Raw genomic sequence first — 111973 nt, forward strand, 5'->3', positions numbered from 1 at the left:
CAGCAAGGCCATGCCTGCCATCAGCGTACGGCGATCGATATGCTCCACTCTCGATTCTCCCTTGGAGCCCTTGCGCGATCCCGGCGCGAGCGCCAGGAACACGCCATGGGGCGTTCGGTCCATTCCTGCGATCGGCCCGGCCGGATCGCCACCGCCAATCGGTGAACGTCCGTGGCGCTCGGTGAACGCGTTCCCGCAGCGCTGCGCGCGCCGCTCCTGCTGCTCGTCGGGTTGATCGCGCTCGCGATCGCGGCCTGGCCCCGGCACGTGCCGGCATCGCGGCCGGCGGCGGCGCCATGGTGGATCTGCCCCTCGAATGCGGCTTGCGGCTGGGGCGATCCGACGGGTTCGCCGCTCGCCGCGCCGGTGACGGTGATGCGACGGGTGGTGCGGATCGCGGATCCGCGGCGCGCGGCGGCGCTGGCCGTCGAGGTGACCGCGATGGCCAGCGCGGAGGTGCGGTGGAACGGCGCGGTGATCGGCGCCAACGGCCGGGTCGGGCCGGATCGCGCCCGCGAGGTGCCCGGCCGGTTCACCGCGAGCTTTCCGGTGCCCTGGGAGCGGCTGCGCGCGGGCGACAATCTGGTCGAGGTGCGGCTCTCCGCGCATCATCGCTGGGTGCCGGTCGGCCGGCCGGTGCACCGGCTCGCGATCGGCCCGCCCCAGGAGCCGCTGCGCGGCGTGCTGCGCACCTATCTGCCGACGCTGATCGCGCTCGGGCTGCTGGTCGCGGTCCTGGCGCTCCATCTGCTCGCGCGGACCGGCCGCACGGCCGCGCTGCTGGCCGGGGTCGTGCTGGTCCAAGCCGTGGCCGAGGCATCGAAGCTGATGCTGACCTATGCCTATCCCTGGCAGGTAACCCGGCTCTTCGTGGTCGCGCTGCTCGCGGGGATCGCTGCGCTGCTGCTGGCATGGATGGCGGGTGCGCTGGTGGAGCGGCGGCGGACGCGGATGGCGCTGCTGGGGATCACGGCGCTGGCGGTGGCGGCGGCGTGGTTGCCGCCGGCCTGGGACGCGAAGGCGCTATGGGCGCTGCGGGCCGGCGCGGGCGCCGCGCTGGTGGCGGCGGCCTGGGGGCAAGGGCGGATGCGCCTGGCGCTGGGCGGCTATGGCATGGCGCTGCTCTGGGCGTCGCTGGTGCCGGGGTTCCTCGATTCGGGCTATTATCTGCTGACCGCCGCCTTCCTCGCCGTCACCGCTTTCCCGAGGCGGGCGGCTGCGGCCGAGGCGCCGCCGCCACCCGCGCCCGCGCATGTGACGCTGCCGCACGGCACCGCGCAGCATCGTATCGCGAGCGGTGACCTGCTCCATGCCCAGGCCGAGGACGATTATTGCCGGGTCCACCTCGCCGACGGGCGCAGCCTGCTGGTCACTGTCAATCTCGGCGCGCTCGTGCGGATGGCGGCGCCGCACCTGATCCGGGTGCACCGCAGCCACGCCGTCAACGGCGCCAGGGTCGCGGTGCTGCACCGGGGTGGTCCGATCGAGCTGGTCGACGGAACCTCGATCCCGGTTGGCCGCACCTATCGCGCGGCGCTGGCGGCCTGGCGCGATCAGTAGATCGCCGGCGGGTCGCTGGCCGGGAAGGTTCCCTTCAGCGCTTCGTCCAGCTCGCGGTCGCGCCGTCGTGCCTGCGCGTCGATGGGCAGCCGGCCGGCCAGCCACAGGGCGAGGTTGCGCGCGTAGTTGCGGACCGAGGCCCGTGCCTCGGGCGAAGCGGCGAGGCCGTGGCCAGGCGCTTCGGATACGAAGCTGGGGCAGCCGCTGGCGGGGTCCCAGTTATAGTCGGCGAAATGGTGGAAGGTCGATTCCGCCCAGGCCGGGCCGCCCTGCTCCGAAGGCTCGAAGGCGATGGCGATGTTGAATCCGCGCCCGCTCGCCTTGCTGGTGCCCATCGCCACCACCCGCGCCGAGGGATCGTCCGCCGGCGCTCCCACCGCGCCCTCGTGCGGATGGGCGGGAAGGAAGCGAATGAGCCCGCCCGGCGCATCCGCGTCGCGCAGCACCGGATGGACGTCGCCCAGGATCGCGATCTCCTGGAAATCGCCGTTCGCGCCCGAATGGTAATTGGGCCAGCGGATGTCGCCGGTCTCGCGATCATCGTCGACCCGGCGGTCTTCCGCGGGATCGGGATTGTGGCTGTGGAAGAAATGCGCCGCGCCCACGCCGCTCAGCGAGCAGACCGAGCAGCCCAGGTCCATGTGATCGCGCGTCACCAGCAGCCCGCCCCCGCTCCGGCGGAAGCGGCCGATCGCCGCGCAATCCTCGGCGGCCAGCCCGTCGCCGGTATCGACCGCGAACAGCCAGAGCGCCGCATAGTCGGAGCGATCGAGCGTGGAGAGCACCGGATCGGGCGCGCCCGGGGCGGAGCGGTCGCGCGCGGTCACTTCGAAGACGGGAGCGCCATCTTCGCCGGTCAGCCCGGCCAGGTGATCGCGCAGCATCGAGAAGCGCGCGATGTTCCAATCGTCGGCGATCGGAGGAATGGTGGTCTGGAGCAGGATCTTGATCGGCGCGGACATGCTGCACTCCCGAACTGCGCCTTTCCGATATCACGGCGCCTCAGGCAGCTCCAACGCTCCGAAAGGGTTATTTGACGCGCATCGGCAGGCCGGCGACGACAAGCATCACTTCGTCGGCGACCGCCGCGACCGCCTGGTTGATCCGCCCCGCCGCATCGCGGAAGCGCCGCGCCAGCGCATTGTCGGGCACGATGCCGAGGCCGGTTTCGTTGGCAACGAGGATCAGCCGGCCGTCGAAGCGCGCGATCGCCGCGCAGAGCCCGTCGGTCGCCTGCTCCATGTCGGCATCGGCGAGCAGCAGGTTGCTGGCCCATAGGGTGAGGCAATCGACCAGCGCCACGGCCCCGGTGCCGCTCGCGGCATCGAGCGCCGCGGCAAGATCGCGCGGTGCGTCCACCGTCTCCCAGCGCGCGTCGCGATCGGCGCGGTGCCGGGCGATGCGCTCCGCCATTTCCGCGTCCCAGGCCTCGGCGGTGGCGATGAAGAGGTGGCGGCCGGGCAGCGCCTCGGCGCGTTGCTGGGCATAGCGGCTCTTGCCCGAGCGGGCGCCGCCGAGGACGAACAACCTGGTCATGGAGTGCCCCGGGCGAGCCTCAGCAATCCGTCGATATCGACATGGCGCTCGAGCGCGGCGGCGATCTCGTCGAGCGCGGCATCGACGTCCGCCACGTAATCGCGCCCCGATCCGGCCACGCCGATCCGGGCGAGCAGCGCGCTGCGTGCCGCGGGCGCGGCGAGCAGGCCGTGGAGATAGCTGCCCATCACCCGGCCGTCGCGGCTGATCGCGCCTTCAGGGCCGATCCCGTCGAGCAGCGCGAAGGGGCGCGCCATGTCCAGGCCGGTCGTCTCGCCCATGTGCATCTCATAGCCATGGACCGGCGCGCCGAGCGCGATGCCCGCCACCTGGCGCAGTACCTTCGCAGGAGCAAGGCTGGTTGCGACGTCGAGCAGGCCGAGCCCCTCGACTTGCCCCGCCGGCCCCTCGATCCCCAGCGGATCGGCGACGCTGCGCCCGAGCATCTGATAGCCGCCGCACAGCCCGAGCACGGCACCGCCGCGCCGGTGATGCGCGCGGATGTCGATGTCCCAGCCCTGGGCGCGCAGAAAGGCGAGATCGGCGATCGTCGCCTTGGAGCCCGGCAGCACGATCAGCGCGGCATCGCCCGGGATCGGCGTGCCGGGGGGCACCATCGCCAGCTCTACGCCCGGCTCGAGCTTCAGGGGATCGAGATCGTCGAAATTGGCGATGCGCGGCAGGATCGGGCAGGCGACCAGCCGGCGGCCCTCGCCACGCGGGGCGGCGCGATCGAGCACCACCGCGTCCTCGCTCGGCAGGCGGACGGTGGCGGGCAGCCAGGGCACCACCCCAAAGCCGGGCCAGCCGGACCGCGCTTCGATCGCGCGATAGCCATCCTCGAACAGCGCCGGATCGCCGCGGAACTTGTTGATCAGGAAGCCGCGGATCATCGCGGCGTCCTCTGGATCGATCACCGCGCGGGTGCCGACGATCGCGGCGATCACGCCGCCCCGGTCGATATCGCCGACCAGCACCACGGGGACCCCGGCGGCGCGGGCGAAGCCCATGTTCGCGATGTCGCCGGCGCGCAGGTTGATCTCGGCCGGCGATCCGGCGCCCTCGACCACCACCAAGTCGCACTCCGCGCGGAGCCGGTGGTAGCTCGCCAGCACCTCGGCGATCAGGCTGCCGCGCGCCTCGCGGAAATTGCCCGAACCGAGCGTGCCGCGCACCCGGCCCTGCACGATCAGCTGGGAGGTGCGATCGGCCTGGGGCTTGAGCAGCACCGGGTTCATGTCGCTGTGCGGCGCCGTCCGGCAGGCGATCGCCTGCAACGCCTGGGCGCGGCCGATCTCGCCGCCGTCCGCCGTCACCGCGGCGTTGTTCGACATGTTCTGGGGCTTGAACGGGCGCACCGCGAGCCCGCGATTGGCGAAGGCGCGGCAGAGCCCGGCGACCAGCACCGACTTGCCGACGTCCGAGCCGGTGCCCTGCAGCATCAGCGCGCCCATGCCAGGCCTCCCGCGACGAGCCAGAGCAGCAGGCAGGCCCGCGCATAGACGCGCAGTGCGCGGCGGATGTCCTCGCCGTCCGCGTCGCTGTTGCCGTCGCCGATCCAGGGCTTGTCGTGCATCACCCCGTCATAGGCGATCGGGCCGGCAAGGCGCAGCCCCAGCGCGCCGGCCATCGCCGCCTCGGGCCAGCCGGCATTTGGGGAGGCATGGTTGCCGGCGTCGCGCCACAATATCCGCCAGCCGCCAGGGCCGGCGAGGCAGAGCAGCAGGCCGGAAAGCCGGGCGGGAACCAGGTTGGCCAGGTCGTCGGTGCGCGCCGCCGCCCAGCCGAACGCCCGCCAGCGTGCCTCGCGATGGCCGATCATCGAGTCCGCGGTGTTGATCGCCTTATAGGCCCACACCCCGGGCAGGCCGAGCAGGAGCAGCCAGAAGGCGGGCGCGACCACGCCGTCGCAGAAGCTTTCGGCCAGGCTCTCGATCGCGGCGCGCGATACGCCGGCCTCGTCGAGCATCGCGGTGTCGCGGCCGACGATCCTGCTCACGGCTTCGCGCGCCGCGGGCAGCTCGCCCTGGGCCAGTGCCTGGGCGACGGGGCGGACATGGTCGAACAGGCTGCGCTGGGCGAGCGCCGGCCACGCGAGCGCTGCAACGGCGAGCCAGCCCCAGGGGCCGAGATGCGCGAGCAGCTGGCGCTGGACGATCCAGCCCGCGCCACCGGCAAGCGTGACGAGCAGTGCCAGGGTGAGAAGGCCCAGCATGCGCCGGGTGCCGAAGCTGCGCTCGGGCCGGTTCCACCGCGCTTCGCACCGGGCGATGATCCGCGCGAACAGGCCGACGGGATGGCCGATCCGGCGATAGAGCGCATCCGGCCAGCCGAGAGCGGCGTCGAGCACCAGCGCGGCGAGCGCGATCGGCTCAGCCATCGGCCAGCGCCGCCGCGAGCCGGGCGAGGCCGGCCTCGCCGGGCGGCAGGCCGATGCGCAGCCAGCGCGGGCGATCGGCGAAAGGGCGAGTGAGGATCGCGCGGCGTGCCAGCTGCGCGAACAGGGCCATGCCGTCCGTCACTTCGATCAGGCGGAAGAGCGGGCAGGCGCCGGCCGAGGAGTGGCCTGCTTCGCGCAGCACCGCGTCGAGCGCAGCGGCCCGGGCGGGGAGCTGCACGCGCATCGCCTCGATCCAGCCACGGTCGCGATAGGCGGCCGTGCCGATGGCGATCGCGGCGGCGGAGACCGGCCAGGCGCCGAGCGCGGCGCGGATCGCGTCGAGCAGCGGCGCGGGCCCGAGCACGAAGCCCAGCCGCACGCCGGCCAGGCCGAAGAACTTGCCGAAGGAACGAAAGATCACCAGCCGGCACGCATCGCCGATCCGGCCGGCCAGGCTTGGCGCCGGATCGACATCGGCAAAGGCCTCGTCCAGCAGCAGCCATGCGCCGCCGGCGCGCCGGTCGAGCAGTTCCTCCAGGCGCGCTGGGGGCAGGACGCGCCCGTCGGGATTGTTGGGATTGGCGAGGATCAGCGTGCCGTCATGCGCGCCGTCGAGATCGGTCGGCGCGGCGTTCGCGATCATCTCGCCATGGGTGCGATAGCCGGGGGCGGCGAACTGCGCCGCGCCGCCGAGCAGGCCGCCGATCAGCCGCAGCCCGATCTCGGTGCCCGGCACGGCGCAGACATGGCGCGGATCGATGCCGAAATACGCGGCGGCCGCAGTTTCGAGCTCGGCGAGTTCGTGGCGCTCGGGCAGGCGCCGCCAGTCGATCGCGAGGGCGTCGGCGCCGGGCCAGGGCTGGGGATTGATGCCGGTCGACAGGTCGAGCCAGTCGTCTCCGCCGAAATGCCGCCGCGCGGCTTCGATCCCGCCGCCATGCCAGGTCCAGCTGCTCATGCGAGCCGGACCAGGAGCAGCGCCGCGAGCAGCAGCCCGGTCTCGGTCCCTTCGATCCCGCCGCCATGGCCGTCGCCCGAGATGCCGCCGAGCTTGCGCCACAGCCAGGCGGCCCAGCCGAACAGCAGCAGCGGCGTGGCGAGCAGGCTGGGCGAGAACCAGGCGGCGGCGAGCAGCGCCAGCGTCCAGATCGCCAGGTCGAGCGGGCGCACCGCATCGCGGAACCGCGCGGCGAGGCCGGCATGGAGGTCGGGCAGCCAGTGCGTCCAGAAGAGCGGGCCGATGCGCGCGGCGAAGGGGATCAGGGCGATGGCGGCATAGGCGTTGGCGGCGACCAGCGCGTGCAGCAGCAGCAGCTTGGCGAGCAGCTGCAGCCCGATCGCCACTGCGCCGAAGCTGCCGATATGCGGATCGGCGAGCACCGCGAGGATGCGCTCGCGATCCTTGTGCGCGGCCCCGCAGGCATCGGCGACATCGCCCAGCCCGTCGAGATGCAGCGCGCCGGTGACCGCTACCCAGAGCACCAGCCCGGCGAGCGCCGCCGTCCAGGGATCGATCTCCGCCCCGGCCCGGCATCCGGCCGCGACGATCGCGCCCAGGATCAGCCCCACTGCCGGAAACCAGCGGATCGCGGCGGCGAACTCCGCGCCACTCACCGTGATTCGCGGCGTCGGCAGCCGCGTCAGGAACTGGATCGCGACGATCAGCCCCTTCATGGATAGATCCCGACGATCTGGGCGCTCGGCCGCGCGCCCGGCCAAACCCGCAGCGAGACGAGCACGCCATAGGGCAGGTCGAACGCCCAGAGCCGGGCCTGCTCGAAGCCGCACAGCACATGCAGCGCGGCTCGGATCGCGCCGCCATGAGTGACGACCAGGGTGGGCGCCGGGGCCAGCGCATCGATCGCCGCGGCGATGCGGGCGACCAGCGCCGACCAGCGCTCGCCGTCCGGCGGCGGATTGGCGTCCGGGTCCGCCCAGAAGCGGGCGAGCGCGTCGGGATCGATCTGGTCGGGCGCCAGCCCGTCCCATGCGCCGAAATCCAGCTCGCGCCAGCGCGGGTCGACGATCGGCGTCCCGATCGCCTCGGCGGCCGCGCGGGCGCGGTGCAGGTCCGAAGTCACGATATGCACGGCGCCCAGGTCCGCCGCCTGCGCCGCGCATGCCGCGATGCCGGCGGCCGTCGGCGCGCAATCGGTGTGCCCCATCAGCCGCCCGGGCAGGACGGGCGCGCCGTGGCGCAGCAGATGGAGCGCGAAGCCGGTCACAGCGATCCGGATATCCGGGCCTCGGCGAAGGTCGCCATCTGGTCGTGCGCGGCCAGCGCGGCGCGGATGACGCTTACCGCCACCGCCGCGCCGCTGCCTTCGCCCAGCCGCATGCCGAGCGCCAGCAGCGGCTCCAGCCCGAGCCGGGCGAGCAGGCGGGCATGGCCGGGCTCGGCCGAGACATGGCCGGCGATGCAGTGCGCGACGATCGCCGGGTTGTCGGCGGCGAGCGGGGCGATCGCCGCGCTGCCGATGAACCCGTCGAGCACCACCGGAATGCCCAGCTGGCGCGCGCGCAGCACGGCTCCGGCGATCGCGACGATCTCGCGTCCCCCGACCCGGCGCAGCGTCTCGAACGCATCGGCGGGCGCATCGGCATGGCAGGCGCGGGCGCGCTCGACCACTGCGGCCTTGCGCGCGATCCCTTCCGCATCCACGCCGGTGCCCGGGCCGATCCAGTCCGCCGCCGTGCCGCCGAAGCTGCGCAGGCAGAGCGCGGCGGCGGCGGTCGAGTTGCCGATGCCCATCTCGCCGATGGTGAGCAGGTCGAGATCCCCGGTCACTGCCGCGGCGCCGGCAGCGAGCGCGGCGAGGCATTCGGCCTCGGTCATCGCGGGGGCGGTGGTGAAGTCGGCGGTGGGCCTGTCGAGATCGAGCGCGGTCACGTGCAGCTCCAGCCCGGCCGCGCCCGACAGCGCGTTGATCGCCGCGCCGCCGGCCTCGAAATTGGCGACCATCTGTGCCGTCACGCTTGCCGGGAAGGCGCTGACGCCGTGGACGGTCACGCCGTGATTGCCGGCGAAGATCGCGGCGCGGGCGCGCGCGATCCTGGGCCTTGCGGTGCCCTGCCACCCGGCGAGGAAGATCGCGATGTCCTCAAGCCGGCCGAGCGAGCCGGCCGGCTTGGTCAGCTCGGCCTGGCGGGCGCGGGCGGCGGCGATGGCGCCCTGGTCGGGGCCGCGGAGACCGGCGAGCGCGGCACGGAAATCGGCAGGCGAGGCAAAGGTCATTCGGCGACGAATCCAGCGGGTGGGGTGCGGGTGATGAAATGGCCCTTAATACCCTCGGGCCAGGCGGAGTAGGGCACGCGGCCATGCTCGCTCGCCGCATGGTGCACGGCATAGTCGAGAATGGCGCGCGCGCTCTCCTCGTCCGGCGTGAACCGGCCGAGGACATAGCCGACCTTGCCCGGCGCGCGCAGATGCACGGTGCAGAAATCGGTGCAGGCAAACAGGCAGGGCATTTCCTGCACGGCGACGCCGGCATAGCGCGGGTCGCTCGCCTGCACCGCCTGCAGGGCGGCGACCAGCCGGGCGCCGCCGCGCACGCCATCGCCATCCTCGCGCGTATCCGCGGAATGGCGACAGGTGTTGCAGGCGACGACCGCCGGGCCGTCCGCGACGCGCTTCAGCATCAGGCGGCGGCGCGCTGCTGGCGCGGCGCGGGCATGCCGAGCGCGCGCAGCAGGCGGTAGAAGGCGTAGAGCCCGATCAGGATCGCGCCGTTGCGCAGGAACTGGTCGAGCGAATAGCCCGGATGGAGCGTGATCGCCACGCCGCCCAGCACCGCCGCCCAGCACAGGGTCACCAGCTTGCCCGCCACGAACGCAGCGACATAGGCGATGGCGAGCCGGGCCGGGATCGATTCCGCCCGCAGCCGGGCGAGCGCCGCATAGGCGCCGATCGCCGATCCCGCCGCCGCGGTGCCGAGCCCCAGGCCCCAGAGCAGCGTCTTCGGGTCGTGCGGATAGTGGAGGAACAGGAAGCCCACCGCCTGGTTGGCGCCCCAGGCGGCGAGCGCCAGCGCGATCCCGTCGCGCCGGCGCAGGTGCACCGCCGCCAGCGCGGCGAGCGCCGCGACCGGGGCCGTGCAGGCAAGGGCGAAGCTCGTTGCCATGCTCGCGAGCGTGAGGAGCATGATCCAGAGCGTGGAAGCGCGTGCCTGCGTCATAGTGCCTTCTCCCATCAGAAGCGCCCGCGAATGCCGGCATAGATGCTGCGGCCCAGCGTGCCGTAGCGATAGGCAGTCATGTAGGTCTCGTCGAACAGGTTCTCGGCGCGGGCGAACACGCTGAGATTGTCGCCGGCCTTCAGCTCGGCGCGCAGGTCGACCAGGGTATAGCCGTCGAGCCGGGTGGTGTTGGCCGCATTGTCGAAGCTGTGCCCCGACCAGCGCACCGCGGCACCGGTGGTGAGACCGAAGGGGAAGGCGTAGCTGATCGAGCCGTTGGCGCTGTTCTGCGGGCGGCGCGGCAGCCATTTGCCGAAATTCGCGGTGCCCGGCGAGCGGTCCTCGGCGACGATCCAGCTGTAATTGCCGTCGAGCGTGAAGCTGCCCAGGCGGAGCGCGCCCGCAGCCTCGATACCGTGCGCCTGCGCGCGCGCGACGTTCGAATAATAGCCCGAACGGCGGGTGGTGGTGCCCGGCACGAAGCAGAGCGGCACGGTCGAGGTGGGAGTGCAGCCGTTGAAGAGGATCTGGCTGGTGGTGATGCGCTCGAACCAGGTCGCGCCGAAAGTCAGCTTGCGGCCGAACAGCTGCTGCTCGACGCCGGCTTCCCAGCCATTGGCCCGCTCGGGATCGAGCGCGGTGTTCCCATATTCGCTGAACTGCTGGTAGAGCGTCGGAGCCTTGAAGCCCTCGCCATAGCTGGCGCGCAGGATCGTGCCGGTCGACAGGCGCCACACGCCGCCCGCCGCGAACAGGGTCTGGCCGCCGAAGCGGTTGTGATCGTCATAGCGGATGCCGCCGTTGAGCGTGAGGCCGTCGATCGGCTCGACGCTCAGCTGGGCATAGGCGCTGGTGATCTCGGCATTGCCGCGCGCGAATGCCGGGAGCGGCGTGGCGAGTGCGGCCGCGGGCGAGCGGCTGCGGAACTTCGAATTCTCGTTCTCCAGCCCGAACACCGCCGAGATGCGCTTGGTGAAGGCGAAGCTGCCCTGATATTCCAGCCGCTGGTTGCGGCCGTTGGATTCGAAGCTGAGCGGGCGGGCGCGGGTGGGGCCATAGCTGTCGCGATCGGTGTCGGTATAGGCATAGGCGAAGCGGTTGCGCAGCCGCCCGTCCAGCAGGTCGAGATTCACGCCCGCATAGCCGACGAACTCCTCGTTCAGCGAATAGTCGCTGCTGTCGCCGGTGGTCGCGTCGATCTCGGTATGGCCCCGCGAATAATAGCCGCGCACCTCGACGCTGAGGTTGCTCGCCAGCGCGAGCTCGGCGCGGCCGGTGGCGCTGCGATTGGTGTAGCCGTCGGTCTCCTTGCCGCCGAACGCCGGCGCGATCGCGGAGATGCCGGCAGTGGTGAAGCTCTGGCCGCCAAGGCGCCAGCGCAAGGGGCCGGTGCGGCCGCCGATCGCGGCGCGGGCGCTTACCGTCTCGCGCGAGCCGGCCTCGATGTCGAAGCTGCCTTCCAGCGCCTTCTCCGGCGCGGCGGTGACGATGTTGACCACGCCGCCGATCGCCTGGCTGCCCCACAGGATCGACTGGGGCCCGCGCAGCACCTCGATGCGCGCCGCGTCGCCGACCAGCAGATTGGCGAAATTATAGCCGCCGCCGGTGGCCGCGGGATCGTTGAGCTTCACTCCGTCGATCACCACCACGGTCTGGTCGGCTTCGGCGCCGCGGATGCGCAGCGACGTGGAGGTGCCATAGCCGCCGTTGCGCGAGACGCTGATGCCGGGCGTGCGCAGCAACAGCTCGGTCGCGCCGATATCCTGGCTGCGGTCGATCGCCGCCTTGTCGAGCACGGTGATCGAAGCGGGGACCTGATCGATGTTCACCGGCGCGCGCGTGGCGGTGACGGTGATCTGGTCGCTGTCCTCGGCCACTGCCGCGTCGGGCGCGGGCGCCTGCTGGGCGAAGGCCGCGGGCGCGGCGGCCAGGGCGAGGAGCGAGGCGGAGAAACGGAGAACGGACTTCATTGCGTGCAACCCATAACGACGCCGCACGCGCACAGGGCCGATGCCGATGCCCTGTGGGGCGAGCGACATCGGCCGCGCACGCACGCGGCCAAGCCTGTCGTCGCTCGGGTTCACCCCCGTCCGCCCGGCACACCCTGTCCGCACGAAAGACGACCGCGACGGGCAGGTCTCCTGGCTCGCGGGTCGTTGCCGGTCCGGCCGCCTTCTCGGGTGCAACACCCAATGGCATCAGGCCGATGGCTCGCCGCTTACAGTTGCAGGGGCAGCCGGGATTGTCCCGTTCCCTTTTCATCCCCGTCTCCGGGGAACCTGTCGCGGCGCTGCCCTTAGGCGGCCTTCATCCAGACGACAAGCGCGAAGCGCGCCTTGTCCGCGGGGAGCGTGCGATGCGGGGTGAAGCGATCGAGGAACAGCACGGTGCCGGCCGGGCATTCCGGCTGGAGGCGCGGCATGCCGGCGATCGCTTCCTCGGTGATCCTGAGGCCGCCATCGGTCTCGCTGGCCAGCGGCGCCGGCTGGCGGCCGGGGATGATCTCCAGCCCGCCATTGCCGGGGCCGGTATCGCACAGCGGGATCCAGGCCGTGGTCCAGACCTGGCCGCAGGACGTGCCGTCGTCGCGGGCGACATCGCTGTGCCAGGCGTGGCGATGCTCGGGAAAGCTGGCGATGCTGGCGCGGACGCGGACGACCTTGCCGGCCAGGGCGCGCTCGCCGATCCGCTCGGCTTCGGCATGCAGGCGCGGATCGTTGGCGATCGCCTGGAGCCGGGGCCCGCGATGCGCGTCGGTGCAGATCGCGACGCGCAGCAGGTTCGCCTGGCTGCGGTCGTGCGCATAGATCCGGTCGAGCCGCTGCGTGAGCGGGGCATCGGGGCAGCTCTTGTCGAAGGGCAGGTACATGGCGCGCGAGAGCCGGTCGATATGCTCGGCGATGTCGGCCTGGGCGGCCTCCACCAGGGCGCGATCGAACAGCGGCAGCGCGACATGGCCCTGCGCGCGGTAGAAGGCGGTGTCGCTCACCGGCTGCGGCCCAGCGTAGTGATCGTCGGCCAGTCGCCGCCCAGCTCGACGCGCGCATCGATGCCATAGACGGCCTTGAGATTGGCCGGAGTGAGCACCTCGGCGGGGGCGCCGTCGGCGACCACGGCGCCCCGGTCGATCAGCACCAGCCGGTCGCAATAGCGCGCGGCCATGGTGAGGTCGTGCAGCACCGCGATCACCAGGCCGCCGGCGCGGGCCTCGGCATGGAGCAGCGCCATCACGTCGATCTGGTGGCCGGGGTCGAGGCTGGCGAGCGGCTCGTCGGCGATCAGCGCGGGAGCCTCCACCGCCAGCGCGCGGGCGAGCAGGACGCGGGCGCGCTCGCCGCCGGACAGTTCGGTGGCGACGCGGTCGCGCAGGACCGCGACATCGGCGCGCGCCATCGCCCGTTCGATCGCGGCGGTATCGGCTGCGCCGATCTGCGACATCGGGGCGAGATGCGGCAGCCGGCCCAGCTCGACCAGCCGCTCCACGGTGAGCGGCCAGTGCAGCGTCTGGCCCTGGGGCAAATAGGCGACGCGCCGGGCGAGCGCGGCGCGCGGCATCGTCGCCACCTCCGCGCCGTCGACCAGGATGCGGCCCGTATGCGGCACCAGCGCCAGCATCGCGCGGGCGAGCGTCGACTTGCCCGCACCGTTCGGACCGACGATGCCGGTCAGCGTTCCGGGCGCGAATCGGGTGCTGGCATTTTGCACCACGATACGTTTCCCGAGCGCGACGGCGACATTCTCGAGGCTTATGCTCACCATAGCCGGCGCTCCCGCATCAGGTGGATCAGGAAGACCGGCACGCCGAGAAAGGCCGTGACGACGCCGAGCTTCAGTTCGTTCCGCGTGTCGATCAGCCGCACCGCGAGATCGGCCAAGGTCAGCAGCGCCGCGCCGCCGATCGCCGAGGGGATCAGGATCGCCGAGGGGCTGCGATCGGTGAGCGGACGGATCAGGTGCGGCACGATCAGGCCGACAAAGCCGATCGCGCCCGACACGGCCACCGCGCCGCCCACGCCGATCGCGGTGCCGAGCAGCAGCCGGATGCGGGTGCGCCGCAAATCGACGCCGAGCGCCTGCGCGCCGTCCTCGCCCAGGGTCAGCGCATCGAGCGAGCGCCCGTCCCACAGCAGCAGCGCCGCGCCGATCGCGATGCAGGGATAGGCGATCCAGACATGCGCGAAGGAGCGGTTCTCCAGGCTGCCGAGCAGCCAGGTCATGATCTCCATCGCCGCGAAGGGATTGGGCGAGAGGTTGAGCGCGAGGCTGACTCCGGCCGTGGCCAAAGTGGCGATCGCGATGCCGGCAAGGATCAGGGTGAGCGGACTCTCCGAGCGCCCGGCCAGCGCCGACAGGCCGGCCAGCGAGAGCAGGGCGCCCAGCACCGCCAGCGCCGGCAGCACCACCGGATGCAGCTCGGCCAGCCCGAAATAGAGCGCGGCGACCGCGCCGAGCGACGCGGCATTGGAAGTGCCCAGCACCGATGGCTCGGCGAGCGGGTTGCGCAGATAGCCCTGCAGCGCGGCACCGGCCAGGCCGAGCATCGCGCCCACGCCCAGGCCCAGCAGCATGCGCGGCAGGCGCAGCTCGAGCAGGATGGTGGTGGCGATCCGGTCGCCATGGCCGGCAAAGGCGGCGAACATCCGGGCGAGCGACAGATGGACCGGCCCGAACAGGAGCGATCCGATCGCGGCGGCCAGCGTCAGGGCCAGCAGCCCGGCGATCAACAAGGGGCGGGAGAGTGTCATCGGGCTCGGGTCCGATCCTGAAAACGGGCCAGCTGCCGCGCCATTCCCCGCGCGGCATCGACATAGGCGGGGCTGCCGCAGACCGTCCAGGCCTGAGGGATGCTGATCCGGGGGATGCCCGCCAGCGCCGGGTGGTGGAGCATCTCGGTGCCCTGGTCGGCGACCTTGTCGGTCGCGCTCTCGACGATCAGGTAATCGGGCCGGGCCGCCACCATCTCCTCGATGCTCAGCTGCGAGAGCGGCGGCTTGCCGAGCTTCGCGGCCAGGTTCACCAGCCCCATGCGCCGCATCAGATCGTCGATCAGCGTGCCGGTGCCGGTCATGAAGCCGCGGCGCTGGTAATAGGCCGCGACCCTGCCGCCGCCCGGCCGGCCGATCCCGGCGAGCTGCGCCGCCATGCGCGCGACCAGCGCCTCGCCGCGCTCGGGATGGCCGACCGCCATCGCGGTCTGGCGGATCGAGGCGTAGATCTCGTCGACCGTGTTGGCGGTTTCGAGATCGAGCAGATTGTATTGATGCCCCTTCAGCGCGCGCATCGGCGCGCTGCGGCTGGCGGGCATGCCGATGATCAGGTCGGGATCGATCGCGAGGATCTGCTCGGCCGAATTCTTCAGCACCGGCAGCCCGCGCGCCTTCGCCGCCTCGCCCGACATCTCGGCATCGGTGGCGTTGCGAGTGACCCCCGCGATCTGGCCGCGATCGGCGAGCGCCAGAACGAGCTGGTCGGCGCACAGGTTGATCGAGACGATCCGCTTCGGCTTGCCCGCGGGCGGGGCCGATGCCGGGGCGCCGGCCCATAGCGCCGCGCCGCCCAGGGCGAGCAGCGGCAGGGCCAGGAGCTTGGCCGATGCCATCAGAACTCGATCCCCGCCTGCGCCTTGACGTTCTGCTCGCGGAAGGGGTGCTTCACCTGGGCCATCTCGGTGACGAGGTCGGCGGCGTCGATCAGCGCCTGGGGCGCGTTGCGGCCGGTGACGATCACGTGCTTCATCGCCGGCTTGGCGGCCAGCGCCGCGAGCACTTCGTCGGTCGGCAGATAGTCGTAGCGCAGCACGATGTTGAGCTCGTCGGCGATCACCATCGCATAGTCCGGATCGGCGATCATCCGCTTCACTTCTTCCCAGGCTTCGCGCGCGACGGCGATGTCGCGCGCGCGGTCCTGCGTGTCCCAGGTGAAGCCCTCGCCCATCGGCTTGAACTCGATCAGCTCGGGGAAGCGGTCGAACACCGCCTTCTCGCCGGTGGCCATCGCGCCCTTCACGAACTGGACCATGCCCACCTTCATGCCGTGCCCGATCGCGCGCACCGCCATGCCGAGCGCGGCGGAGGTCTTGCCCTTGCCCGGCCCGGTATGGACGATGACCAGGCCCTTCTCCACCGTCTTGGTGGCGATCTTCTTGGCCTGGGCGGCCTGGACCTTCTTCATCTTCGCATTGTGTTCTTCGTCGGTACGCTGCTTCACGGCCGCTTCCCCCTTGCGTTTCAGAAGGCGACCCGCACGCCGCCATAGGCGGCCGCGCCCGGCGTCGCGAAGCTGAACACTTCCTCATATTTCACGTCGAACAGGTTCTCGACGCGCCCGAACACCGAGAAGCGGTCGCTCAGCCGGTACTGGGCATTGAGGTTCACCAGCGTGAACGGCTTGAGCGAGACGCGCACCGGCACATAGCTGGGATCGATATAGGCCAGGTCGTCCATGCGGCCGTTGTAGCGCACCGTCAGCGTGGTCGAGAAACGCTCGTCCCTGCTGAACAGCGTGGCATTGACGCTGGCCATGTCGCCGGGGCGGCGAACCTCGGTGACGCCGGCCTCGGTCGCCTTCAGATGGGTATAGGCCGCGTCGATGCGGAGCTGGCGGATCGGGCGCAGGCTGGCGGTCACCTCGACGCCGTGCTGCTTGGAATCGGTGGTGCGATTGCCGGGCGTCGCGGTGTAGCTCGGCGCCGGATAGGTGATGTAGATCTCGTCGTTCAGCCTGGAATCGAAATAGGTCGCGCCGATCGTCGCCTTGCCGTCCCAGAAGCTCTGCTCGATGCCCGCTTCCCAGCCCTTGGACTTTTCGGGCCTGAGGTTCGGATTGCCGATATAGGTGCCGCTGGAGAAGCCGAAGAGCTCGTAATAGCCGGGGTTCTTCACGCCGGTGCCATAGGCGGCATGGACGCGCGTGTCGGTGGGCAGGCGATAGCCGGCCTGGACGCGCCAGGTGGTCGCGTTCGCGAAGCGGTTGTTGTCGTCGTGCCGCACCGAGGCGCCGCCGGTGAAAGCGCCCGCGGTCAGCTCATATTGGCCGACCAGGCCGAGATTGTCGGTGCTGCGCCGGCCGCGGAACGCGTCGAAGGGCGAGCCTGTCGACGGGGTCGTGTTGCGGAACTGCTCGCGTTCCCAGTCGAGCGCGGCGGTCAGGCGGTGGGTGATCGCATCGGTGCCGAAGCGGAAGCTCGAGACGAACGATCCCTTGTAGCGCTGGCCCTTGTCGCCATAATCGACTCCGCCCGGCCTGTAGCCGGTGCGGGTGGTGTCGGCGAACTGGCCCGAAAGCGTGTTGGTCCAGCGGCCGTCGAGCGCGGTCAGCTCGGCGCTGAGCAGGCCGTAGAACGCTTCGTTGGTGAAGCGCACGCCGGGGCTGTCGACCGTGTAGCCGAAGCGCGGGCTGGCGGGATTGCTCTCGCTGTTGTTGGTCTCCGCATCGGTATTGCTGTAGCGCAGCACGCCGGTGACCTTCAGGTTCGCCACGGGCGTCCAGCCCAGCTTGGCGCTGGCGCCGACGCTGTCCGAGCCGATGTCGCGCGTGCCGCCCCGCGCCGTCGGATAGCCCCTGGTGCGATACCAGCTGCCCGAGACCGCATAGTCCAGCGTGCCCGAGGCGCCGGCCGCGCGCGCCGCGCCGCTGAAGGTGCCGAACGAGCCGCCCTCGGCGCGGGCGCTGTATCCCGGCGCCTCGCGGCCCGAGAGCGTGATATAGTTGACCACGCCGCCGATCGCGTCCGATCCGTAGAGCGACGATTGCTGGCCGCGCAGCACTTCGATCCGGGCGGCCGGATCGGCGATCAGCGTGCCGAGATCATATTCGCCATAATAGGGGTCTGCCGCCTCGATCCCGTCGATCAGGACGAGGACGTGATTGGCCTCGCTGCCGCGGATGCGCAGCTGGGTCTGGCCGCCGATCGCGCCGATGCGGCTGACCGCGACGCCGGGCACGTCCCGCAGCACGTCGGAGACGATGCGCGTCTGGCGCTGGTCGAGCGCTTCCGCGTCGATCACCGTGGCCGAGGCGGGCAGGTTCCTGAGCTCGACGCCCTCGCCCGAGCGCGAGGCGGTGACGATGATCGCGTCCTGCGGGTCGGCCGCCTGGTCGGTGTTCTGCGCATGCGCCGGCATGGCGGCGGCGATCGCGATCAGCGAGACGAAACTGGTCTTCAACATGGGTAATCCCCCCTGCGCCCGTGCAACGAGGGCGGGGCCTGCCGCGAACGGCCGATGCGGGCGACGGGCGGGCACTTGCCCGTCGCACGGCACCGAAGCGGCCCCGGCCGCTTGGTCGTCGCTCAGACGGAGAGATACCGTGCCTTGGCCATCCCCTGGACCAGGGCAAGAGCGACCGTTGCGCCGGCAGGTCTCCTGGCTCGCGGGTCAGGGCGCGATGCACGGCCTTCCCGGATCGGTGATCCAGTGGCCGCCCCCTCGGATCGGGGGGCAAGTGCATCGCGCTCGCCGCTTACAGTTGCAGGGACAGCCGCGGAATTGGACGGAAGACCCGTCCGCACCGCATTCCCGTTTAAGCCCCTTTCGGGGCACCGGCGCGATCATGTCGTGGAGGGCGGAGCCGCCCCACGGCGCGGCGCATAGGGCAAATGGCCGGCCGCGCCAAGATCGGTCGCGCGGCTTGGCCGGCCGTGCCGATGATCTGCCCGCTGCCGCCGATCAGGCGCCGCACGGCTTCCGCCGGGATCTCGCTGCTTCCCGCGCTGTCGAGATGGCGGGCCCCCCGGCGCAAGGCCGGGGTGACGAAGCAGGAATATGAGTCCCCAATCCAGGGGCACGCCCCAATCAGCAAACCTCGTCTCAACCAGCAAACCCCGTCATCCCGGCCTTGAGCCGGGATCCCGCTTCTTCCTGTGCTGGCGAGATAGCGGGACCCCGGCTCAAGGCCGGGGTGACGAAGGAAGAATATAAGTCCTCAACCTAGGCCGGTCCCGCGCCCCGGATTCTTATCGTCGCGCGCAATCCCGGCCCTGCATCCCCGAGCTCGAGCTCGCCCTGATGCAGGCGGGCGATCGCCTGGACGAGCGGCAGGCCAAGCCCGTGGCGCGTGGAATTCCGCCTCGCCCCCAGGCGCCCGAAACGGCGCAGCGCCAGCGGAAAATCGGCCTCGGGAATGCCCCGGCCATCGTCGCTTACCGACAGCGACACCCGATCCGCGCGCCGCGCGACCGCGAGAGTCACCGTCGTGCCCGGTCCGTTGTGGTTGACGGCATTCTCGATCAGGTTGATCATCGCCTGCGAGAGAAGCTCCAGGTCTCCCTCGACGAGAATCCCCGGCTCGATATCCGACAGCAGCTGACAGCCCTTGTCTTCCGCCACCGCGGAATAGCTTTCGACGACCATCGCGGACTGTTCGCTGAGGTCGAAAGTCCTGAAATACCGGCGCACCGTGCCGGATTCGACTTCCGAGATCCGCAGCAGCGCCGAGAACAGCGACAGGATGCGTTCGCTGTCCTCGATCGCGGCGTCGACGGTTTCCAGCCCCGGCGTGCCCTCCGGTATCTCCTCGAGCGCCCGTTCCAGCCGGTTCTGCAGATGCGTGATCGGAGTGCGGAGCTCATGCGCGACGTCGCTCGAGACCTGGCGGAGGTTGCCGATCAATGCCTCGATACGGCCGAACATCGAGTTGAACGTATCGGCCAGCCGATCGAATTCGTCGCCATATCCGCTGGGCGTGATGCGGGAATGGAGATGGCCGGCGATGATCGCAACCGCCGTCTGGTTCATCCGATCGAGCCGGCGGCGGATCGCCCGCTCGAACAGCAGGCCGCACCCGATCGCCAGGGCGATCAGCACCAGCGACGCCAGCGCGAAGAGGAGGATCGTCGTGCGCAGCAACGCGGTCGCGGGCGCCGTGTCCGCGGCAACCGTCAGGCGCAGCCCGTCGCCCAGATGGGCAGTGAGCGCGCGGACGGGAATTCCGGCGCCGGCATCGTCGTGAAACACGGTATCCTGCCAGCCGGGGGCAAGCAGGGGATAGCGGCGTTCGCCCGACAGGCGACGGCCTTCGGCGTTCACCAGGACATAGTCGAAGCCGCCGCCGCGCTCGTCGATCTTGTCGAGCGCCTCGAGCAGGGCCGGGTTGCCGCCCTGTCTCAGAAGATGGCGCAGGCTGCCCATTTCGGCCTCGATCCGCGCATCGATCTGGCCCCGGATCGCGTCATGCCCGACGACATAGGCGATGCCCCCCAGCAGCGCCGCGGACACGATCAGCCCGACGACGAAGAGCAGCGTGATCAGCCGGGTTCCGCGCACGCGCCTAGCAATCATCCCGCAGCCTGTAGCCGACGCGGCGCGCCGTCTGGATCGCGTCCGTCGCGAAGCCGGTGTTGAGCTTCTGGCGCAGCCGGCTCATATGGGTTTCGACGATGTTGGTGTCCGGATGGAAATGGAAATTCCATACATTCTCCAGCATCATCGCCTTGGAGACATATCTCCCTTCATGCAGGACGAGCTGCTCCAGCAGCTCGAATTCGCGCGGCTGCAGCAGGATCCGCTGGCCGGCGCGCCACGCTTCGCGGCGCCGGCGGTTGATCGTGATCGATGCATGTTCATAGACGTCCTGAAACGCGCCCTTCGACCGGCGGAACAGCGCATCGATGCGGGCCAGCAGCTCCGCCTGCGCGAACGGCTTCACCAGATAGTCGTCCGCGCCATGCCGGAGCCCTTCCACCCGATCCTCGATGGAGCCGAGCGCCGTCAGCATCAGCACCGGATTGGTGAAGCCCGATTTCCGCAAGCCGTCGACAATGAACACCCCGTCGCCATCGGGCAGGACGCGATCGACGATCAGCAGGTCGAAATGCCCGTTCTTGGCCTCCACCAGCCCGGCCTGCCCCTCCGGCACATGGCGCACCTCGTGCCCGGCACCGGACAGGCAGGCGCCGATATAGTCCGCGATGGCGATATCGTCTTCGATCAGAAGCAAGCGCATCCATCGGCTCTGCCGCCACAACATTACAGTTTTCGGACGGCCTTTCGCCCGGCCGGTCCCGCGCGGCGCCCATCGGCCACGAAGATAAAATTGCCCCAAGGTTGGATGCCCGGCGCGCTATTGTAACCGGTCCGTCACACGCCATTCCTAGCCGCCGGCCCGATAACGGCGGTCCGCTCCCCGTTATTCCGTTCACCAGAATTTCGGGGGTCATCATGAACGCCATTCGTCGTCGCCGCAGTTCCTTCGCGCTCGCCGCATCCGCCATGACGATCGCTTGTGCCGGCATCGTCCCGTCCGCGCTGGCCCAGGATGCCGCGGCACCCGGCCGGGCGCAGGCGAATGCGGGCATCCTGTCCGGTCGCGTGCATGACGAGAACGGCTCGCCCCTGCCGGGCGCGCGTGTCGTGGTGCCGGAACTGGGCAGCGAAACCACCACCGATCTCCAGGGCGAGTTCGTGATGCCGGTGCCGGCGCAGGGCGAGGTGACGGTTCGTGTCGAGTATCTCGGCCGTCCGAACGCGAGCACTTCGGTGGCCCTGGCGGATCGCCGCACGATCGTCGACATCACCGTGCCCCGCGACGCTGCCAGCGATATCGTCGTGACGGGCGCCTCGATCGTCGACAACACCGCGCGGGCGCTCAACCAGCAGCGACAGGCCGACAATACCGTCAGCATCGTCTCGGCCGACGCCATCGGCCGCTTCCCCGATCCGAACATCGCGGAGGCGCTGCAGCGCGTTTCCGGCATCGGCATCGAGCGCGATCAGGGCGAGGGCCGCTACATCAACATCCGCGGCGCGCCGATGGAGTTCAGCACCGTTGCCGTCGATGGCGCGACGGTTGCCGCGGCCAGCCCGACGACCCGGGCGATCGACCTCGACACCATCCCTTCCGATATCGTCGCGAACCTCGAGGTGACCAAGAGCCTGCTGCCCAGCCAGGATGCCGACGCGATCGCGGGCTCGGTGAACATTTCCACCCGCTCGGCCTTTGACAGCAAGGGCTTCCGCCTCAGCGCGTCGGCCGGCGCCAGCTACAATGACTATGGCGGCACGAGCGACAGGCGCGCCTCGCTTTCGGTGAGCAACCGCTTCGGCGCCGACCGACAGTTCGGCGTCCTTCTCGCGGGCAGCTATTCCAAGACGGATCGCCAGCTCGACAATGTCGAGAATGGCTGGGCGGTCAACGCGGCGGGACAGGTCCGCCTCGTCGAAACCCTGTTCAAGGACTATGACACGAAGCGCGAGCGCCTTTCGCTCAACGGCGCGCTCGAATGGCGCCCTTCGCCGGGCAACCGGCTCTATGCCCGCGGCTCCTTCTCCCAGTTCACCGACGATGAATATCGCAACCGCCTGAGCATCCTGTGGAGCGAAGGCACGATGGCCGCGGGATCCACGGATACCCGCGCCACCTTCTCCAACACGCGCATCGAGAAGCAGATCCGCCACCGCGTTCAGCGCAACCAGATCTACACGGGCACGGTGGGCGGCGAGAATCTGATCGGCCGCGGCCGGATCGAATATTCCGCGACCTATTCGGAATCGAAGCAGACCTATCCGCGTCGCGACGAGCTGCTGTTCCGTTCGTCGCTGCGCCCGACGCTCAGCTATGATTTCGCCAATCCGGACAATCCCAGCTATTCGCTGTTCACGACGAACGAGCATCTCCAGTCCGATCGCTACGCGTTCCGCGAGAACGCCTATCGCTCGAACAACACGCTCAACAAGGAATGGGGCTTCTCGACCAAGGTCGAGCTGCCGGTCGATCTTGGCGGCCAGCAGGTGCTGTTCAGCTTCGGCGGCCGCTATCGCGACCGCGACGTCGTTTCGGATGAGGAGCGCTTCCGCGACCGGCGCGCGTCCGCCGCTCCGAGCGGCTCGCTGACGAGCTTCCTGAACGACGAGCGCTCGGCGAACTTCAACTATGATCTCGGCTACAAGATCGATCCGGGCAAGGCGGACGCCTATTTCGACGCGACCAAGGGTTCGTCGGAACGCCGCATCCCGCAATCGATCACGGCCGATTATCGCGCGAGCGAGAAGATCCTCGGCATGTTCGGCATGGCCAAGGCGGAATTCGGCCACACCACGGTGATCGCCGGCGTCCGCTACGAAAGGACCGACTTCCAGGGCTCCGCTCCCACGGTCGCGCTCAACGGAACGGTCGGCAAGGCGAATGTCGATACGGACTATGGCAAATGGTTCCCGAACCTGACGGTGCGGCAGGCGTTCACGCCGGAGCTGATCGGCCGCTTCGCGCTCAGCCGCGGGATCAACCGGCCGAACTTCGTCGACCTGGTGCCGCGTCAGCTCGACGAGACCGACAGCAGCATGACGCGCATCACGGAGGGCAATCCCAATCTGCGGCCGACGCTTTCCAACAATGTGGATGCGGGTCTGGAATATTATATCCGGCCGGTCGGCCTGATCTCGGTCAACGCCTTCTACAAGGACCTGACGGACTATCGCTACACGCTGAGCCGCACCGCCGGCAACATCATCTATGTGCGTCCGGAAAACGCGCCCGACGGGCATCTGGTCGGGATCGAGGTGAACTGGCAGCAGCAATTCACCTTCCTGCCCGGCCTGCTCAGCGGCTTCGGCGTGTTCGCCAACTACACCTGGACGGACGCGGAGATCAGGCTGTCCCAGACGTTTGCCGGCCGCCGGGTGATGCCGTTGCCGGGCCAGTCCAAGTCGAGCTGGAACGCCGCGCTGTTCTACGAGAAGGGGCCGTTCAACGCGCGCCTCTCCTATACCAAGCGCAGCGACTATCTGAACGCGGTGGACGCCAACGACCCGCGGCTCGACCTTTATTGGGAAGGGCGCGGCCAACTCGATGCGACGGCCAGCTATCAGGTCGTGAAGCAGGCCACCGTGTTCGTGGAAGCCAAGAACCTGACCAATTCGCCGGGCGTGCGCTATTATGGCGTGCGTGAGCGCGTCTATGAATATGAGAAGTTCGGCTATTCGATCTTCGGCGGCGTCCGCATCAAGCTCTAGGCGCGTCGTTTCCGGGCTCGGCAGGATCGAGCCCGGAATTGCCTGCGGCCGCCCGCCGCCATTCAGATGCAAGAAAGTATGCCATGCGCGTTCCGAGTGCCTCGCTCGTCCTCTCCGTCCTGCTGCTCGCGGCCGCACCAACGCCCGAGGCGCGCGCGCAGGCCGCGCTTCCCCGGTCCGCCGGCACGCCCTATGCCGCGCGCAACCTGCCCGATCGCATCGTCCTGACGCCGGGGGCGGATCCCACGCAGGAGATGGCCGTCACCTTCCGCACCGATCTCGCCCAGCGCACCAGCGAGGCGGAGATCGCCGTCTCGGTCGACGGCCCGACGCTGTCCGAGCGCGCCGTCAAGGTGATCGGTGCCGCGGCGCCGCGCGAGCAGGGGAGCGCCAACGGCCCGGCCCTGTACCATCAGGTTCGATTTGCGGGGCTCAGGCCGGACACCGTCTATGCCTATCGCCTGAAGGGCAGCGCGGGCTGGAGCGAATGGCTGCAGTTCCGCACTGCCGCCGCCGAGGCGAAGCCCTTCCGTTTCCTCTATCTCGGCGATATCCAGAACGGCATCCTCACTTATGCGAGCCGTGTGATCCGGCAGGCATTCCATGCCAATGGCGGCATCGCGCTTGTCCTGCACGCCGGCGATCTCGCGGCGCAACGCGACGATCTCGACCATGACGACGAATGGGGCGAATGGAACCAGGCGGCGGGATATAATTATGCGATCGTCCCGCAGGTTCCGGCGACCGGCAACCACGAATATGTCGATATCCGGCTGCCGAACGGCACGGAGAGCCGGACGCTCGGACCCTATTGGCCGCTGCAGTTCGCGCTGCCGGCGAACGGCGCGGAATCGGCGAAGGCGACCACCTATCATGTCGATTACCAGGGGGTCCGCTTCATCGTGCTCGACGGCACGTCCGCGATGGACCTCGGCACCATGGACGCCCAGACGCGCTGGCTCGACGCGACGCTCGCCGCGAGCAAGGCGAAATGGAATGTGGTCCTGTTCCACCAGCCCGTCTTCACCTGTGCCCGTCCGAACGACATCGCGGAGATCAAGGCGGCGTGGAAACCTGTGTTCGACCAGCGCAAGGTGGATCTCGTGCTCCAGGGGCATGACCATTGCTACAGCCGCCTGACTTCGGAGGCGGGGCGCGAAGCATCGGCATCGGCGCGCGGGAAGGGCGCGATCCAGGGGCCGGTCTATCTGGTTTCGGTGACGGGCGCGAAGATGTACGCGCTGAACGACCGCGCCGGTACCCAGCCCGACAAGGTCGCGGAGGCGACGGAACTCTATCAGATCGTCGATGTTGCCGGCGATCGCCTCCAGTTCCGGACCTATACGGCATCCGGGAAACTCTATGACGGGTTCGTGCTGGCGCGCGGGGCGGACGGCCGCAATCGCCTGATCGAATTGAAGGAGCCGATGATCGCGGTTCGGACCTGCACCGGCGCGACCGGCCCCGATGGGGGAGCCTGTGTCGCCCGGGGGAAGTAGCGGGAGCGGCTGGGGCGGTGCGTGGCCACGGCCCTGGCCGGCGCTTCGGGGCTTCGGCAATCAAGCGATCAGCTAGGACGGACGACGGGGCCAGTGGCCGGGACCGCGGCGCGCCGGGCGCGGCGTCGTTCCTGATGGCTCGGGGAAACTGCCCGAAAGACCCCGCGCTTCGCAAGGGCGCCGGCCGGGAAGCCGCCAGGCGGGATGGTGGTGGGTCCGCCGGGATTCGAACCCGGGACCTCTCGATTAAAAGTCGCTTGCTCTACCGACTGAGCTACGGACCCACACCAGCGTCGCCCCTAGGCGGCCCGGCCGGGCGGGTCAACGCCGGGCTTCGATCCGCGTCACCTGGACATGCGCGACCTGCCAGCGGCCGTTCGTCCTGCGGAACGTGTCCGCGAAGCGGAAATGGCTGGAGAAGCGCCGCCCGCCCGAGACGCCGCCGAGCACCGTCTCCGCATTGGCCACGCCCGCATCGGGCCCGAGCGACAGGATCACCCGATCGGTCAGCACCAGCGGATCATAGCGGTCGCCCGGCGTCATCCAGCCGTCGATGAACGCCTGCTTGCCCTGCCGCCTTCCCGAGCCGTCGATATAGACCAGGTCGTCCGCGATCATCGCCTCCATTGCGGCGCGGTCCTGGCGCAGCTGCGCCCGGTCGAACGCATCGGCAAAGGCGACCAGGCCGGGATCGGGATCGGCCAGTGCGAGCAATGCCCAGATCATCATTTCCTCCGCAATCGCGCCGCCAGCTGGCGCACGCTAAGCCCGGTCACCGGATCGCGCCAGCCCGCCGCGACCCGCGCGAGCGGCGCGAGCACGAATGCGCGGTCGCGGAACAGGCGGTGCGGCACGACGAGCGCCGGCTCGCCCCAGCTGCCGCCCGACCACAGCACGATGTCGAGATCGATCACCCGCGCGCCCCAGGTCCGTCCGCGCCGCCGGCCGAAATCGCGCTCGATCGCCTTCAGCCGCCGGAGCAGGGCGGGGGGCGCCTCGTCGGTCTCGATCAGCGCGACGGCATTGGCGAAGCGGCGTTTCGAGGGGCCGAGCGGCGGGGTGTGGAGGATCGGGGAGGTGGCGGTGACGCCACCCAGCGCCGCGATCGCCGCCGCGACTTCGCGTGCCGGGCTGCCATGGCGGCCCCACCGGTTGGATCCGATCGCGATGGCATAGCTTGTCCTCGCCATGCCGGGCGGCCTATCGCGCGGAAATGCTCCAGCCAAGCCGCGATTGCCCGCTCTGCCCGCGCCTCGTCACGCTGCGCGAACAATTGCGCGGCGAACATCCCGACTGGTGGAACGCGCCCGTGCCGGCGCTGGGCGATCCCGATGCGCCGATCGCGATCGTCGGCCTCGCGCCCGGCAAGCATGGCGCCAACCGCACCGGCCGCGCCTTCACCGGCGATGCCTCGGGCGAACTGCTGTTCGCGACGCTCGAGAAGTTCGGCCTGGCCGAGAAGGGGGAGCCCAGGGGCGTGGTGATCCTCAACGCAGTGCGCTGCCTGCCGCCGGGGAACAAGCCCGAGCCTGCCGAGATCCATGCCTGCCGGCCGTTCCTGGCGGCGGAGCTCCGGGCGCCGGTGGTGCTCGCGCTCGGGCAGGTCGCGCACCAGTCTGCGGTCAAGGCGATGGGCGGCAAGCTGCCCAAGGTGCGTTTCGCGCACGGCGCCGAGCATCGCCTGCATCGCGGCCAGTGGCTGGTCGATAGCTATCACTGCTCGCGCTACAACCAGAATACCGGCCGGCTCACGCCCGCGATGCTCGAGGCGGTGGTGGCGCGGGCCGTGGCGCTGGCGCGGCCCGGGGGATTTTGACGATGATGAAGACGATCGGCCTGCTCGGGGGCATGAGCTGGGAGAGCTCGGCCCAATATTATGCGCTGCTCAATCGCGAGGCGCGCGCGCGGCTGGGGCATCCGCATTCCGCGCGCAGCGTGATGCTGTCGGTCGATTTCGGGGAGATCGAGCGGCTCCAGCATGCCGGTGCCTGGGATGCGCTGGCCGAGCGGCTGGCAGGGGAAGCCCGGGCGATCGAGGCGGCGGGCGCCGATTGCCTGGTGCTGTGCACCAACACCATGCATCTGGTGGCGGACCGGATCGCGGCGGCGATCGGCATTCCGATGCTCCACATCGCCGATCCCACCGGCGCGGCGATCCGCGCTGCGGGGATCACGCGCATCGGCCTGCTCGGCACCGCCTTCACCATGGAGCAGCCCTTCTATCGCGAGCGGCTGGAACAGCGCTTCGGGCTGGAGGTGCTGCTGCCCGGGGCGGAGGCGCGCGCCGCGGTGCACCGGATCATCTATGAGGAGCTGGTCGGCGGCGTGATCCGCGAGGAATCGCGCGCACGCTATCGCACCGTGATCGCCGAGCTGGCGGCGGCCGGGGCGCAAGGCGTGATCCTCGGCTGCACCGAGATCGGGCTGCTCGTCGGCGACGCGGACAGCGAAGTGCCGCTGTTCGACACGACGCGGCTGCACGCGCTCGCCGCGCTGGAATTCGCGCTGGGCTAGGGCGAATCGACATTCAGGCCAAGGGCGTGGCTTGGCGGGCCAGAACATTTCGAGCCAACCTCCTGCGTCCCCCTGAACTTGTTTCAGGGTCCAACGTGCCACCGGCGATATCGCTGGTGGAGAATTGGATGCTGAAACAAGTTCAGCATGACGGAGGGGAGAGGGCTGAATGCCGATCCCGACCAGGCCGAGATCCGGCGACCAACACGGCCCGTCCGGGCCACGCGCCGCCGTCCGGGCTCAGATGTCCTGCGTCAGCCGCCCGTAGAGGTCCGGCCGGCGATCGCGGAAGAAGCCGAAGGCGGCGCGGTGGCGCCTGGCCAGCGCCAGGTCGAGCGTCGCGGTGATCACGCCTTCCTCCTCGCGGTCCAGCTCGGCCAGGATGTCGCCGCGCTCATTGGTGATGAAGCTGGTGCCGTAGAAAGTCTGACCGTGCTCGGTGCCGACGCGGTTGGCGGCGACCACGGGAACGACGTTCGACACCGCATGCCCCACCATCGCCCGGCGCCACAGCCGTGCGGTATCGAGGCTCTCGTCATGCGGCTCGCTGCCGATCGCGGTGGGATAGAAGAGGATGTCCGCGCCCATCAGCATCATCGCGCGGGCGGTTTCCGGATACCATTGGTCCCAGCACACGCCCACGCCGAATATGGCCTTGTCCGGGCCGTTCCACACCTTGAACCCGGTGTTGCCGGGGCGGAAATAGAATTTCTCCTCATAGCCGGGGCCGTCCGGAATGTGGCTCTTGCGATAGACGCCGGCGATCCGGCCGTCCGGGCCGATCATCGCGAGGCTGTTGTAATGGTGCGGCCCGTCCGCCTCGAAGAAGCTGGTCGGGATGTGGATCCGCAGCTCGGCTGCCAGCGCCTGCATCGCCAGCACCGCCTTGTGCTCGGCGGTCGGCTTGGCATTGGCGAACAGGCCCTCGTCCTCGATCCGGCAGAAATACTCGCCCTCGAACAGTTCGGGGGGCAGCACCACCTGCGCGCCCCGTGCGGCCGCCTCGCGCACATGGGCGGAGACCTTCGCGATGTTCGCGTCGATGTCGTTGGAGAAGGCGAGCTGCAGGGCGGCGACGGTGATCTCGGTCATGGCGCGCCATTTAATGTGGTCGCCGGGGATTGGCCACCCGGTCCGTTCCATGGTTCCAGCCGACGTCCCCACCTTCGCGGGGATGACGAAAAGGGGATGGATCGGTTAAGCACCTCGCGATGCTGTCCCGCCCCCTGCTCGCCGCGCTGGTCGCCGGCTTCCTCTCCGCCACTGGATTCGCCCCGCTCGACTGGTGGCCGGTCATGCTGGCCTGCCTCGCGGTGCTGCTGCACCTGACCTGGCACGCGCCGAGCGCCAGGGCGGCGCTGCTGCGCGGTTGGGTGTTCGGCGTCGGCCATTTCACCCTGGGCAACAACTGGATCCAGCACGCCTTCGATTTCCAGGACAAGATGCCGCCGGTGCTCGGCTATTTCGCCGTGCTGCTGCTGGCGCTCTATCTTGCGGTCTATCCGGCGGTGGCGATGGGCCTGGCCTGGCGCTTCGCCCGCATCGTGAAGGCACGCTGGAACGAGCCGGACCTTGCCTTCGTCCTGGCCGCCGCCTCGGCCTGGATCGTCACCGAATATCTGCGCGGCACGCTGTTCACCGGCTATCCGTGGAACCCGATGGCGGCGATCTGGGTGACGACGCCGATCGCGCAGCTCGCCGCCTTCACCGGCACCTATGCGCTGTCGGGCATCACCCTGATCGCCGCGGGCGCGCTCTATCTCGCCACCCAGCACCAGTATCGCGTGCCGCTGGCCACCGTCGCGCTGCTGCTCGTCGCCGGGTTCGCGCTCCATCCCGGCCGCCCCGCCGAGGACCCGGCGCGCCCGCATGTTCGCGTCGTCCAGCCCAATATCGGCCAGGAGGGCGTCGACCGGCCGGACTATGCCCCCCGCGTCCTCGCCAAGCTGGCCGAATGGAGCGGCCAGCCCGGCAGCGTGCCGCGGCTGGTCGTGTGGCCCGAGGGCATGGTCAACTATTATGTCGAGGACGGCTATCCGCCGCGCTTCTACCAGCAGGGCGATCCGCGCTGGGTGCGCGGGCGGATCGGCGGGCTGCTCGGCCCGCGGGACCGCGCGATGGTGGGGGGCAATGCGCTCTTCTTCGACGGGGACCGGCTGACCGGCGCGGGCAATTCGGTGTGGACGGTGGATCCCGCCGGCATGCTGGGCGGGCGCTACGACAAGGCGCACCTGGTTCCCTATGGCGAATATCTGCCGATGCGCACGCTGCTCGCGCCGCTCGGCCTCGCCCGGCTGGTGATGGGCGAGATCGACTTCATCCCGGGGCCCGGTCCGCGCACGCTCGCCGTCGACGGCTTCGGCCGGGCCGGCGTCGCGGTCTGCTACGAGATCATCTTCTCCGGCCAGATCATCGACCAGCGCAATCGCCCCGACTTCCTGTTCAACCCGTCGAACGACGCCTGGTTCGGCAGCTGGGGCCCGGTGCAGCATCTCGCCCAGGCGCGGCTGCGGGCGATCGAGGAGGGGCTGCCGATCCTGCGCGCCACGCCGACCGGCGTTTCCGCGGTGATCGATGCCCATGGCCGCCTGCTCGGCACGGTAGCCGCGGGGCAGGAAGGCGCGGTGGAAGTGCCGCTCCCCGCGCCCCTGCCGCCTACGCTCTTCGCGCGGCTCGGCAATTGGCTGGCGCTGCTCGCCGCGCTGGCCCTGATGGTGTTCGCGATTGCGTTTCGGCGCTTCGCCCGCTAGGGGCGTGATATAAGGAAAGCTTTATATGGGCATGGCAACGGCCCGGCTTTCCTCCCCACAAGAGGAATTTCCATGCGTTCCAACTATCTCTTCACGTCCGAATCGGTTTCCGAAGGCCATCCCGACAAGGTCGCGGACCAGATTTCCGACGCCATCGTCGATCTGTTCCTGTCGAAGGACCCCGAAGCCCGCATCGCCTGCGAGACGCTGACCACCACCCAGCTGGTCGTCCTTGCCGGCGAGATCCGCGGCAAGGGCATCATGGACACCGAGGGCAACTGGGCCCCGGGCGTGCAGGAAGAGGTCGAGCAGACCGTCCGCGATACCGTGAAGCGCATCGGCTATGCGCAGGAGGGCTTCCACTGGGAGACGCTCCGCTTCGAGAACAACCTGCACCCGCAATCGGCGCACATCGCGCAGGGCGTGGACGCCTCGGGCAACAAGGACGAGGGCGCCGGCGACCAGGGCATCATGTTCGGCTTCGCCTGCGACGAGACGCCGGACCTGATGCCGGCGACGCTCGACTACAGCCACAAGATCCTCGAGCGCATGGCCGCCGATCGCCATTCGGGCGCGGCGCCGTTCCTCGAGCCGGACGCCAAGAGCCAGGTCACGCTGCGCTTCGAGAACGGCAAGCCGGTCGCGGCGACCGCGATCGTCGTCTCGACCCAGCATGGCAAGGGCTATGATGAGGGCGACAAGGAAGCCGAGCTCAAGGCCTATGTGAAGAAGGTCGTCGCCGACCTGCTCCCGGCCGAGCTGCTCTCGGGCGAGACCGAATATCACATCAACCCGACCGGCTCGTTCGAGATCGGTGGCCCGGACGGCGATGCCGGCCTCACCGGCCGCAAGATCATCGTCGACACCTATGGCGGTGCTTCGCCGCACGGCGGCGGCGCCTTTTCGGGCAAGGACCCGACCAAGGTCGATCGCTCGGCAGCCTATATCACGCGCTACCTCGCGAAGAACATCGTCGCCGCCGGCCTCGCCAAGCGCGTGACGATCCAGCTGGCCTATGCGATCGGCGTGTCCAAGCCGCTGTCGCTCTATGTCGACACGCACGGCACCGGCACGGTCTCGGACGACAGGATCGAGGCGGCGATCGCGGGCATCGAGAAGCTGGGCGGCCTCACGCCGCGCGGCATCCGCACCCATCTGCAGCTCAACAAGCCGATCTACAGCAAGACCGCGGCCTATGGCCATTTCGGCCGCAAGCCCGAGGGCGATTTCTTCCCCTGGGAGAAGACCGACCTGGTCGAGGATCTGAAGGCCGCGCTCGCCGCCTGATCCTCCCCCCGCTTCGGCCCGCCGAAACCGACAGCCCCGCGCCGCATCGCCGGCGCGGGGCTTTTCGTTGGGCCGCTTCGTTCCGTATTTTCCCGGGCCATCCTATAAAGCACTGAGCAACCGTAATTCTTCATCAGGAAGGAATGGAAAGGAGCGAGTCGGTGGAGTCGGAGAATTCGATGATGGTTCCGGAAGGCGGAGCGCCCAGTGGCGCCGGCACCGGGCTCGCGATCGCCTTCCAGCCCATCGCCGAGATCGCTGGCGGGCGCATCCACGCCTATGAGGCCCAGGCGCTGCGCGACGGCCTGCCCGCCGCCGGGGATTTCGACCAGCTCTCGGCCGAGCAGCGCCGCGACGTCGATCGCCGCTGCGCGGTCGCGGCGGTGCGCTGGGCCGCGACCGCGGGCTTCGCCAGCTCGGGCGGGCGGCTCGCCATTCCGCTGAGCGCGCCGGCGATCGGCGACCCGGCGGAGCATATCCAGCCGGCGCTGCTCACCGCGCGCCAATATGGCATCGTCGCGGAGCGGCTGGTGTTCACGCTCCATCATTATCAGGCGATCACCAGCTCCGAGCTCGCCGACATCATGCACGTCTTCAACAAGCTGGGCCCGGTCGTCGCCTTTCACGGTGTCGGCCCCAATGAATCGGGGCTCGCCTATTGCGGCAAGTTCGCGCCCCATGCGGTGACGATCGAGCCCGAGCTGGTCAGCACCATCGCCTCCAGCTGGTCGCGCCGTATCGCCATCGAGGACCTTGTCCGCCGTATGCAGAGCCTGGGCCTGCGCATCGTCGCGGCGGGCGTGGACAGCGAGCCGGTCTATGAGCGGATCCGCAGCTTCGGCGTGCCGCTGGTCCAGGGCGCCCATGTCGGCGCGCCGGCGACGGGCAGCCTGCCGCAACCGGCGCTGCGCAACGCCGCCTGATTCGCGCATTTCGCGCGCGATCCAGCACCGGTGACGAGAGAAACAACCGTTTTGGTGGTAAATTGCGCCCAAGTCGTTGCGATAGCGACTCTCATGCATCGGCGCGACTCGCGGATTCGCGTGGGGCAAGCAAAATCCGCCGCGTTCCGTCCATGGTAGAATCCCCATGGGGAAAATCCCCCTTCGGCGACGCACGGAATGGAGTGAACGGCGTTAACCATTTTTAACGAAGGGCAGAAAGGAAGCATCATGCAAACCGAACCTGCTCCAGCCGCTCCTCAGTCCGGTCTCGCCATTGCCTTCCAGCCGATGATCGCCGCCGCCTCGGGCCAGCCCTTCGCCTGGGCCGCGATCGTCACCGTCCATGGTTGCGACTTTGCCCAGGCCGCCGCGGCGCTCGTCCCTGCCGCACGGCTGCGGCTCGAAATGGCGCGGATCGGTGCCGCGATCGCCGGTGCGGCCGATGCCGGGCTGCTCGACGGCGAGGCGCTGCTCGCGGTTCCCGTCGGCGCCGCCGATGGTGCGCCGGACGCGCTGCTCGCCCATCTCTTCCGCGCCGCGATCGAGCATCGCGTGCCGCTGGATCGCATCGTCGTCGAGATCGATGCCGATGAGCGCGGCGAGCTGGCCCGCGTCGCGGCGCTGGCCCAGGCCTGCGTCGATCGCGGCATCGCCATCGCGTTCGACAGTTTCGCGGTCGGCCCGCTCGCCGTCCGCCTGCTCGGCCGCTTCACGCCGCGCTTCGTCAAGCTCGATGCCGGCCTGGTCCGCACCATCGCCGACAGCAGCTCGCGCCGGGTGATCGTCGAGGGCGTGGTGCGGCTCGCGCGCAACATGGACGTCATCCTGATCGCCAACGGCGTCGCGCGGCGCGAGGATCTGGCCCTGCTGTGCACCATGGGCATCCGCCACATGCAGGGCGACTGGATCGCGCCGGCACGCAGCCGCCCGCTGCCGCGTGCGCACATCGCCCGCCGCGAGCCGCGCGCGATAGTGCCTCAGCATCGCCGCCTCGCCGCGCACCAGCGCATCGCCGTGCTGCGCCCGGCGGTGCCGGCTGCGTTCGCCCAGGCGCTCTAACGCTTGTCCTCCGCGTCCGGGACGCTAACAGGCGGCCCGTGTCCGATCCCGTTTCCATCCGCCGTCTCTATGGCCGCCGCCAGGGCCACAAGCTCCGCCAGGGCCAGTCCGCCCTTGTCGAGGAGTTGCTCCCACAGGTGAGCCTGCCTGAATCGGGCCCGCTCGATTCGGCCATCCTCTTCGGCGACGACCGTCCGCTCGAGTTCGAGATCGGCTTCGGCGCGGGCGAGCATCTCGCCGGCCAGGCCGCGATGCGTCCCGATCACGGCTTTATCGGCTGCGAGCCTTTCCTCAACGGCGTGGTCGGGGCGCTCGGCCATATCCGCGACGGCGATCTGGGGAATGTCCGCCTGCACATGGGCGACGCGCTCGAAGTGCTCGAGCGGCTGCCCGACGCCAGCCTCGACCGGCTCTACCTGCTGCATCCCGATCCCTGGCCCAAGGCGCGCCACGCCAAGCGCCGGATGATGAACCATGGCCCGCTCGACATCATCGCGGCGAAGCTCAAGCCCGGCTGCGAGTTCCGCCTGGGCACCGACGATCCCACCTATTGCCGCTGGTCGATGATGATCATGGACCAGCGCCGCGACTTCGCCTGGCAGGCGAAGACCGCGCAGGATTTCCTAACCCGCCCGGCGGACTGGCCCGAGACGCGCTACGAGCGCAAGGCGCGGCGCCAGGGCCATGAGGTCTGGTACTTCCGCTATATTCGCCGATAAGCTGCGCGCTGCCGCATGGTGCGGCCCCGGCCCCTCTGCTATCCGCGCGGCTCCGGATCGGGAGGAGGGGAATGATGGACCGCAGGACCTTGCTGGCCGCCGCGGCCGCGATGCCCGTCGTTCCGGCCCTTGCGGCGGATGACGCGCGCTGGGCCGGCATCGCCGCGCAGTATGACGTCACGCGCAAGGTGGTGCAGCTCGAGCACGGCAACTGGGGAATGATGGCGCGGCCGGTGCTTGCCGCCTATCGCGCCCATGTCGATCGCGTGAACCGCGATACCAGCTTCTATGCCCGGCGCGAGATGCCCGGCGAGATCGAGGCGATCCGCGCCCGGGTGGCCGGCGTCATGGGCGTGGGAACCGCGGAGCTTGCCTTCACCCGCAACGCCACCGAAGCGATGCGCGCGCTGATCCTGGGCTATAATCGCCTGCGCCCGGGCGACGCGGTGCTCCATGCCGATCTCGACTATGACGCGATGCAGGCCTGTATGGAGAGCCTGAAGGGCCGGCGCGGCGCGGAGGTGCTCAAGATCGCCCTGCCGCTGCCCGCCACGCGCCAGGCGGTGCTCGATGCCTATGCAAGGGCCTTTGCCGCGCACCCCAATCTCCGCATGGTGCTGCTCACCCATGTCAGCCACCGCACCGGGCTGGTGCTGCCGGTCGCCGAGATCGCGGCGATGGCCCGGCTCCGCGGCATCGACGCGATCGTCGATGCGGCGCACGGCGTCGGCCAGATCGACTATAGGCTGCCCGAGCTCGCGGCCGATTTCATCGGCATCAACCTGCACAAATGGATCGGCGCGCCGCTCGGCGTCGGCGCGATCGTGATCCGGGGCGGCCGGCTGGCGGACATCGATGTCGACCCCGCCGAAGCCGGCGCCAATCCGGCGGACATCCGGTCCCGCGTCCATACCGGCACGCTGGACTATGCGGCGCAGCTCGCGGTGCCTGCCGCGCTCGACTTCCATGACGGCATCGGCGCCGCCGCCAAGCAGGCCCGGCTCCGGGCGCTGCGCGATCGCTGGGTCCGCCCCGCACGCGAACTGGCGAATGTGGAGGTGCTCACGCCCGACGATCCCGGCAGCTATGGCGCGATCACCGCGTTCCGGCTCAAGGGGCAGACGTCGCACGAAGCCAATGTCGCGCTGGCCAGGCGTCTGCTCGACGCGCACGGCATCTTCGCCGTGCATCGCGACGGCCTGGCGAGCGGAAGCTGCGTGCGAGTGACGCCGGCGCTGGCGACGACCATGGAAGAGGTGGATCGGTTCGTGGAAGCGCTGCGGAAGGTGGCGGGCTAGCCCCAATCCTTTCGCCGGGGTGACGGCTGTTACGCCGCCTCCAGCATCGCCCGGTCGCGGATGGTGATGCCGCGCGCGCCCATCAGGTTGATCGCGCCTTCGGCCTTGAGCCTGCTCAGCTGGCGGCTCACCGTCTCGATCGTCAGCCCCAGCACCTCCGCCATCTCGCCGCGGGTGAGGGGCAGGTCGAAGGTCTCCGGCCCGGAGGCAGTGGCGCGGCAGCCCTGCGCGCGGTCGGCCAGGTCGAGCAGGAAGCCGGCCAGCTTCTCGCGCGCGGAGAGCCGGGCGAGGGTGAGCATCCGCCCCCGCGCCTCGTCGAGCGCCGCCAGCGTGCGCTGGAGCAGCAGCCGCTCCATGCGAACATGGTCTTCGAGCACGCGCTCGAACGGCTTGCGGGGGAAGACGCAGAGCTCGACGTCGCCGAGCGCGGTGACGGTGAAGTCGGCCAGCGCGGTCCAGGGGCGGCCGACGAAATCGGCCGGATAGAGCAGCCCCACCACCTGCTCGCGGCCATCGGGCGTGACGGCGCTCAGCTTGAGCACGCCCGAGAGGAGATTGGCGCAGACCAGGCTTTCCTCGCCGGCCCAGACCAGAGTCTGCCCGCGCGTGAGCCGGCGGCGCTGGCCGATCGTGTTGAGCGCGCCGAGCTCGGCATCGTCGAGGCTGGCGCAGAGCGCCCGGTCGCGCACCGCGCAGTCGGAGCAGATATGGGCGGCAATCATGCGCCGCATATCGGGGCCGGTTTGACGAAGGTCAAAGCGACGGATTGTCCCAGGGGGCAGGCGGGCGGCGCCTTACCTCACGAACCGGGAAGCGCCCCATGTATCTCTGTCTGGTTGCCGGTGCCTTTGCCTTCTTCATCGCCGCGGTCGCCTTCCTCAGCATCGAGGACGCGGTTCGCTTCCGCGGGCGCTGAGCCGCTCTCGGCGCGGCCGGTGCGCTTCCAGGCGCCGCGCAGCAGCTTGCCCGCCAGCGCGTCGAGCCCCGGCCGCACGAACAGCCAGTCGCGGATCGCCGGGCCCTTCGCGGCGCCGATCACCTGCTTGTAGCCGCTGTCGCCGGCGCCCCAGTCGACGGCGGCGATGCCGTCCTCGATCGCGCGGACGAGATTGCGATAATAGAGCAGCTTGCCGGGCGAATGCTTGGCGAAGCGCGGATCATAGCTGTTCGCGATCGCATATTTGAGCGGGCCGGCATTGAGATCGAACGAGAAGGCGGCGGGGGCGCCGTCGACGCGGAGCAGCGCCGTCCACATCATCCGGGCGATCACGGGATCCTCGGCGGCGGCGCGCCAGAAGCCGCCATGGCCGCGCGCGGTGAACTTGGCGTCGGAGCCGTCGGTCCGCGCCGCGATCCAGCTCTTCTCCTCGATGTCGGCAAGCGCCGCGAACGCCGCGTCGTTCCAGCCGCCGCCGTGGACGAAGCTCCAGTCGAGCGCGCCATGGCTGCCCAGATGCTTCTCGTGGAAGCGGTTCTTCTTGAGCGTCGAGTTGCGCGGCCAGGTGCCTTCGGCGCGCTCGGCGGCGATGTCGAGCAGGAAGCTGTCCGCCACGAACCGGTCGAGCACCGCCCAGCCCCGGTTGCGGGCCGCCTCCTTCAGCAGCTCCAGCCCGGGATCGCCGTCATAGACCGGGCCGACGCGCAGGGCGCGCGCCGCGCGGGCGAGCCGGGGCAGCAGCGCCTCGATCGCCTCGACCCCGGCATCCTCGCGGACGGGGAAGGTGCGGAAGGGCCAGTAGCAGCCGGGAATCGCGGCCAGCTTCGCCCAGGCCGGGCCGGTCGAGACGATCGGCAGCGCGGCCACCGGCTCGCCCTCGCGCGCCACGGTGAGCGTGCGGGCCTGGCCGCCATAGGTGCGGAGCGCGGCGGCGAACCAGCCATAGCGCAGGAACCGGTGCGACGGGCGGGCGCCCGCCGCCACGGCATCGATCGCGCCGGCCAGCCCGTCGACGCAATCGACGGTGAGCGCCGGCGGCAGGCGCGTGAATTCCTCGAGCAGCATCGGCTTCGACATGGCCATGCTTCTAGCCCGGCACCCGTTACCAAGCCGTGATGACGCGGGCGGTCACGCTCCGCGGGCCCAGGCGCGGGCAGCGTCGAGCTCCTCGGGGGTGAAGATCTTCTGCTCGCCCGGCGCCATCCATCCGGTGGCGCGGCTGGCGGCGACGATCCAGCCGATATCGGTCACCACCGCGACGCGGCCGATCTTGGTGAGGTGCCCCACGCCCCAGCTGATGTCCTTCCACCATGCCGCCAGCTCCATGCCGGCGAAGCTGCGGATCACCGCGACCGCCGACAGCTTGCCGTGGCGGGCGATCACCGCCTCCATTTCGCCGGCGGCGGCGTCATATTCGGCGCGGGTGACTTCGCCGTCGACGGTGAACTCGATCACCCCGGCTTCCATGTCGGTTTCGAACTGCATCATGGGCTTCACTCCGTTCGGTTCCCCGGTCATAACGCATGACGCATGGAAGGCCCCTATCTCTCCACGGTTTCTGAAACGATTCAGGCGGCGATCGCGCCGGTGTTCCTCCTGGCGGGCATCGGGGCGTTCCTGAACGTGATGGTCGGCCGGCTCGCGCGCATCGTCGATCGCGCGCGCAACATCGAGCAGCTCCACCCGCGCTCCACCGGGCCCGAGCATGATCGCCATGTGTGGGAGCTGCGCATCATCGATCGCCGCATCTCGGTGATCAACAACGCAATCTTCCTGTGCACGGCCAGCGCCCTCGCCATCTGCTTCGTCGTCGCAATGATGTTCGTCGCGCGGCTCAGCAACCTGCATGTCGGCATCTGGGTGGCGAGCGCATTCATCGTCTCGATGCTGCTGCTGATGGCCGGCCTGATCTATTTCCTGTTCGAGGTGCGCATGTCGCTCGAGGCGATCCATGTGCGCGAGGAGCTGCTCGAGCTGGACGGCAAGAAGAAATAGCCCAGATCCTCCCCCAGCTTGCCGGGCGAGGGGGACCGCGACGCGTAGCGTCGGGGTGGAGGGGTGCGCCGGCCCCTCCACCATCGCTGTGCGACGGTCCCCCTCCCCGAGACAAGCTCGGGGAGGATTGATCAGGGCTGCCGCGGCCCCAGGTCCGCGGGGATCGTCGGCAGATATTGCGGCACCACCCGGGCGTGCGTCGCCTGCTCATAGGCATAGCCGGCCTTGAGCAGCAGCCCGTCGGCATAGGCGGTGCCGATGAAGGAGAGGCCGGCCGGCAGCCCGTTCACCAGGCCCATCGGCACGGTGAGGTGCGGATAGCCGGAGACCGCCGGCAGCTCGCTCGCCGAGGGCCCCTGGAACTGGTCGCCATGGGCGGGATCGCTCAGCCAGGGCGTGCCATAGGTCGGCGTGACCAGGATCTGCGCGTCCGCAGCCTTGAGCATCGCGTCGATCCCCTCGGGCCCGGCCATGCGCGCCGATTTCTCGCGCGCCGCCAGATATTCGGGATCGTCCAGGCCCTTGGACTTGTCGGCCTTGATGAAGGTCTCCTGGCCGAAGAACGGCATCTCGGCGTCCTTGTGCGCCTCGTTGAAGGCGATCAGGTCGGCGAGCGTCTTCGGGCCCACGCTGGCCGGAGTGGTGGCGAGATAGGCGGCCATGTCGGCCTTGAGCTCGGTGTGGAGGACCAGCCCCTCGGCGTCGCCCAGGCCCTTCAGCTCGGGCATCTTCACTTCGACCAGCACCGCGCCGGCCGCGCCGAGCTCGGCGAGCGCCTTGTCGAAGCGGGCGGCGAGGTCGGCCGCCATCTCGGGCTTCCAATAGCCGATCCGCATGCCCTTGAGCGCATCCGGGCTCAACCCGGCGGCATAGTCCTTGCGGTGCCTGTCCGCGTCCTTGGTCGCCGGGTCGGCGGCATCGCTGCCCACCATCGCGCCGAACAGGATCGCCGCGTCCTTCACCGAGCGCGCCATCGGCCCCGGCGTATCCTGGCTGTGGCTGATCGGCACCACGCCGGTGCGGCTGATCAGCCCCAGCGTCGGCTTGAGGCCGACCAGCCCGTTCATCGCCGCCGGGCACACCACCGAGCCGTCGGTCTCGGTGCCCACCGCCACCGCCGCCAGGCTCGCCGCGATCGCCGCGCCTGATCCGCTCGACGAGCCGCAGGCGGAGCGATCAAGGGCATAGGGGTTCTTCACCAGCCCGCCCATCGCGCTCCAGCCGCTCATCGAGTTGTTCGAGCGGATGTTCGCCCATTCGGAGAGGTTGGTCTTGCCGAGGACGATCGCGCCCTGCGCCCGCAGCCGCGCGACCAGCGGCGCATCCCGCCCGGTATCGTTGTTGGCCAGCGCCAGGCTGCCCGCGGTGGTGGGCATGTTCTGCGTCTCGATATTGTCCTTGATCAGCACCGGGATGCCGTCGAGCGGGCCGAGCGGCTTGCCCGTCTTGCGCCGGTCGTCGCTGTCGCGGGCGTCGGCGCGCAGGTCCTTGGCCGGCGCGACGGCGATCACCGAGCGCAGCGTCGGCCCGGCGCGGTCGAGCTTCCCGATCCGCGCGACATAGGCGTCGACGATGTAGCTGCTGGTCATGCTTCCGTCGGCAAGCGCCGCGCGCAGCGCGTCGATCGACTGTTCCTCGACGGTGGGCAGCGGGCGCGGCGCTTCCTGGACCACGATGTCGGACGGGGCGGGAGCCGGCGCCGTGCCGGCCGGCGCCTCCTGCGCCCAGGCGGGCATCGTCCAGGCCAGAGCCACCGCCAGCGCCGTCATTCCCGTCCGCATATGCCGTCCCCGAATCTCGTTGCGGGGCCAGCCTAGCCTGACGCCCCATCATCGTCATCCCCGCCTGCGCGGGGATGACGGCTAAGGCGGGAAGGGCGGACAAGGTGAGGAAGGCGGGCAAGGAAGCTCAGTCCCCAACCGCCACGCTCGCCTCCACCGACATGCCCGGCCGCAGCCGCGCGGCCGCCGGCTGGTCCGGGTCGATCCTGATCCGCACCGCGATCCGCTGGGGGATCTTCACGAAATTGCCCGTCGCATTGTCGCTGCGGATCACCGCGAACTCCGATCCCGCCGCCGGCGCCAGCTGCTCGACCGTGCCGGTCAGCTTCGCGCCGCCCAGCGCGTCGACCCGGAAGCTCGCCTTGGCGCCCGGGCGGATCTTCGCCGTCTGCGCCTCCTTGAAATTGGCGGTGACCCACAAGGTCTGCGGCACCAGCGCCATCAGCTGGGTGCCGGCCGTGACATATTGGCCGCGCCGCCCGCCGATCTCGCCCAATTGCCCGGCCACCGGCGCATGGATCACCGTGTTGGCGAGGTCGATCTCGGCGAGGTGGAGCGCCGCCCTGGCCGCATCCACCGCGGCGACCAGCCCGCCCTTGTTCACCGTCACGCTGCGGATGTCCTCGCTCGCCACCGTCCGCGCCGCCTGGGCCTGCGCCACCGCCGACTGGGCGGTGCGCAGCGCGGCGAGCGCCGCATCGCGGTCCCGCCGGGTGATGAAGCCCTGCCTGGCCAGCGCGTCGATCCGGTTGAAATCGGCCTGCGCCTTGGCGAGCTGCGCCTGGGCGGAGGCGACCGCCGCCTGTTGCGAGCCATAGGCCGCGGTCTTGGACGCCGCCTGTTGCGGGTTGTTGGCGAGCGCGGCTTCGGCGCTGGCGACGTTCGCCTTCGCCTGGTCGACGCGCTGGCGATAGATGCGATCGTCGATCGTCGCGAGCACGTCGCCCGCCCGCACGCGCGCGAAATCCTGGACCGGCACGTCGGTGAGATAGCCGCTCACCTGTGGGCTGATGATCGTCACCTGCCCGCGCACATAGGCATTCTCGGTCGACTGGACATTGCCGGCAAAGGGCCAGACCTGCCACGCCATCAGCACCGCGACGACGCCGGCCAGCACCAGCAGCGCCGCGACCAGGATGGCGGTCCAGGACAGGCGGGGCGGGATCCACCGGCGCGCGGCGACCTCGGGCGTGGGCGGCGGATCCGCACCCTCGCTCGGCGCGGGCGCGGGGGCCGGCGGGGGCACCGGCCTCGCGTCCGCTTCGATCGCCGGGGTGGTCGGCTCAGCCATTCTTCGCTCCTGCTTGTTGCTCGGCGGCGGCGCGCGCCAGGTTCTCGCGCCGGATCCGCATGATGGGGATGAAGACCCACAAGATCGTCCCCGCCGCGATCGCCGCGATCAGCAGGAAAGTGTCGTTATAGGCCAGGATGTTCGCCTCGCGCGTCACGGTCTGCGAGAGGATCGCCGCGCCCTCGGCCTGGCGCAGGCCGGGGTCGATCAGCACCCGGCCATAGGCGCCGGCATTCTGCTGGAGCCGCTGCGCCACCAGCGGATCGCCGCTCGCCAGCTGGGCGACGATGGCGTTGCTGTGCGCCCGCTCGCGGATCACCTGGAAGGTGCCGAGCATCGCCGATCCGAACAGGCCGCCCAGATTCTGGGTGATGCCGAACAGCGCCGAGAAGCTGACGAAATGGGTCGGCCCCTCGCGCAGCGCGCGGGTCAGCCCGATCAGCATCGCCGGCCCGATGAACAGGGCACTGGCAAAGCCCAGCAGCGCCTGGCTGAAATACATGTCGTGCGGGCGGATCAGGTTGGTCGAATCCGAATCGAGCCAGGCGCCCAGGCCGATCAGCGCCAGCGCGATCAGGATCGGCTTGCCGAGGAACAGGGGATCGAGCGTGAGCGCGCCGACCACCACCCCGGCCAGCGTCGCGAGCAGCACCACCAGATAGAGCATCCGCATCTGGTCGTTGCCCATGCCCAGCACGGTGAGCAGCCCCGACGCGCCGATCGTCTGCTCCGAAAGCACCACGCGCACCAGGATCGAGACCAGGGCGAAGCGCACGATGTCGCGGCTCGCCAGCCAGCGCGTGTTGAGCAGCGGGCGCGCGCGGTGATGCTCGATCAGCCAGGCGATCGGCAGCAGCACGATCGCCCCGATCAGCGCCGGTGCGATCCACGGCGCCTCGAACCACCACAGCGCCCGGCCCATGCCCAGCACCGCGCAGAGCAGCGCCATGCCGCCGGCGAAGATCGGGAAAGTGAGGAAGTCGAGCGGCTCGAACACCTTCATCCGCTCGACCGGGGGCAGCACGAGCAGCCGCACCGCCGCCAGGCAGAACAGGGCCAGGCCCAGCTCGAACAGATACATGGTCTGCCAGCGATCGGGCTCGAAGGCTTCGCTGGGGAAGAGCCGGGCGAGGGGGACGGCGATCTGCGGCAGGCTGATCGCGATCACGATGCCCTTCAGCCGGTGCTCGGGCGTCCAGGCCTGGACCATGTAGAGCAGCCCCACCGTGCTGCACGCCGCCGCCGCGATCCCGCTCAGCGCGCGCACCGCCACCGCCGTCGCGAAGCTGTGCGCGATCAGGTGCCCGGCGGTGGTCAGGGCGAAGGCGCCGAGGAAGATCTGGGTGAACAGCCGGATGCCGAATTGCTGGCGGAACTTGATCAGCACCATGTTCGCGCAGACGTTCGTCATCACATAGACGGTCGGCAGCCACTGGATCTCGGCGGAGTAGAGTCCCAGCGATCCCTGCAGGGTCGTCAGGTTCGCGGTGACGATCGCATTGCCCAGCGACCCTGAAAGGATCACCAGCACCGCCACCGACATATAGGCCGCGCGCCGCAGCGGCGGGTGCCAGGGGGTGGGCGGCGAGCCGGGGATGGGCGAGCGCTCGTGCGGGGCCGGCTGCCATGCCGGCTGCTCCCCCGTCGCTGCCCCGTTCGTTGCCATCCCGACATAATCCCGCGCGCGGCGGAACGATCCGCCAAAGGACTGCCTCTAGACCCGGGCAAGTCTGATTGAATATCGCGCAATCGGCAACGCTCGGTTGCGTGGACTGCAATCGCTCCCTGGGGTGAGGGCCGGGGAGCGCTGAATCCCGAGCTGCCATCCGTGATCCGGCGAAAGGTGGATGCGTTCCTGTAGCGATCGCCATCATCTGCGGTGCGTTCGAGCGGGCAACCACAAGCCCTTGTGGTCCCCCGGATTCCTCCACGCGAAAAAAATTAACGTTCCGCGTTCGTTCCCTTGCCTTTCGGAAACCCTAGGAAAGTCCGCGCGTCGCGGCATTGCAGCAGATATGCAGGTGCCACGAACCGAGTCATTTTAGCGACGAAACGTTGTGGAAATTAACCATTTCGGGTCTTGTGCCCGGACTCGGTTTGGCACAATCTGTTGTGGTTGCACTGAGGGGCAAGCTCAAGCACTGGTGGACTCACCGCCGCATACCCATATGCGGAACGGGTCGATTCGTGCCTGGGACGAAGTGCGATGGACATGTTTTGTTCTTCGCGCGCGACCGTGTCGATGCTAGGATCGGCGGCCCCTTCGAGTCGGGATTTATGCCTTCCCCCGGGGAAGGCCAGTGAAGCTTTGTCAGGGGTGAGAGTTATGGAATTCAGGGACACGGAAAACAGCGTGAACGAGACCGTCGCCGAAGCCCCCGCCACTGCCGGCAAGCCGGCCGCGAGCGACGCCGCCAGGGCGGCGCCCAAGGCGCGCAAGCGGAACGACAGCAAGGCCGTCGCGCCGCAGGCGTTCGACGTCGAGGTCGATCATTCGCGCGACGCGCTGCTCACCGAATTCGGCAAGGAGACGCTGCGCGACCGCTATCTGCTGCCCGGCGAGAATTTCCAGGATCTGTTCGTGCGCGTCGCCTCGGCCTATGCCGATGATCAGGGGCACGCCCAGCGCATCTACGACTATATCTCGAAGCTGTGGTTCATGCCCGCCACCCCCGTTCTCTCGAACGGCGGCACCGGGCGCGGCCTGCCGATCAGCTGCTTCCTCAATTCGGTGCCCGACAGCCTGAACGGCATCGTCGACACCTGGAACGAGAATGTCTGGCTCGCCTCGCGCGGCGGCGGCATCGGCACCTATTGGGGCAATGTCCGCGGCATCGGCGAGCCGGTGGGCCTCAACGGCAAGACCTCGGGCATCATTCCCTTCGTCCGCGTGATGGATTCGCTCACCCTGGCGATCTCGCAGGGGTCGCTGCGCCGCGGCTCGGCCGCCTGCTATCTCGACATCTCGCACCCGGAGATCGAGGAGTTCCTCGAGATCCGCAAGCCGTCGGGCGACTTCAACCGCAAGGCGCTGAACCTGCACCACGGCGTGCTGATTCCCGACGCGTTCATGGAAGCGGTGCGGGCCGGCGCGGAATGGGAGCTGAAGTCGCCGAAGGATCAGTCGGTCCGCGGCAAGGTCGATGCGCGCGCGCTGTTCCAGAAGCTGGTCGAGACTCGCCTCGCCACCGGCGAGCCCTATATCGTGTTCGCCGATCACGTGAACTCGAACATGCCCAAGCATCACCGCGATCTGGGCCTCAAGGTCTCCACTTCGAACCTCTGCTCGGAGATCACGCTGCCCACGGGCAAGGATCATCTGGGCAATGAGCGCACCGCGGTGTGCTGTCTCTCCTCGCTCAACCTCGAGACCTGGGACGAGTGGAAGGGCGAGACCGGGATGATCGAGGACGTGATGCGCTTCCTCGACAATGTCCTGCAGGACTATATCGACCGGGCCGAGCCGGGCATGGAAAAGGCCGCCTATTCGGCCAGCCGCGAGCGTTCGGTGGGCCTGGGCGTGATGGGTTTCCACTCCTTCCTCCAGGCGCGGAACATCCCGTTCGAAGGTGCGATGGCCAAGAGCTGGAACCTGCGCATCTTCAAGCACGTCAAGGCGCAGGTCGACCAGGCGTCGATGGCGCTCGCGGTCGAGCGCGGGCCGTGCCCGGACGCGGCGGACATGGGCGTGATGGAGCGTTTCAGCTGCAAGATGGCGATCGCGCCGACCGCGTCGATCTCGATCATCTGCGGCGGCACCTCGGCCTGTATCGAGCCGATCCCGGCCAATATCTACACGCACAAGACGCTGTCGGGTTCGTTCTCGGTCAAGAATCCCTATCTGGAAAAGCTGCTCTCGGAGAAGAGCAAGAATTCGGATGCGGTGTGGAACTCGATCCTGGAGCAGGGCGGCTCGGTCCAGCATCTCGACTTCCTCAGCCAGGAAGAGAAGGACGTCTACAAGACCTCGTTCGAGATCGACCAGCGCTGGATCCTCGAGCTGGCCGGCGATCGCTCGCCCTATATCGACCAGGCCCAGTCGCTGAACCTGTTCATCCCGGCGGACGTGGAGAAGTGGGACCTGCTGATGCTCCACTTCCGCGCCTGGGAGCTCGGCATCAAGTCGCTCTATTATCTCCGCTCCAAGTCGGTGCAGCGCGCCGGCTTCGCGGGCGGGGTGGAAGCCGACAACACGATCGAGAAGCCGCAGTTCAACCTGGGCGAGTCGACCGATTATGACGAATGCCTGGCGTGCCAGTGAGGTGGCGGAGCTAGGGAAACCGGCGGACGCGCAAACTCCCTCTCCCCTTGTGGGAGAGGGAAGGGGCCCGCGCGCGAAGCGCGTGGGAAGGGTGAGGGGGAATGAGGCGGCTCTGACCAAACGTCAGCTCCTGCCCGCGACGACGGTGTTTCGCTCGCGCGAACTGCGCCGCAATGCCGGCCCGGTGGAGCTTGCACTCAAGGCTGCACTGCGCCGTGCCCTGCCGGACGCCGGGTTCCGTCATCAGGTGCCCTTCGGCGCCTATCACGCCGATTTCTGCTCGCACGCGGCGAAGCTGATCGTCGAAGCGGACGACGCCACCCATGTGGTGCGTCGCGATCGCGACGAGGCGCGGACGCGCTTCCTCAATGTGGAAGGCTATCGCGTGCTGCGCTTCTGGAACAACGATGTGATGACGAACGTCGAAGGCGTTATTGCGGAAATTGCCCGGAATCTGCCGCCGCAATTGCGGGGAAATTTCGCGTGATACGTCCCCCTCACCCTTCCGCCGCTACGCGGCTCCCTCCCTCTCCCACAAGGGGAGAGGGAATGGCGGATCGCCGCTCCCTCTCTCCTCGGGTAAGAGGGGCTGCGCTTGGCTCAGGCCTCTTCCTCGAAGATCTCGACCGCGTTGGCCGCGGTGGCGGACAGGCGCACCTTGTCGCCTTCCACGCCGGCGACCAGGCCGACCGAGACATAGTGATGATGCCCGGCATGGCTGCCCGCCGCGCCTTCGATTTCGATGGCGCTGTCCTTCCTGGTGAGCTTGATCCGGCTGCCCTCGACCTTGTCGACGGTGCCGACATGGACGCCGTCGGCGCCGATCACTTCCATATGCTCGCGGATCGCCTGCAAATCGGTCATCTCGGATCTCCTTGGGGGGATGGTTCGCACGCTCAACGCGCGCCGCGGCGAAACGATGCAGCCGCGCGCGCCGCCTCCCACGCACCCGAAGGGGGAATCGCATGAAGCCCGTTCGCGCATCCTTCCAAGCCCTGGCGCTCACTGCCGTGCTGCTGCTCGCCGCCTGCGCGAAGCAGGTGCCCAGCGCCGTCCAGCCCGAAGCGCCGGGCTTCCTGCTCGGCCTGTGGCACGGCTTCATCTTCCCGGTCGCCTGGTTCCTGTCGCTGATCCTGCCGGACGTCGCCGTCTATGCCGTGCCCAACAATGGCGGCTGGTATGATTTCGGCTATTTCCTCGGCATCTGCGTGTTCGGGGTCGGCGCCAATCGCGGGCATCGGGTGACTCGGGTCGTCTATCGTGACCGGGTGGTGCGCGGCCGGAACACCACGGTGATCGACCAGTGACGCGCAGCCTCGCCCTGATGGCCGGCATCGCCGGAGCGGCGGGCGCCGCGGGCCTCACCGCCATGGTGAAGCCCGCCGCCACGCGCGCCTGGCTCGGCCTGCCCGAGGGCGAGGCGAGCGGCTATGCGCTGCGCATCGCGGGCATGATGCTGCTCGCATTGGGCCTGTTCCTCGGCGGCTTCGCGGCGGTGTTCATGGCTACGGGAGGGGCGGCATGATCGGCGCCTCAGTCTATATCAGCCTGTCGCTTCTGAGCACGGGTATCATGGGTTCGCTCCGCCCCGTCGGATGGGATGCCGCGGGCATGCCGCAAAGTCGGCGCGATTGGGTTCGGCTGAATAGCGATCGACCCGCTTCTTCGCCCGAGATCCCTCTCCCGCGGGGGCTGCGGCTTATGCGCATCCTGTCCATCCTTCTTTCGATCGTTGCCGCAGCCATGCTCGGCTTCTCCATCTATCAGTTCGTCACGGAGTAACCCCAATGCCGCTTCTCGAAGCCCGCAAGACCTACAAGCCCTTCGAATATCCCTGGGCGTTCGAGTTCTGGAAGCGCCAGCAGCAGATCCACTGGCTGCCGGAAGAGGTGCCGCTCGGCGAGGATTGCCGCGACTGGGCGCAGAAGCTCACCGATCACGAGCGCAACCTGCTCACCCAGATCTTCCGCTTCTTCACCCAGGCGGACGTCGAGGTGCAGGATTGCTACCACGAGAAATATGGCCGCGTGTTCAAGCCGACCGAGATCAAGATGATGCTGACTGCGTTCAGCAACATGGAGACGGTCCATATCGCCGCCTATTCGCACCTGCTCGACACGATCGGCATGCCCGAGACCGAATATGCCGCCTTCCTCCAGTATAAGGAGATGAAGGACAAGCATGACTATCTGAGCACTTTCGGCGTCGACACCGACGAGGACATCGCCAAGACGCTGGCCATGTTCGGCGGCTTCACCGAGGGGCTGCAGCTCTTCGCCTCGTTCGCGATGCTGATGAACTTCCCGCGCTTCAACAAGATGAAGGGCATGGGCCAGATCGTGTCCTGGTCGGTGCGCGACGAGAGCCTGCACTGCGAGGGCATCATCAGGCTGTTCCATGCCTTCTGCAAGGAGCGCAACTGCCTTACCCCGTCGGTGCGCGACGACATTCTCGACATGTGCCAGAAGACGGTGCGCATCGAGGACGCGTTCATCGACCTGGTGTTCGAGATGGGCCCGGTGAACGGGATGACGCCCAAGGAAATCAAGAAATATGTCCGCTACATCGCGGACTGGCGCCTGGGCCAGCTCGGCCTCAAGCCGATCTACATGGTGGAGGAGCACCCGCTGCCCTGGCTCGCCCCGCTGCTGAACGGCGTGGAGCACGCCAATTTCTTCGAGACCCGCGCGACCGAATATTCGAAGGCGGCGACCCGCGGCGCCTGGAACGAAGTGTGGGATTCGTTCGACAAGCGCCAGAAGGCGAAGGTGACGCCGGTGGCCAACGAGGATGGCGGCGAAGGCGGGCCGGACATGTTCTCGAAGGCGGGGATTGCGGCGGAGTGATAATGGAATTGCCCTGCGCCAATTGGAGCGACTAAAGATGGGACAATCGGGCGCACTAATTGCTTCGATTATTGCCGCATGTGCGCTTGGCGTTTCACTAATTACCCTCTGGCTTACTTATTTCCGGAGAGGTTCTGTCCGAATGACTCTACCGTCGGTGATTTATTTTGGTCCGGATGGATCTGCATCTGGCGGATTTATCGACCGACCGAAGATATTCTTGCGAGCTTTACTGATATCAAACTCCAAGCGTGGTCGGGTTGTTGAGCATCTCTTCGCTACCCTGACGAGGGGGGAGACCAGGCAGAATTTCAATATCTGGGTGTATGGTGACGATGAACTCAAGCGAGGGAGTGGCCTCTTTGTCGGTGAAACGGGGATAGCCACGAACCACCACTTCCTTTTGCCACCTGATAATGCTGAGTTTCGGTTTAAAGCTGGAGGCTATCAGCTGGAGGTTTTTGCGACTCTTCTCGGTGGTCAGGGTGCTATCAAGCTCCTTAGCCAAAATCTGACTGCAAGCGAGGCCGAGGCCAGTTCGATAAATGCTTTGACCCACGGACTCTATTTCGACTGGGGTCCGCAGGGTAACCATTATCAATCCAACTTGAAGCGGCATGACGGGCCGCCGGTTTTCGCCAAAGTTCTTGGGGCAGGCACGGTCTAGCCGCAAAAGTCCACGACTTACGGAGGGCTATCCATTCACCTCATCCCGTGCCCCATGCCGGATGCGCAGGATGATCACCGTGTTGCCCTCCACGCGATATCGCAGGATATAGGGCCAGACGCTGGTCATTTCGCGCCGGCCTTCGCCTGCGTCGCGGCCGCGTTCCGAGAACTCCGCCAAACCGTCCGCCACTGCGATCAACCGCTCGCCCAGCCGCGATGCCGCGCCGGGATTGAATGCGGAGACATAGGCAAGAATGGCCTCGAGATGGCTGATCGCCTCCTCGGTCCAGACGATCTTGCGCAAGCTATTCGCCGGCTTTGGGACGCGGCAGCGGTGCTTCGGTTCCCCAGGAAGCGATCCAGCGCTTCACGGCATCATGCCCCACCAGCCGGCCCGCCCTCACATCGGCCTCGGCACGCGCATCCGCCGCCGCTTCGGCAGCAGGGTCGCGTTCGTCGAACAGGGAACGTTCGCGGGTCATGCCGAGGAAATACCAGCTTCGCGCTCTCGTCGAAACCCCCACCGTGTCCCCCATGCAACACCTCCGCCGCAATCCCATGCTGCAATGCAACCCGGCGGACTCCTCGTGCATTGACCCCATGCCCCGCCGCCAGCGCCCGCGTATCTGGGACGCCTTCGGCGGGGCGAGTGTTTGAATTAGTCACGAGGTTCCCCCCGACATGCGTAAACTCCTCGCCGCCGCGGCGTTCGCCGCGCTGCCCTTCGCCGTCCCCGCCGTCCAGGCCCAGGATGCCGGCACCGACAGCGCTCCCGCCGAAGCCGCTGCCACCGCCGCCCCGGCCCGGACCGCGCCCGACGGCACCCGTGCCTTCGGGATCGAGCCCTATATCGGCATCATGGGCGGCTATGAGCGGTTCGATCGCCAGTCCAACGCCGGCATCCCCATCCCCGCGAACGGCAAGGCCTATGACGGTGCGCTGGTCCAGGGCGTCGCCGGCATCAACATTCCGCTCGGCCCCGTCTTCGTCGGTGCCGAGGGCAATGTCGCCAAGGGCGTCAAGGGCGATATCGACTGGGAATATGGCGCCGCCGGCCGCTTCGGCCTGCGCGCGGGCGAGAGCGGCATGATCTATGGCAAGGTCGGCTATCAATGGGTCAATTTCGACGCGCTGGGCAACAACAGTCGCGACTATCACGCGATGACCTATGGCGCCGGCGTCGAAGTGGGGCCGAAGGACATCGGCCTGGGCGGCGTCACCGGCAATGGCGGCGTGCGCCTGCGCATGGAGATCAACACGTTCAACAACGCCAAGAGCTTCCGCCCGATGGCGGGCGTGATCGCGCACTTCTGAGTTGCCTGGGGGAAGGCGGTCGCGTCGCCTCCCCCCCCGATTCGGTGCCAACAGGCCCGGCAATGTCCCGGCCGTTCGGATAGCCTGGTCGCTCCACCCTCTGGAGGAGTGCATCGATGAAGAAGAAGATCGCTGTCGCCGCGCTGTTCGCGCTCTCCGCGCTCGCGCCGTCGGTCGCCCTGGCGTTCGATGACCCGCTGCCGCCGGGCTGTTTCTATGTTCTCGGCAAGCTGATCTGCGTCGATATGCCGATGGGCTGATCCGGGCCGCGCATGGGCGGCGCGCCAGATGCCGCCCATGCGCGATCGGCCTGTCCTACAAGAACCTATATGGTTATCTAATTCGGCTCCATTCAAACCGGAAGGAGCCCATGCCATGGAACACCAGCCCATCCAGCCGGAAGCGGCCGATGCGCTCGCCCCCTACACTCCCATTGCCCTGCGCGCCCGCCATGACGGCTGGACCGCCGATCGCCAGCGCAGCTTCCTCATCGCGCTGGCGGAGACTGGCTGCATATCCGAAGCCTGTGCGGCGGTGGGGCTCACGGCGCGCTCGGCCTATCGCCTGCGCCGCCGCCCGGATGCCACCGGCTTCGCCGAAGCCTGGAACGATGCGCTGCTCGTCGCCAGTGCCCGGCTGACCACGCTTGCCTTCGAACGGGCTGCGCGTGGCACGATCCGCGAATATTGGAAGAATGGCGAGCTCGTCGCCGAATGCCGCCAGCCTTCGGACCAGCTGCTCAAGTTCCTGCTCCAGCATCTGCGCGGCGACTGGTTCGGTCGCGACGCGATCGCCCAGCCGGCCGAGGGCGCGCGCCGGCGCTTCGATGCGGCGCTGGACGGGTTGGGCGACAATGCGGAGCCTGCCGATCCGCTTACGCTGCGCGATTATCGGGTGGCGCCGCCCCATGACCCGATCGCGCCGCCCGGCGAGGACGAGGAATGGTGAGCCGCGCGCGATGGGGCCGGTACCTTTGCGACCTTTCGCGCTGGTTCGGCCCGCGCGCGGCCGCGACGAGGAACGAGGAAAATGGTTCACGCGGAGACGCGGAGGAGCAATATTCGCGGCAGCGCCATCCGCCGCGTCGATGGCAGGAGGGGCGCCGGCCGGAGGGGGAGGTGCCGCTGGCGCGGCGAGCCATGTATCTCCGCGCCTTCGCGCCTTCGCGTGAACCAACTTCTCCTGCCGACGCCGATCGCGCCGCGTGAGAATTCACGCCCGCTTGCGCGCCCGGCCCTCGCCATGATCGCACACCGCTTCGCCGTCGCAGATCAGCCGGTCATAGCCGCTGCCCGGGCAGATCGCATGGGCGGTCAGGATCGCCGGAGTCAGCGCCTCGAGGCCGGCGCCGCGCCGGTCGAGCAGGCGGCGGATCGGGCGGCGGGAGCCGGCCCAGGCCTGATGACCGGCCCTGGGGGCCGGGGGCGGGGCCACCAGCAGGCCGACCGGGCGATAATCGGCGACGGCAAGCTTGGGGAAGACGCCCTTGGCGATCGCCCGTGCCCAGGCCGGCGTGGCGGGGCTCAGCGGCAGGTGCGGCACCACATCGCCCGGCATCTCGTAGCGCAGGCAGGCGATACGGGTGCTGCCATAGCTGGCGGCGAAGTCGGCATTGCCCGCGCGCGCCGCGGCGATGGTGGCGACGCTCACCGGCAGGTCCGCCCATTCCTTCACCTGGGCCGATCGCATCGCCGCCAGATTGGCGAGCGCGCCGCCCTTGCTGTGGCCGGTGACGAACAGGTGCCGCCGCGCCTTGCGGTCGAGCAGGCTCTGGTCGAGCATCGCCTGGATCGCGGTGCGCACGCCCGGGCCCGAGCCCGCGTCGTTCCACAGCCGGCGCGCCGATTCGGCGAAGCCGAAATGCACGCCGCCGCCATAGTGCGAATCCTCGACGCACAGCGAGAAGGCATCGTTCAGCCAGTCGAGCACCACGTCCCAGCCATCATGCGCGCCACCGAAAAAGGGCGGGAGCGAGCCGCGGAACGCGACCACCACGCCCTGGGGCGTGCGGCCGACAAGCGCCTGGTCGATCTCGCGCTGGCCGAGCGCGCTCTCGCGGCGCACGACGAAGGGCGCCTCGATCCAGCCGACATTGCGGCCATGGACCTGCATGGCGGGCTGATAGGCCTGGCTGGAAGCGTAGAGCAGGCGGCGTTTCATGCAGTCGTGCATCGGCAATACTCCCCGAACCATACAGCCTTGCCCCGGCGCATGGTGCACAGGCAATTAGGGTTAACACCGGAGTCCAGAATCGCGAAGCCGGGCTTTCGTTGCGCTGAACCGGAACGAAGCGCCCGGGCGATCCGCTCAGTGATGGTCGTCGGGCTTGCGATAGGCGTCGTGGCAGGCCTTGCAGGCCTTGCCCACTTCGCCGAACTGCGCGGCGAAGCCGGGCTTGTCGCCTGCCTTGGCGAGATCGGCGAGCTTGGCCGCCGCTGCCGCATAGTCGGCGGCGCGCGCCTCGAAGCCGGCGCGGTCGCTCCACACGGCGGGCAGTGCCTCGGACGGGGCGATGCCGGTGCCGGCGGGGAACATGCCGGGGATCGCCCGGGCCCAGCCGGCGAGCGCGCGGGCGGCGAAGCCCAGCGCCTTGGGATCGTCGCCACGGTCGACGCCCGCCTTGATCTGGCCGAACAGCGCGCCGGACAGCAGGAAGGCGGCCTTGCGGCCGGCGATCACGTCGGCGGCCGGATCGGCGGATACGGCGCGGCTGGCCGGGGCAGTGGCCGCGAGGCCGGTGAACAGCGCCGCCGCGGCGCCGAGTGCGAGCATGGAAGTGCGCATGGATTCGCTCCCTTGGTCGGAGAAGGCGAGGCTAGGCCTCCTGCCTTCGATCCGCAACGGCCGCGTAACCTTGTCCATTATGGAGGTGGTTGCCGCCGAAACGGACCGGGGATCGCCTATGCTGCCGGGCGTGGCAGAAGGCGAAGCTCCTCGGGTCGAGTATGCGTGCGAACGTTGCGGTGGTGTTGCCGTTACGCGCGACGCCTGGGCCGAATGGGACGTGAGTTCCCAGGCCTGGGCGCTCAGCGAGACGTTCGATTTCGCCTTCTGTCACCAATGCCACCGCGAGACGCGGCTGGTGGCGAGGTCGATCGGCCGCCCTCCCTAGGGTGGGCCGAAAGCGATCGCCGCCGGCCGGGTGCGCCCGGGCGTTGGTCGGAGCCGGGGAGGGGCCTCGCCAGTGGCAGGCGCGAAGCCTTTCCCCGGCTTCGCTTCGGTATCGGGGCCGGGCGCCGATGCTAGTCGCCCGCTCCCAGCCGCCACAGCACGAACGCCATCTCGTCGGCGGCTTCCTTCAGGCTCTCCCACCGGCCGGACTTGCCGCCATGGCCGGCGCCCATGTTGGTCTTGAGCACCAGCACCTGGTCGTCCGTCTTGGTGGCGCGCAGCCTGGCGGCCCATTTGGCGGGCTCCCAATAGGTCACGCGCGGATCGTTGAGCCCGCCCGAGATGAACAGCGGCGGATAGGCCTGGGCAATGACATTGTCATAGGGCGAGTAGGAGCGGATCAGCGCGAAGGCGGCCGGATCCGTCACCGGATTGCCCCATTCGGGCCATTCGCCCGGGGTGAGCGGCAGGCTCTCGTCGAGCATGGTGTTGAGCACGTCGACAAAGGGCACGTCGGCGACGACCACCGCCCACAGCTCGGGGTCGGAATTGATCACCGCGCCCATCAGCTCGCCGCCCGCCGAGCGCCCGGCGATGGCGATGCCGCCCTTGTGCGTGAAGCCCCGGTCGATCAGCCCCCTGGCGACGTCGACGAAATCGTTGAAGCTGTTGGTGCGCTTCTCGAGCTTGCCGTCGAGATACCATTGCTGGCCGAGATCGTCGCCGCCGCGGATATGGGCGATGGCGAAGGCGACGCCGCGGTCGAGGAACGAGATGCGGCTGGTCGAGAAGCCGGGCGGGATCGCATAGCCATAGGCGCCATAGGCATAGAGATAGAGCTTGCCCGTGCCGTCCCTGGGGAAGTCCTTGGGATAGACGATGGAGACGGGCACCTCGGTGCCGTCGCGGGCAGCGATCTTCAGCCGCTCGGTCCGGTACTTCGAGCCGTCATAGCCCGAGGGGATCTCCTGCACCTTCAGCGTCTCGAGCTCGCCCGTCGCGACGGTATAATCATAGACCGTGCCCGGCGTGACCATCGACTCATAGCCGATGCGCAGCTTGTCCATCGCATATTCGGGATTGTCGCCCAGCCCCGCGACATAGCTCGCCTCGGGGAATTTGAGCCGCACCGGGGCGATGGCCGGGTCGTAGCGGTGGAGCTCGATCTGATCGAGCCCGTCCTCGCGCCCCTCGACGATGAAATAGTCGGCGAAGCAGGTGACGCCGGTCATGTAGAAATGCGCCGACGGGCCGATCCGCTCGGTCCATGCGCCGGGTGCCGCCACCGGCGCGGTCACCAGCCGGAACTGGGGGTCGATATCGTTGGTGTGGATGAACAGCGTGCCGTCATGCTCGTCCACGTCATATTCGCGGCCCGGCTTGCGCGGGCTGACGCAGACCATCGGCCGGGAGGGATCCTCGGGCGAGAGGAGATAGACTTCGCTCGTCACATGATCGCCGGTCGAGACCAGCAGATAGTTGCGCGACTGAGTCTCCCCCACTGCGACGCGATAGCCCTCATCGGCTTCCTTGAAGAGCTCGACGTCCCGCTCCACCGGCTCGCCGAGCTTGTGCCAGCGGGCATTGTCGGTCCGCCAATTCTCGTTGGCGAGACCATAGAGGAAGCCCTTCGAGTCCGCGGTCCAGACGATTTCGGAGAGCATGCCGGGGATCATGTCCGGCAGCAGCGCGCCGGTCTCGAGGTCCTTCACCCGGACTTCGAACCGCTCCGAGCCGTTATCGTCCACGGCATAGGCGAGCAGCCGGCCGTCGGGGCTCACCGAAAAGGCGCCGAGCCGGAAATATTCCTTGCCCTCGGCCAGGGCCGGCTCGTCGAGGATCATCACGTCCTCGCCGCCATCCACATGGCGCCGCCACCAGCGCGGATATTCGCCGCCGGTCTCGTAATCGGTCCAGTAGAGCCAGTCGCCGTCCTTCTGGGGCACGGTCGCTTCGTCTTCCTTGATCCGCCCGCGCATCTCGGTGAACAGCGTTTCGCTGAGCGGCTTGAGCGGCTCCATCACCTTCTCGAAATAGCCGTTCTCCGCCTCGAGATAGGCGAGCACGTCCTTGTCGGCGACGTTGGGATAGGCCGGATCCTTGAGCCAGGCCCAGGGGTCCTGGATGGTGACGCCGTGGCGTGTGAAGCTGTGCGGGCGGGTGGCGGCGACGGGCGGCGCGGGAAGATCGGTCATCGGTCTTTCCTAGCGCGCCGCTCGGCAGACCGCCACTGCCCGCCGCCTTCGCGCCAGCCGCGGTGCCAGCACCATCGCCAGCCCGGCCAGTGCCATTGCCGCGCCGGCCAGCGACACCGCCGGATAGCCCAGCCCTTGGCGGATCACTTCGCCGCCCAGTGCCGCGCCGATCGCATTGCCCAGGTTGAACGCACCGATGTTCATCGCCGAGGCGAGGTTGGGCGCCTCGTGCGCGGCGTCCATCACGCGCATCTGCAGCGGGGGCACCAGCGCGAAGCTCGCCGCGCCCCAGAGCGGCAGCAGGATCATCGCGACCGGCAATGAGAACATGCCGAAGGCGAACAGCACCAGCAGCACCGCCAGCGCCGCGGTCATGGTGATCAGCGCGGCCTCGACCGAGCGATCGGCATAGCGCCCGCCCAGCCAGTTGCCGGCGGTGAGGCCGATGCCGAACAGCACCAGTGCCGCCGTCACCTGGAACGTGGAAGCGTGCGCCGCCTCGCGCAGGATCGGCGCGATATAGGTGAACACCGTGAACATCGCGCTGAACCCCACCATGGTCAGCGCCAGGGCGAACAGCACCGGGCCGCGGCCGAGCACGCGCAGTTCCGCGCCCATATCGGCATCGGCCTGGCCGGGCAGCGCCGGCACGAACAGCCGCAGCGCCGCCATCGTCACCACGCCGATCGCCGCGATCGCCGCGAACACCGCGCGCCAGCCGAACGCCTCGCCCGCCCAGGTGGCGAGCGGCACGCCGCCGATCGTCGCGATCGTCAGGCCCATGAACATCGTCGCGATCGCCCCGGCCCGCCGCTCGGGCGGAACCAGGCCGGCGGCCACCACCGATCCCACGCCGAAGAACGCGCCATGGTTGAGCGACGTCACGATCCGTGCCGCCAGCAGCATCGCATAATTGTCCGCCATCGCCGCCAGCAGGTTGCCGAGCGTGAAGATGCCGGCGAGTGCGATCAGCAGCGTGCGGCGCGGCACGCGCCCGGTCGTCAGCGTCATCAGCGGCGCGCCGATCAGCACGCCGATCGCATAGGCGCTCACCAGCAGGCCGGCGGCTGGGATCGAGACGCCAAGGTCGCCCGCGATCACGGGCAGCAGCCCCATGGGCGTGAATTCGGTGACGCCGATGCCGAAGGCACCGATGGCGAGCGCAGTGAGGGCGAGGCGGGGACTCATGGGATGCAGCTCCGGGATTTGTGCGGCAACGCAAATGGACCGGCGCCTCACCATCCGGTAGACCAAGGGAAGGCGAAACATCTGTGCGCAGGAATCACGAATGACACGAGCCATGATCGATCGCTCCGGCGAGATGGAGATCTTCGTGGCGGCGGTGCGCGAAGGCAGCCTTTCCGCCGCCGCCCGCCGGCTCGACCTCACGCCGTCGGCGGTCAGCCGCGCGCTTGCCCGGATCGAGGCGCGGCTGGGCGTCCGCCTGATCACCCGCACCACGCGCCGGCTGGTGCTGACGACCGAAGGCGACGCCTATCTCCATGCCGCCCAGCGCATCCTTGCCGACATCGCCGAAATGGAAGGCGAACTCGCCGACCAGGCCGCGCCGCGCGGGCGCCTGCGGGTCAGTGCCGCGCTCGCCCATGGCCGGCTTTCGGTGGTGCCGCTGCTCGGCGCGTTCGTCGGGCGCTATCCCGGCATCCTGGTCGACATCAGCCTCAGCGATACGCTGGAGGATGTGGCGGGCGGGCGCGCCGACGTCGCGATCCGTTTCGGCCCGTTGGCGGACAGTGCGCTGACGGCCCGCAAGCTGGGCGAGACCGGCCGCACCATCGTCGCCTCGCCCGACTATCTGGCGCGCATGGGCACGCCCCGGCTGCCCGAGGACCTGCACGCGCACAACTGCCTCAACTTCAACTTCCGTCGCGCCGAACCGGTCTGGCCCTTTCGGCGCGAGGGCCGTGACTATGCGCTTCCCGTCGGCGGCAATATCGAGGCGAACAATGGCGAGACACTGGTCCAGCTTGCGCTTGGCGGAGTGGGCGTGGTCCGGGTCGGGAGCTTCCATGTCGAGGACCATGTCGCTGCCGGGCGGCTGGTCGCGCTGCTCGAGCCGTTCAATCCCGGCGACCGCGAGGACATCCACGCACTCTATGTCGGCGGCGCTACCCGCCCGGCGCGGGTGCGCGTCTTCGTCGATTTTCTGGTGGAGCAACTGGGGCGGTCCTGAGCGGTATCGCATCCGCCTCTCCTGTCCCCGGCCGGGGCCACGACCGCCGGTCTTCCTTAATTGCGAGCCGTTATGGCAAACGGGATATGGTTTTTATAACCCATATGGTTCGCTATGTCAAGTTCCATTCGTCGTCCCGGCCTTTGTCGGGATGACGGTTCATGGCGGGAGGTACGGGCAGCGGGGAAGGCCCGGTTCCAGCGGCAAGAATGGGTCCCGGCCTGCGCGGGGACGGCGCTCGAGGGAGTTACTCCTCCGCCAGCGCCTTTTCCGCCGGCGGATGCAGCCGCAGTCTGGTGACTCGCTTGGGATCGGCTTCGACGATCTCCAGCTTCCAGCCGCTGCCATGCTCCAGGCACTCGCCCGCCTCGGGCACGTGCCCCGCGAGCACGAAGGCGAGTCCGCCCAGCGTGTCGACATCGCCGTCGACCTCGCCCAGCCGCGGGTCGACCGTCTCGGCGACGTCCTCCAGCTCGGCACGGGCATCGGCATCCCAGCCGCCGCCCTCGATCGGCACGAGCAGCGCGGTCGGCGCCTCGTCATGCTCGTCCTCGATCTCGCCGACGATCTCCTCGATCAGATCCTCGATCGTGATCAGCCCCTCGGTGCCCGAATATTCGTCGAGCACGATGGCGAGATGGGTGCGCCGCCCGCGCATCTGGGCGAGCAGGTCGAGCGCGCCCATCGACTGGGGCACGTAGAGCGGCTGGCGGATCAGCGCGGCGATGCTGGCGGGGTGCGGCGCGCCGCTCGCCAGGATGTTGAACACGTCCTTGATATGGACCATGCCGATGATGGTATCGAGCTCGTCGCGATAGACGGGAAGGCGGCTGTGGCCGGCTTCCTCGAACAGCTTCACCAGCTGGGCGAAGCTGGTCCGTTCCTCGACCGCGATGATGTCCGCCCGCGGCACGCCGACATCGCCGGCATCGCGCTCGCCGAAATGGAGCAGGTTCTTGAGCATCTGGCGCTCGATCGGGGCCAGGTCGCCCGCCGGGGCGCGGCCGCCCTCGACATGTTCGTCGATCGCGTCCTCGATGCGGTCGCGCAGCGTTTCTTCTTGGTCGTCACCGAACAGGAGGGTGCGGATACCGCGCCATATTCCGCCACCTTCGTGGCTGTCTCCATTGCCGTTGCTACTAGGGCCCTCGGGCATGTTCGGTGTTCAATCCTCGCGTATCAGATAGGGGTCGTGCAGGCCGAGGTCGCGAAGCGCGGCGCGCTCCATTTCCTCCATCGCCTCGGCTTCGGCGTCGTCCATATGGTCATAGCCTAGCAAATGCAGCAGGCCGTGGACAATCAGGTGCGTGGCATGATCCTCGACGCCGACCCGGCGCTCCAGCGCCTCGGCGGCGCAGACGCCGTGCGCCAGGACGATGTCGCCCAGCAGCACCTCGCCATCGTCGCTGTTCTCGGTGACCGCTTCCATCAGGTCCGGCTGGATCATCGGGAAGGAGAGCACGTTGGTCGGCTTGTCCTTCCCCCGATACTGGCGGTTGAGGACATGGACTTCCTCGTCCGAAGTGAAGCGCACCGCGACTTCGATCGTCGCGGCGTGATCGAGCCACTCGAGAAAGGGGGTCTGGCGAAGCGCGGTCTCGGCGGCGCGGACGGAGAGCGTTTCCCAATCCGCATCCGGCCAGGGGGCTTCGACCAGGGCGGCGACGTCAAGCATTCGGGCCCTCATAGGCTTCGACGATCCGGCCGACGATCGGATGACGGACCACGTCCGCCGTCGAGAAGCGCGAGAAGGCGATGCCCTCGACGCCCTCGAGCCGCCGTGTGGCGTCGTTCAGGCCCGAGGCGGGCGGGCCGCCGGGCAGGTCGACCTGGTTGGGATCGCCGCAGATCACCATCCGGCTGTTCTGGCCGAAGCGCGTGAGGAACATCTTCATCTGCGCAGGCGTGGTGTTCTGCGCCTCGTCGAGGATGACGAACGCATCTGCCAGGGTGCGGCCGCGCATGAAGGCGATCGGGGCGATCTCGATCTCGCCGCTCGCGATGCGCCGCTCGACCTGCTCGGCGGGCAGGCAATCATAGAGCGCGTCATAGATCGGGCGGAGATAGGGATCGACCTTCTCCTTCATGTCGCCGGGCAGGAAGCCCAGCCGCTCGCCGGCTTCCACGGCCGGGCGGGAAAGGATCAGCCGCTGGACGCTGCCGGTGATCAGCTGTGCCACGGCCTGCGCCACGGCGAGATAGGTCTTGCCGGTGCCCGCCGGGCCCAGGGCGAAGATCATGTCGTTCGAGACGAGCGCACGCATATATTGCGTCTGCGCGACCGAGCGGGGCACGATCGTCTTCTTGCGCGTGCGGATCATGATCTGGGGCGGGGCATTGCCATTGTCCGCCTTGATGATGCCGGTGAGCGTCGGCTCGCTCGACATGGCGATCACCGCGTCGATCAGCCCGGTATCGACTTCCTCGCCGCGGATGACGCGGGCATGGAGCTCCTGCAGCACTTCGCGGGCATGGGCGACGGCTTCGGCCGACCCCTCGATCTGCACGCGCTGGCCGCGGGCATGGATGTACACGCCGAGCCGCTCTTCCAGGGCGAGGATGTTGCTGTCGAACTCGCCGAAGAGCTGGGGCAGGAGCTGGGGCTTGTCGAAGTTCACCTCGGCGCGGCTGCGTTCACCGGACTGGGCGGGGACAGGCTTGCGGCTCATGCGGCTCCTTCGCGCTGAAAAATGTTGAATCTCTTGATGGCCTCACGCGTGCGCGCGATCGCCGACAGTCCAACGCGCGTAGCGGCGCTGCGTGTCAAAGCGAAGACGATGCGGGCGGTTCCCTGGCGCATGCGATATGGGAAGAGTGGCAGAGCTTTTCCAACTTGGACAGGGGGAATGCGGCGGCTGCTTCAACGAAGCGACGGACTGTGCGATACGTGCCACATGGCACGGGGCCCGAAATCGCCGCAGCGGAAAAAGGCGCTGTCCTATGCCAGGGACCGCCGCAACGCCTATGGCGGGAACGACAAGGCAGCGCGCAAGGCGATTCCGGCGCGCAAGGCCGGCGAGAATCGCAGGGCACGGCGCAAGGCCGGCCATGCGCTGGCAGGGATCGCGCGGCTCGACGCGCCCGTTGCCGATATGGTCGAGAGCGCGCTGCGCCATGACCTCGAGCGCGTTGGCGGCTGGACCAAGGCGGCGGATATGCCGTTGGGCGATCATGTCGCCAACCGGAAGGCCCGGGCCGAGCGCCGGATCGGGAGCAATGCCCGGGCCCGCGCCGAGGCAGGGCGCCAGCGTTCCGCCCCGGACTTCAATGGCATGATCTCCGTCGGCAGCGACATCCGCTTCCCGCCGGAAGACTAGGACGGATCGACATTTAGTGGGAAGGGGCTTTCCTGTCCCCCGGCGAAGGCCGGGGCCCAGTCTCGGTGCATCTGGCCAGGCACGAGAACCTCTCGAACGACGTTGCAACTGGGCCCCGGCCTTCGCCGGGGTACGGCTTTTCCTCCGCCGGCAAGGCGCGCTCGATACAGATCCTAAATGTCGATCCACCCGAGGGTGAGAATCCAAGCAAGCCCTTGAAACTCCACCCGTCATCCCCGCGCAGGCGGGGATCCAGGGTAGTTCGGGATGATCGAAGCAATCACGCGCAGGCTTGCCGGAACCGGCAACGCAAGCCGCGCGCCCCTTGCCCTTGGCCCTGGATCCCCGCCTGCGCGGGGATGACGAGGAAGGGATGGCGGGGGTGACGGTTCAAGCAATATGAGTCCTCAACCTAGGTTGAGAACCCAAACAAGTATCTGATTTTCCGCCGTCATCCCGGCCTTGCGCCGGGATCCCGCTTCTTCTTCCGTCAGCAAGGCAGCGGGACCCCGGCTCAAGGCCGGGGTGACGAAGGAGGAATATGAGTCCTCAATCTAGCCGGCCCGGCCCGACTGGCTCATCCGCCACATCAGTGCGTCCTTCCAGCGATCCGGCAGCCAATGGGCGAGGAACAGGAAGAGCTTCGCCCCGCCGCCCGTGCCGTAGCGGATGCGCGGGCGGCGCGCGGCGGCGGCCCTGGCGATGGTGTTCGCCACCACTTCGGGCGGGGAGGCGAAGCTGCCGCTCTCGGCGCTGCTCAGCACCGCGGCATGTTTCAGCGCCCAGGGCGCATAGGCACTGCTGCCCGAACGCTCGACCAGGCTCTGGTGCGCGATGCCGCCCCATTCGGTGCGGATCGCGCCGGGCTCGATCACCACCACGCGGATGCCGAAGGGCCTGAGCTCCATGCGCAGGCAGTCGCTGAAGCCCTCCACCGCGAACTTGGTCGCGTGATACCAGCCGCCGAACGGCTCGCCGATCTTGCCGCCGATCGAGGTGACGTTGACGATCGTGCCCGATTTCCGCGCGCGCATCAGCGGGGTGGCGAGCTGGCAGAGCCGGGCGAGGCCGAAGACATTGACTTCCATCTGGCGGCGGGCCTCTGCCATCGGCACGTCCTCGATCGCGCCATAGCTGCCATAGCCGGCATTGTTGACGAGCAGGTCGAGCCGGCCGGCGGCGCGGACCTTCTCCACGGCGGCGACGATCGAGGCATCCTCGGTCAGGTCGAGGTCGATCAGCTCGGCGCCGAGGCGCTTGAGCGGCGCCATGCGATCGAGGCGGCGGGCGGCGGCGAAGACCTTGTAGCCGTCCTTCAGCAGGCGCTTGACGGTGGCTTCGCCGATCCCGGCCGAGGCGCCGGTGACGAGGGCGGTTTTCTGCATTTCGGGCTCCGATTGTAATGTGGAGCCTTGCCATATAAGTATGGAGTATAGTCCATGGTCAAGGGACAAATCGCATGCTGATCTCAGAATTCGCCCGGCGTGCCGGCATGAGCATCGACACGGTGCGCTTCTATATCCGCAAGGGGCTGCTCGCGCCCGCGACCGGCGCGAAGGGCGGCTCCAACCCCTATCAGATCTTCACCGAGGCGCATCTGGAGGGCGCGCGGATCATCAGGATGGCGCAGGGGCTGGGCTTCTCGCTGCGCGAGATCGCGGCGCTGGCGGCGGAATATCATGCCGGCGGGATAACGCCCGAACGCGGCCTGGCGCTGATGCGGGCACAGCTCGCGCGGCTGGAGGAGAAGGCGGCGCAGCTGAACGCGATGGTCGACTATACCCGCGCCAAGGTGGCGTGGCTGGAAAACGGGCAGCAGGGCGCCGAGCCGCTGTTCGGGGAATTCGAGGAGTGCGTTTCGTTCAACCCCGGTTTCAACAAGGACGAATGCCTGGCCTGAAGCAGATGCGGCTAGGATTTCATGCTGTCGAACTTGCTGAGTATCTTCAGGAAGGTTTCGCGATTGGTCGTCGGCGCCATCAGCCTGTCATAGTCGGGCGATGGAAAAGGAACGAAGTTTGTTTCGTCGTCATAGGAATATGCGCCGATCAATATGCGCTCCTGATCATATTCGGTGTCATAGCCGACGCCGTCCATATCGAGCTTCTCGCATTCCCTGAGAACCTGGCGAGCGACGTTGATGGGGGCAAGCTGGCCAATGGTGACGATGAACTTGCTTGGAGTGACCGGATCGACGGAGGTCGAGCCGAAAGTTTCCGACGGGCGCAGATTCAATTCGTTCAGGGCCGCGAGTATTTCCTTGAAATTCGGAAGCAGGTCGTTCGCCCATATGAATTCCGACACTCTTCCGGATGCGCTGGATTTGATCTCTTTCTTGATTTCCGCCTTTTCATTCGCGGCCACGGTCACGAACTGCTGGGACTGCAGCGAATAGCGGCGCTCCAGGTGCCTGGAATAGAATGAATCCTCCTGCATTTCCGGGCGGAACTTGGTCTGCAGCAGGAAAAGGCAGGCCAGGAAGAGGGGGACGTTTATCACCGCGGATATGATGAGCAGGCCCGCCCCCCAGCTGGGGCTGGTGATCAATCCCGCCGCGGTCAGGAAGGATCCATTGATGGCGACAAGGCCTGCCAGCCATGCCGCAAGAAGCTGGATAGGTTTCGTAACCTTGGACGCATCGATGGGATTCTTCTCTTCAATCAATGCCTTCCTCCCCCTTGCGGCAAAAATAGCCACCGGGGCGGGAAGTGTCAAAGACGATGATGCCCATCTTCTTCGCCTAATCTTGCAGATCAGGCTGCGGCGCGTGCCTTTTCCACGCCGCTCAGCGAATTGGCGAAGCCCTCGGCGATTTCCACCTCGACCATGTCGCCGATCCCGGCACCGGTATCGAGATAGACCGACTGGAGCCAGGGCGACTTGCCGAGCATCTGGCCGGGAAGCTTGCCCTGGCGCTCGATCAGCACCGCACAGGACTTGCCGGCGGTCGCCCGGTTGAAGGCGAGCTGATCGCGGTTGAGCGCGGCCTGGAGGCGCTGCAGGCGCTCGTCCATCACATCGGCCGGGACGAACCCGTCCGCCATCTCCGCGGCGGGCGTGCCCGGGCGCGGGCTGTATTTGAAGCTGAAGCACTGGGCATAGCCGACCGCGTCGACCAGGCGCAGCGTCTCCTCGAACTCGGCGTCGGTCTCGCCCGGGAAGCCGACGATGAAATCACCCGACAGCGCGATGTCGGGCCGCGCGGCGCGGACGCGATCGAGGATCTTCAGATAGGAATCGCGGGTGTGGCTGCGGTTCATCGCCTTGAGGACGCGGTCGCTCCCGGCCTGTACCGGCAAATGCAGGAAGGGCATCAGCTTCGCCACTTCGGCATGGGCGCGGATCAGGCCCTCGCGCATGTCGTTGGGATGGCTGGTGGTGTAGCGGATGCGCTCCAGCCCCTCGATCCGGTCGAGCGCGCGGATCAGGCCGTGCAGCCCGGTGCCGGCATCGTCGTCCCAGGCGTTGACGTTCTGGCCGAGCAGCGTGATCTCGCGCGCGCCGGCATCGACCAGCGCCCTGGCCTCGTCGACCAGCTCGGCAAAGGGCCGGCTGATCTCGGCGCCGCGCGTATAGGGCACGACGCAATAGGTGCAGAACTTGTCGCAGCCTTCCTGCACGGTGAGGAAGGCGGTGGGGCCGACCTTGCGGCGCCGGGGCAGCGCGCCGAACTTGCTGAGCGCCGGCATGTCGGTGTCGAGAGTCGCCTGGCCGCTGGCGGCCTTCGCCACCAGTTCGGGCAGGTTGTGATAGGCTTGCGGCCCCACGACGACATCGACCCTGGCGCGGCGGACGATCTCTTCGCCCTCGGCCTGGGCGACGCAGCCGGCGATCGCGATCATCGGCTCCGCGCGCCCGTCGGCACGCGCGCCCTTCCGCAGGCGGCCGATGTCCGAATAGACCTTCTCGGTCGCCTTCTCGCGGATGTGGCAGGTGTTGAGCACGACGAGATCGGCGGCCTCGCCCTCGGCGGCGGCGGTCATGCCCTGCGCGGCCATCAGCTCGGCCATGCGCTCGCCGTCATAGACGTTCATCTGGCAGCCGAACGACTTGACCTGGAAGGTCCGGGGATTCTTGGGATTCTGGGGGGCGTTCATCGCGGCGCCTGTACACCAGCCGTCACCCCGGCGAAAGCCGGGGCCTCGGGCGGCTCCTGTCCTGCCATCGCCTGAGATCCCGGCTTTCGCCGGGATGACGGTCATGGATCAGGGGTTGGCCCCCGGCTTCGGCCGGTATCCGATCGGGTCCTCGGCGAAGCGGAAGGTGCGGAGCGGCTGGCCCAGTGCCGTCACCAGCGCCTCCTCGATCCGCCGCCGGCTCTCCGCGGCGATCACCTTGCGCCCCGGAAAGTCGCGCGGATGGAAGGGCTCGAGGAAATGCACGTCGAGCCGGAAGCTGCCCTTGCGGCCGAGCACGCGCTTCGCATTGTTGAGGCCGGTTTCCTGGCCGATCCAGCAGATATCGTCCGCCGCCGCCCCGTAATCGAGCATCACCGGCTGCACCATCACGCCGGGCGGCGGCGGCTCGAGCACGCGCAGCATCGGCGTCTTGAAGGGGAGGAGCGACTTGCCGTCGGTGGTGGTGCCCTCGGGAAAGACGGTGATCGCCCAGGTCTCGGCCAGCGCGTCGCGCAGCTCGTTGATCTGCTCGGCCACGCCCAGGCGGTTCTCGCGCTTCACATAGACGGTGCGGTTGAGCCCGGCGAGCCAGCCGACGATGGGCGAGCTCCGGATCTCGGCCTTGGCGATGAAGGCAGTGCCGCTGGCCCCGCCCAGCGCCAATATGTCGATCCAGCTCAGATGGTTGGAGATGTAGAAGACGTCGCGCTTCAGGTGCGTGCCGATGCGGTTGATCCGCGCGCCGCAGATCCGGGCGGCGAAGGAGAGGAAATAGCGCGGCCAGGGCGAGGGCGCGCGGACGAGGCGAAAGAGATAATGGAGCGGTACGAGCAGCAGCAGCGCCAGCGCAAGCATCGCCACGCGCCACCCCATGCGGCACCGCTCGGCCAGGGTGAGCGGCGTGTCATGGCCCTGGATCGCGTCCTCGCGCCGGCGCGCGGCGCGCTGGCCCCGGGTTTCGCCGGTGCCCGGCACCTCAGCTCTTGCGGTCGAGCGCGACGCCGTAGAGCTCCATGCGGTGGTCGACCAGGCGGAAGCCCAGCCGCTCGGCGATCTGCTTCTGCAGCTGCTCGAGCTCGGGATCGACGAACTCGATCACTTCGCCCGTCTCGACGTTGATCAGGTGATCGTGATGCGCTTCGGGCGAAGGCTCGTAGCGGGCGCGGCCGTCGCCGAAATCGTGCCGGTCGAGGATGCCGGCCTCCTCGAACAGGCGCACGGTGCGATAGACCGTGGCGATCGAGATGCCCGGATCGATGGCCGAGGCGCGCTCGTAGACCTTCTCGACATCGGGATGATCCTCCGCATCGGAGAGGACGCGCGCAATCACCTTGCGCTGTTCGGTGATGCGCAGCCCCTTCTCGTGGCAGAGCGCTTCGAGATCGATCTTACGGCCCATGGGCGCGATGTAGCGTGCGTGCGCCGAAGTTGGAAGACTGTGGCGGAGAAAAGGCGGGGGCAACGAAAAAGGCCGGCCCGGAGCGTTCCGGACCGGCCCTTCCTGTTTCGGTGGGTTGCGGCTCAGCGCTTGCGGCGCTTGGTGCCCAGGCCGATCTTCTTCGCCAGGGTGCGGCGCTGCTCGGCATAATTGGGGGCGACCATCGGATAATCGGCCGGCAGGTTCCACTTGGTGCGGTACTGCTCCGGCGTCATCTGATAGTGCGTCATCAGGTGACGCTTCAGCATCTTGAGCTTCTTGCCGTCCTCGAGGCACACGATATAGTCGGGCTTCACCGAGGCGCGAATGGAAACGGCAGGCTCCTGCTTCACTTCGGGCTCGGCGGCTACGCGGCCAAGACCCGAGAGCGCGCCATGCACGTTCTGGATGAGAGTCGGAAGGTCGGAGACCGACACGCTATTGTTGCTGACATGCGCCGCAACAATATCAGCCGTCAGCGTGACCAGCGTTTCATCAATCTCGGCTTGCGTTTCCATGTTTTTCCTTTCGACCCGGCGAAGACGACTATAACTCGTCGCCCGGCGTCACCCTATCGGACCATTTCGGATCAAACGCAAGACCATATTTGCAGATATCTGTAAGTCTCACTCCAGATCCCGAGCATAGGTATGGGCATCGAACAACTGCCCGCCATGTCCTCGATAATAGTCTCTGCGCTCGCCGACCTTTTCGAAGCCTTCGCGACGGTAGAGCCAGACGGCATCGTTTCCTGAACGGACCTCGAGATGAAGGCGCGCGACGCCGCGATTGCGGGCTTCCTCGATCGCCGCGCGGAGCAGCGCGCCGGCAACGCCGCGGCGGCGGGCGGCGGGGCGGGTGGCGAGGAGCAGCAGCTCGGCTTCGTCGGCGATGGCGCGGGTGAGGGCGAAGCCGGCATCCTGTCCGTCGATGCTGGCGATCACCAGCCAGACGCCGGGGAGCGAGAGCATGCCGAGGCACTGGGCGCTGGTCCAGGCCTCGCCATAGCGCGGGTCGAACGCTTCCTGCATGATGCGGCTGACGCTCTGGAGATCATGCGCGCCGCCTTCGCGCAGCTCGACCAGGTGGATCGTGCCGCTCATGCCAGGCCCCGCTCGGCGAGCGTCTTCGCGTCGGGCGCGCGGCCATAGACGGGGCGGGCGGGCAGGGCGGTGAAATCCGCCGGGAGCAGCCGGGCGTCGGCGGCGGCGGGCAGCGTCTCGCGCAGGTCGAGCCCCTCGGCCAGCGCGGCGAGGTGGCGGACGCCGCTGCCAAGGGCCGGCCGCCCCGCGAGCGTGGCGAGGGCGGCGGCGGGGGCGAGCGAGCGGAACGGCCCGTCTTCCCGCAGCGGCTGAGCGTGGAAGGCCTGCATGAACACCTCACCGTGCCCGCCTTCGAGCACCACGGCAAGGCTGGCGGCCGCCGGATCGGCGGCGAAGCCCGATGCGGCGACGAGCGCGAGCGACGAATAGCCGTGCACCGCCGCGCCCCAGCCGATCGACAGGCCGAGTGCCGCGGCAAGGCCGACGCGCACGCCGGTGAAGCTGCCGGGGCCGACATCGACGAGGAGGCGCGCTGCCCGGCCCTGGCCCGGCAGCGCGGCGATCATCGGCACCAGGCGCTCGGCATGGCCGCGGCCCACGACTTCATGGGCCGCTGCGATCACGGTCGCCCCGTCGAGCAGCGCGACCGAACAGGCGGCCGTCGCGGTCTCGATGACGAGAGTCAGATCAGAGGACGCGATTGAACTGCTCGAATTCAGGGCGCGGGAGTCGATCGAAGATGGTGGAGGGGTCGCCATGTCCCAGGGTCGAGATGAAGTTGGACTTCACATTGGGCTGGTCCGCAAAAAAGGCTTCGTCAACCTTCGCGTTGTCGAAACCCGACATCGGGCCCGTGTCGAAGCCGAGCGCGCGGGCCGCGATCAGCAGGTAGGCGCCCTGGAGCGACGAGTTGCGGAAGGCCGTGGTGTAGCGGCTCTCCTCGGTGGGGAACCAGTCCTTGGCGGTCGGCGCGTGCGGGAAGAGCCAGGGCAGCTGCTCGTTGAACGCCAGGTCCATGCCGATGATCACGGCGGCCGGCGCCTTGCGGATCTTGTCGGCATTGGTGCTGCTCGAGAGCAGCGCGAGCTTTTCCTTGGCCTCGGGCGTGGTCAGCCACACGAAGCGCGCGGCCTGGTTGTTGGCCGAGGTCGGGCCCATCTTGAGCAGATCGTAGATGTCGCGGATATCGGCCTGGGTTACCGGGGCATCGGTATAGCCGTTATAGGTGCGGGCGGCACGGAAGATCGTGTCCAGCGCCGCGTCGTCGAGCGGTTGGGCCATGGGTATCGGTCCTTTCGTTTTCGGCTTGTGTCGAGTCCGGTGCCGGGTCGGCACCGAAGATCTCAGACTGCCCGGACTTCGGTGACTTCGGGGACGTAATATTTGAGCAGTTGCTCGATGCCGTTCTTGAGCGTGGCGGTCGAGCTGGGGCAGCCCGAGCAGGCGCCCTGCATCTGGAGATAGACCTTGCCGGCATCGAAGCCGCGATAGACGATGTCGCCGCCGTCATTGGCGACGGCGGGGCGCACGCGCGTCTCGATCAGCTCCTTGATCTGCGCGACGATCTCCGCATCCTCGGGATTGTCGCCGAAATCCTGGCTCTCGGCCGGCACGCTGAAGCCGGCGGCGGCGGCGTGGAACAGCGGCATGTTCGCCACGAAATGATCGAGCAGGATGCCGAGTATGTCGGGCTTGGCGTCGCGCCATTCGGCGCCGGGGGCGATCGTCACCGAGATGAAGTCGCGGCCGAAGAACACGCCGGTCACGTCGCCCAGGCCGAACAGGGCCTGGGCGAGCGGCGAGGCCTCGGCCTCCTCCGGGCTGGCGAAGTCGCGAGTGCCCGCTTCCATCACGGTGCGGCCCGGAAGGAATTTGAGCGTCGCCGGATTGGGCGTGGCTTCGGTCTCGATCAGCATGTGCGCCATTTGGGCGCTCGGACGGCGGGGATCAAGCTGGAAGGGGGAAACGAAAGGTTTCCGTTACCCGACCGGCGTCACTCAGTCCTCCGCGTCCAGCCTGGTCGCGTCGGTCACGCTCTGGTCGTGGCCGCTCTTGTCGCTGAAGAAGGCGGCGGCGAACAGGCCGCAGCCGAGCAGCGTGGAAAGGAACACGCCGCCGATGGTGGCGAGGATCGCCGAGGGATAGAGCGCGTCGTAGAGCGAGAGATACCAGAGCGCGCCGGCCACCATCAGCACCGCCACGAGCGCGATCCAGGCGATCATCCGGCGGAATTCGGTCCAGGCCTTGGCGCGGTCGGTGGCCATTTGCGGCAGCTCCTTCTTCCGCGCCATGTGGCCCCGCACGGCGCGCAAATCAATCGTCGAGCGCCCGCGCCGCCGCATTCCAGCGCGTCACGTTCGCCCGCGCGTCCTGCACGAAGGCCGAGCCGCGGATCCAGGCGAGGAACCGGTCGACGAACCACCTGCCCGGCTGGCGCAGCGGCCGGCGGAACTGGATGAGCAGCACGACGCGGGTGCCGCTCGTGTCGTTCCAGACCTCATGGTCATAGGTGTCGTCGAACACCAGCGTCTCGCCCTCTGCCCAGCGCAGGATGCGATCGCCGACGCGCATGCGCGCATCGCCGTCGCGCGGCACGATCAGCCCGAGATGGCAGGTGATCAGCCCCTTGGTGACGCCGCGATGCGCCGGGATGTGCGTGCCGGGCGCGAGGATCGAGAAGAAGGCGCTGTTGAGGCCCGGGATCGCTTCGACCAGCCGGGCCGTTTCCGGGCAGCGATCGAGATTCTCCCGCACGAAATAGCCATAGCCGTAGAGGAAATAGCTGCGCCACTTGTTCACCGGCGCGATCGCGCGGTGATCGGGCGAGATGACGGAGAGCGAGGGCGCCAGATGCGGGGCGAGCGCGGCGGCGATCGCCTCGGCGCGGATCGCCTGCCAGTTGGCGCGCAGCGCCGCGGTCCAGGCGAAGTCGCGCACGTCGAGCACGGGGTCGTTCGGGACGAGCGAGAAGCGGGCGACGAACCGGTCGAAGAATCCGCGCAGATGCTTGCCATATTTGATCAGGAAAGGCCGGTCGCCATCGGCGCGCAGCGGCGCATCGGGCATGCTGGCTCCCGACATGACGGTAAGATCGGGAATCATTTCCCGTGCTTCGGCGGCTTCGACTTCGCCCGCGTCCCGCCACATTGCGCTGCCCCGCGCGCTCGGCTCGACCTTCACTGCACCTGACCTTGCTGGTTACGCTGCCTTTTCGACCACGGGACTCGCCCGTAGCGAATCGATAGCCTGCGGATGGGTCGAAAACATGGCCCTGCTGCGGCGCACCGAGGCCGCTTCATGTCCCGCACGTACATCCGGCGGAAAGGTTCGCGCTGGCATGCCCGGCGCTTCGCCCCTAGATGGACGGTCTATGCACTTCTTCCTGCGTGCGCCTCTCGCGCTCCTCGCTTTCGCCACGCTCGCGCCGGCCCTGCCGGCCCAGGCCCAGGTCTCGACCAATCCCCCGAACGTGCCCGACACGCAGACGGTGGGGCGGCCGGTCCAGACCGCCAAGGACCCCTGGCTCTATGAGAAGAGCGATCTCGTCCATGACGATGCGTGGAAATTCGGGAGGCTTCCCAATGGGGTGCGCTATGCCGTGCGCAAGAACGGCGTGCCGCCGGGCCAGGTCTCGGTCCGGGTGCGCATGGATGTCGGCTCGCTGATGGAACGCGACAGCGAGCGGGGCTTCGCGCACCTTCTGGAACATCTTTCGTTCCGCGGCTCGGTGCACGTGCCGGACGGCGAATCGAAGCGGGTCTGGCAGCGCCTGGGCGTGACCTTCGGCTCCGATTCGAACGCCAGCACCACTTTCACCGCCACCACCTACAAGCTCGACCTGCCCATGGCTTCCCCCACGGGGCTGGACGAGAGCTTCAAGATCCTGGCCGGCATGATGTCCGGCCCGCAGATCACCCAGCCGATCCTCGATTCGGAGCGGCCGGTGGTGCTCGCCGAGCAGCGCGAGCAGCCCGGGCCGCAGGTGCGGCTGCAGGACGCGATGCTCGACCTGATGTTCGCCGGCCAGCCGCTGTCGCAGCGCGAGCCGATCGGCACGGTCGAGACGCTCGTCGCCGCCACTCCGGCGAGCGTGCAGGAATTCCACGACCGCTGGTATCGCCCCGAGCGCGCCACCGTCATTGCGATCGGCGACGTCGATCCGGCGCTGCTCGAGCAGATGATCGTCAAGCATTTCTCGGACTGGAAGGGCACGGGCCCGGCGGTGCCGACGCCCGATTTCGGCAAGCCCGTCGAGGGCAGGCCGGTCGCCGCCAGCATCGTCGAGCCGGCGCTGCCGGTGCTCACCACCATGGCGATCATGCGTCCCTGGACGGTCGACGGCGATACGGTGATCTTCAACCAGAAGCGGATGATCGATCTGGTCGCGATCCGCATCATCAATCGCCGGCTGGAGACGCGGGCGCGCTCGGGCGGCACCTTCATCGCCGCCGGAGCCGATCTGAGCGACATCGGCCGATCGGCGAATCTCACCACCGTGCAGGTGCTCCCCATCGGCGACGATTGGGAAGCGGCGCTGCGCGACGTGCGCGCCGTGATCGCCGACGCCCAGGCCGCGCCGCCGAGCCAGGCCGAGATCGACCGCGAGGTCGCCGAGATCGAATCGTCGATGAAGCAGCGGATCAACACCGCGCCGGTCGAGGCCGGGGCCAAGCTGGCCGACGACCTTGCCGAGGCGGTCGACATCAACGAGACGGTGACGACGCCCGAATTCTCCTACGCGATCTTCAAGGGCGCGGTTACGGCCAAGATGTTCACCCCCGCCACCGTGCTGGCGTCGTCGAAGAAAGTGTTCGAGGGCACGGCGACGCGCGCGATCGTCAACCTGCACGCGCCCGATCCGGCGATCACCACCAAGGTGGCTTCCGCGCTCGAGGCCAATGTCGCGGCGAGCGGCAAGCGCAAGCTGGTCGGCAATGTCAGCTTCGCCGCGCTGCCCAAGCTCGGCGTGCCCGGCAAGGTGGCGAGCCGCGAGCAGATCCTGCCGGGCACCGGCATCGAGAAGCTCGCCTTTGCGAACGGGGTGACGCTGCTGATCCGCCAGGACCCGTCGGAGACCGGCAAGGTCTATGTCAACGTCCGCTTCGGCCGCGGGCTCTCGGGCCTGCCCAGCAAGGGCCAGACTCCGGCCTGGGCCGGCGAGCCGGCGCTCGTGGCCAGCGGCATCGGCAAATATGGCCAGGAAGAGCTCGACGCCCTGACCGGCCGCCGCCAGATCGGCGCCGATTTCGACGTCGACGACGACGCCTTTGTCCTGAAGGGGCAGACGACCAAGGACGACCTGCCCGACCAGCTCAAGCTGCTGGCGACCAAGCTCGCCGCCCCGGGCTGGGATCCCAATCCGGTGCTGCGCGCCAAGGCGGGCATCCTGTCGGGCTATGCCGGCCTCTCGGCCTCGCCCGACGCGGTGCTGAACCGCGACCTGGAGCGGCTGCTCCACAATGGCGATCCGCGCTGGGGCGTGCCGGCCGAGGCGACGATCCGCGAGACCACGCCGGAGAGCTTCCGCAAGTTCTGGGAGCCGCTGCTGGCGACCGGGCCGATCGAAGTCGAGGTGTTCGGCGACATGGATGCCGAGGCCACGGTGAAGGCCGTGGGCGCCACCTTCGGCGCGCTGAAGCCGCGCGTGGCGAGCACGGCGCCGCTCGCGCCGGTGGAGTTCCCCGCGCATGTCGCCACGCCGGTGACGCTGCTCCACAAGGGCCAGCCCAACCAGGCCGCGGCGGTGATCGCCTGGCCGACCGGCGGCGGCACCGAGAATGGCGGCATCACCGAAAGCCGCAAGCTCGAGGTGCTCGCCGCGGTGTTCCGCGACCGGCTGCTCGACCAGCTGCGCAGCCAGGCGGGCGTGAGCTATTCGCCCCAGGTGGCGAGCCAGTGGCCGCAGGGCCTGCCGACGGGCGGCAAGATCATGGCGCTCGGCATGGTGCCGCCGGACAAGGTCGACTTCTTCTTCGAGCTGTCGCGCAAGATCGCGGCGGATCTGGTGGCCAAGCCGATCGACGCGGACGAGCTCAACCGCGCGCTCACGCCGCTGAAGCAGCAGATCCTGCGCATGTCCTCGGGCAACATGTTCTGGATGCGCCTGGTCGAGGGCGGCACCTATGATCCCGCGCGGATCGCCGCCGTCGACACGCTGGCCGCGGACTATTCGCGGGTGACGCCGCAGGACGTGCAGGGGCTGGCGATGAAGTATCTCCGCCCGGACAGGGACTGGACGCTCAAGGTGGTGCCGGAGAAGAAGTGAGGCTCCGGCTTCATGCCCGAAACGCGAAAGGCCGGGGTGGAAGCCCCGGCCTTTCTCGTTGGGTTCGCTCTCCAACTTCCACTGTCACCCTGAACTTGTTTCAGGGTCCAGCACGCCTCGCAGGATATCGCTTGGGGAGAGTTGGATGCTGAAACGAGTTCAGCATGACGGAGGGGAGAGGAATATCGATACGTCCTAATTCCGGTACAGCGCGTCCAGCCGTTCGCCATAGACGGCCTTCAATATGTGCCGGCGGATCTTGAGGCTGGGCGTCAGCTGCTCGTTCTCGATCGTGAAGGGCTCGTCGGCGACCAGGAACTTGCGGACCCGCTCGATCACCGACAGGTCCTTGTTCACCCGCTCCACCGCCGCGCCCAGCGCCGCCTTGTAGTCGGGATCATGGGCCAGTTCCCTGAAGTCGCATTTGGTCGCGGTCCGGGCGCACCATTCGGCGGTCCATTCCGGATCGGGAACGATCACCGCGCTCATATAGGGCTTGCGGTCGCCGGCGATCATCGCCTGGACGATCTCGGGCTGGAGAGTCAGCATGCCCTCCACCTTCTGCGGCGCGACATTGTCGCCCTTGTCGTTGACGATGATGTCCTTCTTGCGATCGGTGATCTTGATCCGGCCCTTCTCGTCGATATGGCCGATGTCGCCGGTATAGAGCCAGCCGTTCCGCAGGACCCGCTTCGTCTCTTCCTCGTTGCGCCAATAGCCGTGCATCACGAGCTCGCCGCGCACCAATATCTCGCCATCGTCGGCGATGCGCACCTCCACCCCCTCGAGCGGCGGGCCGACCGTGTCCATCTTGAGCCCCGCCTTGGGGCGGTTGCACGAGATCACCGGCGCCGCCTCGGTCTGGCCATAGCCCTGGAGGAAGGTGAGGCCGAGGCTCTGGAAGAAGATGCCGACCTCGGGGTTGAGCGGCGCGCCGCCCGAGACCATCGCCTTGATCCGCCCGCCGAACTTCTTCGAAAGCTTGGGCTTGAGCGTGGCGCCGAGGAACAGGTTCATCGGCAGGTCGGACAGGCGCCCGGCGCCCGCCGCCTTGCGCCCGCCGATCGCCACGGCCTTGTCGAGCAGGAAATTGGCGAAGCTGCCCTGCTTCTCCACCTGCTTGACGATGCGGGTGCGCAGCACTTCGAACAGGCGCGGCACGACGACCATGATCGTCGGGCGCACTTCCTCGATGTTCGAGGCGAGCTTTTCCAGCCCCTCGGCATAATAGATCTGCGCGCCGAGCCCGATCGGGAAATGCTGGCCGCCGGTATGCTCATAGGCATGGGAAAGCGGCAGGAAGGAGAGGAACACCTCGTCCTCCCAGCCGAAATCCTCGCTGATCAGCGCGCAGCACGCCTCGACATTGTGCAGGATCGCGCCGTGATGCTGCATCACGCCGCGCGGGCTGCCGCCCGTGCCGCTGGTATAGATGATGCAGGCCAGGTCCTCGCGGCGGAAGGTGCAGGAAAGGCCGCGCGGATCGGTGTCGTGCTTCGCGACCAGCGCGCGCCAGTCATGGAATTCCAGGCTGCCCTGCTGGGCGACGCGCAGTTCCTCGATGCCGATCACCATCCGGGCCGAGGAAGCACGGATCGCGGCGGGAAGCAGTGCCTTGGCCAGCTTGGTGTTCGAGACGATGATCGCGCAGGCGCCCGAATTCTCGATGATGTGCTGGTGGTCGCGCTCGGTGTTGGTGGTGTAGGTCGGCACGGTCACGCAGCCCGCGGCCATGATCGCCAGGTCGCTGATGCAGAATTCCGGGCGATTCTCCGAGACGAGCATCACCCGGTCGCCGCGCTTCAGGCCGAGCGCGGTCAGCGCCGCGGCCAGGCTCGCCACCTGGCGGGCCGCATCGGCCCAGCTGGTCGGCCGCCATGTCCCTTCGTCCTTGTGCCACAGGAAGGGCGCGTCGCCCTTTTCCTTCGCCCGCGCGAAGAACATCTGGACCAGATTGTCGAACCGTTCGAGCCTACGCATTCCCTCTCCCCATTACGGGCGCCCCTTGTCCGGAGCGTCCCGCTTCCCCCGACTTCATTCCGACGGCCGGTTCGGCTGCGCGCCCACGCGCTGAATAACGGTCATATGGCCCTGTTGGTCCATCACGACGCCTTCGCTGCGCGGATCGGCACCGCCGGTCCAGCGGCCCCCGACCCGCTCGACCGCGTTCATCTTGAGCCCGAGCGGGCCCGATTGCACCTTCTCGCCCAGCGCCTGGAGGGCCGGGACCATCGCATCGAGCTGGGTGCCCTTCTCGGCGATCGCCATCTTGCCGGGCGCATAGAGCAGGCCGAGGCCGATCGCGTCCTGGGCCGAGAGCTTCCAGTCGATCACGCCGACCAGCGCCTTGGCGACCTGGGCGATGATCGTCGAGCCGCCGGCCGCGCCGATCGCGATGCGGACCTTGCCGTCCGGGCCATAGACGATCGTCGGCGCCATCGAGCTGCGCGGGCGCTTGCCGCCCTCCACCCGGTTGGCGACGAGATAGCCGTCCTTCTCGGGCACGATGTCGAAATCGGTGAGCTCGTTGTTGAGCATCACGCCGTCCACCGACAGGCCCGAGCCGAATGCGCCTTCGATCGTGGTGGTCACCTGGGCGACGTTGCCGGCCTTGTCGACCACCGAGAGCGATGTGGTGCCCGGCACTTCCTGCGGCTTCACCGCGATGCGCTTCGGCGCGCCCGGGGGGGTGCCGGCCTTCACTTCGGCCATGGTGCCGTCCGGGCTGATCAGCGCCGAGCGGCCGGCGAGATAGTCGCGGTCGAGCAGGCCGGCGATCGGCACCTGCACATAATCGGGATCGCCGACATAGAGGTCGCGATCGGCATAGGCGAGGCGCGAGCTTTCGGCGAACAGGTGCCAGGCGACGGGATTGTCCTTGCCGAGCTTCGCCATGTCGAAGCGCTCGAGCTGGGCGAGGATCATCATCACGGTGACGCCGCCCGAGGAAGGCGGGCCCATCGAGCAGATCTTGTAGGCACGGTAGCTGCCGCACAGCACCGGCCGCTCCTTGGCGTCATAGGCGGCAAGGTCGCCGACGGTCATCTTGGACGGGTTGCGCGCCGCGCCGTTCACCGTCGCGACCAGCTTCTCCGCCTGCGGGCCGACATAGAAGCTGTCGGGGCCGAACTTCGCGACGCGTTCCAGCAGCGCGGCCTGCTGCGGATTGGTCGCGCGCGCGCCGGCGGCGAGCGGCTTGCCATCGGCCTGGTAATAGATCGCGCGGACGCCGGCATCGACATGCGGCGCATAGTTGCGCAGCGCGTTGGCGAGCCGGGGCGAGACGTCGAAGCCGTCGCGCGCCAGCCGGATCGCCGGTGCGAACAGCCGGGCCCAGGGCAGCTTGCCGGCGCGGGCATGCGCCTTGGCCATGGCGCGCAGCGTGCCCGGTACGCCGACGCTGCGCCCGCCCGGCACCGCCGCCATATGGCTGAGCGGCTGGCCGTCGGCGCCGTAGAACCAATGGTCGTTCGCGGCCATCGGCGCGGCCTCGCGCCCGTCGACCGTGGCGATCTTGCCGGTCTTCACGTCATATTGGAGGAAGAAGGCGCCGCCGCCGATGCCGGCGCTCTGCGGCTCGACGACGTTCAGCGCGAGCATCGTCGCGATCGCCGCGTCGGTGGCGCTGCCGCCGGCATTGAGGATCTCGGTGCCCGCCGCCGCGGCGCGGGGGTCGGCGGCGCTCACCACGCCCTGGGCGGAAGCCGCGGCGGGAGCGGCGAGAAGGGCGAGCAGCAGGAACAGCTTCTTCATCCGGCAAGCCGTAGCGGGCTTTGGCCGGAGCGCAAAGACGCTACGTCAGGCGGCAGGCGATCGGATGATTGCGCAAGGGTATAACCGGGCGCAATCTGGTGGACGGCGAGGCGCCGGTGCCCGGCCGTGGCGGACGGGTGCGCGCTTCCGAAGGAGGGCTAGCATGACGGACGGCTCGACATTTGCAACTTCCCCCTCGCTGCTGCGCGCGCTCGGCAAGCGCTGGTGGCTGTTCCTGCTGCGCGGCATCGTCGGCATCGCCTTCGGTATCCTCGCGCTGCTGTGGCCGGGCCTGGCGCTGCTCACCCTGGCGCTGGTCTGGGGCGCCTATGCGCTGGTCGACGGCGCGTTCGCGCTGGCCGCGTCGCTGTCGGGCATGCGCAGTGGCGACACGCCGCGCTGGTGGCTGGCGCTCACCGGGCTGGCGGGAATCGCCGCCGGCCTGCTCACCATCATCTGGCCGGGCATCACCGTGCAGGTGCTGCTGCTGCTGATCGCCGCCTGGGCGATCGTCACCGGCGCGATGGAGGCGGCGGGCGCGATCGCGCTGCGCAAGGAGATCGAGGGCGAGCTCTTCCTGATCCTCGCCGGGCTGGTCTCGATCGGCTTCGGCGTGGCGATCCTCGCCTGGCCGGTCGCCGGCGCCATCGGCCTGGTCTGGCTGATCGCCTGGCTCGCGATCCTGGGCGGCGCGGCCTATGTCGCGCTTGCGCTGCGGCTGCGGAAGCTTGCGGGCTAGGGGCGGAACCCTAGGTTGAGAACCCAAACAAGTATCTGATTCCCCGCCGTCATCCCGGCCTTGCGCCGGGATCCCGCTGCTTCCTGCGCTGGCGAGACAGCGGGACCCGGGCTCAGGGCCGGGGCGACGAAGGAGGAATATGAGCCCCCGACCTAGCGCAGCGCCCGGGCGATGGCGCGGGGCAGGCCCGGTCCCTTGAACACCAGCGCCGAATAGAGCTGGACGAGCGTGGCGCCCGCATCGATGCGGCGCCGCGCTTCGTCCGGGCCGTCGATCCCGCCCACCGAGATCAGCGGCAGCGCGCCCGCGGCGATCTCCGCCGCCTCGGCCAGTTTCTGCCGGGCGAGCGGGGCGAGCGGCTTGCCGGACAGGCCGCCCGTCTCGCCGGCATGGGCCGAGCGGAGCGGCGGGCGCGAAATGGTGGTGTTCGAGACGATCAGCGCGTCGATCCTGTTGTCGAGCGCCGCCCGGATCGCCCCTTCCAGGCCGGCACGGTCGAGATCGGGCGCGACCTTGAGGAACAGAGGCGTCCGCCCGCGCGCCGCATCGCTGGCGGCGAGCAACTCGTCGAGCGCCGGGCGCGACTGGAGGTCGCGCAGGCCAGGCGTGTTGGGCGAGCTGACGTTGATCGTGACGTAATCGGCATGCGCGGCCGCCTTGCCGACGCCGAGCGCATAGTCGGCGACTCGGTCCGCGCTGTCCTTGTTCGCGCCGACATTGATGCCGAGCATGCCCCGGCGCGGCCCCAGCCGGGCGATGCGCGCCAGCGCCGCGTCGATCCCGCCATTGTTGAAGCCCATGCGGTTGATCACCGCTTCGTCCTCGGGCAGGCGGAACAGGCGGGGCCGGGGATTGCCGCCCTGGGGGCGGGGCGTGAGCGTGCCCACCTCGACCGCGCCGAAGCCCAGGCCGAACAGGCCGGGAATCGCCTCGGCATCCTTGTCGAGCCCGGCGGCCAGGCCGAGTCGATTGGGAAAGGTCAATCCTCCCAATTGGACGGGTGTTTCCACCATTTCGGATCTAAAAACCGTGCCGAGCGATCCCCAGAGCGCGAGCGCGCGGATGGCGGCGCGATGCGCCCTTTCGGCATCGAGCGCGAACAGCGCGGAGCGGAGCGGATAAGCCATGGCGAATGGCCTTCGCATCGCTTTTTCCCTCCGTAAAGCTGCGTATGTCGATTCCTTCCAATACCGTCGCGCCCGGCTCGGCTAGGTGGAAGCTGCGACCCGAGGGGTTTCCGCTCAATGGGGGAACCCTTTCCTTTTGGCCCGGTCTGGCTTCGGCCGACCGGGCCACTTTTCTATTCTGCGACCGCGCGGTATATTTGCTTCAGAAAATAAGGAATCCGGGCAGGCAGGAGTCTCGGATCGACAGGGCATAAATGCGGGGCGCAACCAGGATGAAACCGGCCCAACCGGCCGCCGAGAATGACCGCGATCCGCGGCCGCAGATCGAATTCCGCAAGGCGGAAGGCGCGCTGCTCCCGCACGTCGAGTCCTATTATCTCTACCGGCATGACGCGAAGGACATCGAGGGGATCGAGCGCGTCGATCTCGGCCAGCTCCGCTTCGTCATCAAGGGCGAGGGCGAGGTCCTGTTCCCCGACGGCCATGTCGAGAAGACCCGGCGGGTGATGGTCAACGGCCCGGGCACCGCCGCGGCCACCTACAAGATCCGCGGGCCTTTCCACTGTTTCGGCGTGTCGCTGCGCGCGATCGGGTGGAAGGCGCTGATCGGCGTGCCGGCCCATAAGGTCGCCGATCATATCGTCGACGGCGAGAAGCTGTTCTGCGAGCAGGCCGGGCTGCTCTGGCACCGGCTCCACCGGATGGAGACGCTGGAGGAGATGATCGGCGAGATCGAGCCGCTGCTCACGATGCGCCAGCACGAAGTGAAGCCGGTGCCGCCGGCGCACCTGATCTTCCTGCGCGCGGTGCGCGAATGGGCGGCGACCACCGATCCGACGATCGACGACCTCTATGCGCGCATCCGCCGCAGCTCGAACATCGGCGAGCGCCAGGTGCAGCGGCTGTGCAAGGACTATTTCGCCGGCTCGCCCGCCCATCTGAAGCGCAAGTTCCGCGCGATCGGCGCCGCGATGCGCATCTATCAGGGCGCATCGGTGGACGATGTGGTGGAGCCGTTCTCGGACCAGTCGCACCTGATCAACGAGATCCGGCACTTTACCGGCCACACGCCCACGTCGCTGCGCGCGGGCATCGATCCGGTGCTGGCGGTGACGCTCGACAACGAAACCTTCCACTTCCTGCCGGACGTGATCCCCGAATCGGTTGACCTTCGGCGCCGCTGAGCCCATTTGCACAATCGGAACGTTTTTGTCCGATTGAGGCCGCCGCGCCGTTGCGCATGCGGGCCAGCAAGGGAAGTGCGTGCGTCTTTCTAGCCTTGCCGACTATGCGGTCGTGATGATGTCTGCCGCGGCGCGCCATTGCGGCGGGTCGTGCCGGCTCAACGCGACGCTGCTCGCCGAGGAGACGGCGCTGCCGCTGCCCACCGTGCAGAAGCTGGTGAGCAAGCTTTCCGCCGCCGGCCTGATCGAAAGCGCGCGCGGCACCGGCGGCGGCTTCCGCCTGGCGCGGCCGCCCGCGGCGATCACGCTGGCCGATATCGTCGAGGCGGTGGAGGGGCCGATCGCGCTCACCAGTTGCGTGGACGCCGGCAAGCAGGATTGCTGCGTGCAGGAGAGCTGCAAGGTGAAGCCGCACTGGAATGTCGTGAACGGTGCTGTAAAGGGCGCGCTCGCGGGCATTTCCCTCGCCCAACTTTCCAGCGCTCCGGCCGAGGCCGTGGCGCAGCATCCGGCCGACCAGGCCCGGGCCCCGGCGCTGGCCGGGGAGCAGGTGTAAGCATGGCTACGAAGAACGCGGAAGCACTGGCGGCCGCCAACAAGAAATATGAATGGGGCTTCGCCTCGGACGTCGAGCAGGAGTTCGCGCCCAAGGGGCTGAACGAGGACACCGTCCGCTACATCTCGGCCAAGAAGGGCGAGCCCGAATGGATGCTCGACTGGCGGCTGAAGGCGTTCCGCATGTGGCAGGAAATGACGCTGCCGGAATGGGCGAAGCTGGCGATCCCGCACATCGACTATCAGGACGCCTATTATTACGCCGAGCCCAAGCAGAAGAAGACGATCAACAGCCTCGACGATCTCGATCCCGAGATCCGGCGGACCTATGAGAAGCTCGGCATCCCGATCGAGGAGCAGAAGGTGCTCGCCGGAGTCGAGGGCGCGCGCAAGGTGGCGGTGGACGCGGTGTTCGACAGCGTCTCGGTTGCGACCACTTTCCGCGAGGAGCTGAAGGCGGCGGGCGTGATCTTCCTGTCGATCTCGGAGGCGATCCGCGAATATCCCGAGCTGGTGCGGAAGTGGCTCGGCAAGGTCGTGCCGGTGCGCGACAATTTCTATTCGGCGCTCAACAGCGCGGTCTTTTCCGACGGTACCTTCGTCTACATTCCGGAGGGCGTGCGCTGCCCGATGGAGCTCAGCACCTATTTCCGCATCAATGCCGAGAATACCGGCCAGTTCGAGCGCACGCTGATCGTTGCCGACAAGGGCGCGTATGTCTCGTACCTCGAGGGCTGCACCGCGCCGATGCGCGACGAGAACCAGCTCCACGCCGCCGTGGTCGAGCTGGTCGCGCTCGACGATGCCGAGATCAAATATTCGACTGTCCAGAACTGGTATCCGGGCGACGAGAACGGCGTCGGCGGCATCTTCAACTTCGTGACCAAGCGCGCGCTGTGCGCCGGCACCAATTCGAAGGTGAGCTGGACCCAGGTCGAGACCGGCAGCGCGATCACCTGGAAATATCCCAGCTGCATCCTGCAGGGCGATGGCTCGGTGGGCGAATTCTATTCGGTGGCGGTCACCAATGGCCGCCAGCAGGCCGATACCGGCACCAAGATGCTGCACATCGGCAAGAACACCCGCTCGACCATCGTCTCCAAGGGAATCAGCGCGGGCAAGTCGAACAACACCTATCGGGGGCGCGTGCTGGTGAATGCGGCGGCGGAGAATGTCCGCAACTTCACCCAGTGCGACAGCCTGCTGCTCGGCGACCAGTGCGGGGCGCACACCGTGCCGTACATCGAAGTGAAGAACCCCAGCGCGCAGATCGAGCATGAGGCGACCACCTCGAAGATCAGCGAGGACCAGATGTTCTACGCGATGCAGCGCGGGCTCGACCAGGAGGCCGCGGTGGCGCTGATCGTCAACGGCTTCGCCAAGGAAGTGCTGCAACAGCTGCCGATGGAATTCGCGGTGGAAGCGCAGAAGCTGCTGGGGATTTCGCTGGAGGGCAGCGTCGGGTGATCCTCGCCGCCGCCCTCCTCCTATTCGCCCAGGACGTCCCCGCCACGCAGGCCGTCGCCGCGCCGGCCGAGGACGAGGCGAACATCGTCGTGCGCGCCACCTTCGGGCGCACCACCATGTTGTTCGACAAGGGCGCGGACGGGCGGTTGCGCAACTGCCGGGTGATGATCTCCAGCGGCAGCCAGCGGCGCGACACCACTGCCTGCGAGGCGACGCCGGTCTGCTACGCCAAGACTGCCGACGAAGTGACCGATTGCCGCGAGCTGAGCATACTCGAACAGGCCGCGGCGATCGGCGCACCCAGGGCGCCGGCGGCGCCGGGGTTGAGCAAGCCGGGAGTCTTCGAACTGCCCAAGCTGGTGCAGCCCAAGCCGGTGCTTTCCGCCGACCTGGCCGGGCCCATCGGCAATGGCGAGGACAGCCGCGAGACCGAGCGCCAGCGCGTCAAGCCGATCGCGCCGCCGACGAACCCGGCGTCGGACGGCCCGGTGGTGCGCTTCACCACGGGCAACGCGCAGCAGCGCGACGATGCCGACAAGTCAGAAAAGCGGCCCTGAGCCGCCCGAGGAATGAACGAAGCGATGTTGAAGATCACCGACCTCCGTGCCGAAATCGACGGCAAGGAAATCCTCAAGGGCCTGAGCCTCGAAGTGAATGCGGGCGAGGTCCATGCGATCATGGGCCCGAACGGCGCCGGCAAGTCGACGCTCGGCTATGTGCTGGGCGGCCGGCCCGGCTATGACGCGACCGGCGGCAGCGTGGCGTTCGACGGGCAGGACCTGCTCGAACTGGCGCCGCACGAGCGCGCCGCGGCGGGCCTGTTCCTCGGCTTCCAATATCCGGTCGAGATCCCGGGCATCTCCAACCTGCAGTTCGTGCGCGAGGCGCTGAACAGCCAGCGCCGGGCGCGGGGCGAGGCGCCGCTTTCGGGCGGCGAGTTCATGAAGCTCGCACGGGCGCAGGCCGATGCGCTGGGCATGGACCCGGAAATGCTCAAGCGGCCGGTCAATGTCGGCTTCTCGGGCGGCGAGAAGAAGCGCAACGAGATGGTGCAGATGGGCATCATCGGACCGAAGCTCGCGATCCTCGACGAGACCGACAGCGGCCTCGACATCGACGCGCTGAAGGCAGTGGGCGAGGGGATCAACCGCATCATGCGCGCGCCCGACAAGGCCGTGCTGCTGATCACCCATTATCAGCGGCTGCTCGACTATGTGCAGCCGGACTTCGTCCATGTGCTCGCCGATGGCCGCATCGTCCGCTCCGGCGGGCCCGAGCTGGCGCTCGCGCTGGAGCGCGAAGGCTATGGCGCGGTGGCCGCATGATCCTGTCCCTGCTCCTCGTGCTGCAGACCTCGCCTGCGCCGCAGGACGAGCTGAACATCGAAGTCGTCGGGCGCCGGCTCGCGGCGATCTCCGCGACCGTCAGCCAGGGTGCCGGCGGCAAGCTCGGCTGCGCGCTCAGCGCGTCGAGCGGCCATGCGAAGCTCGACGAACAGCTCTGCCGTGCCGCGACTCAGTGCGTCCGCAAGGGCGCGCGCGATTCCGCGGCGGTGAAGGTCTGTATCGACAAGCGCAAGCCCGCGCTGCTCGCCGATTTCAAGCGCGGTTGGAGGGCGGGCCAGTGAACACGCTGCTCGAACTGCCCACGCCGCGCCAGGAGGAATGGCGCTGGGCCGATATGGCGGCGCTCAAGGCGGCGGCCGAAATGCCGCGCGGCGATGCCGGGATCGATCCGGCCGGGCTGTTCCTCGATATCGAAGGGGCCAGGCTGCTGTTCGTCGACGGGCGTTTCGAGCCCGCGCATTCCCGGCCGGGCCCGGTGCAGGTGACGCAGCAACTGGCCACCACCGACCATCCGCTCGGCAGCCTCACCGATGGCGAGGGCTGGTCGCTGCATCTCGGCAGGGAGCATGCGGCGACGGCGATCCAGATCGTCCATGTCGGCACCGGCGGCGAAAGCCATGTGCCGGCGCGGCTGATGCTGGCCGAGGATGCGGTGGCCAGCGTGATCGAGACCTATGCCGGCAGCGGCTGGGCGAACCGGCTGACCACGCTCTGCCTCGAGCGGGGCGCGCGGCTGATGCGCTCGGTGCGGCTGCTCCAGGAGGCGGGCTTCGTCTCGCTGCGCGAAGAGGCCGAAGTGGGCGAGGCGGCGAGCCTGGTCTCGGTGTTCCTCGGCGCCGGTGCCATGGGCAGCCGGATCGACGGGGCGCTGCTGGTGAACGGCAAGGGCGGGTTCGCCGAGATGGGCGGGGCACTGCTCACTTCCGGCAGCCAGCGGCAGGAAGCCGCGGTCGCGGTGCGGCACGAGGCCGTCGAAGGCACCTCGCGCCAGTTGTGGCGCGCGGTGGCGGCGGACAAGTCGGCGGCCAGCCTGGCGGCGCGGGTGGAAGTGGCGCGCGGCGCGCAGCAGACCGATGGCGAGCAGTCGCTGCGCGGCCTGCTGCTCCAGCGCTCGGCGACGGTGAACCTGAAGCCCGAGCTCGAGATCTTCGCCGACGACGTGAAGTGCGCGCATGGCGCCACGGTGGGCGAGCTGGACCGGCAGGCGCTCTTCTACCTGCAGAGCCGCGGCATCGACGAGGGCCGGGCCAAGGCGCTGCTCACCCGGGCTTTCGTGGCGGACGCGCTCGCCCGGATCGGCGAGGATGCGGTGCGCGAAGCGTTCGCGGCGGATGCGGATCGCTGGCTGGATACCGCGCTATGACCGTAACCGCCGACGCCCGCCCCCTCGACCTGCTCGCCGATTTCCCGGCGATCCCGGCGGGCTGGCATTATCTCGACACGGCGGCGACGTCGCAGAAGCCGCGGCCGGTGCTCGATGCGATCGCCAGGGCCTATGGCGAGACCTATGCCACCGTGCATCGCGGCGTGTACCAGCGCTCGGCCGACATGACGCTCGCCTATGAGGCGGCGCGCCGGCGGGTGGCGGAATTCCTGGGCGGGGCGGAGAACGAGATCGTGTTCGTCCGCGGCGCGACCGAGGGGATCAACCTGGTCGCGCAATGCTGGGCCGGCACCCAGCTCAAGCCCGGCGACCGCATCCTGCTCTCCACGCTCGAGCATCATTCGAACATCGTGCCCTGGCAGATGGTGGCCGAGCGCGTCGGCGCCGAGATCGACGTGGTGCCGCTGATGCCCGACCAGCGCATCGATCTCGACGCGATGGCGGCGATGCTCACCGAGCGGCACAAGCTGGTCGCGCTGGCGCATGTCTCGAACGTGCTCGGATCGGTGCTCGACGCCAAGCGCGCGACCGAGCTGGCGCATGGGGTGGGCGCGAAGATCCTGCTCGACGGCTGCCAGGCAGTGCCGCGCATGCCCGTCGATGTCGGCGAGATCGGCTGCGACTTCTATGTGATGTCGGGCCACAAGCTCTATGGCCCCACCGGCATCGGCGTGCTCTGGGGCCGCTATGCGCTGCTCGACGCGATGCCGCCCTATCAGGGCGGCGGCTCGATGATCGACCGGGTGACCTTCGCGAAGACGACCTATGCCCCGCCGCCCGGCCGGTTCGAGGCGGGGACGCCGCACATCGTCGGCGTGGTCGGCCTGCATGCGGCGATCGACTATGTGGCGGGCATCGGGCTGGAGCGCATCCATGCGCATGAGGCGGCCCTGGTGCGCCAGGCGCGCGAGGCGCTGTCGCAGCTCAATTCGGTCCGGCTGTTCGGCCCCGAGGACAGCGCCGGCATCGTCAGCTTCGCAGTGGAAGGGGTGCATCCGCACGACGTCGCCACCATATTGGACGAAGGCAATGTCGCGATCCGCGCCGGGCACCATTGCGCGCAGCCGCTGATGGAAGCGCTGGGCGTGCCGGCCACCGCGCGGGCGAGCTTCGGAGTCTATAATGGCGCGGACGACATCGCCGCGCTGGTGAAGGGTATTGAACGCGTGACGAGGATCTTCGGGTGAACCAGGAGCGCAAGATCGCAGTCGAGGAAGTGGATGCCGTGGCGCCGCCGCCCAAGGCGCGCGTCGAGGACGTGTTCGATGCGTCCACCGAAACATCGGCGGACATGTTCGATGCGTCCACCGAAACATCGGCGGACGTGGCCGAGGGCATCGCGGAGACGTTCGAGCGCAAGCGCGACTATCTCTCGGGCTTCCTCTCGCAAAAGCCCCAGGCGCTGGCGGGCACCGAGCCGGGCGGCGAACTCTATGAGGCGGTGATCGCGGCGCTCAAGGAAATCTACGATCCCGAGATCCCGGTGAACATCTATGATCTCGGCCTGATCTATGGTGTCGATATCACCGCCGACGGCCATGCCGCAGTGCAGATGACGCTGACCACGCCGCACTGCCCGGTGGCGGAATCCATGCCCGGCGAAGTCGAGCTGCGCGTCGGCTCGGTGCCGGGGATCGGCCATGCCGAAGTCAATCTCGTCTGGGATCCGCCCTGGGATCCGCAGAAGATGAGTGACGAGGCCAAGCTCGAACTGGGGATGCTCTAAGTTCCCCTCCCGCTTGCGGGAGGGGTCAGGGGAGGGGCTGACGGAGGCCGCAGCTCTTCCCATATCGTACACGCCCTCCCCCGACCCCTCCCGCAAGCGGGAGGGGAGAGAGAAGAAGACGATGACCGAGACCACGACCCGCCAGCGCCCCGCGGCGCTGATCCTGACCCCGGCCGCCGAGCGGCGCATCGCCGACCTGATGGCCAAGGCGCCCGAGGGCGCGGTCGGCGTCAGGCTCTCGACGCCGCGCCGCGGCTGCTCGGGGCTGGCCTATTCGGTCGACTATGTCACCGAGGCCAAGCCGTTCGACGAGAAGATCGAGACGCCCGGCGGCACCTTCTATGTCGATGGCGGCTCGGTCCTGTATCTGATCGGCTCGACCATGGACTGGCAGGAAGATGATTTCACCGCCGGCTTCGTCTTCCAGAACCCCAATGCCAAGGGCAGCTGCGGCTGCGGCGAGAGCTTTACGGTCTGACCCGGCGGGCATAGGGACGGCTGACAACGCAGTCGGAAGAGGATCGCCATGCCCCATCCCCAGCCCTATGTCGCCGATCCCGCGCGCTATGACGGGCGCATGCCCTATCGTCGCTGCGGGCGCTCGGGGCTCGACCTGCCGGCGATCAGCCTGGGCCTCTGGCAGAATTTCGGTGGGACCGACGTGTTCGAGACCGGACGCGCGATGCTGCGCCGCGCATTCGACCGGGGCGTCACCCATTTCGATCTCGCGAACAATTACGGCCCGCCCTATGGCTCGGCCGAGGAGAATTTCGGCCGCGTGCTGGCGAGCGACTTCGCCGGCCACCGCGACGAGCTGATCGTCTCGACCAAGGCGGGCTGGGACATGTGGCCCGGGCCCTATGGCGATGTCGGCGGATCCCGGAAATACCTCATCGCCTCGTGCGACCAGAGCCTGAAGCGGATGGGGCTCGACTATGTCGACATCTTCTATTCGCACCGCGTCGATCCGAAGACGCCGCTCGAGGAGACGATGGGCGCGCTCGCCCAGCTCCACCGCCAGGGCAAGGCGCTCTATGTCGGCATCTCCAGCTATTCGCCCGAGCTGACGCGCCAGGCCGCCGCGATCCTGGCCGAGCACAAGGTGCCGCTGCTGATCCATCAGCCAAGCTATTCGATGCTGAACCGCTGGATCGAGGGCGAACTGCTCGACACGCTGGGGGCGCTCGGCACCGGCTGCATCGCCTTCTCGCCGCTCGCCCAGGGCATGCTGAGCAGCAAATATCTGAACGGCGTGCCCGACGATGCCCGGGCGGCCAAAGGCGGCTCGCTGAACCAGCGGCTGCTTTCGGACGACAATATCGCGCGCATCCGCGCGCTCCATGCGATCGCGCAGCGGCGCGGCCAGACGCTGGCGCAGATGGCGATCGCCTGGGTGCTGCGCGACGCCCGCGTCACTTCGGCGCTGGTCGGCGCGCGCACGGTGGAGCAGCTCGACAACTCGCTGGACGCCGTCAACAATCTCGATTTCAGTACGGAAGAGCTGGCGGAGATCGACGCCCACGCAACCGATGGCAGCCTCGATCTCTGGAAGGTCTCGTCGAGCATCGCGGAGCTTCCCCAGGCATGAGCGTCGCCTTCCGTCGCGAGAGCGACGAGGAACATAAGGAACCGAAGTTCGAGCTGCCGCTGCCGCCAGGGCCCAATCTGGTCACGGCGCGCGGGCTCGCGCTGATCGAGGCGAAGGCGGGCGCGCTGGAAGCCGCGGTAGCGGCGGAGCGCGACGACGAAGCGCGCGCGGCGCTGAAGCGCGAGCTGCGCTATTGGAACACCCGCCGCACCACCGCGCAGGTCGCGCCCGCGCCGGAGCAGGGCGTGGCCGGCATCGGATCGCGTGTGCGGATCCGCCTGAACGGCAAGGAGCGGGCGATCGATCTGGTCGGCCATGACGAGGCCGATCCGGCGGCGGACCGCCTCTCGTTCCAGGCGCCGCTCGCCCAGGCGCTGATCGGCGCCGAGGAAGGCGAGAGGGTTGATTTCGGCGGGCGGGCGCAGGCAATCGAGATCGTCGGCATCGAAACGATTCCGGACTGAGCCGAACTGCGCTTAAGGTGGCGGGCATGACTCGCCTCCTGCTCGCTGCCGCGCTGCTCGCCTCCACTTCCGCTCATGCCCAGACCGACGCCGCCCGCTGGAAGGCGGAAGCGGCGCGGGTGACGATCACGCGCGACGATTGGGGCGTGGCGCACATCCGGGGCAAGACCGATGCCGATGCGGTGTTCGGCATGATCTATGCCCAGGCCGAGGACGACTTCAACCGGATCGAGACCAACTATCTGGTGAGCCTGGGCCGGCTTGCCGAGGCGGAGGGCGAGGGCGCGATCTGGCAGGACCTGCGCCAGCGGCTGTTCGTCGATCCGGAAGCGTTGAAGGCGGACTATGCCGCGAGCCCGGCCTGGCTGCGCAAGCTGATGCAGGCCTGGGCGGACGGGCTCAACTATTATCTCGCCACCCATCCGCAGGTGAAGCCGCGCGTGCTCGCCCGCTTCGAGCCGTGGATGGCGCTGAGCTTTTCGGAAGGCAGCATCGGCGGCGATATCGAGCGGGTGGCCTTGAGCCAGCTCGAGGCGTTCTACGGCAGGCAGCGCCTGGCGATGACCGAGGCCGAGAAGGGGCTGGTGTTCAAGGAGCCCAAGGGCTCGAACGGCATGGCGATCGCGCCCAGCCATACGAAGAACGGCCATGCGCTGCTGCTGATCAACCCGCACACCAGCTTCTTCTTCCGCTCCGAGCAGCAGGTGACGAGCGGCGAGGGGCTGAACGTCTATGGCGCCGCCACCTGGGGGCAGTTCTTCATCTATCAGGGGTTCAATGCAAAGGCGGGCTGGATGCATACGTCGAGCGGCGTCGATAATGTCGACGAGTTCGCGGAAGACATCGTCAGCAACGTACCGGGCACGGTCCTGGGCTATCGCTATGGTGCCGAGACGCGGCCGGTGACGGTGAAGAGGATCGCGCTGTCCTATCGCACGGCGAACGGGTCGCAGGCGCAGCGCAGCTTCCGGACCTATGCCACCCATCACGGCCCGATCGTCCGCATGACGGAGAGCGGCAAGTGGATCGCGGTGGCGCTGATGAACAAGCCAGTGGCGGCGCTGCAGCAGAGCTTCCTGCGCACCAAGGCCACCGACTATGCCGGCTTCATGAAGGTGGCCGAGCTCAGGGCCAACAGCTCCAACAACACGCTGTTCGCGGATTCCAGGGGCGAGATCGCGTTCCTGATGCCGCAGTTCATGCCGGCGCGCGACGATCGCTTCGACTATCGCAAGCCGGTGGACGGCAGCGATCCGGCGACCGACTGGAAGGGGCTGCACAGCCTCGCCAGCCTGCCCCAGGCCGTGAACCCGAAAAATGGCTGGGCCTTCAACGTGAACAACTGGCCCTGGACGGCGGCGGGTGCGGACAGTCCCAGGGCGGCGGATTTCCCGCGCTATTTCGATCAGGCCGGCGAGAATCCGCGCGGCGCCCATGCGCTGCGGGTGCTGAACGCGCGGGCGGACTTCACGCCGGAGACGCTGCGCGAGGCGGCCTATGACAGCTTCCTGCCCGCGCTCGACCGGCTGCTGCCCGGGCTGGTCGCTGCCTGGGAGAAGCTGCCGGACGGCGATGTGCGCAAGGCCAGGCTCGCGGAGCCGGTGGCGCTGCTCAGGGGCTGGGACCGGCGCTGGGGAGCGGCATCGACCGCGACCTCGCTCGCGGTGTTCTGGGGCGAAGCGCTCTGGGCGCCCGGGGCCCAGCCGGCGAGGGACGCAGGCATTTCGGTGTGGGACTGGATGGCGACGCGCGCCACCGATGCGCAGCGGATCGACGCGCTGGCCGTGGCGGCGGACCGCCTCACCCAGGATTTCGGCGATTGGCGCGTGCCCTGGGGCGAGATCAACCGGTTCCAGCGCAATGACGGCGCGATCGTCCAGAAGTTCGACGATGCGAAGCCGAGCATCCCGGTGCCCTTCCCCTCGGCGCAATGGGGCTCGCTCGCTTCGTTCGGCGCGAAGCGCTGGCCGGGGACCAAGCGCTATTACGGCACGAGCGGCAACAGCTTCGTCGCGACGGTGGAGTTCGGGCCGAAGGTGCGGGCCTGGGCAGTGACCGCCGGCGGCGAGAGCGGGCATCCGGACTCGCCGCACTTCACCGACCAGGCCGGGCGCTATGCGGCGGGGGACCTGCGGCCGGTCTATTTCTACCCCGAGGCGCTGAAGGGGCATGTGGTGCGGGCGTACCGGCCGGGAATGGACAAGTGACGGACCTGTCCGCCTTCGCGGACATGTTCGCATTGCCCGCGCCTCCTGCCGGTTGGTTCGATTACGGGTTTGCGGCCCTTGCCGATGGGCGTCTCGCCCTGATTCGGACGCGAAGGGACGTTGATCGCGAATATCGGCAGGCTCTGGAAGCGCTCCGCAATGGCGAATTTGCATCTCGCATGCCGGATCTATGGAAGGACAAGATCCGCCTGTCCGTCTTTGACGGTGCGGACGAGACGGACGTCGTGATCGTGCCCCCGGGCCATTATCCCGAAGTCGATCGATGGAGGGATGGGCGATGGCTGGTCGCATCGTCACGTGCCGCGGCGCATGAGCGCAATGGCTGCATCTACGCGGCCGATGGCCGCAAACTCGCCGCGATCGCGCTGGGGGATGGTATCGAGAATCTGCTCGCTGCCTCCGACGGGACTTTCTGGGTCGGCTATTTCGACGAAGGCGTTTTCGGTGGAGCGATTTCTTCCGGTGGCATCGTGCAGTTCGATGCGGCGGGCAAAGTGCTTTGGTCGTTCAATTCCACCGCGGCCCGGCATCTCGTGGACGATGCCTATGCCATGACCCTTGCGGGCAACGCGCTCTGGGCCTGTTTCTATTCGGACTTCCCCATCGCGCGCGTCGAGCGGGGAAAGCCGGTTTTCTGGTCAAATGCGATCGTTGGTGCGCGAGCCATCGCGGTCGAGGGGGATGTCGTGATGCTGGCCGGTGGCTATGAGGAGGAGAATTGCCGAGCTGCGATTCTGAAGCTCGAAAGAGAGACCAGTCGCCAAATCGGCAGTTTCCGGCTTCCGCCTGCCGAGCGTGGAGGCGCCACGCTGTTGAAAGGGCGCGGGAATGTCCTGCATGTAGTGCGGGACGGAATTTGGATGAGGACCACCGTCCGCCGCGCGCTCGAGGCGGCTTCGTCCGGGCGTTAGCCTCAGAACGGCAGTTCCTCGCCCAGCCGTTCCTCGAAGTTCGAGACCGTCACGCCGACCAGCCTTATCCCCTTGGGCGTGGGCAGCACCGAGCGGATCAGGGCGAGGCTCAGGTCGCGCAGCGTCTCGCGGCGGTCGACCAGCCCGGCGCTGAGGCTGCGGCTGCGCGTGATGATCTGGAAGTCGCCATATTTCACCTTCACGGTGACGGTGCGGCCGAATTCCTGCGCCTTCTCGCACCAGGCCCAGACCTCCTCGGCCATCTCGAGCACGCCGGCCTCGATCGCCGCATTCTCCACCAGATCGCGGTCGAAAGTGGTCTCCGAGCCCGAGGATTTGCGCGGCAGGTCGACATGCACCGGCCGGTCGTCCTCGCCGCGCGAGATCGCGTGATACCATTCGGCCGCGCTGCCGAAATGCGCGCGAAGGAACTCCAGCGGCTTGCCGCGCAGATCCGCACCGGTCTCGATGCCGAGCGCATGCATCTTCCTCGCGGTCACCGGCCCCACTCCGTGAAAGCGCGCGACCGGCAGCGTTTCCACCCAGGCGGGCCCCATCTCGGGCGTCACTGCGAACTGGCCGTTGGGCTTGCGCTGGTCCGAGGCGAGCTTGGCGAGGAACTTGTTGTACGAGATTCCGGCCGAGGCGGTGAGGCCGGTCTCCGCGAGGATGCGGGCGCGGATCTCCTTGGCGGTGGCCCAGGCGGTCTCGATCCCGCGCAGGTTCGCGGTGACGTCGAGATAGGCCTCGTCGAGCGAGAGCGGCTGGATGACCGGGGTATAGTCGGCAAAGATCGCGTGGATCTGCTTCGAGACGGCGCGATAGACGTCGAAGCGCGGCTTGACGAAGATCAGCTCCGGGCAACGCCGCATCGCGGTGACCGAGGGCAGGGCGGAGCGCACGCCGAACCGGCGCGCCTCGTAGCTTGCCGCCGCCACCACGCCCCGCGCCGCCGCATAGCCGACGGCGACCGGCTTGTCCCGCAGCGCCGGATCGTCGCGCTGCTCGACCGATGCGTAAAAGGCGTCCATGTCGACATGGATGATCTTGCGGACCGGCTGGGTCCCCATGTTCGGCCCCTTAGTCGTCCATCGGCTCCAGCGCCGCGGCGAAGATGCGCGTCAGGCGCTTCTCGAAGCGCTCGGTCTCCTCGGCGGTGCACATGTCCGGGTCGATGGCGAGCGTGTTGTGCATGATGCCCATGCCCATCAGCACGGCAAAGGCCATCGCGGCGCGCATCTCGGTATCCTGGCCGCCCAGCACGCGCGCGATCGGCTCCAGAATGTCGGTGTCGATCGTTTCGCGGATGATCTCGCCGGCCTTGGGCGATCCGATCGAATGCAGCAGGATCAGGATCTGGTCGATATGGATGTCGCGCTCGTCCTGCGGCAGGTCGTCCTTGTCGAAGAAGAGCTGAGCGAAATGCGCGGCGAGCGTCTCGCGCGTCGCGCCGTCCATGATGTCCTTGTCGTCGTCGCGCAGCGTTTCGCGGAACAGGGCTTCCTTGCTGCCGAAATAGCGGCTGACCAGCGCGGGATCGACGCCGGCATCGCCCGCGATCTCGCGCAGGCCGACATTCTCGTAATTCTCGCGCGCGAAGTGCTTGCGGGCCGAGGCGAGGATCGCTTCGCGCGTCGCGGCCGCGTTGCGCGACCGCGGCAGGGCCTGGACGGGCGGGATCATGGCCGCCTTTTTATCGCTAACAGCCGGGTAGTCAACCATTGTGGACATATGTCTACGATCGTTGACAAGTTCCCTGAACGCGCTTAGCGGGTGCCAAATCGGAAGTCGTTCGTTTCCAGTAACGGCACCGTGGAGGATGTCCGGCCAGGGGCACGGATTTAGGGATCGAACATGCATTCGAAGAACCGTCAGCTGCTTATCCCGGCTCTTGTGGCCGCGCTCGCTCTCGCCGGTTGCGGCGGTGGCGGACCGCAGATGCCGCAGCAGGGCCCGCCCCCCGTCACCGTCTCGGCGCCGCTGGTGCAGGACGTGGTCGACTGGGACGAGTTCGTCGGCCGCTTCGAAGCGATCCAGACGGTCGAGGTGCGCCCGCGCGCCTCGGGCTATCTCCAGGGCATCTGGTTCAAGGACGGCCAGTTCGTCCGCAAGGGCCAGCTGCTCTTCACCATCGATGCGCGTCCGGCCCAGGCCGCCGTCGCCCAGGCGGCGGCGCAGGTCGCCCAGGCCAAGGCCACGCTCGCCAATGCGCAGACCGAATATGCCCGCTCGGAGGCGCTGGTCGCCCAGCGCGCCGCCAGCCAGGAGGAGCTGGAGCAGCGCCGCGCCGCACTGCGCTCGGGCGCCGCGCAGGTCGCCGCCGCGGAGGCCAATCTGCGGGCGCGCCAGCTCGACCTCGGCTTCACGCGCGTCGTCGCGCCGCTGAGCGGCCGCATCTCGGAACGCAAGGTCGATGTCGGCAACTCGGTCACCGCCGACCAGACGGTGCTGACCACGATCGTCTCGGTCGATCCGCTGCACTTCGTCTTCCAGGGATCGGAAGCGCTGCTGCTGAAATATCAGCGCCAGGGCACCGGCGCCCAGAACGGCACGGCGATCAAGGTCAAGCTCTCGGACGAGAACGACTATACCCATACGGGCACGCTCGACTTCGTCGACAACGCGCTCGATGCCGGCGCCGGCACGATCCGCGCCCGCGCGATCATCGCCAATCCCGGCGGCTTCCTGAAGCCCGGCATGTTCGGCTCGGCCCGGCTCGAGGCGTCGAAGCCCTATCCGGCGCTGCTGGTGCCGGACACGGCGGTGATGGCCGATGCTGCGCGCCAGATCGTGTTCGTCGTCGACAAGAGCAACACCGTGACGGCGCGCCCGGTGCAGACCGGCCCGCTGCGCGGCAATCTGCGCGTGATCCGCTCGGGCCTGACCAAGGACGACCGAGTGATCATCGACGGCACCCAGCGCGCCCGCCCGGGCGTGAAGGTCACGCCGCAGCCGGGCAAGATCACGGAAGCGCCGGCGCCCGCCGCCGCGCCGCCGTCCGATCAGCCGGCCGGCACCGCGCTGCCCGCCGGCAACCGCTGAGGATAGGGCCATGAGCGAACCCCAGGCTCCCCAGCCCGACGCGCCCGTGCGCAGCGGCTTCTCCAGCTTCTTCATCGAGCGGCCGATCTTCGCGGCGGTGATCTCGGTGTTCATCACCCTGATCGGCGCCTTCTGCTATCCGCTGCTGGCGCTGTCGCAATATCCGGAGATCGCGCCGCCCACGATCGCGGTGAGCGCCTTCTATGCCGGCGCCTCGCCGGAGACGATCGCCGAGACGGTCTCGACGCCGCTCGAGCAGGAGATCAACGGCGTCGAGGGCATGCTCTACATGAGCTCGTCCTCCACCCAGGGCCAGGCGACCGTCACGGTCACCTTCAAGCCGGGCACCGATCTCAATGCCGCGCAGGTGCTGGTGCAGAACCGCGTCAACCTGGCCGTGCCGCGCCTGCCCGATCAGGTGCGCCAGATCGGCGTGACGGTGAACAAGCAGGAATCGGGCTTCCTGATGATCGTGGCGCTCACCTCGCCCGACAACAGCCTCGACGTCGATTACATGGGCAATTACGCCAATACCGTGATCCGCGACCGGCTGCTGCGCCTCGAGGGCGTGGGCACGGTGCAGGTCTTCGGCGGCGGCAATTACTCGATGCGCGTCTGGATCGATCCGGACAAGGCGGCGGCACGCAACCTGACCTCGGGCGAGATCGTCGCGGCGCTGCAGGCGCAGAACGTCCAGACCGCGGGCGGCGCGCTCGGCTCGGCGCCGACGGGCAAGGACAATCCGTCGTTCGAAGTGCCGGTGGACGTGCGCGGCCGCCTCGCCACGGTCGAGCAATTCTCCAATATCACGGTGAAATCCGATCCGACGGGCGCCGCGCTCACCAAGCTGGGCGACGTCGCGCGGATCGAGCTGGGCAGCCAGGACTATTCGATCCGCGGCTCGTTCGGCGGCCGGCGCGGCATCGCGCTCGCCATCGTCCAGCAGCCGGGCGCCAATTCGCTCAACGCGGCGGACCTGGTGCTGAAGGAGATGGAGACGCTCAAGAAGGACTTCCCGCAGGGCCTTCAATACACCATCCCCTACAACCCGACCGAATATGTCTCGGCGTCGGTGGAAGCCGTGCAGCACACGCTGCTCGAAGCGGTGGTCCTCGTCGTCGTGGTCGTCGTGATCTTCCTCCAGACCTGGCGCGCGGCGGTGATTCCGATCGTCGCCATCCCGATCGCGCTGGTCGGCACCTTCGCGGTGCAGCTCGCGCTCGGCTATTCGATCAACTCGCTGTCGCTGTTCGCGCTGGTGCTCGCCGTGGGCATCGTGGTCGACGACGCGATCGTCGTGGTCGAGGCGGTGGAGAAACACATCCGCGAGGGCAAGTCGCCGCGCGATGCCGCGCACCTGACGATGAAGGAAGTGTCCGGCGCGCTGGTCGCGATCGGCCTGGTGCTGGTCTCGGTGTTCATCCCGACGGCGATGGTCGGCGGCATCCCCGGCATCTTCTACCGCCAGTTCGCGGTGACGATCGCCGCGGCCTCGGCGATCTCGCTGCTCGTCTCGCTCACGCTGTCGCCGGCGCTCGCCGCGCTGCTGCTCAAGCCGCACCAGCATATCGACGCCGATAGCGGCCCGCGCTGGATGCGGCCCGTCAAGGTGGGTGCGGAGAAGTTCAACGAGGGCTTCAACTGGCTGTCGGACCGTTATGGCCGCGTCACCGGCCGGCTGATCCGCATGGGCCTGATCATGATGATCATCTATGCGGGGCTGCTCGCGCTCACCGGCTGGCGCCTCACTGCCACGCCGACGGGCTTCATCCCCGAACAGGATCAGGGCTTCCTGATCGGCGTCGTCCAGCTGCCGCCGGGCTCGTCGCTCGAGCGCACCAGCGAAGTCGTCGACAAGGCCTATGCCATCGCCGCCAAGACCGACGGCGTGATCGACGGCGCGGCCTTTGCCGGCCTGGACGGCGCGAGCTTCAGCCAGGCGTCGAACGCGGGCGTGTTCTTCATCAAGCTGAAGGACTGGTCGGAGCGCGGCAAGCAGCAGAGCGCCGAGGCGCTGGCCGGCCAGCTCACCGGCGCGATCGCCGGGCAGATCAGCGGCGCGAACATCTTCATGATCTCGCCGCCCGCGGTGCAGGGCCTCGGCAACGGCTCGGGCTTCGTGATGATGATCGAGGATCGCGCGGCCAATGGCGGCTGGCGCGGGCTCGAGGGCGCGACCGGGGCGATGATGGGCGCGGCGATGCAGGAGCAGAAGGTCACCCAGGTCTTCTCGCTGTTCAACACCGCCAATCCGCGCATCCGCGCCGATGTCGACCGCGACAAGGCGCAGATCCTCGGCGTGCAGCCGCAGCAGGTGTTCGACGCGATCGGTACCTATATCGGCTCGACCTATGTCAACGACTTCAACCTGCTCGGCCGCACCTTCCGCGTGACCGCGCAGGCCGAGCCGACCTCGCGCGACGACATCAGCGACATCGGCCGCCTGCAGGTGCGCTCGTCGAGCGGGCAGATGGTGCCGATCTCGGCGGTGGCAAGCTTCCATCGCGACTCCGGCTCGTCGCGCGTGGTGCGCTACAACCTGCTGCCCGCGGTGGAGCTGCAGGGCGCCGCCGCGCCGGGCGTCTCCTCGGGCGATGCGCTCGCGGCAATGGAGGCGATGGCGAGCAAGGTGCTGCCCCAGGGCTATGGCTATGAATGGACCGGCCTCGCCTATCAGCAAAAGGCGGCCGGCAGCTCGTCGGCACTGATCTTCGTGCTCGCCGTGGTGTTCGTCTTCCTCGTGCTGGCTGCCCAGTATGAAGCGCTGACGCTGCCGCTCGCGGTGATCCTGATCGTGCCGATGTGCATCCTGGCCGCGCTGCTCGGCGTGAACCTGCGGGGGATGGACAACAACATCCTCACCCAGGTCGGCCTTGTGGTGCTGATCGCGCTTGCCGCCAAGAACGCGATCCTCATCGTCGAGTTCGCCAAGCAGGGCGAGGAAGAAGGCATGAACCGGTTCGATGCCGCGGTCCACGCCGCCCGCTCGCGCCTCCGCCCGATCCTGATGACGTCGTTCGCGTTCATCTTCGGCGTGATCCCGCTGGCGATCGCCAGCGGCCCGGGCCAGGAGATGCGCCAGTCACTGGGCACCGCGGTGGCGTTCGGCATGGTCGGCGTCACCATCTTCGGCCTGATCTTCACGCCGATCTTCTACGTGCTGCTGCGCAAGCTGGGCGGCGGGAAGGTGGCGCATCACGGGTCCACGCCGGCGGCGCCGGAAACGCCTGCCGCCGCGACGGGAGAAGCGCAATGAAGCGGACCCTTGCCCTGATCGCCGCCGGCCTGACGCTGTCGGGCTGCGTGGTCGGCCCCAATTATGTCTCGCCCGCGCCCAAGGCGCCCGCCCAGGGCGACCTGAGCCAGGCAAGGGCGCCGGGCTTCGTCGCCGACGAGCCGCCGGCGGACTGGTGGAAGCTGTACGACGCGCCGGTGATCGACCGGCTGGTCGGCGAGGCGCTGGCGGCCAATACCGACCTGCGCGTCGCCGCGGCGAACCTGCGCCAGGCGCGGGCGAGCCTGCGCGAGACGCGGGCCCAGCGGCTGCCGACCACCAACGTCACGTCGAAGGCGACGCATGCCCGCGTGCCGGGCGCGTCGCTGGGCATTCCCGGCTCGTCGTTCGAAGGCGATACCTATGACGTCGGGCTCGACCTGAGCTATCAGGTCGATCTGTTCGGCAAGATCACGCGCGCGATCCAGGCCGGCCGTGCCGATCTGGGGGCGAGCCAGGCCGCCTATGACCTGTCCCGCGTCACGGTGGTGGCCGAGACGATCCGCGCCTATTCGGATGCCTGTGCCGCGGGCGAGCAGCTCAAGGTCGCGTCGCAGACGCTCAAGCTTCAGGAGGACACGTTCGACCTGACTCGCCGGCTCGAGGCGGGCGGGCGCGGTACCGGGCTCGAGACCAGCCAGGGCGCCGCCCTGCTGGAGCAGACCCGTGCCCAGGTTCCGGTCTATGACGCGCAGCGCAAGGCCGCGCTGTTCCGCCTCGCGGTGCTCACCGGCAAGCCGCCGGCGGACGCGCCCGCCGACGTGGCGAGCTGCGAGACGGTGCCGGTGGTGAAGCAGGCCATCCCGGTCGGCAATGGCGCGACGCTGCTTGCCCGCCGGGCCGATGTCCGTGCCGCCGAGCGCCGGCTTGCCGCCGCCTCGGCGCGGATCGGCGTGGCCACGGCGGACCTCTATCCGAACATCTCGATCGGCGGCTCGATCGGTTCGACCGCGCTGGCGCCCAAGGACATGTTCAGCAGCTCGAGCTTCCGCTTCAGCATCGGTCCGATGCTGTCGTTCAGCTTCCCGAACATGAGCGTCGCCCGCGCGCGCATCGCCCAGGCCGAGGCCGGGGCGGACGCCGCGCTCGCCACGTTCGACGGCACCTGGCTGACCGCGCTGCAGGATACCGAGACTGCGCTGGCCAATTATGTGGCGCAGGGCCAGCGCGTCGAGGCGCTGCGGCGCGGCCGCGACCAGAGCGCGGAAGCGGCCCGCATCGCGCGGCTGCGCTACCGCGCCGGTGCCGAACCCTTCCAGACCGTGCTCGATGCCGAGCGTTCGCTCGCCACGAACGAGCTGAGCCTGGCCCAGGCCGAGTCGAGCTTCTCCGACGCGACGGTCACCCTGTTCCTCGCGCTTGGCGGAGGTTGGCAGCAGTCTCCCCAGGGCTGAACTGCCGACCCCCGCCCCCGCGACCCCGCGTACCTTCCGGTGCGCGGGGGCGCGGCTGTTTCCCGCCGCGCCGGAACGCGGGGGAACATTGCTCTCTACCCCGAAAGCGTGGCTGACACAGCCCGCTAGGTTGGGGACGCATATTCTCCCCCGTCATCCCCGCTATCCCATCCTCGTCATCCCCGCGCAGGCGGGGATCCAGGGCCAAGGGCAAGGACGGCGAGGCTCGCCTTGCCGTTTCCGGCGAGCACTCGCGTGATTGCGGCGATCAGCCCTTGCCACCCCGGATCCCCGCCTGCGCGGAGATGACGGAAACAATCTCAAAGGCTTGTTTGGACTCTCAACTTGGCGCGCGCCCTGCATCCGTTCCATTGCCCGACCAATAATACAATGTGGCCTGACCATTCTATTGACAGTCGCGCGCGCATCGGCCTTATTGGCCTGACACCGGTGGCCAGCACGACTGGCGGCAAGCCAAGCCGGGAGACAGAGGGGGAGGGAGAGTCATGCGACGGACTGCTCTATTTGCTGGCACGGCGATCTGCGCCGTCCTGATGGCGACGCCTGCGTTCGCCCAGAACACCGATACCGATAGCCAGGCGAGCGCGCCGCAGGCGGAGGAGCCGAGGCCCGCGGACCAGATCGTGGTCACCGGGTTCCGCCGGGCCTATGCCGATGCGCTCAACATCAAGCGCGAATCCGATCAGATCACCGATTCGATCTCGTCCGACGGCCTTGGCCGCTTTCCGGACCTGAATGTCGGCGAGGCGATCCAGCGGATACCCGGGGTGCAGATCAACCGCGAGGCGGATTCGCGCAACGCCACCATCTCGCTGCGCGGCCTGCCGGGCTCGTTCGCGCGCACCACGCTGAACGGCGGGGGATTCGCCGATCCGATCCTGGGAAGCGCGACCAACACGTCGTCCACGCCGCTCGGCGCGTTCAATTCGGACATCTTCTCGTCGATCACGGTGATCAAGTCGCCCTCGGCGGCGAATCTGGCCGGCGGCCTTTCGGGCAATGTCGACCTGAAGATCGCGCCGGCGCTCGGCCGCAAGCAGGGTGGCTGGGTCAAGGCCTCGTACGAGTATAACGATCTGGGCGACCTGGGCAGCCCGGCCTTCTCGGCCGGCTACAACGCGCACATTACCGACAATTTCGCGGTGTTCGGCGTGGTCGCGTGGAAGGACGAGAAGTTCCGCCGCGATTCGATGTCGGTGAACAGCTGGGCGAACAAGCTCGGCTCGATCCAGGTCGGCAACCAGGCGGTGCCGGCGTCCAACCCCACCTATCAGGCGCTGATGGCGCAATATCCGGGCGGGGTCTATTATCCCACCCAGGTCCGCCAGTTCGTCCGCCTCAACAAGGGTCATCTGCTCACCGGCGCCGGCGGCTATGAATGGCAGGCGACCGACACGCTCAAGTTCGGCGCGACCGGCTTCTATACCGAGCGCAACCTCGACCAGGGCACCAACCACCTGCTCTATATCGACACGTCGGCGGGGAATAACGGCACCGGCGCGCTGTCGGCCACTTCGGCGGTGGCGCATTTCACCAGCCTGGGCACGCCCTATGTCGTCCAGACGCCGACCGGGCCGCGCGCGTACATCAACCAGTTCACCGCCGAAAATCTGCAGACCTACGATTCGATCCGCTCCGAGCCGGCCAAGCAGAAGACCTGGGCGATCAACCCCACGATCGAGTTCAAGGACGATCAGTGGCGAGTGACGGCGCAGGGCACGATCTCGCGCGCGCAGGTGCTTGCCAACCAGATCGAGCTGGACATCATCCAGAATCCCTATCGCAACCTGGGTTCGGCGGGCCTGAACGGCATCACCGCCTCGGTCTATACCGGCGGCACCAGCCTGCAGAACGCAGTGTTCGTCCTCAACACCCCCAACGCCTCGCACATCCCGACGGGCGGCTATCCGCTTGCCTCGCCGGCGAACCAGGCGACCCAGGCGGGCGCGCAGATGCCCGGCGTGGCCGCGGCGACGCTGGGCGATCGCTTCGGCGTCACCGGCACCAACGGCCAGTCGTGGAACGCGCTCGATGCGGTGCAGCTCGATATCGAGCGCAGCTTCGCCGGCAGCTTCCTTTCCGGCTTCCAGGTCGGCATGCGCTACGAGAACAACGAATATACCTCGATCGGCTCGCGCAACACCTCGATCGGCGCGGTCACCGCCAATGTCACGCCGGCGATGTCGCTGGCGAACCCCTATGTGAACGACTTTTTCGGCGGCACCGCGGGCGGCTATACCAGCAACTGGCGCAGCATGGACGTGAACCAGGTGCTCGGCGCGATCACGCCGGTGGTGCTGACGACGCGCCCCTCGCAATATGCCAACGGCCTGCCGCCCCAGTTCGCCATGGGCCAGCAATATGGCGTGTTCCTCACCCCCTATGGGCTGGTGAACAATTATTGGGATCCCAATTACTGGAACAACAACTTCACCAACACCAAGAAGGTGATGTCGGCCTATGCCATGGCCAAGTTCGACGGCGATCTGTTCGGCATCCATGTCCGCGGCAATGCCGGCGTGCGCTACGAGGCGACGACGCAGAAGATCGATGCGCTCGACTGCCGCAATTGCCTGGCCGGGCTTTCGCTGCTGCCGCTGCCGGTCAACCACAGCATGAGCACGCGCACCTACAAGCAGAGCTACGACTATTGGCTGCCCTCGGCGATGTTCGCGGCGGACCTGGCCAAGAACCTCGTGTTCCGCGGCGCCTATTACCAGACCTATGTCCGTCCGCAGCCGCGCGACAATGTGCCGACGACGACGATGCAGATCCCCGATCCGGCGGTGCTCGGCACGCCGACCTACAATGTGATCATCGGCGCGACGAATCTGAGCCCCTATACTTCCGACAGCTATGACCTGTCGCTCGAATGGTACAACCGCCCCGGCGGCGCCTTCGCGATCGCGGTCTATCAGAAGGACATCCAGGGCTATGTCGGCCCGATCACCGATCGCCGCGTGCTGTGCCCCGCCAACGGCATCTACAACGGCATCGATTTCGGCCTGGGCGCGCTGCAGGACGACGGCACCAACTGCAACATCCTGGGCAGCAATCCGGGCGCGCGCGTGCAGGCGAGCGGCGTCACCAACCAGAAGCCGATGCGGGTGCGCGGCGTCGAGGTCTCGGTGCAGCAGAACCTCGATTTCCTGCCGGGCTTCCTGAAGTATCTCGGCGGCGCGGCGAACTACACCTATACCGATATCGACGGGAAGGATGCGCAGGGCAATCCGATCACCCTGCCGAGCGTCGCCAAGCACAACATCAACCTGATCGGCTATTACGAGACCAAGCTGTTCGGCGTGCGCGTGGTGTTCAACCATCGCGGCAAATACGACCTGGCGGCGGGCAACAGCTTCGTCGGCGATGCCCGCACCGTGAAGGCACGCAGCCAGCTCGATGCCTCCGCCTCGCTCAACATCATGAAGAACTTCTCGATCTCGGTCGACGCGTTCAACCTGACGAACGCGACCCGCTCGGAATATGAGAATGATCCGATGCTGCCCCGTCGCATCGACTATGACGGCCGGACCTATACGCTGACGATCCGCAGCAACTTCTAGCCCTTGTGCGGAGCGGCTGATCTCCCGGCGCTCCGCACCTTTTCGAAAAGGCCGCCCGATGAAACTGCTTCTCTCCAGCGCGGCCGCCCTGCTGGCGTTCGGCGGCCTTCCTGCCTTTGCTCAGGACCATGCGATCCTCGGCGCTGGCTTCGCCAGGGCAGTGGCGCCGGACGATCCCGTCGCCCGGCAGATACGCGGCCGGGCGGACGCGGCGCTGGAGCGTCCGCCGGGGGCGATCCCGCAGCTCCACACCGAGGGGACGCTGCCGGGCAAGGGCATCCGCGAGATCAGCCTCAAGGCCAAGCAGGACCAGGGGATCGTCCTCGCCCTGGCGCTCGCCTGGCGGCTGACCGGCGAGCGGCGCTATCTCGACCAGGCGGCGCGCTATCTGGCGAATTGGGCGGACGTCTATCAGATGTCGTTCAACCCGATCGACGAGACCGGGTTCGATACGCTGCTGCTTGCCACCGACCTGACCGAGGCCGACCTGCCGCCCGCGCTGCGCGGCAAGCTGGATGGTTTCTGGCGGAAGATGGCGGCGGGCTATCTCGATGCGATGGATGCCGGCCCGAGGAACGCCGGCACCAACTGGCAGAGCCACCGCGTCAAGCTGGCGACGATGGCCGCGTTCCAGACCGGCGACGCGACGCTGATCGCCCGGGCGCGCGCGGCGTTCCGCAAGCAGGTGGGCACGAACATCCAGGCCGACGGATCGGTGTTCGACTTCCACGAGCGCGATGCGCTGCACTATGTCACCTATGACCTCGACCCGCTGCTGATGGCGGCGCTTGCCGCCCGCGCGCATGGCGAGGACTGGTATGGCTGGAAGAGCCCCTCGGGTTCGAGCCTGGCCGGCGCGCTCGCCTGGCTGGAGCCCTATGCCATGGGCGAGAAGATTCATGTCGAGTTCGTCCATTCGCGGATCCAGTTCGACCGCGACCGGGCCGCGGCCGGGCAGAAGGAATATGCGCCGCATCCCTGGGATCCGGGCAATGCGGTGAACAGCTATGCGCTCGCCCGGCTGCTGGCCCCCGGCTATCGCGACTTCGCCGCGAAGCTTGCCGAGCGCACCGGGCGCCAGCCGGCCGACTGGATCGTCTTGCTCGGCCGCTGAGCGATTCCGCGCTGGACAGGAATCGCGGCGGCTGGCTATCCGCCGGCAAATGCCAGTCATTGCCACCGTCATGAATTCGACCACCGGCCAGCCGATCCAGAAGATGCGCTTCGGCCGCATGCCCAAGCCCTGGGCCTCGTTCACTCTCGAAAGCGGCGAACTGGTCGCGATCGACCGCGTCGATATCGGCAAGCCGGCGCCGGGCAAGGTGGTGGTGCCGGTCTCCGTCTGGGTCACCCCGAAGAAATAGGCGAGCGCCGCGCCGCCCAGGCGAAGCCCGCGACATAGAGATAGGCGAGGGCGGGCACGGCAAAGGCCCAGCCAAGCCCGGCCGTGTCGGCGATGCCGCCGGCGATCAGGGGCAGCGCCGCGCCCGGGCCGACCGCGAGGACAAGCAGCCCCGAAGTCGCCGCCGCGGGCGTGCGCGAGCGCTCGAGCGTGAGCGCGAAGATCGTCGGGAACATGATCGAATTGCACAGTCCCACCGCGAGCAGGCACCAGGCGCCGGGCCCTCCCGGCAGCACCAGCGAGGCGAGGCAGAGCGCGGCGGCGGCAAGCCCCGCCAGCAGCAGCAGGCGCGGTGCGGGCACGAAGCGCAGCAGCCAGCTGCCGGCGAAGCGCCCGAGCAGCGCGCCGCCCCAATAGAGATTGGCGACCCAGGCGCCCGCCACGTCGAGCGGCAGGCCGAGAGTCTGGGCCTGGGAGAGATAGAGGATCAGCGTGCTGCCGATCGTCACTTCGGCGCCGACATAAAGAGCGATGCCAAGCGCGCCGCGCCATGCCCAGCGCGAGCGCAGCGCGGCGAGCGCACCGCCGGCGGCGGGCGGCTCCGGCATCGCGGCGGCGGCGATCGCGCGGCGCGCGGCGAAGGCCAGCACGGCGAGGCCGGCGACCAGCAGCGCCATCACCAGATAGGCCTGCATCATCGCGGCGATGCCCGCGGCGCGCCCGGCCGCCGAGCGGATCGGCTCGGGCGAATGGAACACCGCGCCCGCCAGCACGAAGCGCGCGCCGAAATGCACGCCGCAGACCACGCCGAGCGCGTTGAACGAATGGGCGAGGGTGAGCCGGTAATGGCTGCGCTCGGGCGGGCCCAGCGCGGCGGCGAGCGGATTGGCGGCGACCTGGAGGATGGTCACTCCGCTTGCCAGCACGAAGATCGCGGCGAGCACCACCGCGAAATCGGGCAGCCGGCCCATGGCCTGCATCACCAGGCAGCCGCCCGCCATCACGGCGAGCCCGGCCAATATCGTCCGCATCGCGCCGAGCCGGGCGAGCATCGCCGCGGCGGGGAGCGACAGCAGGAAGAAGGCGACGAACGAAGCGATCTGGGTGAGCAGCGCCTCGGTATAGCCCAGCCCGAACACCCGCCGCGCCGCCGCGATCAGCGGATCGTTGTTCGCGCAGACAAAGCCCCAGCCGAAGAACAGGGCCGTCACGCTGGCAAAGGCGAAGCGCGTCGGGGCGGCGGGTTCGCTCAACGCGGCTTTCGCCAGCGGAAGGTCGCGGCGCCGTGCGGGGCGAGGCGATAGGCGAAGCGGCTGCCCTCCGCCGCCACGTCCAGCTCCTGCGCCGTCGCGGCGGCGTTGAACGCGATCAGCACGCGGCTGCCGTCGGGATTGGCATAGGCGACCGTCTCGATCCCGCCCGGCGTGCTGGTCGCGTCGATCCGCCAGGCGCCGGGGCGGACGAAGCGCGAGGCCTGGCCCAGGGCATAATATTCGGGATTGCGCGTGATCGCGCCCGACTTGCCGTCGATCGTCACCACGCCGCGGCAATCGTTGCAGCCGCCCAGATGGGGGCCGTGATTCTCGTCGAGCGCGAGGTTCCACATCAGCACGCCGCGCGCCCAGTTGCGCGGGGCGCCCATCACCAGCGTGCGCAGCGTCCAGCTCCAGCTGTCCGCCCAGGGGCCCGACCAGTCGCCGCCCGAGCATTCGGTGAAGAACACGTCCTTGTCCGGAAACGCATCGCGGACCTTGGCCTGCGCCGAAACGTCGCCGCCATAGCAATGCCAGGCCACGCCCGTGACGTAACGGCTGGCGGCGGGATCGGCGAGCACGCCGAGCGGATGCTCGGGCTTGTCCCAATTATGGTCCCAGTCGAGGATCCTGGTCTTCAGCCCCATCCGCGCGAATTCGGGGCCGACATGGTCGCCGATGATCCGCGCGCGCTGCGCGGCGGAAAGGCGCATGCCGGGATAGTTTTCCGGCTCGAAGTCGGGCTCGTTCTGGATGCTCAGATAGTCGATCGGGCCGATCTCGGCGGCAAAGGCCTGGACGGTCCTGCCGAGATAGCGGGCGAAGGGCGCATAGGCTTCCGCGCGCAGCGTGCCCTTCACCAGCGAGTCGGTCGACTTCATCCAGCCCGGCGCGCTCCAGGGCGAGATCATCACCGCGAGCCGGGGATTGATCGCGCGCGCGGCGCGGGCAGTGGGGAGCACGTCTTCCCTGGCGGGCGCGATCGAGAAATGCGCGAGCGCCGGGTCGGTCTCGCCCTTGGCCCGGTCGTCATAGCTGTAATGGGTGCGCGAGAAGTCCGACGCGCCGATGGTGAGGCGCGTGAAGGCGAAGCCCAGGCCCTCGTCGCCGAACAGCTCGCGGAGCAGCGCGCCGCGCTGGCGGGCATCGAGCCGATGCTGGATCAGCCAGGCCGAGGCATCGGTGATCGCCGCGCCGAAGCCGACCATCCTCTGGTAGCGCTTGCCCGGATCGACCGTGATCGTCCCGCCGGCGCCGCGCCGGAGCGGAAGCGCGGGCTGCTTCGCCAGCAGCGCCGACTTGTCGGGCAGGGTGAGCCAGACCTCCACTTGCGGCGGGGGCGCGGGCGCGGCGGCGGTAGCGGCCAGCAGGGCGAGGGCGGGCAGGATGCGCATCATGTCTCTCCTCATCGGGCAGTCAGGCTGTTAGCGTCGCGGCCATGAACCCCATGCGCAGCCGGCACGGCGTCACGCCCGCGATCTTCCAGGAAATCCGCGCGGCCGGGGAGCCCGTGGTGATGAAGGGGCTCGCCGCCGACTGGCCGTTCGTGCGCGCGGCGGACGCCGCGGCCTATCTGCGCGGCATGGCGCTGCCCGGCACGGTGCACTACATGCGCGCGCCGCCCGAGGTCGAGGGGCGCATGCATTATGGCGCGACGATCGGCGCGCGCAATTTCACTCGCGAGGAAGCGCCGTTCGCGCGTTTTCTCGACCGGCTCGCCGAACAGGCCGGGGCGGAGCGTCCCGAGGCGCTGGCGCTGCAGGGATTGCCCGCGCCGCAGCTGATGCCGGGCTTTGCCGAGGCCAATCCGATGGCGCTCGTCCCCGGCATTGCGCCGCGCCTGTGGATCGGCAACGCCGCCAAGGTGGCGATCCATCACGATCCGACCGAGAATATCGCGGTGGTCGGCGCCGGCCGCCGGCGCTTCACGCTGTTCGCGCCCGAGCAGGTGGGCAATCTCTATATGGGCCCGTTCGATCCGACGCCGGCCGGCGTGCAGGTGAGCATGGTCCATCTGACCGCGCCCGATCATGCGCGCTATCCGCGCTTCGCCACCGCGATGGCGGCGGCGCTGGTCGCCGAGCTCGATCCGGGCGACGCGATCTACATCCCCTATCAATGGTATCACCATGTCGAGGCGCTCGACCGGTTCAACGTGCTGGTGAACTATTGGTGGGACCCGGTGCCGGACGCCTCGCCCTGGGAGGCGATGATGCACGGGTTCGTGAGCCTCAGGAGCCTGCCGCCCGACCAGCGCCGCGCCTGGCGGGCGATGTTCGACCGCTATGTCTTCCTGACGGACGGCGACCCCGGCGCCCACCTGCCGCCCGAGGCGCGCGGCGTGTTCGGCGCCACGTCGCCCCAGGCGATCGCCCAGATGCGCGCGATGCTGTTCGACGGGCTGCGGAAAAGGCTGGGGCGCTAGGAGGATCATTCCTCCCCCGGAAGGCACCTCCGGGGGAGGGGGACCGCCGCCGGAGGCGGTGGTGGAGGGGGCAGTCCCCCTTCGTTGGCGCGTGGCCCCCTCCACCACGCGACTGCGTCGCGCGGTCCCCCTCCCCCGCTCCTGCGGAGCGAGGGAGGAATGCAAGGCCCGGGTGCCGTCACGCCTGAAGGCTAGGCCGCGCATGTCTTGGCCACGAATTCGGCATGGTCCGGCATCAGGCCCACGCACCGGGCGATCACTCGCTGGATGTTGCCGAGATACTCCTCGACCTGCGCCTCGGGCTTGATGTCGACCAGCGGATCATAGCCGCGCGGGATCACGCCCTGGCCCAGGAACACCTGGATCCAGCTCTCTTCGGTGAACAGCTCGTCGTCCTCGCGGAAGACGCGGCCGTTCGCGGCGAACAGGTCGATCTTGCGCTGGAGCGTGTCGGGCACTTCCATGTCGCGGCACTGGCGCCAGAAGGCGGTGTCGTCGCGGCTGGTCGCCTTGTAGTGGAGGATGATGAAGTCGCGGATGCGCGCATATTCGAAGTCGGCCTGGCGGTTGAATTCGGCGATCGTCGCGGGATCGAAGCCGCGATCGGGGAGCAGTCGGACCAGGCGGATCACCATGGCCTGGATCAGGTGGATGCTGGTCGATTCGAGCGGCTCGAGAAAACCCGAGGCAAGGCCGAGCGCGACGCAGTTCCGGTTCCAGATCCGCTTTCGCTTGCCGGTGGTGAAGCGCAGCTTGTTGGTGTCCGCGAGCTGCGCGCCGTCGAGATTGGCGAGCAGCTGGGCTTCGGCCTCCTCGTCGGAGATGTGCGCGCTCGAATAGACATGCCCGTTGCCGGTGCGGTGCTGGAGCGGGATCCGCCACTGCCAGCCGGCGGTGCGCGCGGTGGCGCGGGTATAGGGAGTGAACGGCTCGGTGCGGGCGCAGGGCACGGCGATCGCGCGGTCGCAGGGCAGCCAGTGCGTCCAGTCCTCATAGCCGGTCTTCATCGCCTGCTCGATGATCAGCCCTCGGAAACCCGAGCAGTCGATGAACAGGTCGGCGGCGATGGTTTCGCCATCCTCCAGGGTGACCGACTGGACGAACCCGTCCGCACTGCCCAGCGCGACGTCCACCACCTTGCCCTCGCGCCGCCGCACCCCGCGCGCCTCGGCATAGGCGCGCAGGAACTTGGCATAGAGGCCGGCATCGAACTGGAAGGCATGGGCGATATGGCCGATCGGGCTCTCGGCCATCTTGGGATCGGCGCGCATGAACTTGTTGGCGCGGGCCGCCGCGCTGTTGATCGAATAGGCGGAGAAGTCCGCGGCGCGGCCCTGGGCGCGCATCTTCAGCCAATATTGGTGGCAGCGCAGCCAGCCCAGGTCCTGGCCGATCACGCCGAAGGAGTGGAAATAGGCATCGCCCCTGTGCGCCCAGTCGACGAACTCGATGCCGAGCTTGAAGCTGCCCTGGGTGCGGCGGATGAAGTCGTTCTCGTCGAGCTCGAGCAGCTCGTTATATTTCTTGATCGCCGGGATCGTCGCTTCGCCCACGCCGACCGTGCCGATCTCCTCGCTCTCGATCAGCGTGATCTCGTACAGCCCCTGGAAGAGCTTGCCGAGCAGCGCGGCGGTCATCCAGCCCGCCGTGCCGCCGCCCACGATCAGGATGCGCTTGATCTGCTGCATGTCGCGCCCCTTGCCTCCCCGTTTCTTTCTTCACCCTGCCAGCCTCAATTCCCTTCGTCATGCTGAACTTGTTTCGGCATCCGGCGCACCACGGGCGATATCCTTCGCGGCAGGTCGGGCCTTGAAACAGGGTCAGGGTGACGAAGGGGAGGCTAGCAGGCGGTCGGCACCGCCGGCTCCGGCAACGCGCCGGTCCGGCCCGGCTTCGCATAGCTGAGGCCATAGCCGCGGGCGAACTGCACCACATTGCCGGGTCCCTCGCCGGTGGAGCAGGCCGAGCCCGGCCAGGCGAAGGAGAGGCGCGCCGAAAAGTCGTGGCGTCGGCCGACGAGCAGATCGGCCAGGCCCTCGCCCTCGGTGCCGGGCAGGAACGCGGCGACAAAGGCATCGGACAAGTTGATCAGGTCGTTCGCATAGGCCGGGCGCCCGGAATAGAGCACCGACACCACCGGCGCGCCCTTGCCCGAGACGCGCCGCAGCACCGCGAGATCGTCCGGGTGGAGGGCGCTGTGCGCCGCCGGCCTGGGCGCGCGGACATCGCCATTATATTCGGCATAGGGCGTCTCGCCGATCACTGCGACCACTGCGTCGAACCTGCCCGGATCGACGTCCTTGCCGTCTTGCGAGAAGGTCACGTTGGCGGTGCCCAGCGCGTCGCGCAGCGCGGCGAGCAGGGTGGTGCCGCCCTTGAAATCGGCATTGCGGTTCTCGGTCCCCTGCCAGGTGAGCGACCAGCCGCCGGTCTGGTTGGACAGGCTGTCCGCGCTGGCGCCCACCACCAGCACACGCTTGCCCGCCGCCAGCGGCAGGACGCCGCGCTGGTTCTTGAGCAGCACCACCGATTTGCGCACCGCTTCGCGGCCCAGTTCGCGCGCGGCCAGCGCATCGGCCTTGCCGGCAAAGGCGCCGCCGTTCGGGTTGCGCTCGAACAGCCCGGCGCGCAGCTTGACGCGCAGGATGCGAGTCACCGCGTCGTCGATCCGCGCCATGGCGATGCGGCCCTCGCGCACGTCCGCCACGGTGTTGGCGATGAACGCCTTCCAGTCGTCGGGCACCATGATCATGTCGATCCCGGCATTGA

The 111973-nt window shown here is 68.4% G+C and carries 109 protein-coding genes, 1 tRNA gene and 2 riboswitches (2 of these 112 running past the window's edge); of the genes, 49 read left to right on the forward strand and 61 right to left on the reverse strand.

Annotated elements, in window-relative coordinates:
* Positions 1–123: the 5' end (the start) of a serine hydrolase domain-containing protein gene (locus ACIQCS_RS10415; protein WP_345849946.1), read on the reverse strand. 1029 nt of this gene lie to the left of the window's left edge; 123 of the gene's 1152 nt are visible here — the first part of the coding sequence; the start codon lies at positions 121–123; its stop codon lies off the left edge, out of view.
* Between the two features lie 48 nt (positions 124–171).
* Here ACIQCS_RS10415 and ACIQCS_RS10420 point away from each other — a divergent pair, with 48 nt between their 5' ends.
* Positions 172–1560, forward strand: a complete 1389-nt coding sequence (locus tag ACIQCS_RS10420) for a LytTR family DNA-binding domain-containing protein (RefSeq protein ID WP_345849947.1) — start codon at positions 172–174, stop codon at positions 1558–1560.
* On the opposite strand, the gene ACIQCS_RS10425 is transcribed toward ACIQCS_RS10420, so the two are convergent.
* The 19 genes from ACIQCS_RS10425 to ACIQCS_RS10515 all read right to left on the reverse strand — a co-directional run bounded on the left by ACIQCS_RS10425 (position 1554) and on the right by ACIQCS_RS10515 (position 20592).
* Positions 1554–2522 carry a hypothetical protein gene (locus ACIQCS_RS10425; RefSeq protein WP_345849948.1) on the reverse strand — a complete coding sequence of 323 codons (969 nt, stop codon included), beginning with the start codon at positions 2520–2522 and terminating at the stop codon, positions 1554–1556. The genes ACIQCS_RS10420 and ACIQCS_RS10425 overlap by 7 nt on opposite strands.
* 67 nt (positions 2523–2589) lie before the next feature.
* On the reverse strand, positions 2590–3096 hold the full coding sequence (cobU, locus tag ACIQCS_RS10430; protein ID WP_345849949.1) for a bifunctional adenosylcobinamide kinase/adenosylcobinamide-phosphate guanylyltransferase: 507 nt from the start codon (positions 3094–3096) through the stop codon (positions 2590–2592).
* Positions 3093–4550, reverse strand: coding sequence for a cobyric acid synthase (locus ACIQCS_RS10435; protein ID WP_345849950.1), 1458 nt, complete (start codon positions 4548–4550; stop codon positions 3093–3095). The genes cobU and ACIQCS_RS10435 overlap by 4 nt, the downstream gene beginning before the upstream one ends.
* Positions 4538–5476, reverse strand: coding sequence for an adenosylcobinamide-phosphate synthase CbiB (cbiB, locus tag ACIQCS_RS10440; RefSeq protein ID WP_345849951.1), 939 nt, complete (start codon positions 5474–5476; stop codon positions 4538–4540). Before cbiB ends, ACIQCS_RS10435 begins: the two co-directional genes overlap by 13 nt.
* Positions 5469–6434 (reverse strand): aminotransferase class I/II-fold pyridoxal phosphate-dependent enzyme, encoded by a 966-nt coding sequence (locus tag ACIQCS_RS10445; protein ID WP_345849952.1) that lies wholly within the window; start codon positions 6432–6434, stop codon positions 5469–5471. The genes cbiB and ACIQCS_RS10445 overlap by 8 nt, the downstream gene beginning before the upstream one ends.
* Positions 6431–7150, reverse strand: coding sequence for an adenosylcobinamide-GDP ribazoletransferase (locus tag ACIQCS_RS10450; protein WP_345849953.1), 720 nt, complete (start codon positions 7148–7150; stop codon positions 6431–6433). The genes ACIQCS_RS10445 and ACIQCS_RS10450 overlap by 4 nt, the downstream gene beginning before the upstream one ends.
* Positions 7147–7701 (reverse strand): histidine phosphatase family protein, encoded by a 555-nt coding sequence (locus tag ACIQCS_RS10455; protein ID WP_345849954.1) that lies wholly within the window; start codon positions 7699–7701, stop codon positions 7147–7149. Before ACIQCS_RS10455 ends, ACIQCS_RS10450 begins: the two co-directional genes overlap by 4 nt.
* A complete protein-coding gene (gene cobT, locus ACIQCS_RS10460) occupies positions 7698–8711 on the reverse strand; it encodes a nicotinate-nucleotide--dimethylbenzimidazole phosphoribosyltransferase (protein WP_345849955.1) in 1014 nt (337 codons plus the stop codon). The genes ACIQCS_RS10455 and cobT overlap by 4 nt, the downstream gene beginning before the upstream one ends.
* Positions 8708–9115, reverse strand: coding sequence for a DUF1636 domain-containing protein (locus ACIQCS_RS10465; protein ID WP_345849956.1), 408 nt, complete (start codon positions 9113–9115; stop codon positions 8708–8710). Before ACIQCS_RS10465 ends, cobT begins: the two co-directional genes overlap by 4 nt.
* On the reverse strand, positions 9115–9651 hold the full coding sequence (locus ACIQCS_RS10470) for a hypothetical protein (RefSeq protein WP_345849957.1): 537 nt from the start codon (positions 9649–9651) through the stop codon (positions 9115–9117). The genes ACIQCS_RS10465 and ACIQCS_RS10470 overlap by 1 nt, the downstream gene beginning before the upstream one ends.
* Positions 9652–9665: 14 nt before the next feature.
* Positions 9666–11621 (reverse strand): TonB-dependent receptor domain-containing protein, encoded by a 1956-nt coding sequence (locus tag ACIQCS_RS10475; RefSeq protein ID WP_345849958.1) that lies wholly within the window; start codon positions 11619–11621, stop codon positions 9666–9668.
* Between the two features lie 143 nt (positions 11622–11764).
* Positions 11765–11949: riboswitch (cobalamin riboswitch) on the reverse strand.
* Positions 11948–12640 carry a phytanoyl-CoA dioxygenase family protein gene (locus ACIQCS_RS10480; protein ID WP_345849959.1) on the reverse strand — a complete coding sequence of 231 codons (693 nt, stop codon included), beginning with the start codon at positions 12638–12640 and terminating at the stop codon, positions 11948–11950. Its footprint overlaps the riboswitch before it by 2 nt.
* Positions 12637–13410: an ABC transporter ATP-binding protein gene (locus tag ACIQCS_RS10485; protein ID WP_345849960.1), complete on the reverse strand. Its 774-nt coding sequence runs from the start codon at positions 13408–13410 to the stop codon at positions 12637–12639. Before ACIQCS_RS10485 ends, ACIQCS_RS10480 begins: the two co-directional genes overlap by 4 nt.
* Positions 13404–14396: an iron ABC transporter permease gene (locus tag ACIQCS_RS10490; protein WP_345849961.1), complete on the reverse strand. Its 993-nt coding sequence runs from the start codon at positions 14394–14396 to the stop codon at positions 13404–13406. The genes ACIQCS_RS10485 and ACIQCS_RS10490 overlap by 7 nt, the downstream gene beginning before the upstream one ends.
* A complete protein-coding gene (locus tag ACIQCS_RS10495) occupies positions 14393–15250 on the reverse strand; it encodes an ABC transporter substrate-binding protein (RefSeq protein WP_345849962.1) in 858 nt (285 codons plus the stop codon). Before ACIQCS_RS10495 ends, ACIQCS_RS10490 begins: the two co-directional genes overlap by 4 nt.
* Complete coding sequence (gene cobO / locus ACIQCS_RS10500; protein WP_345849963.1) at positions 15250–15858, reverse strand: cob(I)yrinic acid a,c-diamide adenosyltransferase; 609 nt, start codon at positions 15856–15858, stop codon at positions 15250–15252. Before cobO ends, ACIQCS_RS10495 begins: the two co-directional genes overlap by 1 nt.
* Positions 15859–15878: 20 nt before the next feature.
* Positions 15879–17819: a TonB-dependent receptor domain-containing protein gene (locus tag ACIQCS_RS10505; protein WP_345849964.1), complete on the reverse strand. Its 1941-nt coding sequence runs from the start codon at positions 17817–17819 to the stop codon at positions 15879–15881.
* Positions 17820–17986: 167 nt separating this feature from the next.
* A riboswitch (cobalamin riboswitch) is annotated at positions 17987–18210 on the reverse strand.
* A gap of 368 nt (positions 18211–18578) precedes the next feature.
* The gene (locus ACIQCS_RS10510) at positions 18579–19928 is read right to left on the reverse strand and encodes an ATP-binding protein (protein WP_345849965.1); all 1350 of its coding nucleotides are present in this window, start codon (positions 19926–19928) and stop codon (positions 18579–18581) included.
* Positions 19918–20592, reverse strand: coding sequence for a response regulator transcription factor (locus ACIQCS_RS10515; RefSeq protein WP_345849966.1), 675 nt, complete (start codon positions 20590–20592; stop codon positions 19918–19920). The genes ACIQCS_RS10510 and ACIQCS_RS10515 overlap by 11 nt, the downstream gene beginning before the upstream one ends.
* Positions 20593–20807: 215 nt before the next feature.
* Here ACIQCS_RS10515 and ACIQCS_RS10520 point away from each other — a divergent pair, with 215 nt between their 5' ends.
* Positions 20808–23597: a TonB-dependent receptor gene (locus ACIQCS_RS10520; RefSeq protein ID WP_345849967.1), complete on the forward strand. Its 2790-nt coding sequence runs from the start codon at positions 20808–20810 to the stop codon at positions 23595–23597.
* A gap of 83 nt (positions 23598–23680) precedes the next feature.
* Complete coding sequence (locus ACIQCS_RS10525; protein WP_345849968.1) at positions 23681–25096, forward strand: metallophosphoesterase family protein; 1416 nt, start codon at positions 23681–23683, stop codon at positions 25094–25096.
* Between the two features lie 208 nt (positions 25097–25304).
* Here ACIQCS_RS10525 and ACIQCS_RS10530 read toward each other — a convergent pair.
* From ACIQCS_RS10530 to folK, 3 genes are all read right to left on the reverse strand, one after another.
* Positions 25305–25380: transfer RNA gene (locus ACIQCS_RS10530), tRNA-Lys, on the reverse strand.
* A 37-nt stretch (positions 25381–25417) separates the two neighbouring features.
* The gene (locus ACIQCS_RS10535; RefSeq protein ID WP_345849969.1) at positions 25418–25822 is read right to left on the reverse strand and encodes a nuclear transport factor 2 family protein; all 405 of its coding nucleotides are present in this window, start codon (positions 25820–25822) and stop codon (positions 25418–25420) included.
* Entirely contained in the window at positions 25822–26286 is a 465-nt protein-coding gene (gene folK, locus ACIQCS_RS10540) for a 2-amino-4-hydroxy-6-hydroxymethyldihydropteridine diphosphokinase (RefSeq protein WP_345849970.1), read from the reverse strand. Before folK ends, ACIQCS_RS10535 begins: the two co-directional genes overlap by 1 nt.
* Positions 26287–26309: 23 nt before the next feature.
* Here folK and ACIQCS_RS10545 point away from each other — a divergent pair, with 23 nt between their 5' ends.
* Together ACIQCS_RS10545 and ACIQCS_RS10550 are read left to right on the forward strand one after the other, a co-directional pair.
* Entirely contained in the window at positions 26310–26912 is a 603-nt protein-coding gene (locus tag ACIQCS_RS10545; RefSeq protein WP_345849971.1) for a uracil-DNA glycosylase, read from the forward strand.
* A 2-nt stretch (positions 26913–26914) separates the two neighbouring features.
* Positions 26915–27610 (forward strand): aspartate/glutamate racemase family protein, encoded by a 696-nt coding sequence (locus tag ACIQCS_RS10550; protein ID WP_345849972.1) that lies wholly within the window; start codon positions 26915–26917, stop codon positions 27608–27610.
* Positions 27611–27850: 240 nt separating this feature from the next.
* Here ACIQCS_RS10550 and aguB read toward each other — a convergent pair whose 3' ends face one another.
* Positions 27851–28702 carry an N-carbamoylputrescine amidase gene (aguB, locus tag ACIQCS_RS10555; RefSeq protein WP_345849973.1) on the reverse strand — a complete coding sequence of 284 codons (852 nt, stop codon included), beginning with the start codon at positions 28700–28702 and terminating at the stop codon, positions 27851–27853.
* Positions 28703–28821: 119 nt separating this feature from the next.
* On the opposite strand from aguB, the gene lnt reads away from it, so the two are divergent.
* The 6 genes from lnt to ACIQCS_RS10585 all read left to right on the forward strand — a co-directional run bounded on the left by lnt (position 28822) and on the right by ACIQCS_RS10585 (position 35667).
* Positions 28822–30360 (forward strand): apolipoprotein N-acyltransferase, encoded by a 1539-nt coding sequence (gene lnt / locus ACIQCS_RS10560; protein ID WP_345849974.1) that lies wholly within the window; start codon positions 28822–28824, stop codon positions 30358–30360.
* Between the two features lie 72 nt (positions 30361–30432).
* On the forward strand, positions 30433–31647 hold the full coding sequence (gene metK, locus ACIQCS_RS10565; protein WP_345849975.1) for a methionine adenosyltransferase: 1215 nt from the start codon (positions 30433–30435) through the stop codon (positions 31645–31647).
* A gap of 179 nt (positions 31648–31826) precedes the next feature.
* Positions 31827–32570 (forward strand): EAL domain-containing protein, encoded by a 744-nt coding sequence (locus tag ACIQCS_RS10570; protein ID WP_401530780.1) that lies wholly within the window; start codon positions 31827–31829, stop codon positions 32568–32570.
* Positions 32571–32819: 249 nt separating this feature from the next.
* Entirely contained in the window at positions 32820–33650 is an 831-nt protein-coding gene (locus tag ACIQCS_RS10575; protein ID WP_345849977.1) for an EAL domain-containing protein, read from the forward strand.
* Positions 33651–33688: 38 nt separating this feature from the next.
* On the forward strand, positions 33689–34369 hold the full coding sequence (locus ACIQCS_RS10580) for a tRNA (guanine(46)-N(7))-methyltransferase TrmB (protein WP_345849978.1): 681 nt from the start codon (positions 33689–33691) through the stop codon (positions 34367–34369).
* A gap of 74 nt (positions 34370–34443) precedes the next feature.
* On the forward strand, positions 34444–35667 hold the full coding sequence (locus ACIQCS_RS10585; RefSeq protein WP_345849979.1) for an aminotransferase class V-fold PLP-dependent enzyme: 1224 nt from the start codon (positions 34444–34446) through the stop codon (positions 35665–35667).
* 29 nt (positions 35668–35696) lie between these two features.
* Here the strand turns inward: ACIQCS_RS10585 and ACIQCS_RS10590 are convergent, their stop codons facing one another.
* The 3 genes from ACIQCS_RS10590 to ACIQCS_RS10600 all read right to left on the reverse strand — a co-directional run bounded on the left by ACIQCS_RS10590 (position 35697) and on the right by ACIQCS_RS10600 (position 38092).
* Positions 35697–36389 (reverse strand): Crp/Fnr family transcriptional regulator, encoded by a 693-nt coding sequence (locus tag ACIQCS_RS10590; RefSeq protein ID WP_345849980.1) that lies wholly within the window; start codon positions 36387–36389, stop codon positions 35697–35699.
* Between the two features lie 77 nt (positions 36390–36466).
* Positions 36467–37681, reverse strand: a complete 1215-nt coding sequence (locus ACIQCS_RS10595; protein ID WP_345849981.1) for a GNAT family N-acetyltransferase — start codon at positions 37679–37681, stop codon at positions 36467–36469.
* Between the two features lie 51 nt (positions 37682–37732).
* Positions 37733–38092, reverse strand: a complete 360-nt coding sequence (locus tag ACIQCS_RS10600) for an STAS/SEC14 domain-containing protein (protein ID WP_345849982.1) — start codon at positions 38090–38092, stop codon at positions 37733–37735.
* A gap of 42 nt (positions 38093–38134) precedes the next feature.
* Between ACIQCS_RS10600 and ACIQCS_RS10605 the strand changes: the two genes are divergently transcribed.
* Positions 38135–38599 carry a DUF2721 domain-containing protein gene (locus ACIQCS_RS10605; RefSeq protein ID WP_086130582.1) on the forward strand — a complete coding sequence of 155 codons (465 nt, stop codon included), beginning with the start codon at positions 38135–38137 and terminating at the stop codon, positions 38597–38599.
* Between the two features lie 131 nt (positions 38600–38730).
* Here the strand turns inward: ACIQCS_RS10605 and ACIQCS_RS10610 are convergent, their stop codons facing one another.
* The 3 genes from ACIQCS_RS10610 to ACIQCS_RS10620 all read right to left on the reverse strand — a co-directional run bounded on the left by ACIQCS_RS10610 (position 38731) and on the right by ACIQCS_RS10620 (position 43337).
* On the reverse strand, positions 38731–40380 hold the full coding sequence (locus tag ACIQCS_RS10610) for an amidase (RefSeq protein ID WP_401530786.1): 1650 nt from the start codon (positions 40378–40380) through the stop codon (positions 38731–38733).
* Positions 40381–40507: 127 nt separating this feature from the next.
* Positions 40508–41671: an HlyD family secretion protein gene (locus tag ACIQCS_RS10615; RefSeq protein ID WP_345849984.1), complete on the reverse strand. Its 1164-nt coding sequence runs from the start codon at positions 41669–41671 to the stop codon at positions 40508–40510.
* Positions 41664–43337 carry an MFS transporter gene (locus ACIQCS_RS10620; protein WP_345849985.1) on the reverse strand — a complete coding sequence of 558 codons (1674 nt, stop codon included), beginning with the start codon at positions 43335–43337 and terminating at the stop codon, positions 41664–41666. Before ACIQCS_RS10620 ends, ACIQCS_RS10615 begins: the two co-directional genes overlap by 8 nt.
* Positions 43338–43997: 660 nt before the next feature.
* On the opposite strand from ACIQCS_RS10620, the gene ACIQCS_RS10625 reads away from it, so the two are divergent.
* Both ACIQCS_RS10625 and ACIQCS_RS10630 read left to right on the forward strand, forming a co-directional pair.
* Positions 43998–45932: a ribonucleoside-diphosphate reductase subunit alpha gene (locus tag ACIQCS_RS10625; protein WP_345849986.1), complete on the forward strand. Its 1935-nt coding sequence runs from the start codon at positions 43998–44000 to the stop codon at positions 45930–45932.
* Between the two features lie 91 nt (positions 45933–46023).
* A complete protein-coding gene (locus ACIQCS_RS10630) occupies positions 46024–46419 on the forward strand; it encodes a DUF559 domain-containing protein (protein WP_345849987.1) in 396 nt (131 codons plus the stop codon).
* 113 nt (positions 46420–46532) lie between these two features.
* Here the strand turns inward: ACIQCS_RS10630 and ACIQCS_RS10635 are convergent, their stop codons facing one another.
* Positions 46533–46796 (reverse strand): DUF2171 domain-containing protein, encoded by a 264-nt coding sequence (locus ACIQCS_RS10635; protein ID WP_345849988.1) that lies wholly within the window; start codon positions 46794–46796, stop codon positions 46533–46535.
* Positions 46797–46897: 101 nt separating this feature from the next.
* On the opposite strand from ACIQCS_RS10635, the gene ACIQCS_RS10640 reads away from it, so the two are divergent.
* The 5 genes from ACIQCS_RS10640 to ACIQCS_RS10660 are packed head-to-tail and all read left to right on the forward strand — an operon-like array spanning position 46898 to position 49445.
* Positions 46898–47239: a hypothetical protein gene (locus ACIQCS_RS10640; RefSeq protein ID WP_345849989.1), complete on the forward strand. Its 342-nt coding sequence runs from the start codon at positions 46898–46900 to the stop codon at positions 47237–47239.
* Positions 47236–47457, forward strand: a complete 222-nt coding sequence (locus ACIQCS_RS10645) for a hypothetical protein (protein WP_345849990.1) — start codon at positions 47236–47238, stop codon at positions 47455–47457. The genes ACIQCS_RS10640 and ACIQCS_RS10645 overlap by 4 nt, the downstream gene beginning before the upstream one ends.
* Positions 47454–47714, forward strand: a complete 261-nt coding sequence (locus ACIQCS_RS10650) for a hypothetical protein (RefSeq protein ID WP_345849991.1) — start codon at positions 47454–47456, stop codon at positions 47712–47714. The genes ACIQCS_RS10645 and ACIQCS_RS10650 overlap by 4 nt, the downstream gene beginning before the upstream one ends.
* Positions 47715–47719: 5 nt before the next feature.
* Complete coding sequence (locus ACIQCS_RS10655) at positions 47720–48778, forward strand: ribonucleotide-diphosphate reductase subunit beta (protein ID WP_280281518.1); 1059 nt, start codon at positions 47720–47722, stop codon at positions 48776–48778.
* 37 nt (positions 48779–48815) lie between these two features.
* Entirely contained in the window at positions 48816–49445 is a 630-nt protein-coding gene (locus tag ACIQCS_RS10660) for a hypothetical protein (RefSeq protein WP_345849992.1), read from the forward strand.
* A 27-nt stretch (positions 49446–49472) separates the two neighbouring features.
* Here ACIQCS_RS10660 and ACIQCS_RS10665 read toward each other — a convergent pair whose 3' ends face one another.
* Together ACIQCS_RS10665 and ACIQCS_RS10670 are read right to left on the reverse strand one after the other, a co-directional pair.
* Positions 49473–49751: a type II toxin-antitoxin system RelE/ParE family toxin gene (locus tag ACIQCS_RS10665; protein WP_345849993.1), complete on the reverse strand. Its 279-nt coding sequence runs from the start codon at positions 49749–49751 to the stop codon at positions 49473–49475.
* Between the two features lies 1 nt (position 49752).
* Positions 49753–49983, reverse strand: a complete 231-nt coding sequence (locus ACIQCS_RS10670) for an antitoxin (protein ID WP_401530793.1) — start codon at positions 49981–49983, stop codon at positions 49753–49755.
* 145 nt (positions 49984–50128) lie between these two features.
* Here ACIQCS_RS10670 and ACIQCS_RS10675 point away from each other — a divergent pair, with 145 nt between their 5' ends.
* From ACIQCS_RS10675 to ACIQCS_RS10685, 3 genes are all read left to right on the forward strand, one after another.
* Positions 50129–50761, forward strand: a complete 633-nt coding sequence (locus ACIQCS_RS10675; RefSeq protein ID WP_345849995.1) for an opacity protein — start codon at positions 50129–50131, stop codon at positions 50759–50761.
* Positions 50762–50877: 116 nt separating this feature from the next.
* Complete coding sequence (locus ACIQCS_RS10680) at positions 50878–51021, forward strand: hypothetical protein (RefSeq protein WP_342249338.1); 144 nt, start codon at positions 50878–50880, stop codon at positions 51019–51021.
* Positions 51022–51136: 115 nt separating this feature from the next.
* Positions 51137–51709, forward strand: a complete 573-nt coding sequence (locus ACIQCS_RS10685; RefSeq protein ID WP_345849996.1) for a hypothetical protein — start codon at positions 51137–51139, stop codon at positions 51707–51709.
* A gap of 264 nt (positions 51710–51973) precedes the next feature.
* Here the strand turns inward: ACIQCS_RS10685 and ACIQCS_RS10690 are convergent, their stop codons facing one another.
* Both ACIQCS_RS10690 and ACIQCS_RS10695 read right to left on the reverse strand, forming a co-directional pair.
* Positions 51974–52933, reverse strand: coding sequence for a lipase family protein (locus tag ACIQCS_RS10690; RefSeq protein ID WP_401530795.1), 960 nt, complete (start codon positions 52931–52933; stop codon positions 51974–51976).
* Between the two features lie 135 nt (positions 52934–53068).
* Entirely contained in the window at positions 53069–53545 is a 477-nt protein-coding gene (locus ACIQCS_RS10695) for a cytochrome c (protein WP_345849998.1), read from the reverse strand.
* Between ACIQCS_RS10695 and ACIQCS_RS10700 the strand changes: the two genes are divergently transcribed.
* Entirely contained in the window at positions 53544–53873 is a 330-nt protein-coding gene (locus ACIQCS_RS10700) for a hypothetical protein (RefSeq protein WP_345849999.1), read from the forward strand. The genes ACIQCS_RS10695 and ACIQCS_RS10700 overlap by 2 nt on opposite strands.
* A gap of 130 nt (positions 53874–54003) precedes the next feature.
* Here ACIQCS_RS10700 and ACIQCS_RS10705 read toward each other — a convergent pair whose 3' ends face one another.
* Both ACIQCS_RS10705 and ACIQCS_RS10710 read right to left on the reverse strand, forming a co-directional pair.
* Positions 54004–56067, reverse strand: coding sequence for a S9 family peptidase (locus ACIQCS_RS10705; protein ID WP_345850000.1), 2064 nt, complete (start codon positions 56065–56067; stop codon positions 54004–54006).
* A 9-nt stretch (positions 56068–56076) separates the two neighbouring features.
* On the reverse strand, positions 56077–57255 hold the full coding sequence (locus ACIQCS_RS10710; RefSeq protein WP_345850001.1) for an MFS transporter: 1179 nt from the start codon (positions 57253–57255) through the stop codon (positions 56077–56079).
* 100 nt (positions 57256–57355) lie between these two features.
* On the opposite strand from ACIQCS_RS10710, the gene ACIQCS_RS10715 reads away from it, so the two are divergent.
* Positions 57356–58258 (forward strand): LysR substrate-binding domain-containing protein, encoded by a 903-nt coding sequence (locus ACIQCS_RS10715; RefSeq protein WP_401530798.1) that lies wholly within the window; start codon positions 57356–57358, stop codon positions 58256–58258.
* Between the two features lie 247 nt (positions 58259–58505).
* Here ACIQCS_RS10715 and ACIQCS_RS10720 read toward each other — a convergent pair whose 3' ends face one another.
* The 3 genes from ACIQCS_RS10720 to ACIQCS_RS10730 are packed head-to-tail and all read right to left on the reverse strand — an operon-like array spanning position 58506 to position 60927.
* The gene (locus ACIQCS_RS10720) at positions 58506–59414 is read right to left on the reverse strand and encodes a hemolysin family protein (RefSeq protein ID WP_345850003.1); all 909 of its coding nucleotides are present in this window, start codon (positions 59412–59414) and stop codon (positions 58506–58508) included.
* A 9-nt stretch (positions 59415–59423) separates the two neighbouring features.
* Positions 59424–59933, reverse strand: a complete 510-nt coding sequence (gene ybeY / locus ACIQCS_RS10725; protein ID WP_345850004.1) for an rRNA maturation RNase YbeY — start codon at positions 59931–59933, stop codon at positions 59424–59426.
* Positions 59926–60927, reverse strand: coding sequence for a PhoH family protein (locus tag ACIQCS_RS10730; RefSeq protein ID WP_086128269.1), 1002 nt, complete (start codon positions 60925–60927; stop codon positions 59926–59928). The genes ybeY and ACIQCS_RS10730 overlap by 8 nt, the downstream gene beginning before the upstream one ends.
* Before the next feature lie 225 nt (positions 60928–61152).
* Between ACIQCS_RS10730 and ACIQCS_RS10735 the strand changes: the two genes are divergently transcribed.
* Positions 61153–61575 (forward strand): hypothetical protein, encoded by a 423-nt coding sequence (locus tag ACIQCS_RS10735; protein ID WP_345850005.1) that lies wholly within the window; start codon positions 61153–61155, stop codon positions 61573–61575.
* A gap of 554 nt (positions 61576–62129) precedes the next feature.
* On the opposite strand, the gene ACIQCS_RS10740 is transcribed toward ACIQCS_RS10735, so the two are convergent.
* Positions 62130–62960 (reverse strand): oxidoreductase, encoded by an 831-nt coding sequence (locus ACIQCS_RS10740; RefSeq protein WP_345850006.1) that lies wholly within the window; start codon positions 62958–62960, stop codon positions 62130–62132.
* 74 nt (positions 62961–63034) lie between these two features.
* Here ACIQCS_RS10740 and ACIQCS_RS10745 point away from each other — a divergent pair, with 74 nt between their 5' ends.
* A complete protein-coding gene (locus ACIQCS_RS10745; protein ID WP_345850007.1) occupies positions 63035–63475 on the forward strand; it encodes a MerR family transcriptional regulator in 441 nt (146 codons plus the stop codon).
* 11 nt (positions 63476–63486) lie between these two features.
* Here the strand turns inward: ACIQCS_RS10745 and ACIQCS_RS10750 are convergent, their stop codons facing one another.
* The 11 genes from ACIQCS_RS10750 to ACIQCS_RS10800 all read right to left on the reverse strand — a co-directional run bounded on the left by ACIQCS_RS10750 (position 63487) and on the right by ACIQCS_RS10800 (position 71255).
* Entirely contained in the window at positions 63487–64239 is a 753-nt protein-coding gene (locus ACIQCS_RS10750) for a hypothetical protein (RefSeq protein WP_345850008.1), read from the reverse strand.
* Between the two features lie 89 nt (positions 64240–64328).
* On the reverse strand, positions 64329–65672 hold the full coding sequence (miaB, locus tag ACIQCS_RS10755; RefSeq protein ID WP_345850009.1) for a tRNA (N6-isopentenyl adenosine(37)-C2)-methylthiotransferase MiaB: 1344 nt from the start codon (positions 65670–65672) through the stop codon (positions 64329–64331).
* 108 nt (positions 65673–65780) lie between these two features.
* On the reverse strand, positions 65781–66566 hold the full coding sequence (locus ACIQCS_RS10760) for a lysophospholipid acyltransferase family protein (RefSeq protein ID WP_345852052.1): 786 nt from the start codon (positions 66564–66566) through the stop codon (positions 65781–65783).
* 103 nt (positions 66567–66669) lie between these two features.
* On the reverse strand, positions 66670–67092 hold the full coding sequence (locus tag ACIQCS_RS10765) for a Fur family transcriptional regulator (RefSeq protein WP_137864504.1): 423 nt from the start codon (positions 67090–67092) through the stop codon (positions 66670–66672).
* 122 nt (positions 67093–67214) lie between these two features.
* Positions 67215–67628, reverse strand: a complete 414-nt coding sequence (locus ACIQCS_RS10770) for a MucR family transcriptional regulator (RefSeq protein WP_345850010.1) — start codon at positions 67626–67628, stop codon at positions 67215–67217.
* A 108-nt stretch (positions 67629–67736) separates the two neighbouring features.
* Complete coding sequence (rimI, locus tag ACIQCS_RS10775; protein ID WP_345850011.1) at positions 67737–68213, reverse strand: ribosomal protein S18-alanine N-acetyltransferase; 477 nt, start codon at positions 68211–68213, stop codon at positions 67737–67739.
* The gene (gene tsaB, locus ACIQCS_RS10780) at positions 68210–68839 is read right to left on the reverse strand and encodes a tRNA (adenosine(37)-N6)-threonylcarbamoyltransferase complex dimerization subunit type 1 TsaB (protein WP_345852054.1); all 630 of its coding nucleotides are present in this window, start codon (positions 68837–68839) and stop codon (positions 68210–68212) included. The genes rimI and tsaB overlap by 4 nt, the downstream gene beginning before the upstream one ends.
* Before the next feature lies 1 nt (position 68840).
* Positions 68841–69434: a malonic semialdehyde reductase gene (locus tag ACIQCS_RS10785; RefSeq protein ID WP_345850012.1), complete on the reverse strand. Its 594-nt coding sequence runs from the start codon at positions 69432–69434 to the stop codon at positions 68841–68843.
* A 62-nt stretch (positions 69435–69496) separates the two neighbouring features.
* A complete protein-coding gene (locus tag ACIQCS_RS10790) occupies positions 69497–70069 on the reverse strand; it encodes a NifU family protein (protein ID WP_280279590.1) in 573 nt (190 codons plus the stop codon).
* Positions 70070–70150: 81 nt separating this feature from the next.
* The gene (locus ACIQCS_RS10795) at positions 70151–70417 is read right to left on the reverse strand and encodes a hypothetical protein (RefSeq protein WP_345850013.1); all 267 of its coding nucleotides are present in this window, start codon (positions 70415–70417) and stop codon (positions 70151–70153) included.
* A gap of 49 nt (positions 70418–70466) precedes the next feature.
* Positions 70467–71255, reverse strand: coding sequence for an aspartyl/asparaginyl beta-hydroxylase domain-containing protein (locus tag ACIQCS_RS10800; protein WP_401530805.1), 789 nt, complete (start codon positions 71253–71255; stop codon positions 70467–70469).
* 268 nt (positions 71256–71523) lie between these two features.
* Here ACIQCS_RS10800 and ACIQCS_RS10805 point away from each other — a divergent pair, with 268 nt between their 5' ends.
* Positions 71524–74418 carry an insulinase family protein gene (locus ACIQCS_RS10805; protein WP_345850015.1) on the forward strand — a complete coding sequence of 965 codons (2895 nt, stop codon included), beginning with the start codon at positions 71524–71526 and terminating at the stop codon, positions 74416–74418.
* Between the two features lie 195 nt (positions 74419–74613).
* Here ACIQCS_RS10805 and ACIQCS_RS10810 read toward each other — a convergent pair whose 3' ends face one another.
* On the reverse strand, positions 74614–76398 hold the full coding sequence (locus ACIQCS_RS10810; protein WP_345850016.1) for an AMP-dependent synthetase/ligase: 1785 nt from the start codon (positions 76396–76398) through the stop codon (positions 74614–74616).
* Between the two features lie 54 nt (positions 76399–76452).
* Complete coding sequence (ggt, locus tag ACIQCS_RS10815) at positions 76453–78171, reverse strand: gamma-glutamyltransferase (RefSeq protein ID WP_345850017.1); 1719 nt, start codon at positions 78169–78171, stop codon at positions 76453–76455.
* 163 nt (positions 78172–78334) lie between these two features.
* On the opposite strand from ggt, the gene ACIQCS_RS10820 reads away from it, so the two are divergent.
* Entirely contained in the window at positions 78335–78910 is a 576-nt protein-coding gene (locus tag ACIQCS_RS10820; protein WP_280279571.1) for an HdeD family acid-resistance protein, read from the forward strand.
* A gap of 152 nt (positions 78911–79062) precedes the next feature.
* Here the strand turns inward: ACIQCS_RS10820 and ACIQCS_RS10825 are convergent, their stop codons facing one another.
* On the reverse strand, positions 79063–80037 hold the full coding sequence (locus ACIQCS_RS10825) for a quinone-dependent dihydroorotate dehydrogenase (RefSeq protein WP_345850018.1): 975 nt from the start codon (positions 80035–80037) through the stop codon (positions 79063–79065).
* 272 nt (positions 80038–80309) lie between these two features.
* Here ACIQCS_RS10825 and ACIQCS_RS10830 point away from each other — a divergent pair, with 272 nt between their 5' ends.
* The 14 genes from ACIQCS_RS10830 (at position 80310) to ACIQCS_RS10895 (ending at position 92890) form a co-directional block, all read left to right on the forward strand.
* A complete protein-coding gene (locus ACIQCS_RS10830) occupies positions 80310–81221 on the forward strand; it encodes a DUF6597 domain-containing transcriptional factor (protein WP_345850019.1) in 912 nt (303 codons plus the stop codon).
* A gap of 79 nt (positions 81222–81300) precedes the next feature.
* Positions 81301–81777 carry an SUF system Fe-S cluster assembly regulator gene (locus tag ACIQCS_RS10835; RefSeq protein ID WP_280279568.1) on the forward strand — a complete coding sequence of 159 codons (477 nt, stop codon included), beginning with the start codon at positions 81301–81303 and terminating at the stop codon, positions 81775–81777.
* A gap of 2 nt (positions 81778–81779) precedes the next feature.
* A complete protein-coding gene (sufB, locus tag ACIQCS_RS10840; RefSeq protein ID WP_345850020.1) occupies positions 81780–83243 on the forward strand; it encodes a Fe-S cluster assembly protein SufB in 1464 nt (487 codons plus the stop codon).
* Entirely contained in the window at positions 83240–83800 is a 561-nt protein-coding gene (locus ACIQCS_RS10845; RefSeq protein WP_345850021.1) for a hypothetical protein, read from the forward strand. The genes sufB and ACIQCS_RS10845 overlap by 4 nt, the downstream gene beginning before the upstream one ends.
* A 24-nt stretch (positions 83801–83824) precedes the next feature.
* Positions 83825–84568, forward strand: coding sequence for a Fe-S cluster assembly ATPase SufC (gene sufC / locus ACIQCS_RS10850; protein ID WP_345850022.1), 744 nt, complete (start codon positions 83825–83827; stop codon positions 84566–84568).
* Entirely contained in the window at positions 84565–84870 is a 306-nt protein-coding gene (locus ACIQCS_RS10855) for a hypothetical protein (RefSeq protein ID WP_345850023.1), read from the forward strand. The genes sufC and ACIQCS_RS10855 overlap by 4 nt, the downstream gene beginning before the upstream one ends.
* Before the next feature lie 53 nt (positions 84871–84923).
* Positions 84924–85952: a SufD family Fe-S cluster assembly protein gene (locus ACIQCS_RS10860; RefSeq protein ID WP_401530871.1), complete on the forward strand. Its 1029-nt coding sequence runs from the start codon at positions 84924–84926 to the stop codon at positions 85950–85952.
* A complete protein-coding gene (locus tag ACIQCS_RS10865) occupies positions 85949–87160 on the forward strand; it encodes a cysteine desulfurase (protein ID WP_345850025.1) in 1212 nt (403 codons plus the stop codon). Before ACIQCS_RS10860 ends, ACIQCS_RS10865 begins: the two co-directional genes overlap by 4 nt.
* Entirely contained in the window at positions 87157–87699 is a 543-nt protein-coding gene (locus tag ACIQCS_RS10870; protein ID WP_345850026.1) for an SUF system Fe-S cluster assembly protein, read from the forward strand. The genes ACIQCS_RS10865 and ACIQCS_RS10870 overlap by 4 nt, the downstream gene beginning before the upstream one ends.
* Before the next feature lie 121 nt (positions 87700–87820).
* Positions 87821–88177 (forward strand): iron-sulfur cluster assembly accessory protein, encoded by a 357-nt coding sequence (locus ACIQCS_RS10875; protein WP_345850027.1) that lies wholly within the window; start codon positions 87821–87823, stop codon positions 88175–88177.
* Positions 88178–88225: 48 nt separating this feature from the next.
* A complete protein-coding gene (gene mgrA / locus ACIQCS_RS10880) occupies positions 88226–89287 on the forward strand; it encodes an L-glyceraldehyde 3-phosphate reductase (protein WP_345850028.1) in 1062 nt (353 codons plus the stop codon).
* On the forward strand, positions 89284–89751 hold the full coding sequence (locus tag ACIQCS_RS10885) for a GreA/GreB family elongation factor (protein ID WP_345850029.1): 468 nt from the start codon (positions 89284–89286) through the stop codon (positions 89749–89751). The genes mgrA and ACIQCS_RS10885 overlap by 4 nt, the downstream gene beginning before the upstream one ends.
* A 26-nt stretch (positions 89752–89777) precedes the next feature.
* Entirely contained in the window at positions 89778–91958 is a 2181-nt protein-coding gene (locus ACIQCS_RS10890; RefSeq protein ID WP_345850030.1) for a penicillin acylase family protein, read from the forward strand.
* Entirely contained in the window at positions 91955–92890 is a 936-nt protein-coding gene (locus ACIQCS_RS10895) for a hypothetical protein (protein WP_345850031.1), read from the forward strand. The genes ACIQCS_RS10890 and ACIQCS_RS10895 overlap by 4 nt, the downstream gene beginning before the upstream one ends.
* Positions 92891–92892: 2 nt before the next feature.
* Here the strand turns inward: ACIQCS_RS10895 and dinB are convergent, their stop codons facing one another.
* Together dinB and ACIQCS_RS10905 are read right to left on the reverse strand one after the other, a co-directional pair.
* The gene (gene dinB, locus ACIQCS_RS10900) at positions 92893–93960 is read right to left on the reverse strand and encodes a DNA polymerase IV (RefSeq protein WP_345850032.1); all 1068 of its coding nucleotides are present in this window, start codon (positions 93958–93960) and stop codon (positions 92893–92895) included.
* Between the two features lie 10 nt (positions 93961–93970).
* A complete protein-coding gene (locus tag ACIQCS_RS10905; RefSeq protein ID WP_345850033.1) occupies positions 93971–94573 on the reverse strand; it encodes a TetR family transcriptional regulator in 603 nt (200 codons plus the stop codon).
* A gap of 171 nt (positions 94574–94744) precedes the next feature.
* On the opposite strand from ACIQCS_RS10905, the gene ACIQCS_RS10910 reads away from it, so the two are divergent.
* The 6 genes from ACIQCS_RS10910 (at position 94745) to ACIQCS_RS10935 (ending at position 105548) form a co-directional block, all read left to right on the forward strand.
* On the forward strand, positions 94745–95932 hold the full coding sequence (locus tag ACIQCS_RS10910) for an efflux RND transporter periplasmic adaptor subunit (RefSeq protein ID WP_280279551.1): 1188 nt from the start codon (positions 94745–94747) through the stop codon (positions 95930–95932).
* 10 nt (positions 95933–95942) lie between these two features.
* Positions 95943–99188 (forward strand): multidrug efflux RND transporter permease subunit, encoded by a 3246-nt coding sequence (locus tag ACIQCS_RS10915; RefSeq protein ID WP_345850035.1) that lies wholly within the window; start codon positions 95943–95945, stop codon positions 99186–99188.
* A complete protein-coding gene (locus tag ACIQCS_RS10920) occupies positions 99185–100600 on the forward strand; it encodes an efflux transporter outer membrane subunit (protein ID WP_345850036.1) in 1416 nt (471 codons plus the stop codon). Before ACIQCS_RS10915 ends, ACIQCS_RS10920 begins: the two co-directional genes overlap by 4 nt.
* Positions 100601–101106: 506 nt before the next feature.
* Entirely contained in the window at positions 101107–104184 is a 3078-nt protein-coding gene (locus tag ACIQCS_RS10925) for a TonB-dependent receptor (protein WP_401530816.1), read from the forward strand.
* A 58-nt stretch (positions 104185–104242) separates the two neighbouring features.
* Positions 104243–105298: an alginate lyase family protein gene (locus ACIQCS_RS10930; protein WP_345850038.1), complete on the forward strand. Its 1056-nt coding sequence runs from the start codon at positions 104243–104245 to the stop codon at positions 105296–105298.
* A gap of 49 nt (positions 105299–105347) precedes the next feature.
* On the forward strand, positions 105348–105548 hold the full coding sequence (locus tag ACIQCS_RS10935; RefSeq protein WP_345850039.1) for a hypothetical protein: 201 nt from the start codon (positions 105348–105350) through the stop codon (positions 105546–105548).
* On the opposite strand, the gene ACIQCS_RS10940 is transcribed toward ACIQCS_RS10935, so the two are convergent.
* Together ACIQCS_RS10940 and ACIQCS_RS10945 are read right to left on the reverse strand one after the other, a co-directional pair.
* A complete protein-coding gene (locus tag ACIQCS_RS10940) occupies positions 105532–106779 on the reverse strand; it encodes an MFS transporter (protein WP_345850040.1) in 1248 nt (415 codons plus the stop codon). The genes ACIQCS_RS10935 and ACIQCS_RS10940 overlap by 17 nt on opposite strands.
* Positions 106776–108173 carry a glycoside hydrolase family 30 beta sandwich domain-containing protein gene (locus ACIQCS_RS10945; protein ID WP_345850041.1) on the reverse strand — a complete coding sequence of 466 codons (1398 nt, stop codon included), beginning with the start codon at positions 108171–108173 and terminating at the stop codon, positions 106776–106778. Before ACIQCS_RS10945 ends, ACIQCS_RS10940 begins: the two co-directional genes overlap by 4 nt.
* A 44-nt stretch (positions 108174–108217) precedes the next feature.
* Between ACIQCS_RS10945 and ACIQCS_RS10950 the strand changes: the two genes are divergently transcribed.
* Positions 108218–109204, forward strand: a complete 987-nt coding sequence (locus ACIQCS_RS10950) for a cupin-like domain-containing protein (protein ID WP_345850042.1) — start codon at positions 108218–108220, stop codon at positions 109202–109204.
* Between the two features lie 191 nt (positions 109205–109395).
* Here the strand turns inward: ACIQCS_RS10950 and ACIQCS_RS10955 are convergent, their stop codons facing one another.
* Both ACIQCS_RS10955 and ACIQCS_RS10960 read right to left on the reverse strand, forming a co-directional pair.
* Complete coding sequence (locus ACIQCS_RS10955) at positions 109396–110892, reverse strand: tryptophan halogenase family protein (RefSeq protein WP_345850043.1); 1497 nt, start codon at positions 110890–110892, stop codon at positions 109396–109398.
* A gap of 152 nt (positions 110893–111044) precedes the next feature.
* On the reverse strand, positions 111045–111973 hold the 3' end of the coding sequence (locus ACIQCS_RS10960) for a glycoside hydrolase family 3 protein (protein ID WP_345850044.1). The gene runs 1018 nt beyond the window's last position; the window shows 929 of its 1947 coding nt (coding positions 1019–1947); the start codon falls outside the window, past its right edge; it ends in the stop codon at positions 111045–111047.

This window comes from Sphingomonas sp. NPDC092440 (genome assembly GCF_044754985.1).
Taxonomy (GTDB): domain Bacteria; phylum Pseudomonadota; class Alphaproteobacteria; order Sphingomonadales; family Sphingomonadaceae; genus Sphingomonas.

Coding starts and splice junctions, on each gene's coding strand:
- ACIQCS_RS10950 (WP_345850042.1), top strand. CDS start 108,218: ATGAACCCCATGCGCAGCCGGCACGGCGTCACGCCCGCGATCTTCCAG.
- ACIQCS_RS10685 (WP_345849996.1), top strand. CDS start 51,137: ATGGAACACCAGCCCATCCAGCCGGAAGCGGCCGATGCGCTCGCCCCC.
- ACIQCS_RS10905 (WP_345850033.1), bottom strand. CDS start 94,573: ATGATCCCGCCCGTCCAGGCCCTGCCGCGGTCGCGCAACGCGGCCGCG.
- ACIQCS_RS10595 (WP_345849981.1), bottom strand. CDS start 37,681: ATGTCGAAGCCGATGCTGCTCGAGGAATTCACGCGCCTGCCGCCGGCG.
- ACIQCS_RS10945 (WP_345850041.1), bottom strand. CDS start 108,173: ATGCGCATCCTGCCCGCCCTCGCCCTGCTGGCCGCTACCGCCGCCGCG.
- ACIQCS_RS10760 (WP_345852052.1), bottom strand. CDS start 66,566: ATGGGGTGGCGCGTGGCGATGCTTGCGCTGGCGCTGCTGCTGCTCGTA.
- ACIQCS_RS10910 (WP_280279551.1), top strand. CDS start 94,745: ATGCATTCGAAGAACCGTCAGCTGCTTATCCCGGCTCTTGTGGCCGCG.
- ACIQCS_RS10705 (WP_345850000.1), bottom strand. CDS start 56,067: ATGACCGATCTTCCCGCGCCGCCCGTCGCCGCCACCCGCCCGCACAGC.
- ACIQCS_RS10720 (WP_345850003.1), bottom strand. CDS start 59,414: ATGCCCGAGGGCCCTAGTAGCAACGGCAATGGAGACAGCCACGAAGGT.
- ACIQCS_RS10660 (WP_345849992.1), top strand. CDS start 48,816: ATGGGACAATCGGGCGCACTAATTGCTTCGATTATTGCCGCATGTGCG.
- lnt (WP_345849974.1), top strand. CDS start 28,822: ATGCTGTCCCGCCCCCTGCTCGCCGCGCTGGTCGCCGGCTTCCTCTCC.
- ACIQCS_RS10670 (WP_401530793.1), bottom strand. CDS start 49,983: ATGGGGGACACGGTGGGGGTTTCGACGAGAGCGCGAAGCTGGTATTTC.
- aguB (WP_345849973.1), bottom strand. CDS start 28,702: ATGACCGAGATCACCGTCGCCGCCCTGCAGCTCGCCTTCTCCAACGAC.
- ACIQCS_RS10860 (WP_401530871.1), top strand. CDS start 84,924: ATGGCGGCGCTCAAGGCGGCGGCCGAAATGCCGCGCGGCGATGCCGGG.
- ACIQCS_RS10790 (WP_280279590.1), bottom strand. CDS start 70,069: ATGCTGATCGAGACCGAAGCCACGCCCAATCCGGCGACGCTCAAATTC.
- ACIQCS_RS10865 (WP_345850025.1), top strand. CDS start 85,949: ATGACCGTAACCGCCGACGCCCGCCCCCTCGACCTGCTCGCCGATTTC.
- ACIQCS_RS10490 (WP_345849961.1), bottom strand. CDS start 14,396: ATGACACTCTCCCGCCCCTTGTTGATCGCCGGGCTGCTGGCCCTGACG.
- ACIQCS_RS10610 (WP_401530786.1), bottom strand. CDS start 40,380: ATGCGGACGGGAATGACGGCGCTGGCGGTGGCTCTGGCCTGGACGATG.
- ACIQCS_RS10550 (WP_345849972.1), top strand. CDS start 26,915: ATGATGAAGACGATCGGCCTGCTCGGGGGCATGAGCTGGGAGAGCTCG.
- ACIQCS_RS10675 (WP_345849995.1), top strand. CDS start 50,129: ATGCGTAAACTCCTCGCCGCCGCGGCGTTCGCCGCGCTGCCCTTCGCC.
- ACIQCS_RS10680 (WP_342249338.1), top strand. CDS start 50,878: ATGAAGAAGAAGATCGCTGTCGCCGCGCTGTTCGCGCTCTCCGCGCTC.
- ACIQCS_RS10545 (WP_345849971.1), top strand. CDS start 26,310: ATGCTCCAGCCAAGCCGCGATTGCCCGCTCTGCCCGCGCCTCGTCACG.
- ACIQCS_RS10915 (WP_345850035.1), top strand. CDS start 95,943: ATGAGCGAACCCCAGGCTCCCCAGCCCGACGCGCCCGTGCGCAGCGGC.
- ACIQCS_RS10695 (WP_345849998.1), bottom strand. CDS start 53,545: ATGCGCACTTCCATGCTCGCACTCGGCGCCGCGGCGGCGCTGTTCACC.
- ACIQCS_RS10525 (WP_345849968.1), top strand. CDS start 23,681: ATGCGCGTTCCGAGTGCCTCGCTCGTCCTCTCCGTCCTGCTGCTCGCG.
- ACIQCS_RS10805 (WP_345850015.1), top strand. CDS start 71,524: ATGCACTTCTTCCTGCGTGCGCCTCTCGCGCTCCTCGCTTTCGCCACG.
- ACIQCS_RS10650 (WP_345849991.1), top strand. CDS start 47,454: ATGATCGGCGCCTCAGTCTATATCAGCCTGTCGCTTCTGAGCACGGGT.
- ybeY (WP_345850004.1), bottom strand. CDS start 59,933: ATGCTTGACGTCGCCGCCCTGGTCGAAGCCCCCTGGCCGGATGCGGAT.
- cobU (WP_345849949.1), bottom strand. CDS start 3,096: ATGACCAGGTTGTTCGTCCTCGGCGGCGCCCGCTCGGGCAAGAGCCGC.
- ACIQCS_RS10655 (WP_280281518.1), top strand. CDS start 47,720: ATGCCGCTTCTCGAAGCCCGCAAGACCTACAAGCCCTTCGAATATCCC.
- ACIQCS_RS10505 (WP_345849964.1), bottom strand. CDS start 17,819: ATGTTGAAGACCAGTTTCGTCTCGCTGATCGCGATCGCCGCCGCCATG.
- ACIQCS_RS10740 (WP_345850006.1), bottom strand. CDS start 62,960: ATGCAGAAAACCGCCCTCGTCACCGGCGCCTCGGCCGGGATCGGCGAA.
- ACIQCS_RS10920 (WP_345850036.1), top strand. CDS start 99,185: ATGAAGCGGACCCTTGCCCTGATCGCCGCCGGCCTGACGCTGTCGGGC.
- ACIQCS_RS10955 (WP_345850043.1), bottom strand. CDS start 110,892: ATGCAGCAGATCAAGCGCATCCTGATCGTGGGCGGCGGCACGGCGGGC.
- ACIQCS_RS10590 (WP_345849980.1), bottom strand. CDS start 36,389: ATGATTGCCGCCCATATCTGCTCCGACTGCGCGGTGCGCGACCGGGCG.
- ACIQCS_RS10825 (WP_345850018.1), bottom strand. CDS start 80,037: ATGGCTTATCCGCTCCGCTCCGCGCTGTTCGCGCTCGATGCCGAAAGG.
- ACIQCS_RS10930 (WP_345850038.1), top strand. CDS start 104,243: ATGAAACTGCTTCTCTCCAGCGCGGCCGCCCTGCTGGCGTTCGGCGGC.
- ACIQCS_RS10810 (WP_345850016.1), bottom strand. CDS start 76,398: ATGCGTAGGCTCGAACGGTTCGACAATCTGGTCCAGATGTTCTTCGCG.
- ACIQCS_RS10690 (WP_401530795.1), bottom strand. CDS start 52,933: ATGCACGACTGCATGAAACGCCGCCTGCTCTACGCTTCCAGCCAGGCC.
- ACIQCS_RS10855 (WP_345850023.1), top strand. CDS start 84,565: ATGATCCTGTCCCTGCTCCTCGTGCTGCAGACCTCGCCTGCGCCGCAG.
- metK (WP_345849975.1), top strand. CDS start 30,433: ATGCGTTCCAACTATCTCTTCACGTCCGAATCGGTTTCCGAAGGCCAT.
- ACIQCS_RS10605 (WP_086130582.1), top strand. CDS start 38,135: ATGGAAGGCCCCTATCTCTCCACGGTTTCTGAAACGATTCAGGCGGCG.
- ACIQCS_RS10495 (WP_345849962.1), bottom strand. CDS start 15,250: ATGGCATCGGCCAAGCTCCTGGCCCTGCCGCTGCTCGCCCTGGGCGGC.
- ACIQCS_RS10800 (WP_401530805.1), bottom strand. CDS start 71,255: ATGATTCCCGATCTTACCGTCATGTCGGGAGCCAGCATGCCCGATGCG.
- ACIQCS_RS10710 (WP_345850001.1), bottom strand. CDS start 57,255: ATGAGTCCCCGCCTCGCCCTCACTGCGCTCGCCATCGGTGCCTTCGGC.
- ACIQCS_RS10785 (WP_345850012.1), bottom strand. CDS start 69,434: ATGGCCCAACCGCTCGACGACGCGGCGCTGGACACGATCTTCCGTGCC.
- ACIQCS_RS10635 (WP_345849988.1), bottom strand. CDS start 46,796: ATGACCGATTTGCAGGCGATCCGCGAGCATATGGAAGTGATCGGCGCC.
- miaB (WP_345850009.1), bottom strand. CDS start 65,672: ATGAACGCCCCCCAGAATCCCAAGAATCCCCGGACCTTCCAGGTCAAG.
- ACIQCS_RS10475 (WP_345849958.1), bottom strand. CDS start 11,621: ATGAAGTCCGTTCTCCGTTTCTCCGCCTCGCTCCTCGCCCTGGCCGCC.
- ACIQCS_RS10925 (WP_401530816.1), top strand. CDS start 101,107: ATGCGACGGACTGCTCTATTTGCTGGCACGGCGATCTGCGCCGTCCTG.
- ACIQCS_RS10520 (WP_345849967.1), top strand. CDS start 20,808: ATGAACGCCATTCGTCGTCGCCGCAGTTCCTTCGCGCTCGCCGCATCC.
- ACIQCS_RS10615 (WP_345849984.1), bottom strand. CDS start 41,671: ATGGCTGAGCCGACCACCCCGGCGATCGAAGCGGACGCGAGGCCGGTG.
- ACIQCS_RS10470 (WP_345849957.1), bottom strand. CDS start 9,651: ATGACGCAGGCACGCGCTTCCACGCTCTGGATCATGCTCCTCACGCTC.
- ACIQCS_RS10935 (WP_345850039.1), top strand. CDS start 105,348: ATGCCAGTCATTGCCACCGTCATGAATTCGACCACCGGCCAGCCGATC.
- cbiB (WP_345849951.1), bottom strand. CDS start 5,476: ATGGCTGAGCCGATCGCGCTCGCCGCGCTGGTGCTCGACGCCGCTCTC.
- rimI (WP_345850011.1), bottom strand. CDS start 68,213: ATGAGCGGCACGATCCACCTGGTCGAGCTGCGCGAAGGCGGCGCGCAT.
- ACIQCS_RS10745 (WP_345850007.1), top strand. CDS start 63,035: ATGCTGATCTCAGAATTCGCCCGGCGTGCCGGCATGAGCATCGACACG.
- ggt (WP_345850017.1), bottom strand. CDS start 78,171: ATGAAGAAGCTGTTCCTGCTGCTCGCCCTTCTCGCCGCTCCCGCCGCG.
- ACIQCS_RS10445 (WP_345849952.1), bottom strand. CDS start 6,434: ATGAGCAGCTGGACCTGGCATGGCGGCGGGATCGAAGCCGCGCGGCGG.
- cobT (WP_345849955.1), bottom strand. CDS start 8,711: ATGACCTTTGCCTCGCCTGCCGATTTCCGTGCCGCGCTCGCCGGTCTC.
- ACIQCS_RS10730 (WP_086128269.1), bottom strand. CDS start 60,927: ATGAGCCGCAAGCCTGTCCCCGCCCAGTCCGGTGAACGCAGCCGCGCC.
- sufC (WP_345850022.1), top strand. CDS start 83,825: ATGTTGAAGATCACCGACCTCCGTGCCGAAATCGACGGCAAGGAAATC.
- ACIQCS_RS10570 (WP_401530780.1), top strand. CDS start 31,827: ATGATGGTTCCGGAAGGCGGAGCGCCCAGTGGCGCCGGCACCGGGCTC.
- ACIQCS_RS10875 (WP_345850027.1), top strand. CDS start 87,821: ATGACCGAGACCACGACCCGCCAGCGCCCCGCGGCGCTGATCCTGACC.
- ACIQCS_RS10575 (WP_345849977.1), top strand. CDS start 32,820: ATGCAAACCGAACCTGCTCCAGCCGCTCCTCAGTCCGGTCTCGCCATT.
- dinB (WP_345850032.1), bottom strand. CDS start 93,960: ATGGGGACCCAGCCGGTCCGCAAGATCATCCATGTCGACATGGACGCC.
- ACIQCS_RS10700 (WP_345849999.1), top strand. CDS start 53,544: ATGGATTCGCTCCCTTGGTCGGAGAAGGCGAGGCTAGGCCTCCTGCCT.
- ACIQCS_RS10890 (WP_345850030.1), top strand. CDS start 89,778: ATGACTCGCCTCCTGCTCGCTGCCGCGCTGCTCGCCTCCACTTCCGCT.
- ACIQCS_RS10765 (WP_137864504.1), bottom strand. CDS start 67,092: ATGGGCCGTAAGATCGATCTCGAAGCGCTCTGCCACGAGAAGGGGCTG.
- ACIQCS_RS10515 (WP_345849966.1), bottom strand. CDS start 20,592: ATGCGCTTGCTTCTGATCGAAGACGATATCGCCATCGCGGACTATATC.
- ACIQCS_RS10435 (WP_345849950.1), bottom strand. CDS start 4,550: ATGGGCGCGCTGATGCTGCAGGGCACCGGCTCGGACGTCGGCAAGTCG.
- ACIQCS_RS10450 (WP_345849953.1), bottom strand. CDS start 7,150: ATGAAGGGGCTGATCGTCGCGATCCAGTTCCTGACGCGGCTGCCGACG.
- ACIQCS_RS10770 (WP_345850010.1), bottom strand. CDS start 67,628: ATGGAAACGCAAGCCGAGATTGATGAAACGCTGGTCACGCTGACGGCT.
- ACIQCS_RS10830 (WP_345850019.1), top strand. CDS start 80,310: ATGAAACCGGCCCAACCGGCCGCCGAGAATGACCGCGATCCGCGGCCG.
- ACIQCS_RS10625 (WP_345849986.1), top strand. CDS start 43,998: ATGGAATTCAGGGACACGGAAAACAGCGTGAACGAGACCGTCGCCGAA.
- ACIQCS_RS10885 (WP_345850029.1), top strand. CDS start 89,284: ATGAGCGTCGCCTTCCGTCGCGAGAGCGACGAGGAACATAAGGAACCG.
- sufB (WP_345850020.1), top strand. CDS start 81,780: ATGGCTACGAAGAACGCGGAAGCACTGGCGGCCGCCAACAAGAAATAT.
- ACIQCS_RS10510 (WP_345849965.1), bottom strand. CDS start 19,928: ATGATTGCTAGGCGCGTGCGCGGAACCCGGCTGATCACGCTGCTCTTC.
- ACIQCS_RS10795 (WP_345850013.1), bottom strand. CDS start 70,417: ATGGCCACCGACCGCGCCAAGGCCTGGACCGAATTCCGCCGGATGATC.
- ACIQCS_RS10820 (WP_280279571.1), top strand. CDS start 78,335: ATGACGGACGGCTCGACATTTGCAACTTCCCCCTCGCTGCTGCGCGCG.
- ACIQCS_RS10640 (WP_345849989.1), top strand. CDS start 46,898: ATGAAGCCCGTTCGCGCATCCTTCCAAGCCCTGGCGCTCACTGCCGTG.
- ACIQCS_RS10600 (WP_345849982.1), bottom strand. CDS start 38,092: ATGATGCAGTTCGAAACCGACATGGAAGCCGGGGTGATCGAGTTCACC.
- ACIQCS_RS10425 (WP_345849948.1), bottom strand. CDS start 2,522: ATGTCCGCGCCGATCAAGATCCTGCTCCAGACCACCATTCCTCCGATC.
- ACIQCS_RS10465 (WP_345849956.1), bottom strand. CDS start 9,115: ATGCTGAAGCGCGTCGCGGACGGCCCGGCGGTCGTCGCCTGCAACACC.
- ACIQCS_RS10715 (WP_401530798.1), top strand. CDS start 57,356: ATGACACGAGCCATGATCGATCGCTCCGGCGAGATGGAGATCTTCGTG.
- ACIQCS_RS10485 (WP_345849960.1), bottom strand. CDS start 13,410: ATGGTGAGCATAAGCCTCGAGAATGTCGCCGTCGCGCTCGGGAAACGT.
- folK (WP_345849970.1), bottom strand. CDS start 26,286: ATGGCGAGGACAAGCTATGCCATCGCGATCGGATCCAACCGGTGGGGC.
- ACIQCS_RS10620 (WP_345849985.1), bottom strand. CDS start 43,337: ATGGCAACGAACGGGGCAGCGACGGGGGAGCAGCCGGCATGGCAGCCG.
- ACIQCS_RS10535 (WP_345849969.1), bottom strand. CDS start 25,822: ATGATCTGGGCATTGCTCGCACTGGCCGATCCCGATCCCGGCCTGGTC.
- ACIQCS_RS10735 (WP_345850005.1), top strand. CDS start 61,153: ATGGCACGGGGCCCGAAATCGCCGCAGCGGAAAAAGGCGCTGTCCTAT.
- ACIQCS_RS10585 (WP_345849979.1), top strand. CDS start 34,444: ATGGACCGCAGGACCTTGCTGGCCGCCGCGGCCGCGATGCCCGTCGTT.
- mgrA (WP_345850028.1), top strand. CDS start 88,226: ATGCCCCATCCCCAGCCCTATGTCGCCGATCCCGCGCGCTATGACGGG.